Source organism: Thioalkalivibrio sp. ALgr1 (assembly GCF_000378285.1).
Taxonomy (GTDB): domain Bacteria; phylum Pseudomonadota; class Gammaproteobacteria; order Ectothiorhodospirales; family Ectothiorhodospiraceae; genus Thioalkalivibrio.
The window spans coordinates 1-113,734 of the sequence record NZ_KB905132.1 but is presented as its reverse complement, the minus strand read 5'-3'; the positions used below and the strand labels follow the sequence as shown (position 1 = coordinate 113,734).

Annotated in this window: 103 protein-coding genes, 3 tRNA genes, 1 other RNA gene and 1 pseudogene (1 of these 108 cut by a window edge); 64 read left to right on the top strand and 44 right to left on the bottom strand. The window is 67.9% G+C overall.

The window, feature by feature from the left end:
* The 4 genes in view from bioF to F466_RS0100520 are tightly spaced (at most 24 nt apart) and all read right to left on the bottom strand, a layout consistent with a single transcriptional unit that may run on beyond the window.
* A protein-coding gene (gene bioF, locus F466_RS0100535) for an 8-amino-7-oxononanoate synthase (protein WP_018993205.1) crosses the window boundary here: on the bottom strand, positions 1-639 show its 5' portion. 543 nt of this gene lie to the left of the window's left edge; the window shows 639 of its 1,182 coding nt (coding positions 1-639); its start codon is at positions 637-639; its stop codon lies off the left edge, out of view.
* A gap of 24 nt (positions 640-663) precedes the next feature.
* Complete coding sequence (locus tag F466_RS0100530; RefSeq protein WP_018174894.1) at positions 664-1,416, bottom strand: class I SAM-dependent methyltransferase; 753 nt, start codon at positions 1,414-1,416, stop codon at positions 664-666.
* Positions 1,417-1,429: 13 nt separating this feature from the next.
* Entirely contained in the window at positions 1,430-2,425 is a 996-nt protein-coding gene (bioB, locus tag F466_RS0100525) for a biotin synthase BioB (protein ID WP_018993204.1), read from the bottom strand.
* Positions 2,422-2,880 (bottom strand): hypothetical protein, encoded by a 459-nt coding sequence (locus tag F466_RS0100520; RefSeq protein WP_012983647.1) that lies wholly within the window; start codon positions 2,878-2,880, stop codon positions 2,422-2,424. Before F466_RS0100520 ends, bioB begins: the two co-directional genes overlap by 4 nt.
* A 12-nt stretch (positions 2,881-2,892) precedes the next feature.
* On the opposite strand from F466_RS0100520, the gene F466_RS13810 reads away from it, so the two are divergent.
* A complete protein-coding gene (locus tag F466_RS13810; protein ID WP_012983646.1) occupies positions 2,893-3,669 on the top strand; it encodes a ComF family protein in 777 nt (258 codons plus the stop codon).
* A 5-nt stretch (positions 3,670-3,674) separates the two neighbouring features.
* Here the strand turns inward: F466_RS13810 and ubiA are convergent, their stop codons facing one another.
* The 10 genes from ubiA to F466_RS0100465 all read right to left on the bottom strand — a co-directional run bounded on the left by ubiA (position 3,675) and on the right by F466_RS0100465 (position 14,365).
* On the bottom strand, positions 3,675-4,544 hold the full coding sequence (gene ubiA / locus F466_RS0100510) for a 4-hydroxybenzoate octaprenyltransferase (protein ID WP_018993203.1): 870 nt from the start codon (positions 4,542-4,544) through the stop codon (positions 3,675-3,677).
* Positions 4,545-4,635: 91 nt separating this feature from the next.
* Positions 4,636-5,301 (bottom strand): OmpA family protein, encoded by a 666-nt coding sequence (locus tag F466_RS0100505; RefSeq protein ID WP_012983644.1) that lies wholly within the window; start codon positions 5,299-5,301, stop codon positions 4,636-4,638.
* A gap of 104 nt (positions 5,302-5,405) precedes the next feature.
* A complete protein-coding gene (gene aroE / locus F466_RS0100500; protein ID WP_018993202.1) occupies positions 5,406-6,254 on the bottom strand; it encodes a shikimate dehydrogenase in 849 nt (282 codons plus the stop codon).
* Entirely contained in the window at positions 6,251-7,267 is a 1,017-nt protein-coding gene (hemB, locus tag F466_RS0100495) for a porphobilinogen synthase (protein ID WP_012983642.1), read from the bottom strand. Before hemB ends, aroE begins: the two co-directional genes overlap by 4 nt.
* A 22-nt stretch (positions 7,268-7,289) precedes the next feature.
* Positions 7,290-8,219, bottom strand: coding sequence for an oxygen-dependent coproporphyrinogen oxidase (gene hemF / locus F466_RS0100490; protein ID WP_012983641.1), 930 nt, complete (start codon positions 8,217-8,219; stop codon positions 7,290-7,292).
* Between the two features lie 16 nt (positions 8,220-8,235).
* Positions 8,236-8,829, bottom strand: coding sequence for an L-threonylcarbamoyladenylate synthase (locus tag F466_RS0100485; RefSeq protein WP_012983640.1), 594 nt, complete (start codon positions 8,827-8,829; stop codon positions 8,236-8,238).
* The gene (locus tag F466_RS0100480) at positions 8,816-11,410 is read right to left on the bottom strand and encodes a DNA topoisomerase I (protein WP_018993201.1); all 2,595 of its coding nucleotides are present in this window, start codon (positions 11,408-11,410) and stop codon (positions 8,816-8,818) included. The genes F466_RS0100485 and F466_RS0100480 overlap by 14 nt, the downstream gene beginning before the upstream one ends.
* 141 nt (positions 11,411-11,551) lie before the next feature.
* Entirely contained in the window at positions 11,552-12,037 is a 486-nt protein-coding gene (locus tag F466_RS0100475) for a DUF494 family protein (RefSeq protein WP_012983638.1), read from the bottom strand.
* Positions 12,034-13,167, bottom strand: coding sequence for a DNA-processing protein DprA (gene dprA, locus F466_RS0100470; protein WP_012983637.1), 1,134 nt, complete (start codon positions 13,165-13,167; stop codon positions 12,034-12,036). The genes F466_RS0100475 and dprA overlap by 4 nt, the downstream gene beginning before the upstream one ends.
* Before the next feature lie 28 nt (positions 13,168-13,195).
* Positions 13,196-14,365 carry a LysM peptidoglycan-binding domain-containing protein gene (locus F466_RS0100465; protein WP_012983636.1) on the bottom strand — a complete coding sequence of 390 codons (1,170 nt, stop codon included), beginning with the start codon at positions 14,363-14,365 and terminating at the stop codon, positions 13,196-13,198.
* 144 nt (positions 14,366-14,509) lie between these two features.
* Here F466_RS0100465 and def point away from each other — a divergent pair, with 144 nt between their 5' ends.
* The 13 genes from def to msrA all read left to right on the top strand — a co-directional run bounded on the left by def (position 14,510) and on the right by msrA (position 28,800).
* Positions 14,510-15,043 (top strand): peptide deformylase, encoded by a 534-nt coding sequence (gene def / locus F466_RS0100460; protein WP_018138929.1) that lies wholly within the window; start codon positions 14,510-14,512, stop codon positions 15,041-15,043.
* Complete coding sequence (gene fmt / locus F466_RS0100455; RefSeq protein WP_018993200.1) at positions 15,043-16,005, top strand: methionyl-tRNA formyltransferase; 963 nt, start codon at positions 15,043-15,045, stop codon at positions 16,003-16,005. The genes def and fmt overlap by 1 nt, the downstream gene beginning before the upstream one ends.
* 3 nt (positions 16,006-16,008) lie before the next feature.
* A complete protein-coding gene (rsmB, locus tag F466_RS0100450; protein ID WP_018993199.1) occupies positions 16,009-17,364 on the top strand; it encodes a 16S rRNA (cytosine(967)-C(5))-methyltransferase RsmB in 1,356 nt (451 codons plus the stop codon).
* Positions 17,365-17,367: 3 nt separating this feature from the next.
* A complete protein-coding gene (locus F466_RS0100445; protein ID WP_018993198.1) occupies positions 17,368-17,937 on the top strand; it encodes a DUF4390 domain-containing protein in 570 nt (189 codons plus the stop codon).
* Positions 17,938-18,217: 280 nt separating this feature from the next.
* Positions 18,218-20,428 carry an ATP-binding protein gene (locus tag F466_RS0100440; RefSeq protein WP_038056920.1) on the top strand — a complete coding sequence of 737 codons (2,211 nt, stop codon included), beginning with the start codon at positions 18,218-18,220 and terminating at the stop codon, positions 20,426-20,428.
* Entirely contained in the window at positions 20,425-21,804 is a 1,380-nt protein-coding gene (locus F466_RS0100435; RefSeq protein WP_018138934.1) for a sigma-54 dependent transcriptional regulator, read from the top strand. Before F466_RS0100440 ends, F466_RS0100435 begins: the two co-directional genes overlap by 4 nt.
* Before the next feature lie 57 nt (positions 21,805-21,861).
* On the top strand, positions 21,862-23,241 hold the full coding sequence (gene trkA, locus F466_RS0100430) for a Trk system potassium transporter TrkA (RefSeq protein ID WP_018138935.1): 1,380 nt from the start codon (positions 21,862-21,864) through the stop codon (positions 23,239-23,241).
* A 13-nt stretch (positions 23,242-23,254) separates the two neighbouring features.
* Positions 23,255-24,709 carry a TrkH family potassium uptake protein gene (locus F466_RS0100425; protein ID WP_018138936.1) on the top strand — a complete coding sequence of 485 codons (1,455 nt, stop codon included), beginning with the start codon at positions 23,255-23,257 and terminating at the stop codon, positions 24,707-24,709.
* 28 nt (positions 24,710-24,737) lie between these two features.
* Entirely contained in the window at positions 24,738-25,076 is a 339-nt protein-coding gene (locus F466_RS0100420; RefSeq protein WP_018138937.1) for a tetratricopeptide repeat protein, read from the top strand.
* Positions 25,073-26,050, top strand: coding sequence for a lipid A biosynthesis acyltransferase (locus tag F466_RS0100415; protein WP_018138938.1), 978 nt, complete (start codon positions 25,073-25,075; stop codon positions 26,048-26,050). Before F466_RS0100420 ends, F466_RS0100415 begins: the two co-directional genes overlap by 4 nt.
* 13 nt (positions 26,051-26,063) lie before the next feature.
* Positions 26,064-26,888, top strand: a complete 825-nt coding sequence (locus F466_RS0100410; RefSeq protein WP_018993197.1) for an Fpg/Nei family DNA glycosylase — start codon at positions 26,064-26,066, stop codon at positions 26,886-26,888.
* 84 nt (positions 26,889-26,972) lie between these two features.
* Complete coding sequence (locus F466_RS0100405) at positions 26,973-28,133, top strand: PQQ-dependent sugar dehydrogenase (RefSeq protein ID WP_018993196.1); 1,161 nt, start codon at positions 26,973-26,975, stop codon at positions 28,131-28,133.
* A 31-nt stretch (positions 28,134-28,164) separates the two neighbouring features.
* Entirely contained in the window at positions 28,165-28,800 is a 636-nt protein-coding gene (gene msrA / locus F466_RS0100400) for a peptide-methionine (S)-S-oxide reductase MsrA (protein ID WP_018138941.1), read from the top strand.
* 15 nt (positions 28,801-28,815) lie between these two features.
* Here the strand turns inward: msrA and dut are convergent, their stop codons facing one another.
* From dut to F466_RS0100385, 3 genes are read right to left on the bottom strand one after another with little or no spacing between them, the layout of a single operon-like run.
* On the bottom strand, positions 28,816-29,277 hold the full coding sequence (dut, locus tag F466_RS0100395; RefSeq protein WP_018993195.1) for a dUTP diphosphatase: 462 nt from the start codon (positions 29,275-29,277) through the stop codon (positions 28,816-28,818).
* The gene (coaBC, locus tag F466_RS0100390) at positions 29,258-30,508 is read right to left on the bottom strand and encodes a bifunctional phosphopantothenoylcysteine decarboxylase/phosphopantothenate--cysteine ligase CoaBC (protein ID WP_018993194.1); all 1,251 of its coding nucleotides are present in this window, start codon (positions 30,506-30,508) and stop codon (positions 29,258-29,260) included. Before coaBC ends, dut begins: the two co-directional genes overlap by 20 nt.
* Positions 30,509-30,518: 10 nt before the next feature.
* Positions 30,519-31,121 carry a DUF502 domain-containing protein gene (locus F466_RS0100385; protein WP_018138944.1) on the bottom strand — a complete coding sequence of 201 codons (603 nt, stop codon included), beginning with the start codon at positions 31,119-31,121 and terminating at the stop codon, positions 30,519-30,521.
* Positions 31,122-31,558: 437 nt separating this feature from the next.
* Between F466_RS0100385 and F466_RS0100380 the strand changes: the two genes are divergently transcribed.
* Complete coding sequence (locus F466_RS0100380) at positions 31,559-32,506, top strand: MBL fold metallo-hydrolase (RefSeq protein WP_018138945.1); 948 nt, start codon at positions 31,559-31,561, stop codon at positions 32,504-32,506.
* 15 nt (positions 32,507-32,521) lie between these two features.
* Here F466_RS0100380 and F466_RS0100375 read toward each other — a convergent pair whose 3' ends face one another.
* Entirely contained in the window at positions 32,522-33,562 is a 1,041-nt protein-coding gene (locus F466_RS0100375) for a lipid A deacylase LpxR family protein (protein ID WP_018174878.1), read from the bottom strand.
* Here F466_RS0100375 and F466_RS0100370 point away from each other — a divergent pair.
* Positions 33,561-35,282: a potassium/proton antiporter gene (locus F466_RS0100370; protein ID WP_018993193.1), complete on the top strand. Its 1,722-nt coding sequence runs from the start codon at positions 33,561-33,563 to the stop codon at positions 35,280-35,282. The genes F466_RS0100375 and F466_RS0100370 overlap by 2 nt on opposite strands.
* A 256-nt stretch (positions 35,283-35,538) precedes the next feature.
* Here F466_RS0100370 and F466_RS0100365 read toward each other — a convergent pair whose 3' ends face one another.
* Positions 35,539-37,590 carry a UvrD-helicase domain-containing protein gene (locus F466_RS0100365; RefSeq protein ID WP_018993192.1) on the bottom strand — a complete coding sequence of 684 codons (2,052 nt, stop codon included), beginning with the start codon at positions 37,588-37,590 and terminating at the stop codon, positions 35,539-35,541.
* 140 nt (positions 37,591-37,730) lie between these two features.
* Here F466_RS0100365 and F466_RS0100360 point away from each other — a divergent pair, with 140 nt between their 5' ends.
* The 4 genes from F466_RS0100360 to F466_RS0100345 are packed head-to-tail and all read left to right on the top strand — an operon-like array spanning position 37,731 to position 39,394.
* Positions 37,731-37,889 (top strand): entericidin A/B family lipoprotein, encoded by a 159-nt coding sequence (locus tag F466_RS0100360; protein WP_018138949.1) that lies wholly within the window; start codon positions 37,731-37,733, stop codon positions 37,887-37,889.
* A 31-nt stretch (positions 37,890-37,920) separates the two neighbouring features.
* Entirely contained in the window at positions 37,921-38,247 is a 327-nt protein-coding gene (locus F466_RS0100355; RefSeq protein WP_081601210.1) for a co-chaperone YbbN, read from the top strand.
* Positions 38,244-38,810, top strand: coding sequence for a 1,6-anhydro-N-acetylmuramyl-L-alanine amidase AmpD (ampD, locus tag F466_RS0100350; protein ID WP_018993191.1), 567 nt, complete (start codon positions 38,244-38,246; stop codon positions 38,808-38,810). Before F466_RS0100355 ends, ampD begins: the two co-directional genes overlap by 4 nt.
* Positions 38,807-39,394 (top strand): histidine phosphatase family protein, encoded by a 588-nt coding sequence (locus tag F466_RS0100345; RefSeq protein ID WP_018138952.1) that lies wholly within the window; start codon positions 38,807-38,809, stop codon positions 39,392-39,394. The genes ampD and F466_RS0100345 overlap by 4 nt, the downstream gene beginning before the upstream one ends.
* 64 nt (positions 39,395-39,458) lie before the next feature.
* On the opposite strand, the gene F466_RS0100340 is transcribed toward F466_RS0100345, so the two are convergent.
* Positions 39,459-39,776, bottom strand: coding sequence for a DUF2322 family protein (locus tag F466_RS0100340; protein ID WP_018174875.1), 318 nt, complete (start codon positions 39,774-39,776; stop codon positions 39,459-39,461).
* A 130-nt stretch (positions 39,777-39,906) separates the two neighbouring features.
* On the opposite strand from F466_RS0100340, the gene F466_RS0100335 reads away from it, so the two are divergent.
* Positions 39,907-40,686, top strand: coding sequence for an inositol monophosphatase family protein (locus F466_RS0100335; RefSeq protein ID WP_018993190.1), 780 nt, complete (start codon positions 39,907-39,909; stop codon positions 40,684-40,686).
* Between the two features lie 64 nt (positions 40,687-40,750).
* On the opposite strand, the gene F466_RS0100330 is transcribed toward F466_RS0100335, so the two are convergent.
* From F466_RS0100330 to F466_RS0100280, 11 genes are all read right to left on the bottom strand, one after another.
* A complete protein-coding gene (locus F466_RS0100330; protein ID WP_018174873.1) occupies positions 40,751-41,089 on the bottom strand; it encodes a helix-turn-helix domain-containing protein in 339 nt (112 codons plus the stop codon).
* A 2-nt stretch (positions 41,090-41,091) separates the two neighbouring features.
* Positions 41,092-42,084: a tRNA dihydrouridine synthase DusB gene (gene dusB / locus F466_RS0100325; RefSeq protein WP_018138956.1), complete on the bottom strand. Its 993-nt coding sequence runs from the start codon at positions 42,082-42,084 to the stop codon at positions 41,092-41,094.
* A gap of 60 nt (positions 42,085-42,144) precedes the next feature.
* Entirely contained in the window at positions 42,145-42,882 is a 738-nt protein-coding gene (locus tag F466_RS0100320) for a hypothetical protein (protein WP_018993188.1), read from the bottom strand.
* A gap of 51 nt (positions 42,883-42,933) precedes the next feature.
* A complete protein-coding gene (gene prmA / locus F466_RS0100315) occupies positions 42,934-43,815 on the bottom strand; it encodes a 50S ribosomal protein L11 methyltransferase (RefSeq protein ID WP_018993187.1) in 882 nt (293 codons plus the stop codon).
* Positions 43,815-45,161: an acetyl-CoA carboxylase biotin carboxylase subunit gene (gene accC / locus F466_RS0100310; RefSeq protein ID WP_018138959.1), complete on the bottom strand. Its 1,347-nt coding sequence runs from the start codon at positions 45,159-45,161 to the stop codon at positions 43,815-43,817. Before accC ends, prmA begins: the two co-directional genes overlap by 1 nt.
* Before the next feature lie 33 nt (positions 45,162-45,194).
* Positions 45,195-45,647, bottom strand: a complete 453-nt coding sequence (gene accB / locus F466_RS0100305) for an acetyl-CoA carboxylase biotin carboxyl carrier protein (RefSeq protein ID WP_018138960.1) — start codon at positions 45,645-45,647, stop codon at positions 45,195-45,197.
* 7 nt (positions 45,648-45,654) lie between these two features.
* The gene (aroQ, locus tag F466_RS0100300; protein ID WP_018993186.1) at positions 45,655-46,098 is read right to left on the bottom strand and encodes a type II 3-dehydroquinate dehydratase; all 444 of its coding nucleotides are present in this window, start codon (positions 46,096-46,098) and stop codon (positions 45,655-45,657) included.
* A 285-nt stretch (positions 46,099-46,383) separates the two neighbouring features.
* Entirely contained in the window at positions 46,384-50,916 is a 4,533-nt protein-coding gene (locus F466_RS0100295) for a DEAD/DEAH box helicase (RefSeq protein ID WP_018993185.1), read from the bottom strand.
* Positions 50,917-50,934: 18 nt separating this feature from the next.
* Positions 50,935-51,237, bottom strand: a complete 303-nt coding sequence (locus F466_RS0100290) for a hypothetical protein (protein ID WP_018993184.1) — start codon at positions 51,235-51,237, stop codon at positions 50,935-50,937.
* A gap of 65 nt (positions 51,238-51,302) precedes the next feature.
* The gene (locus F466_RS0100285) at positions 51,303-52,436 is read right to left on the bottom strand and encodes an alkaline phosphatase family protein (protein WP_018174866.1); all 1,134 of its coding nucleotides are present in this window, start codon (positions 52,434-52,436) and stop codon (positions 51,303-51,305) included.
* 82 nt (positions 52,437-52,518) lie between these two features.
* A complete protein-coding gene (locus F466_RS0100280; RefSeq protein WP_018138964.1) occupies positions 52,519-52,839 on the bottom strand; it encodes a BolA family transcriptional regulator in 321 nt (106 codons plus the stop codon).
* A gap of 116 nt (positions 52,840-52,955) precedes the next feature.
* On the opposite strand from F466_RS0100280, the gene F466_RS0100275 reads away from it, so the two are divergent.
* From F466_RS0100275 to F466_RS0100265, 3 genes are all read left to right on the top strand, one after another.
* Entirely contained in the window at positions 52,956-53,624 is a 669-nt protein-coding gene (locus F466_RS0100275; protein ID WP_018993182.1) for a haloacid dehalogenase type II, read from the top strand.
* Between the two features lie 98 nt (positions 53,625-53,722).
* On the top strand, positions 53,723-54,892 hold the full coding sequence (locus F466_RS0100270) for a GNAT family N-acetyltransferase/peptidase C39 family protein (protein ID WP_018993181.1): 1,170 nt from the start codon (positions 53,723-53,725) through the stop codon (positions 54,890-54,892).
* Complete coding sequence (locus F466_RS0100265) at positions 54,885-56,369, top strand: RimK family protein (RefSeq protein WP_018993180.1); 1,485 nt, start codon at positions 54,885-54,887, stop codon at positions 56,367-56,369. Before F466_RS0100270 ends, F466_RS0100265 begins: the two co-directional genes overlap by 8 nt.
* 186 nt (positions 56,370-56,555) lie before the next feature.
* Here F466_RS0100265 and F466_RS0100260 read toward each other — a convergent pair whose 3' ends face one another.
* Positions 56,556-57,101 (bottom strand): glycine cleavage system protein R, encoded by a 546-nt coding sequence (locus F466_RS0100260; RefSeq protein WP_018138970.1) that lies wholly within the window; start codon positions 57,099-57,101, stop codon positions 56,556-56,558.
* 152 nt (positions 57,102-57,253) lie between these two features.
* On the opposite strand from F466_RS0100260, the pseudogene F466_RS13090 reads away from it, so the two are divergent.
* Positions 57,254-59,893 (top strand): annotated as a pseudogene (locus F466_RS13090) (PEP/pyruvate-binding domain-containing protein).
* A gap of 26 nt (positions 59,894-59,919) precedes the next feature.
* Here the strand turns inward: F466_RS13090 and F466_RS0100250 are convergent.
* Positions 59,920-60,687, bottom strand: a complete 768-nt coding sequence (locus F466_RS0100250; RefSeq protein ID WP_018993177.1) for an SDR family oxidoreductase — start codon at positions 60,685-60,687, stop codon at positions 59,920-59,922.
* Positions 60,680-61,501, bottom strand: a complete 822-nt coding sequence (locus tag F466_RS0100245) for a TatD family hydrolase (protein WP_018993176.1) — start codon at positions 61,499-61,501, stop codon at positions 60,680-60,682. Before F466_RS0100245 ends, F466_RS0100250 begins: the two co-directional genes overlap by 8 nt.
* A 313-nt stretch (positions 61,502-61,814) precedes the next feature.
* On the opposite strand from F466_RS0100245, the gene pepN reads away from it, so the two are divergent.
* From pepN to F466_RS0100215, 6 genes are all read left to right on the top strand, one after another.
* Positions 61,815-64,451, top strand: a complete 2,637-nt coding sequence (pepN, locus tag F466_RS0100240) for an aminopeptidase N (RefSeq protein WP_018993175.1) — start codon at positions 61,815-61,817, stop codon at positions 64,449-64,451.
* A gap of 234 nt (positions 64,452-64,685) precedes the next feature.
* Entirely contained in the window at positions 64,686-65,126 is a 441-nt protein-coding gene (locus F466_RS0100235) for a hypothetical protein (RefSeq protein ID WP_018993174.1), read from the top strand.
* 146 nt (positions 65,127-65,272) lie between these two features.
* Positions 65,273-66,871 carry a TolC family protein gene (locus F466_RS0100230; protein ID WP_018993173.1) on the top strand — a complete coding sequence of 533 codons (1,599 nt, stop codon included), beginning with the start codon at positions 65,273-65,275 and terminating at the stop codon, positions 66,869-66,871.
* On the top strand, positions 66,871-68,295 hold the full coding sequence (locus F466_RS0100225) for a multicopper oxidase family protein (RefSeq protein ID WP_018993172.1): 1,425 nt from the start codon (positions 66,871-66,873) through the stop codon (positions 68,293-68,295). Before F466_RS0100230 ends, F466_RS0100225 begins: the two co-directional genes overlap by 1 nt.
* A gap of 108 nt (positions 68,296-68,403) precedes the next feature.
* On the top strand, positions 68,404-68,772 hold the full coding sequence (locus F466_RS0100220; protein ID WP_018137985.1) for a copper resistance CopC family protein: 369 nt from the start codon (positions 68,404-68,406) through the stop codon (positions 68,770-68,772).
* A gap of 3 nt (positions 68,773-68,775) precedes the next feature.
* The gene (locus tag F466_RS0100215; protein ID WP_018993171.1) at positions 68,776-69,684 is read left to right on the top strand and encodes a copper resistance D family protein; all 909 of its coding nucleotides are present in this window, start codon (positions 68,776-68,778) and stop codon (positions 69,682-69,684) included.
* Positions 69,685-69,727: 43 nt separating this feature from the next.
* On the opposite strand, the gene F466_RS0100210 is transcribed toward F466_RS0100215, so the two are convergent.
* Positions 69,728-70,846, bottom strand: coding sequence for a S1C family serine protease (locus F466_RS0100210; RefSeq protein ID WP_018993170.1), 1,119 nt, complete (start codon positions 70,844-70,846; stop codon positions 69,728-69,730).
* A 67-nt stretch (positions 70,847-70,913) separates the two neighbouring features.
* On the opposite strand from F466_RS0100210, the gene F466_RS0100205 reads away from it, so the two are divergent.
* From F466_RS0100205 to F466_RS0100180, 6 genes are all read left to right on the top strand, one after another.
* A complete protein-coding gene (locus F466_RS0100205) occupies positions 70,914-71,663 on the top strand; it encodes a Nif3-like dinuclear metal center hexameric protein (RefSeq protein WP_026278797.1) in 750 nt (249 codons plus the stop codon).
* A gap of 331 nt (positions 71,664-71,994) precedes the next feature.
* Positions 71,995-72,597 (top strand): ubiquinol-cytochrome c reductase iron-sulfur subunit, encoded by a 603-nt coding sequence (petA, locus tag F466_RS0100200; RefSeq protein ID WP_026182186.1) that lies wholly within the window; start codon positions 71,995-71,997, stop codon positions 72,595-72,597.
* Complete coding sequence (locus tag F466_RS0100195) at positions 72,597-74,006, top strand: cytochrome b N-terminal domain-containing protein (protein WP_018137990.1); 1,410 nt, start codon at positions 72,597-72,599, stop codon at positions 74,004-74,006. Before petA ends, F466_RS0100195 begins: the two co-directional genes overlap by 1 nt.
* Complete coding sequence (locus F466_RS0100190; RefSeq protein ID WP_018993169.1) at positions 74,006-74,749, top strand: cytochrome c1; 744 nt, start codon at positions 74,006-74,008, stop codon at positions 74,747-74,749. The genes F466_RS0100195 and F466_RS0100190 overlap by 1 nt, the downstream gene beginning before the upstream one ends.
* Before the next feature lie 105 nt (positions 74,750-74,854).
* Complete coding sequence (locus F466_RS0100185; protein ID WP_018137992.1) at positions 74,855-75,481, top strand: glutathione S-transferase N-terminal domain-containing protein; 627 nt, start codon at positions 74,855-74,857, stop codon at positions 75,479-75,481.
* Positions 75,478-75,912, top strand: a complete 435-nt coding sequence (locus tag F466_RS0100180) for a ClpXP protease specificity-enhancing factor (RefSeq protein WP_018137993.1) — start codon at positions 75,478-75,480, stop codon at positions 75,910-75,912. Before F466_RS0100185 ends, F466_RS0100180 begins: the two co-directional genes overlap by 4 nt.
* On the opposite strand, the gene F466_RS0100175 is transcribed toward F466_RS0100180, so the two are convergent.
* Genes F466_RS0100175 through F466_RS0100165 form a run of 3 tightly spaced genes read right to left on the bottom strand, consistent with a single transcriptional unit; the run spans position 75,905 to position 79,521 of the window.
* Positions 75,905-77,299: an FAD-binding oxidoreductase gene (locus tag F466_RS0100175; protein ID WP_018993167.1), complete on the bottom strand. Its 1,395-nt coding sequence runs from the start codon at positions 77,297-77,299 to the stop codon at positions 75,905-75,907. The two genes, F466_RS0100180 and F466_RS0100175, sit on opposite strands and share 8 nt — an antisense overlap.
* The gene (locus F466_RS0100170; protein ID WP_018137995.1) at positions 77,296-77,652 is read right to left on the bottom strand and encodes a YraN family protein; all 357 of its coding nucleotides are present in this window, start codon (positions 77,650-77,652) and stop codon (positions 77,296-77,298) included. The genes F466_RS0100175 and F466_RS0100170 overlap by 4 nt, the downstream gene beginning before the upstream one ends.
* A gap of 3 nt (positions 77,653-77,655) precedes the next feature.
* Entirely contained in the window at positions 77,656-79,521 is a 1,866-nt protein-coding gene (locus F466_RS0100165; protein ID WP_018174850.1) for a penicillin-binding protein activator, read from the bottom strand.
* Positions 79,522-79,601: 80 nt separating this feature from the next.
* Between F466_RS0100165 and rsmI the strand changes: the two genes are divergently transcribed.
* The 19 genes from rsmI to lpxC all read left to right on the top strand — a co-directional run bounded on the left by rsmI (position 79,602) and on the right by lpxC (position 99,742).
* Positions 79,602-80,438 carry a 16S rRNA (cytidine(1402)-2'-O)-methyltransferase gene (gene rsmI / locus F466_RS0100160; protein ID WP_018174849.1) on the top strand — a complete coding sequence of 279 codons (837 nt, stop codon included), beginning with the start codon at positions 79,602-79,604 and terminating at the stop codon, positions 80,436-80,438.
* 48 nt (positions 80,439-80,486) lie between these two features.
* An RNA gene (gene rnpB, locus F466_RS13225) (RNase P RNA component class A) lies at positions 80,487-80,833 on the top strand.
* A gap of 292 nt (positions 80,834-81,125) precedes the next feature.
* On the top strand, positions 81,126-81,566 hold the full coding sequence (gene mraZ, locus F466_RS0100155; protein ID WP_018174848.1) for a division/cell wall cluster transcriptional repressor MraZ: 441 nt from the start codon (positions 81,126-81,128) through the stop codon (positions 81,564-81,566).
* A 2-nt stretch (positions 81,567-81,568) separates the two neighbouring features.
* Positions 81,569-82,498, top strand: coding sequence for a 16S rRNA (cytosine(1402)-N(4))-methyltransferase RsmH (gene rsmH / locus F466_RS0100150; protein WP_038038537.1), 930 nt, complete (start codon positions 81,569-81,571; stop codon positions 82,496-82,498).
* Positions 82,498-82,782: a cell division protein FtsL gene (gene ftsL / locus F466_RS0100145; protein ID WP_018138000.1), complete on the top strand. Its 285-nt coding sequence runs from the start codon at positions 82,498-82,500 to the stop codon at positions 82,780-82,782. The genes rsmH and ftsL overlap by 1 nt, the downstream gene beginning before the upstream one ends.
* A complete protein-coding gene (locus tag F466_RS0100140) occupies positions 82,770-84,485 on the top strand; it encodes a penicillin-binding protein 2 (RefSeq protein WP_018138001.1) in 1,716 nt (571 codons plus the stop codon). The genes ftsL and F466_RS0100140 overlap by 13 nt, the downstream gene beginning before the upstream one ends.
* Positions 84,482-85,999: a UDP-N-acetylmuramoyl-L-alanyl-D-glutamate--2,6-diaminopimelate ligase gene (locus F466_RS0100135; protein ID WP_018993166.1), complete on the top strand. Its 1,518-nt coding sequence runs from the start codon at positions 84,482-84,484 to the stop codon at positions 85,997-85,999. The genes F466_RS0100140 and F466_RS0100135 overlap by 4 nt, the downstream gene beginning before the upstream one ends.
* Positions 85,996-87,369: a UDP-N-acetylmuramoyl-tripeptide--D-alanyl-D-alanine ligase gene (gene murF / locus F466_RS0100130; RefSeq protein WP_018993165.1), complete on the top strand. Its 1,374-nt coding sequence runs from the start codon at positions 85,996-85,998 to the stop codon at positions 87,367-87,369. Before F466_RS0100135 ends, murF begins: the two co-directional genes overlap by 4 nt.
* Entirely contained in the window at positions 87,350-88,432 is a 1,083-nt protein-coding gene (gene mraY, locus F466_RS0100125) for a phospho-N-acetylmuramoyl-pentapeptide-transferase (protein WP_018993164.1), read from the top strand. Before murF ends, mraY begins: the two co-directional genes overlap by 20 nt.
* A 4-nt stretch (positions 88,433-88,436) precedes the next feature.
* The gene (gene murD / locus F466_RS0100120) at positions 88,437-89,783 is read left to right on the top strand and encodes a UDP-N-acetylmuramoyl-L-alanine--D-glutamate ligase (RefSeq protein ID WP_018993163.1); all 1,347 of its coding nucleotides are present in this window, start codon (positions 88,437-88,439) and stop codon (positions 89,781-89,783) included.
* Positions 89,780-90,982: a putative lipid II flippase FtsW gene (ftsW, locus tag F466_RS0100115; RefSeq protein WP_018138006.1), complete on the top strand. Its 1,203-nt coding sequence runs from the start codon at positions 89,780-89,782 to the stop codon at positions 90,980-90,982. The genes murD and ftsW overlap by 4 nt, the downstream gene beginning before the upstream one ends.
* Positions 90,979-92,079 carry an undecaprenyldiphospho-muramoylpentapeptide beta-N-acetylglucosaminyltransferase gene (gene murG, locus F466_RS0100110; RefSeq protein ID WP_018138007.1) on the top strand — a complete coding sequence of 367 codons (1,101 nt, stop codon included), beginning with the start codon at positions 90,979-90,981 and terminating at the stop codon, positions 92,077-92,079. Before ftsW ends, murG begins: the two co-directional genes overlap by 4 nt.
* Complete coding sequence (gene murC, locus F466_RS0100105; RefSeq protein WP_018993162.1) at positions 92,076-93,512, top strand: UDP-N-acetylmuramate--L-alanine ligase; 1,437 nt, start codon at positions 92,076-92,078, stop codon at positions 93,510-93,512. The genes murG and murC overlap by 4 nt, the downstream gene beginning before the upstream one ends.
* Positions 93,509-94,468 carry a UDP-N-acetylmuramate dehydrogenase gene (murB, locus tag F466_RS0100100; RefSeq protein WP_018993161.1) on the top strand — a complete coding sequence of 320 codons (960 nt, stop codon included), beginning with the start codon at positions 93,509-93,511 and terminating at the stop codon, positions 94,466-94,468. The genes murC and murB overlap by 4 nt, the downstream gene beginning before the upstream one ends.
* Positions 94,465-95,406: a D-alanine--D-alanine ligase gene (locus F466_RS0100095; RefSeq protein ID WP_018138010.1), complete on the top strand. Its 942-nt coding sequence runs from the start codon at positions 94,465-94,467 to the stop codon at positions 95,404-95,406. Before murB ends, F466_RS0100095 begins: the two co-directional genes overlap by 4 nt.
* 59 nt (positions 95,407-95,465) lie before the next feature.
* Entirely contained in the window at positions 95,466-96,188 is a 723-nt protein-coding gene (locus F466_RS0100090; protein ID WP_018993160.1) for a cell division protein FtsQ/DivIB, read from the top strand.
* A gap of 23 nt (positions 96,189-96,211) precedes the next feature.
* On the top strand, positions 96,212-97,447 hold the full coding sequence (ftsA, locus tag F466_RS0100085) for a cell division protein FtsA (protein WP_018993159.1): 1,236 nt from the start codon (positions 96,212-96,214) through the stop codon (positions 97,445-97,447).
* A gap of 91 nt (positions 97,448-97,538) precedes the next feature.
* The gene (gene ftsZ, locus F466_RS0100080; RefSeq protein ID WP_012983557.1) at positions 97,539-98,696 is read left to right on the top strand and encodes a cell division protein FtsZ; all 1,158 of its coding nucleotides are present in this window, start codon (positions 97,539-97,541) and stop codon (positions 98,694-98,696) included.
* A gap of 122 nt (positions 98,697-98,818) precedes the next feature.
* Positions 98,819-99,742 (top strand): UDP-3-O-acyl-N-acetylglucosamine deacetylase, encoded by a 924-nt coding sequence (gene lpxC, locus F466_RS0100075; protein WP_081601195.1) that lies wholly within the window; start codon positions 98,819-98,821, stop codon positions 99,740-99,742.
* A gap of 26 nt (positions 99,743-99,768) precedes the next feature.
* Here lpxC and F466_RS0100070 read toward each other — a convergent pair whose 3' ends face one another.
* Complete coding sequence (locus F466_RS0100070) at positions 99,769-100,197, bottom strand: DciA family protein (RefSeq protein ID WP_018174837.1); 429 nt, start codon at positions 100,195-100,197, stop codon at positions 99,769-99,771.
* A 48-nt stretch (positions 100,198-100,245) separates the two neighbouring features.
* Here F466_RS0100070 and F466_RS0100065 point away from each other — a divergent pair, with 48 nt between their 5' ends.
* The 4 genes from F466_RS0100065 to F466_RS0100050 all read left to right on the top strand — a co-directional run bounded on the left by F466_RS0100065 (position 100,246) and on the right by F466_RS0100050 (position 106,254).
* Positions 100,246-101,136, top strand: coding sequence for a M23 family metallopeptidase (locus F466_RS0100065; RefSeq protein WP_018138015.1), 891 nt, complete (start codon positions 100,246-100,248; stop codon positions 101,134-101,136).
* 115 nt (positions 101,137-101,251) lie between these two features.
* On the top strand, positions 101,252-104,038 hold the full coding sequence (gene secA / locus F466_RS0100060; protein ID WP_018993158.1) for a preprotein translocase subunit SecA: 2,787 nt from the start codon (positions 101,252-101,254) through the stop codon (positions 104,036-104,038).
* A gap of 22 nt (positions 104,039-104,060) precedes the next feature.
* On the top strand, positions 104,061-105,272 hold the full coding sequence (gene argJ, locus F466_RS0100055; protein WP_018993157.1) for a bifunctional glutamate N-acetyltransferase/amino-acid acetyltransferase ArgJ: 1,212 nt from the start codon (positions 104,061-104,063) through the stop codon (positions 105,270-105,272).
* On the top strand, positions 105,253-106,254 hold the full coding sequence (locus tag F466_RS0100050) for a Nudix family hydrolase (protein WP_018993156.1): 1,002 nt from the start codon (positions 105,253-105,255) through the stop codon (positions 106,252-106,254). The genes argJ and F466_RS0100050 overlap by 20 nt, the downstream gene beginning before the upstream one ends.
* Before the next feature lie 22 nt (positions 106,255-106,276).
* Here the strand turns inward: F466_RS0100050 and zapD are convergent, their stop codons facing one another.
* From zapD to pilB, 5 genes are all read right to left on the bottom strand, one after another.
* Positions 106,277-107,047: a cell division protein ZapD gene (zapD, locus tag F466_RS0100045; RefSeq protein WP_018649096.1), complete on the bottom strand. Its 771-nt coding sequence runs from the start codon at positions 107,045-107,047 to the stop codon at positions 106,277-106,279.
* Between the two features lie 150 nt (positions 107,048-107,197).
* Positions 107,198-107,809 (bottom strand): dephospho-CoA kinase, encoded by a 612-nt coding sequence (gene coaE, locus F466_RS0100040; protein ID WP_018138020.1) that lies wholly within the window; start codon positions 107,807-107,809, stop codon positions 107,198-107,200.
* A 4-nt stretch (positions 107,810-107,813) separates the two neighbouring features.
* Positions 107,814-108,677, bottom strand: coding sequence for an A24 family peptidase (locus F466_RS0100035; protein ID WP_018138021.1), 864 nt, complete (start codon positions 108,675-108,677; stop codon positions 107,814-107,816).
* A gap of 285 nt (positions 108,678-108,962) precedes the next feature.
* Positions 108,963-110,174, bottom strand: a complete 1,212-nt coding sequence (locus F466_RS0100030) for a type II secretion system F family protein (RefSeq protein WP_018137561.1) — start codon at positions 110,172-110,174, stop codon at positions 108,963-108,965.
* Positions 110,175-110,225: 51 nt separating this feature from the next.
* Complete coding sequence (gene pilB / locus F466_RS0100025) at positions 110,226-111,944, bottom strand: type IV-A pilus assembly ATPase PilB (protein ID WP_018993155.1); 1,719 nt, start codon at positions 111,942-111,944, stop codon at positions 110,226-110,228.
* 208 nt (positions 111,945-112,152) lie between these two features.
* Between pilB and F466_RS0100020 the strand changes: the two genes are divergently transcribed.
* The 4 genes from F466_RS0100020 to tuf all read left to right on the top strand — a co-directional run.
* Positions 112,153-112,237 (top strand) — tRNA-Tyr (locus F466_RS0100020).
* A 56-nt stretch (positions 112,238-112,293) separates the two neighbouring features.
* Positions 112,294-112,367: transfer RNA gene (locus F466_RS0100015), tRNA-Gly, on the top strand.
* Between the two features lie 44 nt (positions 112,368-112,411).
* Positions 112,412-112,487: transfer RNA gene (locus tag F466_RS0100010), tRNA-Thr, on the top strand.
* Between the two features lie 66 nt (positions 112,488-112,553).
* The coding region (tuf, locus tag F466_RS0100005; RefSeq protein ID WP_018993154.1) for an elongation factor Tu at positions 112,554-113,734 on the top strand (1,181 nt) is incomplete at its 3' end.

Below are 113,734 nucleotides of genomic sequence, written 5' to 3'. Positions count from 1 at the left end.
CGACAGGCCGTGGGCGTCATCCACCATCAGCCAGGCATCGAACTCGCGCGCCAGCGCGGCTAGCTCCGGCAGGGGTGCGATATCCCCGTCCATGGAGAACACCCCGTCGGTGACGACCAGCCGATGCCCGCGATCGGGAGCCCGCTCCAGGCGATCGCGCAGGTGCCCGGGATCGGCATGACGATAGCGCTGGCTGCGCGCGCCGGCCAGGCGCACGGCATCGATCAGCGAGGCATGGTTCCAGCGGTCCTCGAACACCGTGTCGTGGCGGCCGGCCAGCGTCTGTACCAGCGCCAGGTTGGCCATGTAGCCGGTCGAGAACAGCAGCGCGCGCTCGCGCCCGGTGAAGCGCGCCAGCGCCTGCTCCAGTTCCACATGGGCGCGGGTGTGGCCGTTGATCAGATGGGCGGCCCCGGCCCCAAACCCGTAGCGGTCGAGGGCCTCGCGGGCGGCGGCAGCGACGGCCGGATCGGCCGCCAGACCCAGGTAGTCGTTGGAGCAAAAGGCGACGATCGATTTACCGTCGATGACCTGCTCCGGCTGCTGCGGCCCGTCCAGCGTGCGCAGACGGCGCCAGCGACCGTCCGTGCGCACGCGGTCGAGGCGGGCCTGCAGAAAGGCCTGCAGCGACTCACTCATGGTGAATGGCTCATGGTGAATCGCTCACGGCCGCAGCCCGGCGCGCAGGAAGATCGGCCAGTGGACGCGGGCGGTGATGTCCGTATTCGGCCACAGCGCGCGCAGGGCCGGCTCCAGCACGGCCAGCGGATCCTGGCCGGCCGTCTGCGCGCGGCGGATGGCTGACCAGGTGCCGAGGTAGCCGAGCAGGGTGTCGCGGCCCCATTCGCGGTCGATCCGAAACTCGGGCGTCTCGATCTCCGGCCAGGGGAACGGCAGGTCGCGGTAGTGGCTGCGGATATGGCTGCGTTCTTCCGGCCACCAGGGCGCCAGGGTGGTGTCGTGAAAGTCGGTCAGCAGGCGGTCCAGCGCCGGGTCCTCGGCGCGCAGGATGCCGTAGCCCCAGATCGCCAGCAGGCCGCCCGGGCGCAGGACGCGTGCAACCTCGTCATGGAACTCGGCGTGGCGAAACCAGTGCGCGGCCTGGGCGACGCAGGCGAGATCCACCGAGGTATCGGCCAGTGCGCAGGCCTCGGCGGCGCAGGCTACTCGGTTGATCCCGGCTGTCGCCGGCAGAGCGGCCAGCAGGGCTGGGGCGGCATCGGTCGCTACGACCTGGGAGAAGTGAGGCTGCAGGCCCTGCGCGGCCTGGCCATTGCCGCTGGCGCAGTCCCAGGCCTGTTCGTGGTGCGGGGTGCGCGCGGCCAGCCAGTCAAAGAGATCGGCGGGGTAGTCCGGGCGGTGGCGGGCATACGCCGCCGCCACCGCCGAGAAATGATCGGGAAAGTCGCCCGCCACTGGCCGGTCGGCATCAGGCCGATGCGGAGGCGGGCCGGTCCGATTCCCCGGGGGCTTCCGGCCCGGTCTCCGGGTGCAGGCCCAGGCGTTCGAACAGCGCGAGGTCGTGGTTCTCGCCGGGGTTCGGTGTGGTCAGCAGGGTGTCGCCGTAGAACAGCGAGTTGGCGCCGGCCAGGAAGCACAGGGCCTGCATCTCGTCGGACATCTCGGTGCGCCCGGCGGACAGGCGCACGTAGGAGGCCGGCATCAGGATGCGGGTGGCGGCGATGGTGCGCACAAACTCCAGCGGATCGAGATGTTCGATCCCGTGCAGTGGGGTGCCCTCGACCTGGATCAGCTGATTGATCGGGACTGACTCCGGGTGCTTCGGCAGGTTGGCCATCTGCTGCAGCAGACGCGCCCGGTCACGGCGCGATTCGCCCATGCCGAGGATGCCGCCGCAGCATACGTTCATGCCCGCTTCGCGTACGTGTTCCAGGGTTTCCAGGCGGTCTTCGTAGGTGCGCGTCGAGATGATGTGCCCGTAGAACTCCGGCGAGGTGTCGAGATTGTGGTTGTAGTAGTCCAGACCTGCCTCGGAGAGGCGTCGGGCCTGCTCGGCCTTCAGCATGCCCAGAGTCATGCAGGTCTCCAGGCCTTCTTCCTTGACCGCACGGACCATCTCGATCACGCGCTCCAGGTTCTTGTCGGTGGGGTTGCGCCAGGCGGCACCCATGCAGAAGCGGGTCGCGCCCTGGGCGCGGGCGTTGCGCGCCGCCTCCAGCACCTCATCCAGTGGCAGCAGGCGCTCGCGTTCCAGCTCCACTTCGTGGTGCGCGCTCTGCGGGCAGTAGGCGCAGTCCTCGGGGCAGGCCCCGGTCTTGATCGACAGCAACGTGCTGACCTGTACTGCGTTCGGATCGAAGTGTTCGCGGTGCACGGTCTGCGCGCGGAAGATCAGGTCATTCAGCGGCAGGTCGAGCAGGGCCTCGACCTCGTCGGTGTTCCAGTCGTGTCGGGGCGTGCTCATGAGTGTGGCTCCTTGTCGGCTTCCGCCGGGATGGCGACATCGGCCCAGGGTTCGCGGTAGACGCGGAACAGGGCGTAGACCGTCCACGGCAGCAGGATGGCGGCAGCCACGGCCCAATAGGCGCGGTAGTAGGCCAGATCCGGCGGGAAGAAGGTGGCGACCCCGATCAGCAGGCCCATCAGCGCGTAGTAGCGATAGGCCGCCCACTGCGTGAAATGGCCCACGCGCGGATCGGGGTGGTGCTTGTTCAGGGCGTACACCAGCATGGAGGCGCCAAACCACAGCACTAGCGGCACGATGCCCATGATCGCGGCAATGATGAAGCCGACTCCGACCCCCTCGCTGCTAACCACAAACAGCGGGATGCCGGCAATCGACACGCTGATCAGATTGCCGACGTCGAACATCGCGGCGGCGCGCCGCGAACTGCGTGCGGAGACGGTCTTGGTCGCCATGGACTACCCTGAATGCAAAAGCGGAAGCATACCATCATGGCTCATCCCCCTTCAGCCACGCCGGGGCAAACTGGAGAGCGATCGGGCGCGCTGCGTGCGCTGAGCGCCTGGGCGGCCCGGGCGCTGTATCCCGACCACTGTGGCTTGTGTCTGGCCCCGTTGCCGGAGGGCGGGGCCATCTGTCCTGCCTGCCGCAAGGACCTGGTGCGGGTGGAGGCCCCGTGCCCGGGTTGCGCGGCACCCCTGCCGGCGACAGTGGCCTGCCCCGCCTGTCAGCGCCGCCCTCCGGCAGTAGACGCCCTGCGGGCGCCATGGGCCTATGCCTGGCCGCTGGATCGGGTGCTGCTGGCCTACAAGCGCAGCGGCCACGCCCGCGCTGAACGGATCCTCGTGGACCTGGCCGCACAGGCAGCCCGCGAACGCCGGGATGTGCCGACACCGTTGCCTACCCGCGTGGTGCCCGTTCCATTGCACCCCTCGCGCCTGCGCGAGCGCGGGTTCAATCAGTGCGAGCCGCTGGCGCGGTGCGTCGCCGAGGTCCTGGGGCTCCCGCTGGATACCGCATGCGTTCGCCGCGTACGGGCCACGCCTTCGCAGCAGACGCTGAGCGGTCCACAGCGGCGCCGGAACCTGCGCGATGCATTTGCCGTGAACGCGGAGTTGGCGGGCGAGCGGGTGCTGCTGGTGGACGATGTGGTCACGACCGGGGCGACCCTGGATGCGCTGGCCCGTGCGCTGCGGGCGGCGGGAGCCGCGTCGGTCGAGGGCTTGGCACTTGCTCGCGCGTAAGCGCGTTAGCCTCCCAGATGGTGATCCGCGATCATCGCGAGCATCACCACGGCGCCGAGATAGTGGTTGTTCTTGAATGCCCGCAGGCAGTCGGCCGGCTCGCGTTCGGCGATCAGGAACTGCTGGTAGAACATCAGCATCGCCACGATCACCAGCCCCGCCGTGTAGTAGCCGCCGAGCCCGGCATGCTGGCCGATCAGGTACAGCCCCAGCCAGACGAGTATCTGCAGCCCAGCCGTGATCAGCCGGTCCATCTCGCCGAATGCGATCGCAGTGGACTTCACCCCGATCTTCAGGTCGTCCTCGCGGTCCACCATGCCGTAGAAGGTGTCATATACCACGGTCCAGGCGAGCACGGTCACGTACAGCAGCCAGGCGAGCGGGGGCGGGTGGTCCCCGGTGACCGCGGTAAAGGCCATGGGCACGGCCCAGGCGAAGGCCGCGCCCAGGTGCACCTGCGGAAAGTGGTGAAAGCGCTTGGCGAAGGGATAGGTAGCGGCCAGCACCACCGCGACCAGGGAATAGAGAATGGTCAGCAGGTTGGTGAACAGCACCAGCACGAAGGCGGTCAGCGCCAGCACGGCGAAGGTTGCCAGGGCCTCGTTCGGGGTGATGGTGCCCAGTGCCAGCGGGCGGTCGCGCGTGCGGGCGACATGGGCGTCGAAGTCGCGGTCCGCGTAGTCGTTGATCGCACAGCCGGCCGAGCGCATCAGCACGACGCCGGCAACGAAGATGAAGATCAGCGAACCCGGCGGCCAGCCCTCGGCTGCGATCCAGAGCGCCCACAGAGTCGGCCACAGCAGCAGATAGATGCCGACAGGCCGGTCCAGGCGGACCAGTCGGGCCAGTTCCCACAGGCGTGCACGTGCGTCCATGGCGGCCAAGCTTACCAGCCCGGCGCGCCGGATGGATGAGGAAGGGGGCGGGTCGGGCAATCCCCGGCCCGATCGTGCTGGGGGCCGGCGCTCAGTCCGCGGTCAGCGGGAACAGGGTCAGTTCTACACGCCGGTTCAGCGCGCGGCCCTCGGCGGTTTCGTTGGTCGCGATGGGCTGATGCGGCCCGAAGCCGACGGTGTCGACGCGCACCGACTGGACGCCGCGCCGTATCAGGGCGCGCCCGACGCTCTGAGCGCGCCGTTCCGACAGGTCCATGTTGTACTCGACGCGTCCGGTGATGTCGGTATGGCCGGCGACCTCGATACCGGTCTGGTCGTATTCGGCCAGGACCAGCGCCACCGAGTTCAGCACCTCCTCGAACTCCGGTTTGATGTCGGTGCGGTCGATATCGAAGGTGATGTGCCCGGGCATGTTCAGGATGATGTTGTCGCCGTCGCGGGTCACGCTGACACCGGTTCCCCGCAGCTGCTCGCGCAGCTCGGCCTCCTGGCGGTCCATGTAGTTGCCGATCGCACCGCCGGCCAGGGCCCCGATCCCGGCCCCGATCATCGCGCGCTGGGTGCGGTTGCGGCGGCTGGTGATGCTGCCGACCACGGCCCCGGCAGCCGCGCCGACACCGGCGCCGATGGCCGTGCGCGATACCCGCTCCTCGCCGGTATAGGGATCCGTGGTGGTACAGCCGATGGCGAAGGTCAGAAAACCGACCAGTACCAGAACACCAATGCGCGAGATCATGCTTGCCCCCCAGCCGGGAAGGAACTCCCGGGTTTCAGTCTGCGCCCACGGGCGCGCTCGGGAACAGGATTGCGCCGTTGCTTGAACGGAAGGTGAACCGGGCGTCAGGCCGTGTCGTTTTCGTGACACAGTTGGCGCAATACCGGGGTGGTGTCGGGGTGGATGCCGCGCCAGGTCGCGAAGGCCTCGGCGGCCTGCTCGACCAGCATGCCCAGGCCGTCCGACGTCTGCCGGCAGCCAGCATCCCGGGCCCAGTCGAGGAACCGGGCCGCACCGGGGCCGTAGACCAGGTCGTAGGCCAGGCTGTCCGGGTGCACCAGCGTCGCGGGCAGGTTCAGGCCCGCGTCGGACAGGCCGGCGGCGGTGGCGTTGATGACCAGATCGAACGGGCCGGCGGGCAGGGCGTCGAGGCCGCAGGCGGAGAGCTCGGTATCGATCGCCAGGTCGGCGAAGTCCTCGGCCAGTGCCTCGGCCCGCGCCGCAGTGCGGTTGGCGATCACCAGCTGTGCGGGGTGGCGCTCCAGCAGGGGCTGCAGCAGCCCGCGGGTCGCGCCGCCGGCCCCGAGGATCAGGATGCGCCGGCCGGGCACCTCGCCACCCAGGCGGTCGAGGTCGCGGCAGAAGCCGATGCCGTCGGTGTTGTCGCCGTGGAGCTGGCGCTCGTCGTCGCGCCAGAGGGTGTTCACGGCGCCGGCGCGCCGGGCGCGGTCGGTCAGGACCCGGGCCAGGGCGAACGCCTCTTCCTTGAACGGGACGGTCACGTTCAGGCCGCGGAACCCGGAGGAGAACCATGCCCAGACCTCCTCGGCGAACTGCCCCGGGGTGCCGAGCAGGGCCTCGTAGGTCAGGTGCTGCCCGGTCTGTTCGGCGAATAGGGCATGGATGCGCGGCGACAGCGAATGGCGGATCGGGTTGCCGACCACGCCATAACGATCGGGGCGCGGCTCGCTCATCGGGCCGCGTCCTCCGTCAGCCATTCGGCCACGGTGCGGGCGTAGTAGGTGAGGATGCCGTCGGCCCCGGCGCGCTTCATGCCGGTCAGGGCCTCCAGCACGCAGGCGCGCTCGTCCAGCCAGCCGCGTTCGGCGGCGGCCTTGAGCATCGCGTACTCGCCGGAGACGTGATAGACGAAGGTCGGGCGCTGGAACTCGTCGCGAATCCGGCGGACCACGTCCAGGTACGGCATCCCCGGCTTGACCATCACCATGTCGGCGCCCTCGGCCAGGTCGAGCGCGACCTCGTGCAGGGCCTCATCGCCGTTGGCCGGGTCCATCTGGTAGGTCTCCTTGCCGCCCTTGCCCAGATTGCTGGCCGAGCCCACCGCATCGCGGAACGGCCCGTAGAAGGCCGAGGCGTACTTGGCGGAGTAGGCGAGGATGCGCGTGTGCACGTGCCCGCCATCTTCCAGCGCGGTGCGGATCGCGCCGATGCGCCCGTCCATCATGTCGGAGGGGGCGACCACGTCGGCCCCGGCCGCGGCATGCGACAGCGCCTGCTTCACCAGCGCCTCGACGGTGATGTCGTTCACCACGTAGCCGTCATCGTCGATGATGCCGTCCTGGCCGTGGGTGGTGAACGGGTCCAGGGCGACGTCGGTGATCACGCCGAGCTCGGGGTGGGCCTGCTTCAGCGCGCGTACCGCGCGCTGGGCCAGGCCCTCGGGGTTCCAGGCCTCGGCGGCATCCAGGCTCTTCTTCTCGCCCGGGACCACCGGGAACAGGGCCAGCGCCGGGATGCCGAGGCGCACGGCGGCGGCCGCCTCCTCCAGCAGCAGGTCGATGCTGACGCGCTCCACGCCGGGCATCGACGGCACCGCCTCGCGCACCCCTTCGCCCTCGGTGACGAACACCGGCAGGATCAGGTCGTCCGCGCGCAGGTGATGCTCGCGCATCAGGCGGCGGGAGAAGGCGTCGCGGCGCATGCGGCGCGGACGGCCGGCGGGATAGGGGGCGATCGGTGCGGTCATGCGGGTCGTCCTTGTTGGTGGGTCAGCCGGCGGACTCGGCCAGCCAGTCGCGCGGCTTCAGATAGCGCTCGTAGAGTTCGGCCTCGGGCGTGCCGGCCTCCGGCTGGTAGTTGTATTCCCAGCGCACCAGCGGCGGCAGCGACATCAGGATCGACTCGGTGCGCCCGCCCGACTGCAGGCCGAACAGGGTACCGCGGTCGTAGACCAGATTGAACTCGACATAGCGCCCGCGCCGGTAGAGCTGGAACTGGCGCTCGCGCTCGCCGTATTCGGTCGCGTGGCGACGCTCGACGATCGGGCCATAGGCATCCAGATAGGCATTGCCGACGCTCTGCATGTAGCCGAAGGCGTGCTCGAAGCCGCCCTCGCTGAAGTCGTCGAAGAACAGCCCGCCGACGCCGCGCGGCTCGTCGCGGTGCTTGAGATGAAAGTACTCGTCGCACCACTGCTTGTGCGCCGGGTAGAGGTGCTCGCCGAACGGACGACAGGCGGCCTCGGCCGTGCGGTGCCAGTGGATGCAGTCCTCGTCGAAACCGTAGTACGGGGTCAGGTCGAAGCCGCCGCCGAACCACCAGATCGGCTCCTCGCCGGGCTTCTCCGCGATGAAGAAGCGCACATTCGCGTGCGAGGTCGGCACATACGGGTTGTGCGGGTGGATCACCAGCGACACGCCGGTGGCCTGGAACGAGCGTCCGGCCATCTCCGGGCGGTGCGCGGTGGCCGAGGCCGGGAGGTTGTCGCCCATCACATGGGAGAAGTTGACCCCGGCCTGCTCGAAGACCCGCCCCTCGTGCATTACACGGGTGCGGCCGCCGCCGCCGGCCGGGCGTTCCCAGGCGTCCTCCTGGAAGCGGGCCTGGCCGTCCAGGCCCTCGAGACCCTGGCAGATGCGGTCCTGCAGGCCCTGCAGGTAGTCGATGACACGGTCGATGGAGACGTGGTCCTGGCTCATGCTGCGTCCCGGTTGGTTATTCGTGGGTATCCGGCGCGCCCCGGAGCCAGGCCCCGGTGCGGGCATCGCGGATCGTGCTGGGTGCGGTGCGCCCGCCACATTCTGCCTGCAGGATCGCGTCGATGCCCGCCCCGAGCTGCGTGTTCACGCAGTCCCAGGTGCGGCAGGGCTCTATGCCCGCGCGGTTGGCGCTGGTGGAGACCAGGGGGCTGCCCGCGGCCGCGCACAGCGCGCGCGTCTCCGGGTGGGCGGTGACGCGTACCGCGAGGCTGTCGTGTTCGCCGCGCAGCAGCGGCGGGCAGGCATCGGTGACGGGTAGCAGCCAGGTGGTCGGCCCAGGCCAGCTGGCGTCGATCTCGGCCCGGCGTTCGGCCGGTAGCGGCGCCAGCCAGGGCGCGAGGCGATCCAGCCGGTCGGTGACCACAATCAGTCCCTTGGTGGCCGGGCGGCCCTTGATCTCGAGGATGCGATCGATCGTCCGGGGGTCATCCGGGCGGCAGCCAAGGCCGAAGACCGCCTCGGTGGGGTAGGCGACCACGCCGCCGTCGCGCACGCACTGCGCGACGGGCTCGATCTCGGGGGTTAGCAGCGGTTGGCTATTCGGATCCACGGTCGCCGGAGGGCTGGGCACTCAGGCGGCTGTCGCCGCTGCCGGATTTCGCGCTACCAGACTTGGCGGTCGAAGCCTTCTTCGCCGGGGCCTTCTTCGCCGGGGCCTTCTTCGCCGGGGCCTTCTTCGACGTGCTCGTCTTCTTTGCGGTGGCCTTTTTCGTGCCCGTCTTGCTGGCGGCCTTCTTGGTGGTGGCTGCCTTTTTCGTGGTCGTCTTCTTTGCGGTCGACGACTTGGAGGCGGTTTTCCCGGAGGACTTGCCGGTCGACTTGGCCGCCCCCTTGCGGCCGCGGCCCTTGCGTTCCGGGGCGGCGGCGATCAGTTCCTGGCACTGCTCCAGCGTCAGGGACTTGGGATCGGTCTCCTTGGGGATCTTGGCGTTCTTGTTGCCGTCGGTCACGTAAGGGCCGTAGCGCCCGTTGAGGACCTGGATGCCCTCTTCGTCGAAGCTCTTGATGAAGCGTTCGGCGTCCTTCTTCTTCTTCTCGGCGACGATCTCCAGCGCGCGCGGCAGCTCGATGGTCCAGACGTCGTCGTCCGGGCCGAGGGAGGCGTACTTGGAGCCGTACTTCACGTACGGTCCGAAGCGGCCGATGTTGACCATCACCGGCTCGCCCTCGGGCGTCTCGCCGAGGTCGCGCGGCAGCTTGAACAGCTCCAGCGCCTCGTCGAGGGTGATTTTGTCCATCTTCTGCCCGGGCAGCAGGCCGGCGAAGCGCGGCTTCTCCTCGTCGTCCTTGGTGCCGATCTGCACGATCGGGCCGAAACGGCCCAGGCGCACGCTGACCGGGCGTCCGCTCTGCGGATCGGGGCCCAGTTCGCGCGACTGCACGGCCTCGGCGCGAGTGACGTTTTCTTCCTTCTCCTTCACCCGGTCGCGGAAGTCGCCCCAGAAATCCTCCAGCACCGGGACCCAGTCCTTCTCGCCGCGCGAGATCGCGTCCAGCTCGTCTTCCAGCTTCGCGGTGAAGTCGTAGTCCACGTAGCGGTCGAAGTGCTGGGTCAGGAAGCTGTTCACGATCCGGCCGGTGTCGGTCGGGATGAAGCGCTTGCCGTCCATCTCCACGTACTCGCGCGACTGCAGCGTGGAGATGATGCTGGCGTAGGTGGACGGACGGCCGATGCCGTATTCCTCCAGCGTCTTCACCAGGCTGGCCTCGGTGTAGCGCGGCGGCGGCTCGGTGAAGTGCTGGTCGGCGGTGACCTCTTCCAGCTGGACCGTGTCGCCCTCGGCCATTTCCGGCAGGCGCTTGTCCTCGTCGTCATCCTGCGCGTCGTCGCGGCCCTCCTGGTAGACGGCGATGAAGCCGGGGTCGACCAGGGTGGAGCCGGTGGCGCGGAACTGGTGTCGGCTGTCACCCGGGACCAGGTCGGCGGCCACGGTGTCGAAGGTCGCGTGGATCATCTGGCAGGCGACGGTGCGCTTCCAGATCAGGTCGTACAGCCGGGCCTGGTCACTGCTCAGGCGGGCGCGGACCTCGTTCGGCAGGCGGCGCACGGAGGTCGGGCGGATAGCCTCGTGGGCCTCCTGCGCGTTCTTCGACTTGGTCTTGTACTGGCGCGGGCTGTCGGGGACGTTGTTGGCGCCATAGCGCTCCTCGATCAGGCCGCGGATCTCGCCAATCGCCTCGCCGGCCAGGGCCACCGAGTCGGTACGCATGTAGGTGATCAGGCCGATCGCGCCGGAGCCCAGATCGATCCCCTCGTACAGCTGCTGCGCGGTGCGCATGGTGCGCGATGCGGTGAAGCCCAGCTTGCGCGAGGCCTCCTGCTGCAGGGTCGAGGTGGTGAACGGCGCGGCCGGGTTGCGGCGGCGCTGCTTCTTCTCGACCTTGGCGACACGCAGCTCGCCGTTCGCGGCCTCGGTCAGGCGCTTCTGGGCGTCATGTGCGAGTTCGGCGCTGTTCAGGTCGAACTGGTCCAGCTTGTTGCCGTCCAGGTAGGTCAGGCGCGCGGTGAACGGCTGCTCCTGGCGCTCGACCTTCGCATCCAGGGTCCAGTATTCGCGCGGGACGAAGGCCTCGATCTCGTTCTCGCGCTCGCAGATCATGCGCAGTGCCGGGCTTTGCACGCGCCCGGCGGACAGGCCGCGCTTGATCTTGCGCCACAGCAGCGGGGAGAGGTTGAAGCCGACCAGGTAGTCCAGCGCGCGGCGCGCCTGCTGGGCATCGATCAGCGGCTTGGCCAGGTCGCGCGGTTCCTCGATCGCCTGCTGGATCGCCTTCTTGGTGATCTCGTGGAACACGACCCGATGCACGCCACGATCGTCTAGCAGGCCGCGGTCACGCAGCACCTCGTAGAGATGCCAGGAGATTGCCTCGCCTTCACGGTCGGGGTCAGTCGCGAGGATCAGGTCATCGGATTTCTTCAGCGCCTTGGCGATCGCCTCGATCTGCTTTTCGCTGCGCTCGATCACGTCGTACTTCATGCGGAACCCGTTTTCCGGGTCCACCGCCCCTTCCTTGGGGACCAGGTCGCGGACATGGCCATAGGAGGCCATGACCTGGTAGTCCGGGCCGAGATATTTTTCGATGGTCTTGCCCTTGGCGGGCGACTCTACAATGACGAGGTGCTTGCTCATGTCGCTCGGGACCGTCTCCGTGGCAGCGGGTTCCGTATCGGGGCGATCGCGGTCGCATGGCAGCGACCGGGTTCACGGGCGCTAAAGACTAGAGGAGGAAAACGCCCGTGGCTACCGCATTGTCTGCGGAGGACGGTGGACTCAGTGCAGATAATCCACGGCCGACGGGCCGGCATCGTCGCGCATCACCTCTTCCAGGCGGGAATAGGCGATCGCATCGTCGGGCTGGTTGAACAGCACCATCAGCACCACCCAGCGCAGCTGGTCGAGGTCGATCTCCTCGGCGTCCAGTTCCATCACGCGGTCCAGTACCAGCTCGCGGGTGCCGGCGGTCAGCAGCCCGTTTTGCTCCAGGTGCAGCAGGAAGCCGTGCGCCTCGGTGTCCAGGCGCTTGCGCTCTTCCGGGGCATAGATGCGCTGGGCCGCGCTGTCGCCGCCGCGACCGGTGAGGGGGGCCTCGCTCATCAGGCGATCCAGCCAACCCAGGGCGCGGTCGATCTCGGGGCGGGCGAAACCGGCCTCCACCAGGTGGCGTTCCAGTTCCGCGCGATCCGGCTCCTCGTCGGATTCCTCGTCCATGGTGTGCTCGAACAGGTACATGAGCACATCCAGCACGCTTTCGTTCATGATTCAGGGGATCCTGCGTCGAGGCGCTGGTAGCGCCCGTGGTCGAGGGCGGCCACACGGCCGTTGAGTTCCAGCAAAACCAGCATGGATGAAAGGCGCTCGATGGTCAATTTGGTGCGATCCCGCAGGGTTTCCAGCGGGATCGGGTCAAAACCCATCGCGTTCAGCACGCGTTCCTGCTCCGGATCCAGTGGCTCCCGGGCCGGTTCCGGTGGTGTGCTGGCTGTCTCCCCGGGGGCGACGCCGAGCCAGTCCGCCAGGTCTTCCAGCACCTCGTCGGCCGATTCCACGAGTTGCGCCCCATCACGGATCAGGCGATGGCAACCTCGGCTGACCGGGCTCAGTACCGAGCCCGGCACCGCGTAGACCTGCCGGCCCTGTTCCGCCGCCAGGCGGGCGGTGATCAGCGATCCGCTCTTCAGCGCGGCCTCGACCACGACCGTGCCCAGGGCCATGCCGCTGATCACCCGGTTGCGCTGCGGGAAGTTGCGCGCCAGTGGGCGCGTGCCGGTTGGCCACAGCGATACGACCAGTCCGTGATCCGCGATGCGGTGGGCGAGGCGACGATGCTGCGCCGGGTAGATGCGGTCGGGGCCGGTCGCGACGACTGCGATCGTGCGGCCACCGGGGGCAGCCAGGGCGCCCTCGTGGGCCACCCCGTCGATGCCGCGCGCCAGGCCGCTGGTCACCACCACGCCGGCACCGGCGAGCTCGCGCGCGAACTCCCCGGCCAGGCGTTCGCCCTGCGGCGTGCACTCGCGTGCGCCGATGATGGCGATCTGCGGCCGATGCAGCAGGCTCGGGTCGCCGTTCAGGTACAGGACCGGGGGCGGATCGGGGATTTCGGCCAGTAGCGGCGGGTAGTCGGGGTCATCCCGGCATAGCAGGTGGTGCCGCTCGTCCTGGTCGAGCCAGGCCTGGTCGGCATCGGCGGCTGCCGTGCGGGCCGCCGGGTCGATATTCAGCTCGACGCCGTGATGGCGCCATTCGCTAGGAGAAGCGGCCAGGGCGGCGCCGGGACCGCCAAAGGCCTCGACCAGATGCAGCAGGCGCTGGTGGCCGAGCCCCGGGGTGTTGATCAGTTCCAGCCAGGCGCGCTGATGCGTCGCCCGGTCCCAGTCGTCGGTCATCGGTGGTGCGGATGCCCGTGCGAGCGGATCAGTGCGACGGATGGCGGACCTTGTCACCCTCGCGCAGGGTGCGGTCGGACTCCGTGACCAGGATGTAGGAGACCTTCTCGAAGGTCTGGAACACCATCACCGTTCCGACCGATTCCTCGGGCAAGGTCACGACCTCGTTCGCCCGGTCGCTGATCGGGTCGCGAACCTGGCGGCCGGCGGTGTAGGCGGTCATCACCTGGCCGTTCTCGATGCCGTCACGCTCGCCACGGTTGATGATCGCAGCCTGGAGCTGGCCGATCTGGCTGATCGCGTCGAACAGGGAGATGATCGTGCCCTCCAGGTCTTCTGGCGGACGTCCGATCTCGAACAGCATGTCCTGTTCATCGGCATAGGGGACCAGGCGGTCGCCACGGATGGCTTCGCGCTCACCCTTGCGGATGTTTGCGCGTGCCACGTTGCCGGGCTCGACGATCTCGGCCTCGCCAATCGGCAGGGTCGCAATGCCCAGGTTCTCGCCGGTGTCCGGGTCCACCAGCTCGCCGTCACGACGCACGATGTGATAGAGGTCGTATTGCTGGGTGTCTTCGGCATTGCGCACGTAGACGCGGTCGCCCGGGCCGAAGATCACGCGCTCATCCTGCGAGGCCAGGATGTAGGGGGCGTTGTCCAGCGTCTCGTCGTCCAGCACCTGCGGACGGAACATGAACGACTGCAGCGTGGAGATCGGGGTCGCATCCTCATCGCGATCGACTACGCGAATCTCGGGCGACAGACGCTTGGTCGGGCGAACGCGCGGGCCGCCATCCACGGTGATGCGCGGTTCGCCGTCCACGTAGTAGATGCTGAGTACGTCGCCCGGATAGATCAGATGCGGGTTCTCGATCTCGGGGTTCACCAGCCAGATCTCCGGCCAGTACCACGGATCGCGCAGGAACATCGCGGCGATGTCCCACAGGGTGTCGCCCTCGCGGACCACGTAGCGTTCGGGAGCGGATTCGCGGATCTCGGGTTCCGGCTCCGGGGTCTCGGCGGCCCGGTCGGTTTCGCGGGAGGTGTCCTCGCTGCGGGCCGTTTGTGTGGCCTCGGTGTCCTCGGCGGTGGCAGCCCCCTCTTCGGTCTGGGTGGCTGCGCAGGCGCCGAGCAACAGCGTTACACTGAATAAAATGCCCGGCAGAACGAAGGTCGTGGTCGCCCTGGTCTTGTACATTGCTGTCCCCTGTCAGATCCGCGCGCTCCCCGAGCCTTCTTTTGCTTTAGCCCGGCCCCATGCGGATGACGCAATTCCGCGGATATTGCGGTCCAACGTTAGCAGAATTGCGGCATCTGTACAGTACAAAGTTTGAGGTTTTTCATGGCCAAGCGCGAAATACTGCATTTCCCGGATCCCCGCCTGCGTCTGCAGGCGGAGCCGGTCGAGACGGTGGACGACGAGGTCCGCACTCTGGTCGACGACATGCTGGAAACCATGTACGACGCGCCGGGCATTGGTCTGGCGGCCACCCAGATCAACGTGCAAAAACGGGTGTTGGTGGCGGATGTCTCCGATGACCAGAGCGAGCCGCACGTGCTGATCAACCCCGAGATCCTCGAGACCTCCGGCGAGGAGGAGATGGACGAGGGCTGCCTGTCGGTGCCCGGATTCTACGAGCGGGTGCAGCGCGCCGACCGTATTCGTGTGCGTGCCCTCGGCCGAGACGGCCAGCCCTATGAGCTCGATATCGATGGCCTTCTGGCCGTGTGTATCCAGCACGAGATCGACCACCTCGACGGCAAGCTGTTCGTGGACTACCTCTCCAGCCTGAAGCGCAATCGCATCCGCAAGAAGCTGGAGAAGCAGGGCGCGCGGGCCGGCGCGGGAGACAAGGCCGCGGCGCCCGCCGTCTGATGAAGCAAGGCAACAAGGACGTGCCATTGCCGCGTGTGGTCTACGCGGGTACACCCGACTTCGCGGTCCCTGCGCTGGAGGCCCTGATCGAGCGCGGCCCGAGGCCCGTGGCCGTCTACACCCAGCCGGATCGCCCGGCGGGGCGGGGGCGCCAACTGCGCCCGAGCCCGGTCAAGGTCGCCGCCGAGGCGGCCGGCATCCCGGTGCTGCAGCCGGAATCCCTGAAATCGCCCGAGGCCCAGGCCGAACTGGCCGCCTGGCGCCCGGATATCCTGATCGTAGCGGCCTACGGGTTGATCCTGCCGCGAACGGTGCTGGAGATCCCGGGCCGGGGCGGGCTGAACATCCACGCCTCGCTGTTGCCCCGCTGGCGCGGTGCGGCACCGATCCACCGCGCGATCCTGGCCGGCGATACCGAGACCGGGGTCTGCCTGATGCAGATGGCGCCCGGCCTGGACACGGGCCCGGTGCACGCCTGTCGCTCGACCCCGATCACGGCGACGACGACCACCGGTGAGATGCACGATACGCTGGCCACGCTGGGCGCCGAGCTGCTGCTGGAGCGGCTGCCCGAGATCCTCGCGGGGCGTTCGCAGCCGGAACCACAGGACGATGCCGGCGCGACCTACGCGCACAAGCTGGAAAAGGGTGAGGCCTGGCTGGATTTTGCCCGCCCGGCGGTGGAGCTGGATCGCCAGGTGCGGGCCTTCAACCCCTGGCCGGTTGCCCAGGCGCGCTGGGGCGAGCAGGTGATCCGCGTGCATGCCGCGCGCCCTTTGCCCGGGCCGGCGGACCCGGAGCCGGGCACCATCCGAGCCGCGGGCCGTGACGGGGTGCAAGTGGGCACCGAACAAGGTCAGCTGCTTCTGGAGACCGTGCAGCTGCCGGGCAAGCGCCCGGTTGCGGCCGCGGACTGGGCCAATACTACGGCGCTGGTCGGGCAGCGCCTCGCGGGCGGCTGAGCGATGGCGGGCAAGCGCAACGGACGCATCGTACCCTCGCGGGTGGACTCGCGCTCCCCGCGCCAGCGGGCGCTGGAGGCGGCCGAGGGGGTCGTATTGCAGGGGCATTCCCTGACGCGCGCGGTCGAGCACGCAACCGAAGGGCTGAACGCCCGCGACGCGGCCTGGGTGCAGGCGCTGGCCTACACCACGCTGCGCTGGTATCCGCAACTGTCGGCGCTGGTAAACGGGTTCCTGGAGCGCCCGCTGCGCAAGAAAGACGCCGTGATCGGTGTGCTGCTGGCGCAGGGGCTGGCCGAGCTGATGCATTTCTCTACCCGTGACCACGCGGCCGTGCGCGAGACCGCGGAGCTGGCGCGGGCCATCCATCGCCCCGGTGCGGTGGGGCTGATCAATGCGGTACTGCGGCGCGCGCAGCGCGAACAGGATGCGCTGGAGGCGGCAGTCCGGGAAGACCCGGCGCTGCGTTATGCCGTTCCGGAATGGCTGCTGGAGGCGATCCGCGCCTCCTGGCCCGACGACTGGGAGGTGTTGCTGGAGGCGGCCACCCGTCCCGCACCTATGACCCTGCGCGTGAACCTGTCCCGCACCTCGCTCGAGGACGCCCTTGAGGCGCTGGTCGAGGCGGGGCACCCGGCACAGGCGCATCCTCAGCTGGAGGCAGCCCTGACACTGGAGGAACCCGCGGACGTCGCTCGACTGCCCGGTTTTGCCGAGGGCCGGCTCTCGGTGCAGGACGCCTCTGCGCAATGGGCGGCGGTCCTGCTCGATCCGCAGCCGGGCGAACGCGTGCTGGATGCCTGCGCGGCCCCGGGCGGCAAGACCGGTCATCTGCTGGAACGGGCGGGTGGTGATCTCCAGTTGACTGCGCTGGACAACGATGCCGAGCGATTTGTGCAGGTGCGCGAAAATCTCGACCGACTGGGCTTCGCCGCGCAACTGACCGCGGCCGACGTCGCCGACCCCGATGCCTGGTGGGATGGCCAGCCCTTCGATGCGATCCTGCTGGATGTGCCCTGCTCGGCGACCGGGGTGATCCGGCGTCACCCGGACATCAAGACCCTGCGTCGCGCCGACGACATCCCGCGCCTGGCGGCGGAGCAGGCGCGTATTCTGGAGGCGGCCTGGGGACTGCTGCGCCCTGGCGGGCGCCTGCTGTATGCGACCTGTTCGCTCCTGTCGGAGGAGAACGACGCGGTGGTCGCGGGCTTTCTCCAGCGCACGCCGGATGCGCGCGCGCTGGAGCCCGAGGGCGGCCCGCCGATCGCCGGCGCGCACGTACGCTCGGTCGGCTGGGCGCTGCCGCTGGGCCTGGAAGGCGGCGATGGCTTCTACTACGCGTTGTTGACAAAGGACTAGGGCATGCGCGCGGGGCGGTCGCCGATCGGATTCCTGCTGGCATGGTCGCTCGTGCTGGCGCTGGCCCCGGGTACGGCGCAGGCCCTGGAGATCCGCGACGCCCGGCACATGTGGATGGACGATGACACCCTGCTGGTGCGCCTTGTGCTAGATATGCGACTGCCGCAGGTGCTGGAGGATGCGCTGGCGAACGGGGTCACGCTGGAATTCGAGGCCGAGGCCCGGATCGAACGGGATCGCTGGCTGGGACGGGAGTCCGTGCAGCACGAGACACGCCGGGTCAAGCTGCAATATTTTGCGCTGAACCGCTACTACCTGGTAACCGACGTGAACGACGACCGGATGGAGCTCAAACCGACCCTGGGCGATGCCCTGGAGTATGTGGCCCGCCGACTCGGGCGCCTGCCGATGCACGGCGTCCCGGGGGCGGTGCGCGAGCGGCCGGAGGACTACAACATGGCCGCGCGGTTGTTGCTCGTGTATTCGGCGCTGCCCTTGCCGCTGCAGCTGGATGCCGGTCTGCGCGGTGACCTCACCACCCGGCGGGAGTGGCATCGATGGTCCCTGGACTAGGGAAACGCTGGCCAATGTACACGCTCGCTGCTTCGTCGCTTTTGCGTGCGAACAAGGCGCGGCAACTGCCGTGCAGTCATTCTGCACAAGGGAGCCGCAACGCCGTGCGCATGCCCGTTTTTGATAACAACGGGCGGCCGAGCCCCGGCATTCAATCGCTTGCGGGGTTGGTACCCCAGGTTCCCCGATCCTGCGTTGCGCCACTTGCCGGTAGAACCATTACCGGCTGCACGGCGAGCCTTGTCTCGGAAAACCTGGGGTGCCAACGCGAGTGTGTACATTGATCAGCGTTTCCCTAAGACGCTTCCCATGGGGCCTGCTGGGCATGGGCCTGCTGTTCCTGCTGCTGCTGACCTCGCTGGTGGTCATGGGCGGGGCGGCGCAGGACCAGGCCCGCTTCGAGCAGCTGTTCCTGTGGCTGCTGGTATTCCACGCCGCAATCCTGCTGGTGCTGGGGGGGCTGATCGTCCACCAGTTCGTGCGCATGGTCGCCCAGTATCGCCAGGGGGTGCCCGGCAGTCGCCTGACGCTGCGGCTGGTCGGGGGGTTCATGCTGGTCGCGGTGCTGCCGGTATCGGTCGTCTATTACTTCTCCTTCGAGTTCCTGAACGAGGGCGTGGACTCCTGGTTCGACGTGCGCGTGGACTCCGCGCTGGAGGATGCCCTGGAGCTGTCGCGTTCGTCGCTGGATCTGCGCGTGCGCCAGCTGGCGACCGAGACGCAGGAGATGATGAGCGAGCTGGAAGGGGTCTCGGAGGGTCTGGTTCCGCTGGCGTTGAATGACTACCGCCGTCAGGTTGGGGCCCAGGAGTTGACGCTGGTCGGCTCCAACAACCGCATCATTGCCTCGTCCACCGACAGCCCGATCCGCCGCCTGCCGAGTCCCCCCGGGGCCGATATCCTGATGCGGGTGCGCCCGGAGCAGCCGTATTCGCGACTTGAGCCGCAGACCGACGGCTCGCTGGTGATTCGCGTGGTGGCGACCACCAGTAGTCGAAGACCGGGGGCGGAGAACCGCATCCTGCAGGGGATTTATCCGGTCGATCCGCGCATGTCGGCCCTGTCACAACGCGTGGAGGATGCCTTTGCCGGCTACCGCGAATTCGCCTACCTGCGCGGCCCGATCATCCAGGGCTTTATCTTTACCCTGTCGCTGGCGCTGGCGATCTCGCTGATGGCGGCTCTGTGGGCCGGGCTTCTGGTGGCCAGGCGCATGGTGCGTCCGATCTCCGATCTGGTGCAGGGGACGCGCTCGGTCGCGGCTGGCGACTATTCCACCCGGCTCGCGGTGCAGCGGGCCGACGAGCTGGGCTTTCTGGTGCAGTCGTTCAATGCGATGACGCGCACGCTGAACGAGGCGCGTGACGAGGCCGAACGCAACCGCCGCCTGCTGGATGCCGAGCGCGCCTACCTGGAGAGCGTCCTGCAGCACCTGCGTTCCGGCGTGCTCGCGCTGGATGGCAGTCTGCGCCTTCGCACCGCGAACGAGGCCGCCGGCCAGATCCTGGAGTGCGACCTGCAGGGCGCCCGCACGCGTCCGATCTCCGAGCTGGGCGCCGAGTGTCCGCTGGTCGGGCAGTTCTTCGAGGCGATCAACGATGCCCTGGCGCGCCAGGAAGACGAGTGGTCGCGGCAGGTTGTCGTGTTTACCCGTTCAGGGCGCAAGGTGCTGATGACGCGTGCCGTATGGCTGCCAACCTCGGGCTCCAGCCGCGGCCTGCACGCGATCGTGTTCGATGACATGACCGAGTTCCTGAAGGCGCAGCGCGACGCGGCCTGGGGCGAGGTGGCGCGGCGTTTGGCACACGAGATCAAGAATCCGCTGACCCCGATCCAGCTCTCCGCCGAGCGTCTGTCGCGCCGGCTGGGCAAGGTCCTGGACGGGGCGGATCGCGAGGTCTTGGATCGCGCGACCGGTACGATCATCCAGCAGGTGGAGGCGATGAAGACGCTGGTCAACGCCTTCCGCGATTACGCCCAGGCCCCGCGCCTGGAACTGGGATCGGTGGACCTGAACCAGCTGATCCAGGATGTCTGCGAGCTGTATGTCGATTCCGACGGCCATTCCCGTGTACAGACCGACCTGGAGTCGGGCCTCCCCGGGATTCGGGGCGACGCCGGACGCCTGCGACAGCTGCTGCACAACCTGATCAAGAACGCGCTGGAGGCCGGCAAGGACCAGGAGGCGTTCGTGGTGCATATCGCGACCGCCTATCTCGACGATCCGACCGGACCCCATATCGAGCTGCGGGTGACCGACACCGGCCCGGGTATCAAGCCCGAGTTGCTGGAACGCATCTTCGAGCCCTACACCACCGACAAGCCGCGTGGAACCGGTCTCGGTTTGGCGGTCGCGCAGAAGATCGTCGAGGAACATGGCGGCATGATTGAGTGCCATAATGAACCGGCGGGCGAAGGTGGGGCGGTTTTCCGCATTCGCATCCCGGTCGAACATACCCCGCAGGCCCTGGCCCACGAGGAACCGGAATGAGCGAACCCTACGTACTGGTCGTCGACGACGAACCGGATATCCGGATGCTGTTGCAGGATGTCCTCGAGGACGAGGGCTATCAGGTGGCGCTGGCCGGCTCGGTGGCCGAGGCCAAGGCTCAGCGCCGTAGTCGCCGGCCGGATCTGATTCTCCTCGACGTCTGGATGCCGGATGGCGACGGGATCTCCCTGCTCAAGGAGTGGGGCGACGACGAGGGTCTGCCCTGTCCGGTGGTGATGATCTCCGGCCACGGCAATGTCGAGACCGCCGTCGATGCCACGCGCCTGGGGGCCTACGACTTCATCGAAAAGCCACTGTCGATCGACAAGCTGCTGATCACGCTGAACAACGCCCTGGAGGCCGCCCGCCTGCAGCGCGAGAACGTGGGCCTGAAACGCCATGCCGGCACGGTCGCCGACCCGGTGGGCGGCAGTGCGGTGATGGTGAACCTGCGCGACCAGGTGCAGCGCATGGCGCAACACGACACCTGGGTGCTGATTACCGGCGAGCCCGGGGTGGGCAAACAGACCTTCGCCCGGCTGCTGCATGCGCGCAGCGCCCGTCGGGACAGTCCGTTCATCGTGGTCTCGGTCGGTTCGCTGTCGGGCGACGAGGCCGTGGCCGAGCTGTTCGGAAGCGAGCAAGGCGATCGTGTGCGCTATGGGCTGCTCGAGCAGGCCGCCGGTGGCGTGCTGTTTCTCGACGAGGTCGCGGAGATGGATATGCAGACGCAGGGGCGCCTGCTGCATGCCCTGGATACCCAGCGCATTACCCGTATCGGCGGCGATCAGCCGATCAGCGTCAACGTGCGGGTGATTGCCGCCAGCCAGCATGACCTTGGCGCGGCGGTGGAGCAGGGCCGGTTTCGCGAGGACCTGTACTACCGGTTGAACGTCCTCCCGCTGGCCATCCCGCCGCTGCGCGAGCACGCGGAGGACATCCCGGAGTTGCTGGACTACCATATGCGCCATCTGCACCAGCAGGAAGGCCTGCCGATGCGGCTGTTCCAGCGTCCGGCGCTGGAGCGGCTGCAGCAGTATCAGTGGCCCGGCAACGTGCGCGAGCTGCGCAACCTGGTGCAACGGCTGATGATCCTCGGCTCCGGTGACGAGATCACCCGCGACGAGGTCGAGCGCACCCTGACCGGCCAGCCGCAGCGCGGTGAGGAGTTCGAGGAGGGGGCACTGGCGATCCCCGACCTGCCGCTGCGCGAGGCGCGCGAGCAGTTCGAGCGCGAGTATCTGATCCAGCAACTGGAGCGCTCGGAAGGCAACATGACACGGCTGGCCGAGCGGGTGGGGCTGGAGCGCACCCACCTCTATCGCAAGTTCAAGGCACTGGGCATCGATCCAAAACGGGTGAAGGCCGACGGCTGAGACGCCAGCCTTCGTTTCCCTGGCACGACGCCCTGACATCTCCGGGACGGGAGACGCATGAAGCACATCATCATCCTCGGCGCCGGGCAGGTGGGCCAGTCATTGGCCGAGGCCCTGAGCGCCGACGGCATCGACATCACCATCGTCGACTCCCGCGGCGAGCGCCTGGCCGAGCTGGAGGACCAGTTCGACATCAAGACGGTGAACGGCTTCGCCTCGCACCCGAGCGTGCTGGAGGCCGCCGGGGCACAGGATGCCTCGATGGTCATCGCGGTGACCGACTCCGACGAGGTGAACATGATCGCCTGTCAGGTTGCCTCGACCCTGTTCAACGTCGAAACCAAGATCGCCCGTGTGCGCTCACGGGATTACCACGAGACCCCGGAGCTGTTCGCCCAGGATGCGATGCCGGTGGACATGCTGATCTCGCCGGAGGCGATCGTCACCCGTCACATCCACCGCCTGATCGAGCATCCGGGCTCGCTGCAGGTGCTGGAGTTTGCCGAGGGGCTGGTCTCGCTGGTCGGCGTGCGCGCCTACTACGGTGGGCCGCTGGTCGGGCACGAGCTGAAGAACCTGCAAAGCGACATGCCCGGCATCCACACGCGGGTCGCGGCGATCTTTCGCCAGAACCGCTCCATCCAGCCGGATGGCAGCACCGTGATCGAGGCCGACGACGAGGTCTTCTTCGTCGCCGCGAAGAAGAACATCCGTGCAGTCACCTCGGAGCTGCGCAAGCTGGAAAAGCCCTACAAACGCATCATGATCGCCGGCGGCGGCAATATCGGCGAGCGCCTGGCGGAGACGCTCAGCAAGCGCTACCGGGTCAAGGTGATCGAGCGCGACCCGGATCGCGCCGACCACCTGGCGCGCTCGCTGCCCAGCAATGTGCTGGTCCTGCATGGCGACAGTGCGGACGACCGCTTCCTCGAATCGATCGGCATCGAGAACAACGACGTCTTCTGTGCGGTGACCAACGACGACCAGGCCAACATCTTTGCCGGCATGCTGGCCAAGCGCTGGGGCGTGCGCAAGGTGATGTCGCTGATCAACCGTCCGAGCTATGTGGACCTGCTGCAAAGCGGCACGATTGACGTCGCGATCTCGCCGCAGCAGGCGACCATCAGCGCGCTGCTGGCGCGCGTGCGCGAGGGCGGAACGGCCACCGTGCATACCCTGCGTCGCGGCGCCGCCGAGGCAATCGAGACGGTGGTGAACGGCGATGCCCGCACCTCCCAGGTGGTGGGGCGGCGGATCGAGGAGATCGACTTCCCCGAGGGTACGAGTGTGGGCGCGGTGGTGCGCGGCGAGGACGTGATCATCCCGCACCACGACACGGTGATCGAGGCCGGTGACCACGTGATCCTGTTCCTGACCGACCGGCGCAAGGTCAAGCAGGTGCAGCGCCTGTTCCAGCCCTCCGCGCTGTTCTTCTAGGTCGTACTGGCCGATGCTGCATTTCGCATCCACCGCCCGCCTGCTTGGGGTCCTGCTGACGCTGTTCAGCCTGACCATGCTGCCGCCGGCGGCGATCGGGTTTCTCTACGGCGAGTCCACCGCCTGGGTGTTCCTGCAGGCGTTCGCGCTGCTGCTGCTGATCGGCGGGATCCTGTGGGGCTCGATGTACCGGGCGCGCAGCGACCTGCAGGTGCGCGACGGCTTCATCCTGGTCGTGCTGTTCTGGCTTGGGCTGGGGATTGCCGGGGCGGCGCCTCTGGTACTGGACCCGAACCTGCCGGTTTCGTTTACCGATGCGGTATTCGAGTCCATGTCCGGGCTTACCACCACCGGGGCGACGGTGCTCACCGGGCTGGACGACCTGCCGCGCGCGATCCTGTGGTATCGCCAGCAGCTACAGTGGCTGGGTGGCATGGGGATCATCGTGCTGGCAGTGGCGATCCTGCCGCTGCTGGGCGTGGGCGGCATGCAGCTGTTCAAGGCCGAAACCCCCGGCCCGATCCGTGACAACAAGCTGACCCCGCGCATTGCCGAGACCGCGCGCAACCTCTGGTACATCTACCTGGGCCTGACCGTGGCCTGCGCGCTGGCCTACTGGGCCGCCGGGATGGAGGCCTTCGACGCGGTCGGGCATGCGTTCTCGACCATCGCGATCGGGGGGTTCTCCACCTACGACGCCAGTATCGGGCACTTCGATTCGGTGGCGATCGAGACGGTGGCGATCGCGTTCATGATTCTTGGCGGGATGAACTTTGCGCTGCACTTCCTGGTGCTGCACCGCGCGACCTGGAAGCCGTACCGGCGTGACGAGGAACTGCGTACCTACCTGATCCTGCTGGTCTCCGCCGCCGTGATCGTGGTCGGCTACATGCTGTGGAGCGGCTTTGCCGCCGATACGAACGATGCCCTGCGACGGGGGATCTTCCACGTGGTGTCGGTGGCGACCACCACGGGCTTCACCACCGATGCGTTCTACCTGTGGCCGGGTTTTCTCCCGGTGCTGCTGATCTTCCTGTCGTTCATCGGGGCCTGCACCGGCTCCACCGGCGGCGGGATGAAGGTGGTGCGCGTACTGCTGCTGGTGAAGCAGGGGCTGCGCGAGATCAAGCGCCTGATCCATCCCCATGCCCGGATCGCGGTGAAGGTGAACGGCAAGGAAGCGCCCGACCGCGTGGTCCAGGCGGTCTGGGGCTTCCTCGCCGCCTACGTGATGGTCTTCGTGGTGATGATGCTGCTGATCATGGCCTCCGGGCTGGACCAGGTCACCTCGTTCTCCGCGGTGGCCGCGACCCTGAACAACCTTGGCCCCGGGTTGGGCGAGGTCGGGGCCAACTACGCCTCGATTAACGACTTCAGCAAGTGGGTGCTGGTGCTGGCGATGCTGATGGGCCGGCTGGAAATCTTTACCGTGCTGGTGCTTCTGTCGCCCGCCTTCTGGCGGCGTTAGCCTGACGATATCCAGAAGGAGGAGCTCCATGAGTGACATGATCGAACGCTTCCAGAACATGCTGGATGGCGGACAGGACTCCGCGATGCTGCGCTTTTCGCTGGGCAACGCCCTGGCGACCGACGGCCAGAAGGAGGCCGCGATTCCGCACCTGGAACGCGCGCTGGAACTGGATGGCGGGTATTCCGCCGCCTGGAAGCTGCTGGCCAAGACCCTCGTTGACCTGGAGCGGCCGCAGGCCGCGCTGTCCACCTGCGAACGCGGCATTGCCATCGCCACCGAGAAGGGCGACCTGCAGGCGGCGAAGGAGATGGAGGTCTATGCGAAGCGCGCGCGCAAGCAGCTCGATGCGGGCGGGGGCGCATGAGCGAACAGGCCGGGGAGACCCGCTCGGGCCAGGAGGCAGGCGCCTATCAGGCACCGCTGACCGGCCGTCATTTCGCCCCGCGCTACTGGGGCAGCTGGCTGCTGCTGGGCGTCGCCTGGGTGCTGCAGGAGATACCGCGCCCGGCCGTGCATGCACTGGCCCGGGGGCTCGGGCGACTGATCCGCAAGGGCGCCGGGCGCAGCCGCGCGGTGGTGGAGTGCAACCTCGAGCTGTGTTTCCCCGAAATGACCCCGGCCGAGCGCGAGAAGCGCATGGAGGCCTACTACCGCTACCAGGCGCAGACGGTGCTGGACTACGGCCTGCTCTGGTTCGGCAAGCCCGGCCAGCACGCCGCGCGCATCCGCATCGAGGGGCTGGAACACTACGAGCGCCTGCAGGCGGCCGGTACGCCGGTGATCGTCCTCGCCCCGCATTCGCTGGCGCTGGACTACGGCGGCGTGCGCATGAGCCAGATGTACGACGGTGTGTCGTTCGCCAAGCCGATGAAGAACCCGGTGCTGGAGTGGATTAACCACCGCAGCCGCACACGCTACTCGGGCGACATCTTCGCCCGTGAGCAGGGCCTGCGTCCGGCCATTCGCCAGCTTCGCCGCGGCCGTTTCTTCTACTACCTGCCGGACGAGGATCTGGGGGCCGAGGGAGCGGTGTTCGTCGACTTTTTTGGGGTACCCAAGGCGACGCTCACTGCGCTGGGACGCCTGGCGCGCATGTCGAAGGCGGCCGTGCTGCCCAGCTTCGCCTGGTACGACTCGGTGGCGGACCAGTACGTGATGCGCCTGTGGCCCCCGCTCGAGGGCTTCCCTAGCGGCGATGACCATACGGATGCCCGGCAGATGAACCAGGCCATCGAACGCGGGGTCACACAGGCCCCGGCCCAGTACCTGTGGTCCATGCGCCTGTTTCGCACCCGTCCCGAGGGCGAGCCCCCGCTCTATCCCAGCCGCAAGCGCTGATCGTCCATCCGCGATGCCCGAGGGCGATACCATCCACAAGCTGGCCCGGGCATTGGGTCCGCTGCTGACCGGCGCCGCGCTGGAGGCCGTGTCGACCCGGTCCCGGCGTGGTGCGGCACTGGTGGAGCATGGGGCCATGGCTGCGCGTGGCGTGAGCGCGCGCGGCAAGCATCTGCTGATCGAGCTGGACGACGCCGCGGGCCGCGCCTGGCAGCTGCGCACGCACCTGGGCATGTACGGGACCTGGCACCAGTATGCGCCGGGGGCCGTCTGGCACAAGCCGGAGTATCAGGCCTGGGCCGTGCTGCGGCTCGCGGACCGGGTGCTGGTCTGTTTCCATCCGCGCGAACTCGCCTGGCAACCCCGGCCGGAGGGGCGCGGCGACCCGGAGCGACTGGATGCGCGCGTGGGGCCGGATCTGCTGGACCCGGAGGTGGACCTGACCGCAGTCGTCCGGCGTATCCGTGCCCGCAGCGACCCCGCGCGACCCATTCTGGATGTGCTGCTGGATCAGTCGCTGGCGTCCGGCATCGGGAACATCTACAAGTCGGAGGTGCTGTTCCTGCACGGACGACATCCACTCGACCCGGTCGGCGCGATCACGGATGACGAGCTCCTGGCGCTCTATTGCGAAGCGGCGCGCCTGCTGCGACGCAACCTCAAGCCGGGCCCGCGTATCACGCGCGCGCGGGCCGAGACGGACGAGTACCTGAACGTGTACGGACGCAGCGGGCAGGCCTGCCGCACCTGCGGGACACCGGTGGAGCGGGCGCTGGCGGGCGAGCACCTGCGCTCCACCTACTGGTGTCCGTCCTGTCAGCCGGGGAAACACGGATGAATGCACACGCTCGCGTTGGTGCCCCGGGGAACCCGGCGGCGGGTACGGGCCACCAACGGGTACGGACCTAACGAGGGCAGGGACATGGACAAGCGATACCCGGGGCGGTTGCTGGCGGCCCCGTTGCTGGGCGGGCTTCTGGTGGCCTGCGGGGGTTCGGCCGGGATCGCGGCCGAGGAATTCTCCACCGCCGACGGCGAGCTGCGGGGCGAAGTCCTGCACTCGGGGCTCAATCACCCTTGGGCGATTGCCTTTCTGCCGGATGGCGGGGCGCTGATCAGCGAGCGGCCCGGGCAGCTGCGCTATTTCCCCGACGCGGAGAACCTCGAGGGGCGCGGCGAGATGGTGTCCGGCCTGCCGGACGACCTGGTTGCGAATAACCAGGGCGGGCTGCTGGATCTGGCCCTGCACCCGGATTACGAGGACAACGGCTGGCTGTACTTCACTTATTCCGCGCAGGTGGAGGGCGGTCAGACGACGCGCCTGGCCCGCGGGCAGTTCACGGACGGGGCGCTGGAGGAGGTCGAAGTGCTGTTCTCCGCCGAGCCGGCGGCCCGCGGCGGGCGTCACTTCGGCTCGCGCATCGTGTTCGACGACGAGGGCTATGTGTACGTCAGCATCGGCGATCGTGGTGACCAGGATCGCGCCCAGAAGAAGGACGACCATGCCGGCAGCATCGTGCGCCTGCACGATGACGGCTCGGTACCCGACGACAACCCGTTCCTCGACGAGGATGGCGCCCATCCCGAGCTTTGGGTGATCGGCGTGCGCAACCCGCAGGGGATGGTGATCGATCCCGAGACCGGCACCTTCTGGCAGAACGAGCACGGGCCGCGCGGTGGCGACGAGGTGAATATTATCGAGCCCGGCCTGAACTACGGCTGGCCGGTGATCTCGCATGGCGGCGCCTACTCCGGCGGCCCGATCGGTACCGGCGAGTCCGAGAAGGAGGGGATGGAGTCCGCCATCCACTACTGGACGCCGGCCATTGCCCCGTCCGGCATGGCGATCCTGCGTGATTCCGCCTTTGCCGCCTGGGATGGCGATCTGCTGGTGGGTGGCCTGCGGGGCCAGACCCTGCGCCGGCTGACCTTCGAGGGCCGCGAGCTGGTCAACGAGGAAGACCTGCTCCCCGATCTTGGCCGCCGCATCCGCGATGTGCGCGTGCACGATGGCGCGATTTACGTGCTGACCGACCACAACCCGGGCGAGCTGATCCGGCTGACCCCGGCCGATCCCGGCTGACGAATCCACGTTTCCGGAAGGAGCCCTTGTGATGTTTGCGTTTTCCGAGCCGCGCATGCCCGCGCCCGAGGAGGCCCTGCCCGGGCGCGACGAGCCGCTGCCGGTCCCGCCGCGGCACATGGTGCTGGGCACGCCGCTGGCGCCGCCCTATCCGGACGGCATGCAGGTGCTGCATGTGGGCATGGGCTGCTTCTGGGGTGCGGAGCGGCTGTTCTGGCAGATCGACGGCGTGTATTCGACCAGTGTGGGTTATGGCGGCGGCTATACCCGCAACCCGACCTACCGCGAGGTCTGTTCCGGGCAGACCGGGCACACCGAGTTGGTGCGTGTCGTGTTCGACCCGGCCCGAGTGTCGATCGATACGCTGTTGCGGGTGTTCTGGGAGGGACACGACCCGACCCAGGGCATGCGCCAGGGCAATGATGTCGGCACGCAGTACCGCTCCGCGATCTATGTGGAATCGGCCGAACAGCAGGCGGCGGCCGAGGTCAGCCGCGAGCGCTACCAGGCGGCGCTGGATGCCGCAGGGCGTGGCGCCATCACCACGGAGATCCAGCCACTGGACGCCTGGTACTTTGCCGAGGACTACCACCAGCAGTACCTGGCCAAGGTGCCTAACGGCTACTGCGGTCTGGGTGGGGTGGGCGTGTCCTATCCCTCGGGCTGAGGGTTCCTCCGTCTGCTATCCGCGGCCGGAAGAGCCGAAGCCGCCGACGCCACGGGCGCTCTCCTCGAAGTCCTCGACCACGCGAAAGCGCGGCTGGACGACCGGGACGATGACCAGCTGCGCCAGGCGTTCGCCGACCTCCAGGGTGTAGGCGTTCGCGCCCCGGTTCCAGCAGGAGACCATCAGTGGCCCCTGGTAGTCGGCGTCGATCAGGCCGACCAGGTTCCCCAGCACCAGGCCGTGCTTGTGACCTAGCCCGGAGCGGGGCAGGATCATCCCGGCGTAGCCCGGGTCCTCGATATGGATCGAGAGCCCGGTCGGGATCAGTTCGGCGGCGCCCGGCTCCAGCGTCAGCGGCGCCTCGGTCATCGCGCGCAGGTCGACGCCGGCCGAGCCGTTGGTGGCCGGGGCGGGCAGCGGGAAGTCCGCGCCCATGCGCGGGTCCAGGATCTTCAGGTCAATCTCGGGGGCGGGCATTCGGGGTTCCTTGATCCGTTTCGCATTCGGTCAGGCGCTCGACGATCAGCTCGATCAGCGCCCGGGCCAGCTGGGTCTTCGGCTGGCTGGGGAGCCGGCGCTCGCCACCCTCCCAGAGGCACAGCAGTTCGTTGTCGGGTGTGCCAAAGGCGCGGCCCTCGCCGACCCGGTTGGCGGCGATCAGGTCGAGCCCCTTGGCGCGGCGCTTGGCCTCGGCATGTTCGCGCAGGTGCTCGGTCTCGGCCGCGAAGCCGACCAGGAACGGGCGTCGGGGGAGCGAGGCCGCTTGTGTTGCCGCCTCAGCCAGGATGTCCCGGGTGCGCTCCAGCGCCAGGTGCATCACCGGGTCGGACTTCTTGATCTTCTGTGCCTGTGGTTCGGCCGGGCGGTAGTCGGCTACGGCCGCGGCCGCGATCAGGATGTCGGTCTCGGGCAGTCGCTCCATCACCGCGGCGTGCATGGCGGCCGCCGTTTCCGTGGCGATGCCTGCGACGCCCGCGGGCACGGCCTCGGCCGTCGGCCCATGCACCAGGGTCACGTGTGCGCCCGCATCGCGTGCCGCCGCGGCCAGGGCAAAGCCCATGCGCCCGGAGCTGCGGTTGCCGATAAAGCGCACGGGGTCGATCGGCTCGAAGGTGGGGCCGGCGGTAATCAGTACGTGACGCCCGGCCAGAGGGGCGTGTGCCGGCTGCAGCAGCTCCCGCGCGATCGCGGCGGGCTCGCGCATGCGACCCTCGCCCTGCTCGCCACAGGCCTGGTCGCCGCTGTCCGGCCCGATCAGGGTCACGCCGCGCTCGCTCAGGGTCGCGATATTGGCCTGCGTGGCCGGGTGGGCCCACATGCGATGGTTCATCGCCGGTGCCAGGGCGACCGGCGCGGTGGTGGCCAGCAGCAGCGTACTCAGCAGATCGTCCGCCAGGCCCTGGGCGTAGCGGGCGATCAGGCTGGCGCTGGCCGGGGCGACCACGATGCGGTCCGCCCAGCGTGCCAGGGCAATGTGATCCATGCCGGATTCCGCCTCGGCATCCAGCAGCTCGGTGCGCACCGGCGCGCCGGACAGGGCATGGAAGGTCAGCGGGGTCACGAAGGCGCGGGCGCCGGCCGTCATCACCACGCGCACCTCGCAGCCGGCGCGCTTCAGCTCGCGCACCAGCTCGCAGGCCTTGTAGGCGGAGATGCCGCCGCTGACGCCGATCAGAATCCGTGGCTGGTGGTCGTGGTGGTCCGTCATGCAGCGAATTCTACCCGGTTCCCTTGTCCTGGCGCGCGGAGACACCGGCGGTCAGGGCATAGCGCATCGCGTCCTCCAGCGAGAGATCCAGTGGCTCGATGCGGTCGCGCGGCAGCATCAGGGTGTAGCCGCCGATCTGGTAGCTCATCGGCATGTAGACCGCGATCGTCTCCGGGCCACCCAGGTTTTCCGGAAGCCCCTCGAAATCCTCGCGGGTGACAAAGCCGACCAGCTTGAAGTCGCTGCCCGGAAAGGTCACCAGCACGGCCTGCCCGAAGCGCTGATGGATGTCGCCGGAAAGGAGATTCGTTACGTCGCGCACGGTCCCGTGGATGGTCTTGACTACCGGGATGCGCTGCATCAGCGATTCCACCCAATCGAACAGGCCGCGCACCACATAGGCCTGCAGCAGAACGCCCAGCGCGAACACGAGCCCCAGCCCGGCCAGGATGCCCAGGCCCGGGAAATACAGGGCATCGGGCAGGATCGCGCGCAGCAGCCCGCCCAGCACCGTCTCCGCCGTGGTGCCCAGCCACCAGAGCAGGGCCAGGGTGATGACCAGGGGCAGGATGGCCGCCAGGCCGGTCAGGAAGGTCCGGGAAATCTTGCGCACCTGCAGTCTCCATCCTAGGGAAACACTGATCAATGTACACGCTCGCGCTCGAGTCGCTTTTGCGTGCGAACAAGGCGCGGTGAGCGCAGTGTAGCCGAGCTACATAAGCGAGCCGCAACGCCGTACGCACGCAAAAGCGGCCGAGCCCCTGCTGTTCAATGGTTTGTGGGGTTGGCACCCCAGGTTCCCCGATCCTGCGTTGCGCCGCTTGCGGGTAGAACCACCACTACCCGCTGCACGACGCTCCTTGTCTCGGAAAACCTGGGGTACCAACGCGAGCGTGTACATTGATCAGTGTTTCCCTGGGGGGAGGCCCCGATGCTATCAGTTTCGGCCGCGTAGGCGGCGCAGCGCACTTTGCGGCGGCTGGCGGGTCTATTCTTCACGATCGGGAATAGTCGGGGGTGATTGCCATGCAGGGATGGAAACCATTGGGTGTGGTGCTGGCGAGCCTGGCGATGGCATTGGTCTTGACCACGTCGTCGCCTGCTGGCGAGCCGGCGGCGCCCGAGGACTACGAAATGCAGCCCGAGGCCGTGGCCCCCGGGGTCTACGCCGTGATGACATCGGCGCGCGATTTCCCCAGCCGCGAGAATCTCGGCTGGAACGCGAACATGGCGTTCGTGGTGACCGACGAAGGTGTACTCGTGTTCGATACTGGCTCGTCCGAGACCATGGGCGTGGCCCTGCGCGAGGCCATCCGCGAGGTGACCGATCAGCCCGTGCGCTGGATCGTGAACAGCCACAGTCATGGCGACCACTGGCTGGGCAATCATGCGTTCGCCGAAGACGAGCCGGAGATCATGGCCGGCCCCGAGGCCATCGAGCGTATGGAGGCGGAGGCCGAAACCTGGGTCGAGAACTTTCGCGAGATGACCGATGGCGCGACCGGCGATACCACACCATTGCTGCCGAACAAGCCCGTGGACGAGCGCGTCACGCGAGTCCTGGGCGGTACCGAGGTCGTCATCTTTCCCTCCGGCGGTGCCCACTCCCCGGGTGACCTGATCGTCTGGTTGCCGCAGACGAAGATCCTGCTGGCCGGGGATGTGGTGTACAGCGATCGCGCGCCCTCGGTCTGGGATGGCGATGTCGCGCAGTGGATCGAGCTGCTGGACGAGCTGATCGCGCTGGAGCCCGATGTGGTCGTGCCCGGCCACGGCCGGCTCGAGGGGGCGGAGACCCTGCCGCGCCTGCAGAACTATCTGGTCACCCTCTGGGATGCGATTGAGGAGGGCGTGGAGCAGGGGCTGGCCGACTTCGAGACCGTGCCGCTCGTGCGCGAGCGCATGGCGGACATCCTCGAGGACTACCCGGGCTTCGAGGACAAGATCGACCGCTCGGTCGCCACGACCTACCCCGACGTCGAGGCCGCGGTGTTTTGAGGCGCGTGGCCGGAGTCAGAACTGCCAGGTGGCGTGCAGCGAGCCGAACTCCGCCGCGCCCTTGGCCTGGCCGCTGAACTCCCGCGAACGCCACACATGGGTGTAGCCCAGGCGCACCCCGCCCACATGGAACACGAACCCGGCGGTCAGTTCCCCCACTGCTGGGTGCTTGTCCACCGAGGGCCCGTCGCGAAACAGCGGGCCGTCCAGGAACAGGTCATAGGCCATCAGCCGGGTATCTACCCCCGCGAACAGATAGCCGCCCATGGAGCCGACCGTCTCGAAGGTATGCGAACCCGATAGGGCCGGATTGATCCGAGGCGGGCCGTAGTCGCGTGGCAGGTTGCGGCCGGCGCGCACGATTGCACCGGCGTTGGCGAAGGTGAACGGGCTGCCCACGGTCGCGCCCCAGTGTGGCGTCAGGTCCCAGCCCCAGCCGCCCTCGGCGCGATGCGAGCGCCCGCGTAGCTGGCGCTCGTAGCCCACCATCAGGGTTGCCTCGTTACCGATCTGGTCGTCCCACCCCTGCGGTTGCGGTGCGCTGGACCAGCTGTGGACTTCCTTCTGTGTGCGGTCGGCCAGCGAGGCGGGCCCGACGGTGCCCACGGTGACCTGCAGGCGGTCCAGCCGGTCGCCGTGATCCTCGGCCAGGCTGAAGTTCAGATAAAGCCAGCCGGCGTAGGGGCGGTCGTCCGGGTCCGCGGGCGAGCGCTCGATGTCCTCCGGGGTGTACATGTTCTGGCCCAGGTGGATGGCCGATTTCAGGCGCCCGCGCTCCTCGCGATCGACGAAGTAGGGCAGGGCGTCCGCGACCCGCTGCAGCCAGGGGGGTACGCGCTCCTCGCTGCGCGTCCAGCCGATGCGGAAGCCATTGGTGTAGTAGCGGTCCTCACCGGCGAACAGGTCGTTCTCGAACTCGAAGTGCAGCGCGTCGACGCCGCGCTCGGCGGCGGCCGGCGCTGCTGCGAGACCCAGCGGGACGGCCAGCGCGCCGGCCAGGGCAAGGGCCGCTCTCCCCGGGCGGGTTTTCGGGGGCTTCCGGTATGATCGACGCATGGACCTCTCCAACCAGATCATCTTCCTGGCGGCCATTGTGCTGTTGGGCAGCATCCTTTCGAGCGTGATCACCTCGCGGCTGGGTGTGCCCCTGCTGCTGGTGTTCCTGGTGATCGGCATGCTGCTCGGGCCAGAGGGCCCGGGCGGCCTCGAGGTGGAGAATATCACCCTGGCCTATCTGGTCGGCTCGGCCGCGCTCGCGATTATCCTGTTCGACGGCGGGATGCGCACTCCTGCTCGCAATTTCCGCATCGGGCTGAAACCAGCCCTGGGGCTGGCCACGTTCGGGGTGCTCGTTACCTCGGGCCTGACCGGGGTCTTTGCCGTCTGGTGGCTGGGGCTGTCCTGGCTGGAGGGGCTGCTGCTGGGGGCGATTGTGGGGTCCACCGACGCGGCGGCGGTGTTCTCGCTGTTGCGCTCGCGCGGGCTCGAGCTGAAAAGCCGAGTCGGTGCCACGCTCGAGATCGAGTCCGGCTCCAACGACCCGATGGCGATCTTCCTGACCATCGTGCTGATCGAGCTGCTGCTGATGCCCGATCAGCAGTTCGGTGTGGTCGTCGCCATCGAGTTTGTCCAGCAGATGGGGCTGGGGGCCTTGTTTGGTGTAGCGGGCGGTTTCGCCCTGCTGGCGCTGATCAACCGGGTGCCGATGGCGGGCGGGCTGTACCCGCTGTTCGCGATGGCCGGGGCACTGGCCATCTTCGGCCTGACCGGGCTGGTGGGCGGCTCGGGCTTTCTGGCCGTGTACCTGGCAGGGCTGCTGATCGGCAACCGCCCGCTGGAGGCCTCGCAGAACATCAAGCGCTTCCACGACGGGATCGCCTCGCTGGCACAGATCGGCATGTTCCTGATGCTCGGCATGCTGGTGACGCCCTCGGGGCTGCCCCCGGTGGCACTGGATGCGGGGCTCGTCGCCGCGGTCCTGATCCTGGTTGCCCGGCCCCTGGCCGTATGGCTGTGCCTGTACCCGTTCCGCTTCCCGTGGCGCGAACAGGTCTTCATCGCCTGGGTCGGTCTGCGCGGCGCGGTACCGATCATCCTGGCGCTGTTCCCGCTGCTCGCCGGGCTGGAGCTGGCGGGCTACTTCTTCCACGTCGTGTTCTTCGTGGTGCTGATCTCGCTGCTGGTGCAGGGCTGGACCGTCGCGCCCTCGGCGCGCTGGCTGGGACTGGAGCTGCCCCCGACCACCGCGCGGGTGCAGCGCACCGAGCTGGACATCCCCGGACAGCAGGAGATGGAGCTGGTCGGCTATCGCCTGGCCGAGACCACGCCGGTGGTGCGCGAGGCGTGGTCGAACTTCCGCCTGCCGGGCAGTGCGCGGGTCGTGGCCCACCTGCGCGAGGGCAAGCTGCTGGACACGCTCGAGCTGCTCGATCTGCATGCCGGCGACCACCTCTACATCATGGTCGCCCCGGCCGATCTGCATGACCTCGACCGCCTGTTCGTCCCGCAGGACCAGGTGCCGGAACGCCTGACCGAGCAAAGTGTGTTCGGGGAGTTTGCCCTCAATGGCGACGCCCAACTCGGGGCGGTCGGCATGGCCTACGGCGCCCCGGTACCGCCCGAACACCAGGGCGACACCCTGGAGGACTACCTGCGTCGTGAACTCCAGGCCGAGCCGGTCGTCGGCGACGCCGTCGACCTTGGCCCGATGCGCCTGGTGATCCGCGAGATGGACGGCGCCCGCATCACCAAGGTCGGCCTGAAGCTGCGCCACTGATGCCGTCGATGCCGGAGGCCGGACAGGGGGCTTGCTTGATCAGATCCGTATGGATCGCATTTGCGGCTTCAATTGAGGTGGGGGCTTTGATATAAGAATCAAAAGCAGGGTGTGACAAATTTCATACTTTTGGGCCGCCTGAGGCGCTGGGCGCGCACGGCGAGATGCCAAGAAGACGAAGGGGGGAGCGGGCCGGGGCGTCCGGAATGGGCCGGGCGCCCCAGTAGTGAGCGAAGGCTCCCCGGCCGCGCAGCGGCTATTTGCCGAGCATGGCCTTGAGGCCGGCCAGGTGGGCCTGGGCAGTGAGCTTCTGGGTCTCGGGATCCGGCGGCCTGGCGTCCGGCCATTCGAGGTGTTCTTCGGGCAATTCGTCGAGAAAGCGCGAGGGCTCGCATTCGAGGGTCTCGCCGTAGCGGGTCCGGTTCTGGGCGTAGGTGATCAGCAGGGTCTGCTGGGCACGGGTCAGCCCGACATAGGCGAGCCGCCGCTCCTCCTCGATGGAATCGTCCTCCACGCTGACCCGGTGCGGCAGCAGCTCCTCCTCGAAGCCGACCAGGCAGACATGCGGGAACTCCAGCCCCTTGGCCGTGTGCAGGGTCAGTAGTTGCACGGACTCGTCGCCGTCCTGGGACTCCCGGTTGCGGTCGAGAATGTCCATCAGGCTGATGCGGTTGACGATATCGGCCAGGTCCATGGTCTGCGCGTCGTCTGCCTCGTCGTCGCCGTACTCCGCGGTGGTGTTGCCGCCACCCATGCGCCCGACCCAGTCGATGAACTCGCGCACGTTCTCCATGCGTCGGGTCGCGGCCCGCGGGTTGGAGCTGTTCTCCAGCAGCCAGGACTCGTAGTCGATGTCCTCGACCAGGGTGCGCAGCAAGGCGTCCGGCGCTTCGTCCTCGCCGCGGCGCTGGAAGCCGTCGACCCAGTCGGTGAAGCGTTCCAGGCGTGCCTGCGCCCGGGCGTCCATGTACTCGGACAGGCCGGCCCCGCGCGCGGCCTGCAGCAGCGAGGTGCCACGCTGGTTGGCGTAGTGGCCGAGTTTCTCCAGCGTCGCCGGGCCGATCTCGCGGCGCGGCACATTGACCACGCGCAGGAAGGCGGTGTTGTCGTCCGGGTTGGCGAGCAGGCGCAGATAGGCGACCAGGTCCTTGATCTCGGCCTTCTCGAAGAACGACTGCCCGCCACTCAGGCGGTAGGGGATGCCCTGCTCGCGCAGGAGCTTCTCGAACAACCGTGACTGGTGGTTGCTGCGGTAGAGGATCGCGAAGTCGCCCCAGCCCGCGTTCAGGCGAAAGCGCCGGCGCATCAGTTCGGAGACCACGCGCGCGGCCTCGGTGTCGGCGTCGGAGCAGCCGATCACCTCGATCTTCTCGCCCTCGCCGAGCGCACTCCACAGGCGTTTCTCGAACACATGCGGGTTGTTGGCGATCAGCGCATTCGCGGTATGCAGGATGCGGTTGGTGGAGCGGTAGTTCTGCTCCAGCTTGATCACCTCCAGGCGCGGGAAGTCCTGCTGCAGACGCGCGAGGTTTTCCGGGCGGGCGCCGCGCCAGGCGTAGATCGACTGGTCGTCGTCGCCGACCACCGTCAGGCCGTCACTGACGCCCACCAGCAGGCGCACCAGCTGGTACTGCGCGGAGTTGGTGTCCTGGTATTCGTCCACCAGCAGGTGGCGGATGCGGTCCTGCCAGCGGTTGCGCAGCTCGGTGTCCGCGCGCAGGCAGTCCACCGGGCGCTTGATCAGGTCGTCGAAGTCCACCGCATTGTAGGCGCGAAGGGCATCCTCGTAGCGCGGGTAGAGATTGGCCGCGGCGATCGCCTCCGGGGCGTCGCTCATCTGGCTGGCTTCATGCAGCGCCTCTTCCGGCGTCATCAAGTCGTTCTTCCAGCGGCTGATGTGGCCGATCAGGGCGTCGACCTCGGAGCCGGTATCGTCGCGGTAGGTGATCTCGCGCAGCAGCGAGCGGCAGTCGCCTGGATCGAGGATGGAGAAGCCTGCGCGCAGCCCGGCCGCGTCCAGTTCGCGGCGCAGGAAGTTCAGCCCGAAGGTGTGGAAGGTGGAGACGCCGAGCCCGCGCGCCTGTTCCTTCGACAGGCGTCCCTGGACGCGCTCGCGCATCTCGCGCGCGGCCTTGTTGGTAAAGGTGATCGCGACAATCCGGCGCGCCTCCAGCCCGCGCTGCTCGATCAGGTACGCGATCTTCTCGGTGATCACCCGGGTCTTGCCCGAGCCCGCTCCGGCCAGGACCAGCAGGGGGCGGTCCGTGGTGGTCACGGCTGCCTGTTGTTGCGGATTCAGGTCGGACACAGGGTTGCGACTTCCTTCACGAAAAGAGGGCGGCGCGTAAACTACCCCAGTGCGTGCGCCTCATAAAGTGTGACCGTCCCTGGAGTGCCCTTTGGCGGTCGGTATCACGGACCGAATCACGAAAGAGACAAGGAGCTCGCATGCATTTCACGCAATGCATTCCCGCCGCCCTGCTGATCCTGCTGGTGGCTCTGGGCTCGCTTGGCATCGCTGGTTGCGCCACTATGGAGGGGTTTGGCGAAGACGTGCAGGATGCCGGTGAATCCATTGAGCGACAGGCCGAAGACAACTCCAACTGACCCGACCCTGCGTCAGACGGGCCTGCCCCGGCTGACCCAGTTCGACTTTCATCAGCACCTCCTGGAGGTCCCGGGTCCGGCGGTGATCCTGTTTACCCGCCGGGGCTGCGGGGCCTGCAAGGTGATGGGCCGGGTGCTGGAGCAGTGGCAGGCCGAGCCCGAAGCGCCCGCCCTGTTCGTCGTCGATGCAGAGATGGATACCGCGCTGGTGCGCGAGTTCGAGGTCTTCCACCTCCCGGCCCTGTTCGTTTTCAATGCCGGTGCCTACCACGGCCGCCTCGAGGCCCCGCCACGCCTGCCGTTGCTGCTCGAGGCCCTCGCGGCCTGCCTGCAGCGCCCGCCCGAGGAGGCCCCGTGACCGAGACTATGATCGTCGATCGCGACTGGTGGCCGTCGGCCCAAGTGCTTGAGAGCCCGAACCAGGACGCACGCCCTGCGGGGATGGAGCCCGAGTTGATCGTCGTGCATGCCATCAGCCTGCCGCCGGGCACGTTCGGCGGGCCGCACGTGGCCGAACTGTTCCAGAACCGGCTCGACCCCGGTGCCCACCCCTACTTTGCGCAGATCGCCGATCTGCGCGTGTCCGCCCATGTGCTGATCGATCGGGCGGGGGTGGCGACCCAGTTCGTGCCGTTCTCCCGGCGGGCCTGGCATGCCGGCGCCTCGCAGTGGCGTGGCCGCGAGCGCTGCAACGATTTTTCCATTGGCGTCGAACTCGAGGGCACCGACGACGATCCGTTCACGCCGGTGCAGTACGCCGAGCTGGCCCGTTTGATCGGCTGGCTGCGCGAACGCTTTCCGGCCATTACCCCGGATGCGCTGGTGGGCCACTGCGACATCGCCCCCGGGCGCAAGACCGACCCGGGCCCGCATTTCGACTGGGCCTGGCTGGAGGCCTGCCTGAGCGAGGACACGGCATGATTGTGGATCTGTTGCGACACGGCGAACCGGAGGGCGGGCAGCGCTATCGTGGGCATGGCTGCGACGACCCGCTCAGCGCGCAGGGGTGGACGCAGATGGAACACGCGGTGCGTGATGATGACGGCTGGCAGGCGGTCGTTAGTTCGCCGATGCACCGGTGCCGGGCGTTTGCCGAACGCCTGGCGGACGAGCGTGACCTGTCCCTGCATCTGGAGCCGGACCTGCGCGAGGTCGGCTTTGGCGACTGGGAGGGACGCACACGGGTCGAGCTGCAGCGCGAACGGCCGGAGGAATACCGGGCGTTCTATGCCGATCCGGTGCATTCGCGGCCGGCCGGGGCGGAGCCGCTGGGCGCCTTTCGCCGGCGGGTGGAGGCGGCCTTCGAGACCACGGTCGGCGGCCAGCCGGTGGAACGAGTGCTGGTGATCGTGCACGCCGGGGTCATCCGTGCGTTGGTCGGCTGGGTGATGGGGGTGCCGGACGAGCGGCTGTTCCAGCTGGAATGCGAGTATGCGAGCCGGACCCGACTGCATCGGCATCCGACGCGCGGCTGGCGCGTGATCCACACCAACCGCCTGCCGTGATGTGCGGAGGACGCGTTCCGGTTTGCACGTATGCGCCGGAACGGGAGAACGTCTCCGCAAGGAACTAGCTGGCGCGGCTCTTGCGCTTGGGTACAGCCTTCACCGACAGGTAGTAGCCCTTGTCGAGGATCTCGAACAGGCGGTCGATGTTCGGGTGTTTGCCCGGGTTGGCGCGGGCATCGTCGGCATGGCTGCCGTACATCAGCAAACCGGAGTTGGCGGCCTTCGGGCCGATGCCGCCGTAGTCCAGCGCCAGCTGGTAGTAGATCTGCAGCGACAGGGTCTGGCCGTCCACGTTCTCGATGGTCGCGCTCGGGTTGTAGTCCTCGCCGAACAGTTCCAGGCGTTCGAGATTGCTGACGTCGGGCAGCTTCTTGGGCATGTCGGACTCCTCGAAAAGATGGCGGCATTATCGGGGCATGCCGGGGCCGGGACAACCGCCGACCGCTTCCTGGCCAGAGCCGCTGGGGGCGGCATGCTAAGATAGCTCCTTTTTTTGAAGGGGTAGCAGCATGCAGCAAAGCGCGTTTATGGAGGCCGCCCAGGCCGCCGCCGATGCCGCGGACAAGGTCATTCGTCACTACTACGCCGCCGGCGTCGATGTGGAGACCAAGCCCGACGACACGCCCGTGACGCGCGCCGACGTGGAAAGCGAACAGGCGATCCGCCAGGTGATCCGCGAGCGGTTCCCGGATCACGGCTTCTACGGCGAGGAAACCGGCCAGTCGGACATGGACTCCGACTATGTCTGGCTGATCGACCCGATCGACGGCACCAAGAGCTTCGTGCGCCGCTACCCGTTCTTCTCCACCCAGATCGCGCTGATGCACAAGGGCGATCTGATCCTGGGGCTGTCCAATGGCATGCAGTTCGGAGAGCGCGCCTGGGCGGAAAAGGGCCAGGGCGCCTACCTCAACGGCGAAAAGATTGCCGTCGCCCCGACCACCGAGCTGGGCCGCGCCTCGCTGTCCACCGGGAACCTGAAGACCCTCGCGCAGAACCCCGAAGGCTGGACGGCGCTGGGGGGGATCATGGCCGAGGTCAATCGCACGCGCGGCTATGGCGACTTCTACCACTACCACCTGCTGGCGCGCGGCAGCATCGATCTGATCATCGAGTCGGATGTGAATATCCTCGATATCGCGGCGCTGGCCGTGATTGTGCGCGAGGCGGGCGGGGCCTTCACCAATCTGTCTGGCGGCGAGCTGGACCTGCAGACCACCAACGTGCTGGCGGCCGCGACGCCGGAACTGCACCGCACGGCGCTGCAGCGCCTCGGCTGGAAGGGCTAGATCGGTCGATGATTGCGCACACGCCCGTCAGGTGGCGGGCGTGTGCCGGGTCCGGCGGGGTGAGTTAGCGCTGGGCGCCGTTCCCGTTTCCGTTCCCGTGGCCGTTCTCGCTGATCAGGCCATGGGCACGCAGCTTCTTGCGCAGCGTGGCGCGGTTGAGCCCCAGAAGCGCCGCCGCCCGGCTCTGGTTGCCGTTGCAGCGCTCCAGCACGCAGGCCAGTAGCGGGCGCTCGACCTCGTTCATTACGAGCGCATAGAGGTCGTGACTACTCTGCCCGTCCAGCGTCTCGAAATACTGGTCCAGCGCATTGCGCACCGACTCGGCGAGTACGCAGCCCGACGCGAGGTTGCCGGATGATACCGGTTCCCCGCTTTGTTCTTGTTCTAAAGAGGGTACGTCCATCCTCATGCGGCCTCGCTTGTGATTCCTGACAGAATGGCGCGCAGGCGCCCAAGCTGTTCACTAGCGGTAGTGGCGGCGAGAAGGGAAGCCCGTGCCGCCCGGGTTGGGTCCTCCCCGAGACCCATGTGCTGAAGATACCAGCCCAGGTGCTTGCGCGCGATACGCACGCCCTGCATTTCGCCGTATTGCGCATGCAATGCCTGCAAATGCTCCTCGATCAGCGCAAGACGCGCATCCCATGTCGGGTCGACTGGCACCGGTTCGCCGGCGAGGGCGGCGCGGATCTGGCCGGGTAGCCAGGGGCGCCCCTGTGCCCCGCGCCCGATCATCAGTCCGGTCGCGCCGGTGGTTGCGAGCGCCCGGCGCGCACTGTCGATGTCGACTACATCGCCGTTGGCCAGCACCGGGATGGAAACGGCGCGTACCACACGCGCGATGGCCTCGTAGTCGGCCGTGCCCCGATAGGCGTCGGCGCGGGTGCGCCCGTGCACGGTCAGCATCGCGATGCCGCAATCCTGCGCGATGCCCGCGATGGTCTCGGCGTTGATCCGCTCGCGATCCAGCCCCAGGCGCATCTTCAGCGTGACCGGGACCTCGACGCTTTCCACCAGTGCGGTCAGCAGCTCGCGTACCCGCTCCGGTTCCCCCAGCAGGGCCGAGCCTGCGGCCTTGCTGCAGACCTTCTTGGCGGGGCAGCCGAGGTTCAGGTCGATCACGTCCGCCCCGCGGCGCACGTTCTCGCGCGCGGCCTCGGCCAGCGGTTCGGGTTCGTTGCCCAGCAGTTGCACGATGCGCGGGCGGGGTTCCTGGCGGTGGTCCAGCCGGTGCCGGCTCTTGTCGCTGCCCCACAGGCGCGTGTCCGAGGTGACCATCTCCGAGACAGCCGCGCTCGCGCCCAGGCGCCGCGCGATCAGGCGCAACGGCCGGTCACTGACCCCGGCCATCGGGGCCAGGAACACGGGTGGGCCGGGGAAATGGTGGGGGCCGAGCTGCATGCGGGATTTCGAACCAGCAGGGTAAAACCCGAGAGTCTAGCAGCGTTGAGCGGGGCGGGGTCAGTGCAGCGTGATGTGGGCCCCGGTGATGTGCGGCCCGGTATCAGGTAATTCGATCTCGATCGCATAGCGGTGACCCGCCGCCATCGGTGCCTGAAGGTTGGCATGGCCGTCCGCCGGATGGAGTCGCCAATGGCCGCGGGGTGTCCCCAGTCGGTCCGACAGCCAAACGTCTATGACCGGCCATCCCTGTTGCAGTGGGCTTTCCAGCTCAAAGCGCATGGACAGGTCTCCCGCGTTGGCGAGGTGCAGGTCGGGGGAGGAGACGCGGATGCGTTCCGGTTCGCGCCCAGGTTCCCATGGCGGGCAGAGATCCTCGACCCGCGGGGTGGTACAGAGACTCGCCCGGGCGTCGTCCAGTCCGCTCCAGGCCCCCGGGGGCACCGGCGGCGCCAGCAGGAGTTGCAGGGCGAGGAGGGCGAGCAGCAGGAGGGCCAGAAAGGCAGCGAAGGCCCGCCCCGGGCGGCGTGTGGCCAGTGCCGTGGCCTGCCCGGGGCGGGTATCGATATCGAGGTCCAGTGCCTGGCGCCGGGGGCTGCGCTCGATATCCAGGGAGGCGGTGTGGCGCACCGCCGAGATGCCGGGGCCGGTTGCCCGTTCGCCGGCGCCGCCGATCTCGAGTGCCACGAACAGTGCAAAGTCCGCACCGCAGGCATCACAGTGTGCCCGGTCCAGTCGCAGTTCCTCGCCGCGGGTCAGGGTGTGGGTAACGCCACAATGGGGACAGCGGGCGAGCATCGCGAGGGGCTCCGGTCAGCCGTACCAGAAGACCGGTCGCGGGCGCATACGCTAGCGCCGGCGCCCGCTGAGCAGGGCCCAGCCCTCGCGGGTGTCCTCGATCCCGATGTCAAAGGCGTCCGCGTAGGCCGCCATGACCTCGTCGGCCTGGCGCTCCAGCAGGCCGGCCAGCAGCAGGCGCGCCCCCGGGCGAGCCGCACGGGCCAGTTCCGGGGCGAGGTCGATCAGGGGTTTGGCCAGGATGTTGGCGATCACCAGGTCAAAGCCCGCATCGGGTACCGGGTGGTCGGTCAGGCCGACCTCGATCCGGTCCTCGGAGATGTCGTTTGCCGCCGCATTGCTGTAGGTGGCCTGGACGGCCTGGCGGTCGATGTCGGTGCCCACTGCATGCCGTGCCCCCAGCTTCAGGGCGGCAATCGCGAGGATGCCGGAGCCGCAGCCGTAGTCGAGCACCTGCTGGTCGCGTGGCGGGTTCGCCGCCAGTGATTTCAGGCACATCGCGGTGGTCGGGTGATTGCCGGTGCCAAAGGCCAGGCCCGGGTCGAGATGCACGAACACGCCATCCTCGACGTCGGGCGGGGTCTCCCAGGAGGGCACGATCCACAGCGGGCCCCCGCAGTGGATGGCGCCCAGGCCATCGAGCCCCGCGCGCACCCAGTCCTGATCCTCGATCGCGACCACGGAGATGGATTCCGGCGCCGGCTGGAGTCGCTCCAGCGAGGCCGCGGCCAGCTCGGCCTGGGTGGCGTCGGCGAACACGGCCTTCAGGCACACGCTGGACCAAAGCGGATGGGTACCCAGCGGGGGCTCGAACAGCGGCTCGTCGGCGCCGTCGTGGAGCTCCACGCTGACGGCGCCAAGCTCGAACAGGGCATCCTCCAGGGGCTCGGCCTGCTCCGGGGCAATCTGGCACTGCAGCTCGGCGAGGCTCATCAGGTCAGCGACTTCAGCTTCTTCTCCAGGTAGTGGATATCGGTCCCACCGTTCTGGAAGTTCGCATCATTCATCAGCTCGCTGTGCAGGGCGATGTTGGTCTCGATCCCGTCGATCACGATCTCGCCGAGCGCGCCGCGCATGCGGGCGATTGCGATCTTGCGGTCAAACCCGTGGGCGATCAGCTTGCCGATCATCGAGTCGTAGTAGGGCGGCACCGCGTAGCCGTTGTAGATGTGGGTGTCCATGCGGATGCCGAGCCCGCCCGGGGCGTGATACTGCTGGATGGTGCCCGGGCTGGGGATGAACGTGGCCGGGTTCTCGGCGTTGATGCGGCACTCGATCGCGTGCCCGCGGATCTCCACCTGATCCTGGGTCAGGGACAGCGGTTCGCCCGCCGCGATGAGAATCTGTTCGCGCACCAGGTCGATACCGGTGACCTGCTCGGTCACCGTGTGCTCGACCTGCAGCCGGGTGTTCATCTCGATGAAGTAGAACTCGCCGTTCTCGTACAGGAACTCGAAGGTCCCGGCGCCGCGGTAGCCGATCTCCTGGCAGGCCCGCACCAGCCGCTCGCTCATGGCCTGACGCTGTTCGTCGGTGATGCCCGGTGCCGGGGCCTCCTCGATCACCTTCTGGTGGCGGCGCTGCATCGAGCAGTCGCGCTCGCCCAGGCAGATGGCGTTGCCGTGGCTGTCGGAGAGGATCTGGAACTCCACGTGGCGCGGGTGCTCGAGGTACTTCTCCATGTACAGGGTGTCGTTGCCGAACCCCTGCTGGGCCTCGCTGCGGGTCAGCGAGATCGAATGCAGCAGCGCGCCCTCGGTGTGCACCACGCGCATGCCGCGGCCACCGCCGCCCGCGGCGGCCTTGATGATCACCGGGTAGCCAATCTCGCGGGCCAGCGCCATGTTGGTGTCGGCGTCGTCGGTCAGCGCGCCGCCGGAGCCGGGCACACAGGGGACGCCGGCATCCTGCATCGCCTGCTTGGCCGAGACCTTGTCGCCCATCAGGCGAATCGTCTCGGCGCGCGGGCCGATAAAGGCAAAGCCCGAGGACTCCACGCGCTCGGCAAAGTCCGCGTTCTCCGACAGGAAACCGTAGCCGGGGTGGATCGCGCCGGCATCGGTGACCTCGGCCGCGGCGATCAGCGCGGGGATGTTCAGGTAGCTCTCGCCGGAGGCGGCCGGCCCGATGCAGACCGACTCGTCGGCCAGGCGCACGTGCTTCAGGTCGCGGTCGGCGCTGGAGTGCACCGCGACCGTCGCAATGCCCATCTCGCGGCAGGTGCGCAGGACCCGCAGGGCGATCTCGCCGCGGTTGGCGATCAGAATCTTTTCAAACATGCTCGGACCTGTAGGCAGCGAAGTCGGGGGGCGTCAGCCGATGATGAACAGGGGCTGGCCGTATTCCACCGGGTTGCCGTTCTCGACCAGGATGTCGCGGATGGTGCCGGCCTGGTCCGCCTCGATGGGGTTGAGCATCTTCATCGCCTCGATGATGCACAGCGTCTCGCCGACCTCTACCGTCTGGCCGACCTCGACAAAGGGCTTCGCGCCGGGACTCGGGGCACGGTAGAAGGTGCCGACCATCGGCGCGGTGACCGGGTGGCCGTCCACTTCCGGCGCCGCCGGTGCCGCGGCCTCGCCCGCCGGGGCGGCCGGGGCGGCGGCCGGTGCCGGGGCGGGCATCGCTGCCGGGGCGGCGGCCACGGCGGAGCCGCTCGGCGAACGGGTGATGCGCACCGATTCCTCGCCTTCGTGGATCTCGATCTCGTGGATGCCGCTCTCGTCGAGCAGATCGATCAGTTTCTTGACCTTGCGAATATCCATGGGGTGTCTATGACTCCTTGAGGGCCGCGATTGCCGCGTCCAGTGCCATCCGGTAGCCGATGACGCCGAACCCGCTCAGGGTGCCGGCGGCGACATCGGCCAGGCGCGAAGTATGACGAAACGCCTCGCGCGCGTGGATGTTGCTGATGTGAATCTCGTAAAACGGGATGTCGACGCCCAGCAGGGCGTCGCGCAGGCTTACGCTGGTGTGCGTCAGGCCGCCCGGGTTGATCAGGATGCGGCGTACGCCCTCGTTGCGTGCCGCATGGATGCGGTCGATCAGCTCGCCCTCGTGGTTGCTCTGAAAGCAGGCCAGGGTCTCCCCGGCGGCCTGGGCGTGCGCAGTCAGGTCGGCCTCGATGTCCGCCAGCGTATGGTGCCCGTACCGCTCCGGCTCCCGCTGTCCCAGCAGGTTCAGGTTGGGGCCGTTGAGTAGCAGGATAGAAGGCATGATGGGCGGAATCGGCAGCGATCCTGTCGTGAATGGACGCGATTGCACCAAAAATGGAAGGTGCATCGAATGAACGGGATTCTGCCGTACCGGTGGTGCGAGTGTCCAGCGAGACAGGCGTTTTTTGCCCGGGCTCGTGTGATGGGCGACTGCGATATGCCGATGGGTTGGGGCAGCCGTTCGAGCTTCGAGAGATTCCGGGCGAACGGTGCGTTTCGCAGGGCTCAACGCACCCTAGGTCGCGCCGATGTCACGGTAGGATGCCGATGAGCGCAGCGAATCGCATCAACGGCGGCCGGCGGGTGGCTCCAGGCGCAGGCCGCGGACCTCGCCCAGGGCGCCGCCGGCACGCAGGGCGGCGGCGAACGGGGACTGGCGCGCCGGTTCGCCGTTGATGCTCTCGATGGTGACGCCGCGGCGCTTCGGCAGCCAGCGGCTCCCGGCGAGCTGGCGGATCGCCTCGGTGACGAGGGCGGCGTGCTCCTCCGCGGTGTCGATGCCGGGGATGGTCTCCCAGACGAACAGCTGGCGGCCGGAGGCGGCCAGGTACAGCAGCGGCTGGCCGCCGGCCAGCGCGACCAGCGCCCCGGCCACGCGGCGCAGGCGGCCCTCGGCCGCTTCCGGCGGCTGTGGCCAGGGCAGGAGCTGGCCCCAGGGGTTGGCCGGGTCGACGCTGGCCAGCCACTGCGGTTCGGGGGTGTCGTCGGCCGCGCGTTCCAGGGCGCGCAGGCGGTCCACCGCGCCGGCGCGGGCGAACTGCGCGCCGGTCAGGCCCTCGACGAAGTGGCCGCGGCGCAGCTTGCCGGCGTCCTCCATCGCGCGGTAGACGGGATACACGCGCCCGAAGCCGCCGGGCAGGCCCTCGGCGCGGGCCATCTCGCGGCTGACCACACCGTAGCGGGCCAGCAGGTTCTCGGCCTGTTCGCGGGCGCGCTCGGTCAGCGACACGCCGGGGTCGATCAGCTCGGCGACTCGTGACCAGCGCCCGCCCGCCAGACCCTGTCCCGGGCGTCGCCGGCCGCGCGCGGAGGTCCTGCGCTGGCCCAGGCTGCGCAGCGGCGCGAAGGTGTCGTTGGTGATCTGCCCGGCCCAGACCAGGTCCCAGATCGCGGCCTCGATCGCGTCCTGGCGGGCATCCGGCTGCGCCGTCCGGGCCGCGCGTTCCAGCTCCAGGTAGAAGCAGGCGCCGCGCTGGTCCAGGGTGTCCAGGATCGCCTGCGCCAGCGGGTCGTCGCTGGCGGGGGTATCCGCGGCACCGGCCTCCGGTTCCAGCAGCACCATCGCCTGTTCGCGGCGCAGGAAGCGGACCCGCCCGTTGCGCTGGCCCAGCGCACCACTGCCCACCCAGACGAACTCCCCGGAGGCGGTGATGCGGTCGAGCGCATCCAGCGAGAAGTCGCGCACCCGCATCGGCAGTACGTGGGCGGTCCAGGCGGACCAGGGCAGGGCGATGCCCTCCAGTTGCGTCAGCGTGTCGCGCAGGGCGCCGGCCCCGCGTCCGGGTTCGGTCAGACCCTGCCAGGCCGGCAGGAAGCGGCCCAGTGCGCGGGCGTCCACCGCCGCCGCCTCGTCGCGCAGCCGCGCCAGGGTGCGGCGCTTCAGCCGCCGCAGGATGTCCAGTTCGCACCAGTCCTCGCCGGTGCCCTGCGGGCGGATCTCGCCGCGCAGCAGTACGCCGGCGCGCTCCAGGCTCTCGAGCGCCGGCAGCAGTGCGCCCGGCGCGAGGCCGTAGCGAGCGCCCAGGTCCTCGTTGCGGAAAGGTCCGTGGGTACGGGCGTAGCGGCGCAGCAGCTGTTCCAGCGGGCGCTGCGGCGGTTCCAGGAAGGCGGCGGGCAGGCCGGGCGGGGGCACCACGCCGAGGGCATCGCGGTAGAGCGCGGCGTCCTCGGCCGCGATCCAGCGCGACTCGCCGGCGATGCGCACCTCCACCGCGCGCAGGGACCGGGCGAGCTGTTCCAGCCACGGCCCCGGTGCCTCGGCACAGGCGGCCGCCACTTCGTCCGGGCTCAGGTCCCCGCGCCGGCGCAGCAGGTCGTGCAGGGCGTCGGCGTCCGGCACCCGGGTCGCCTCGGTGGCGTGCGCCAGCTCGGCCTCCAGCTCGGCCAGGGCCTCGGGGTCGATCAGTTCGCGCAGCTCGGCCTGGCCCAGCAGTTCGGCCAGCATGCCGCGGTCGAGCGTGAGCGCCTGGGCCTTGCGCTCGGCCATCGGCGCGTCCTGCTCGTAGATGTAGGCCGCGACATAGGCGAACACCAGGCTGCGGGCGAACGGGGAGGCCTGCGGCGTCTCCACCTCGTGCACGCGGATGCGGCGTTCCTGCACGCCGCGCAGGATCTGGCGCAGGGCGTCCAGGTCGAACACGTCGGCCAGCACCTGGCGGTAGGTCTCCAGCACCACCGGGAAGCTCGCGTACTCGCGCACCGAGGCCAGCAGCTGCTGCGACTTCAGGCGCTGCGCCCACAGCGGGGTGCGCTGGCCGGGGCGGTTGCGTACCAGCAGCAGGGCGCGTGCCGCGTTCTCGCGAAAGGCGCTGGCGAACAGCGTGGAGTTGCCCAGCTCGCGGGTGACCGCCTCCTCCAGCTCCTCCGGGTCGGGGAACAGGCTGTCCAGCTCGGGCAGGTCCTCGCTGTCGGCCAGGCGCAGCACGATGCCGTCGTCGGTGTACATCACCTGCACCTCGAAGCCGGAGCGGCTGGTCAGCGCGCTCTGCAGGGCCAGCGCCCAGGGGGCGTGCACGCGCGCGCCAAACGGGGTCAGGATGCAGACGCGCCAGTCGCCGACCTCGTCGCGGAAGCGTTCGACCACGATGCGCTGGTCGGAGGGCAGCTGTCTGGTGGCCTCGCGCTGCTCGTCGATGTAGTCGCTGAGGGTCTCGACCGCCGCCTCCGACAGTGGCGCGTGTTCCCTGAGCCAGGTCGTGCGTTCGGCGCGGTTCATGCGGGCCAGCCGCTCGGTCGCGGCGCCGATGGCCTGGCCGAGCTGGATCGGGCGGCCGGGGCCGTCGCCATGCCAGAACGGCAGCTTGCCGACCTCGCCGGGGGCGGGGGAGACGAGCACGCGGTCGCGGGTAATCGCCTCCACGTGCCAGGTGCTGGCACCCAGGGTCACGTTCTCGCCGGTCTTCAGCTCGAACACCATCTCCTCGTCCAGTTCGCCGATGCGCGGCCCGCCCTCGCCGACATGCACGCCGTACAGCCCGCGGTCGGGGATGGTCCCGGCGTTCAGGCGCGCGGCGAGAGCCGCTCCTCGGCGCGGGGTCAGCTCGTCGCGGGCGCGGTCCCAGGCGAGCCAGGGGCGCAGGTCGGCAAAGTCGGTGCTCGGGTAATGGCCGGAGAGCATGTCCAGCGTGGCCTCGAGCAGCGCCCGCGACAGCTCGCGCCAGGGCGCGGCGCGGCGGACCAGCGCGTGCAGCTCGTCCACCGTGCGCGGGCGTTCGCAGACCATCGCGACGAGTTGCTGGGCCAGCACGTCCAGCGGGTTGTGCGGGGCGTGGATCGGTTCCAGCGCGCCGGCCTGCATGCGCTCGCCGATCACCGCGCATTCGAGCAGGTCGCCGCGAAAGCGCGGCAGCAGCAGCGAGCGCGAGACCTGGCCCACGCCGTGCCCGGCACGCCCGGCGCGCTGCAGCCCACGGGCGACCGCGCCGGGGGATTCGACCATGATCACCAGGTCCACCGCGCCCATGTCGATGCCCAGTTCCAGCGAGCTGGTCGCGACGATGCCGCGCAGGCGCCCGGTCTTCAGCCGGCCCTCGATCTCGGCGCGGCGCTCGTGGGACACGCTGCCGTGGTGAGCGGCGACCAGATCCTCCACCGGTTCGGCATCCTCCGGCTGCTGCTCGCGCCAGGCCTCGTTGATGCGCTGGACCAGACGCTCGCACAGCCCGCGGCTGTTCACGAACACGATGGTGGAGCGGTGCTCCAGGATCGCGGCCAGCAGGCGCGGCTCCAGGCGTGCGGCGCGGTCGCCGCCAGCGGCGGGGAGCTGCCCGGTGCCCTGGCTGTACACCGCGCCGAGGATGGAGCCGGACGGGATCGGGCCGGACGAGGGGGTCGTCGTATCCGGGCCCTCGACGGTCGGCGCTGCGTGCGCGGCGGGCGGCTCCTCGGGGGCGAGGATCTCCAGGTCCAGGCGCGGGGGCTCGGCGGCGTCGATCACCTCCACCTCGCGGTCGCCGCCGAGGAAGCCGCGCGCCACCTCCACCGGGTGCACGGTGGCGGACAGCCCGATGCGCTGCGGGTCCTTGTCGCAGCGCTCGGCCAGGCGTTCCAGCGACAGGGCGAGATGGGCGCCGCGCTTGTTGCCGGCCAGCGCGTGCACCTCGTCGATGATCACCGTGTGGACGGATTCGAGGTTTTCGGCGGCCTTCGAGCCCAGCAGCAGGTACAGCGACTCCGGCGTGGTCACCAGGATATCGCCGGGTTCGCGCGCCTGAGCGCGGCGCTCGGCCTGCGGGGTGTCGCCGGTGCGGATATGGACCACTGGCTCGCGCGGGGCATCATCGCCCAAGCGCGCGGCGGTCTGCGCGATCCCGGTCAGCGGGGCGCGCAGGTTGCGTTCGATGTCGGTGGCCAGCGCCTTCAGCGGCGAGATGTAGAGCACCGAGTAGCCGCGACGGGCATCCGGGGCGGGCTCGCCGGTCAGGCGATCAATGGCGCTGAGGAAGGCGGCGAGGGTCTTGCCGCTGCCGGTGGGGGCGATCAGCAGGCAGTGATGGCCGGCCCGGATCGCGGGCCAGCCGCGCGACTGGATCGCAGTCGCCTGCCCGAAGGCCTCGCCGAACCAGGTATCGGTCGCGGGGCGAAAGGGCGTGACCGGCATCGGCTCGGGCGTAGCGGGTCAGGCGTGGCCGACGGTGGTGTCGGTGGTGGCGTGGAAGTAGTCGCTGTCGCGCGCCAGCTCGTCAATCAGCTCGTGCAGCATGGTCAGACGGCTCTCGGCGTCCGCGAACGGGGCGCAGTCCTCGCACAACGGATCGCCGCAGGGCTGGCGGCTGTACAGCCAGAAGTGCACGGCACCGGCCAGCAGGCCGTCGGCGACGTCGCCGGTCTCGGTGGCCTGGCCGTCATCGGCGAGCCGGTTCGCCAGCTCGATCAGGTGCTGGGCGGCGTTGTTGTAGGTCTGGTCGGCGGTGTCGTTCATGGGATCTCGGGACAGTCTTGTTTCAGCCAGCGCCAGCCCGTTTGGCCGACACAGAACCCGATAGTTTACCGCGACTGGCCGATATTCCGAAGAAACAGGGGAATATGCCGCTCTTCCGGCGACAGGCCGCCGTGGGCGCCGACGAAGAACGGCCCCTCGTCGTCGTCCGGTGGGTCCACCAGGTAGGCGTCCTCCGCGGGCAGCAGCAGGTAGTCGCCGGCGCGTGCCCGCAGCTCGGGGTGCTCACGGTCATGCCCCGGCGGCAGGCCCAGCGTGCCGGGCCCCAGCCAGTCAGCGGCGGGGACTGCGGCTACGTCCGCGCCGAAGGCGGCGTCCAGGGCCGTCAGGAAGTCCGTGTCGCGTCCTTCGCGCACATGGGCGATGGCGGCACGTGGCTCGCCGGTCAGGCGGTGGCGCAGGCAGGCCTGCACCGCCGGGTGCTCGCGCAGGTCCAGGCGGCGTTCCATGGTACGCATGCCGTGGTCGGCGGTGGTCAGGAACACGCTTTCCGGGCGCTGGATCTGCGCGCAGGTCGCGGTGTAGGCCAGGTCCAGCTGCTTCAGGTGGCGCTCCACCTCCGGGCTTTCCGGGCCGTATTGGTGGCCCAGGTGGTCGAGCTCCGACCAATAGACGTAGGTGAAATGCGGCCCCGGGGTCGCGTTCACGTGCGCGGCCACCCGCGCCGGCAGTTCGGACAGGTCCTCGAAGCCGATGAACGCGGCGGAGCTGTTCATCATGCGGTTGTACGGGGTGCCGCCGATCCAGTCCGGGCCGATCATGGTGGTGTGGCAGCCGAGCCGGTCGACCAGGCGGTCTGGCTGTACGCGGCCGGTCAGCTCGCGGTAGCCGAGCGTGGCCGGGCGGTCCTCGGCGTCGCGCTCCTGGCCCATCAGTACCGTCAGCGTGCGTTCGGCGGACGGCAGGCGGGTGTGCCAGCCGAGCAGGCCGTGCTGCGCGGGCGTGCGCCCGGTCAGGATGCTGGTGATCGCGGTGGCCGTGGTGCTGGGGAACACGGTCTCGAGGTCGGTTACGTAGTCCGCGCCCAGCAGCGGTGTATGGCGGCGATAGCGGGTGGCAAAGCCGTCGATCAGCCACAGCACGATGTGGCGGTCCGGCCCCAGGTGCTCGGATACGCCCGGCAGCGGCGGGTGGCTGGCCGCCGGTTTCAGGCTGGCCTCAATCTGGCCGAGCAGGTCCATCAGCCCCGGCGCTTCCAGCCGAGCGCGCAGGATGTGGTCGACGGCCGATTCGGGCGCGGGGATCTCTGTTAGCGGCAAGGGATCAGGCCTTGCCGCCGTCGCCACCCATGCAGGGCGGGGAGTCGGCGACCTTGCCGGCGCGCTCGAACCACTGGTCCGGGTCCAGCGTGTGCAGCGCCAGGGCGTGGATGCCACCGGCCAGTTCGTCGGCCAGGGCCTGGTTCACCAGCCGGTGCCGCGCGATCAGCTTCTGGTCACGAAAGGCCTCGGACACCACTGTGACCTTGAAATGCGACTCCGAACCCGGCGGCACGTTGTGCATGTGGCTCTCGTTCACCACCTCCAGATGCTCGGGCGCAAAGCGCTCCTCCAGCTTCCGGGTAATGGTCTCCTGCATGGTCATGGATACTTCCTGACAATTGGATTCAACACGTGCAGTGTTTCGCCGAGCAGCGGCGATGTCCAGAACCGCCATCCGGCGGGCGGGATGCAGCAGGGTCAACGCGAATGGGAGGGGCTATGCGGCAGACGCTGGCGTTTGATGTGTACGGGACGCTGATCGATACGCAGGGGATTGCGGCGACGCTCGAGGGGTGGATGGGCGACCGGGCGCCGGTGCTGGCGCGGGCCTGGCGCGAGAAGCAGCTGGAGTACACCTTCCGGCGCGGGCTGATGGGGGCGTACGCGGATTTCGACACCTGCACCGAGCAGGCGTTGCGGTACTGCTGCGAGGCACTGGGTGTCGCGCTCGAAGCGGAGCAGGAGGCGGAGCTGTTGCGGCGCTATCGAGAGCTCCCGGCGTTTGCCGACGCGGGGCCTTCCCTGGACGAGCTGCACGCGGAGGGACTCCGCCTGTTCGCGTTCTCCAACGGGACGGCCGAGACGGTGAGCGGGCTTCTGCGGAACGCCGGGTTGGAGGATCGCTTCGAGGATCTCGTCAGCGTGGACGAGATTGGCTGCTTCAAACCGGACCCGCGCGTGTACCGGCATTTCCTGCAGCGGGCGAATGCGCTGCCCCGGCAGGCATGGCTGGTTTCAGGCAACCCCTTCGACGTGATCGGTGCGCAGGCTGCGGGCATGCGCACGGTCTGGCTTGACCGGGCGCGGCAGGGCCTGTTCGACCCCTGGGGCAAGGAGCCCACGGCCACCATCGGCGGCCTGGACGAACTGTCCGGGGCACTACGTTAGCCGGGGTCTTGCCGTCGGCAAATATTCCTGCTGGAGCGGCCTATTGGCGCCCGGTGGTTGCGCTACGATGGAGATCGGGCCGCCGCCGGGAGAGGAGCGTGAGCCAGCAGGTCAAGCAACGGGTCGCGCCCGCCGCAGAATCGCCCTTGATCCGTCCGGCCACGCTGGAGGATCTGGAGGCGCTGGTGGCGCTGGAGGATGCGGCGTTCGAGATCGATCGCATCTCGCGGCGGCAATTTCGCTACCTGCTGACGCGCGGGCATGCGGCCACGCTGGTGGCGGAGGGACCCGGCGGGGAGGGCCTGCTCGGCTACGTGATGCTGCTGTTCAGCCGCGGGACGTCGCTGGCGCGGCTGTACTCGATTGCGGTCAGCGCGCGGGCGCGCGGCCAGGGGCTGGGCCGGCGCCTGGTGGAGGCGGCGGAAGACGCGGCGCGCCAGCACGGGCGGACCGATCTGCGTCTGGAGGTGCGGCGCGACAATGCGGCCAGCCTGGCCCTGTTCCGCGGGCTCGGGTATCGCGACTTCGGCACCATCGACGACTACTACGAGGACCACATGGATGCGCTGCGGCTGCAGAAGTCGCTGGCGACCGGCCCCGATCCGGCGCTGGTACGCGCCCCGTACTACGCGCAGACGCTGGAGTTCACCTGTGGCCCGGCTGCGCTGATGATGGCGATGCGCGCGGTGGACCCGGCGCTGAAGCTGGACCGGCGCCTGGAGCTGCGCCTTTGGCGCGACGCCACCACGATTTTTATGACCTCGGGCCACGGCGGCTGCGGGCCGTACGGGCTCGCGCTGGCGGCCGCCCATCGTGGGTTCGAGGTGGAACTGCTGGTGCGCGATCGCGGGGTGGCGTTCGGGGATTCCGTGCGCAGCGCGGAGAAGAAGGAGGTGATGCAGCTGGTGCAGGAGGACATGGTCGAGGAGCTGGAACAGCTCGGGGTGCCGGTGGTGCACGGCCCGGTGAACGTGTCCCAGCTGGAGGCGCGCTTTGGCGAGGGCGGGGTGCCGGTGGTTCTGATCAGCAGCGTGCGGCTGTATGCCGAGCGCTTCCCGCACTGGGTCACGGTGACGGGTTTCGACGAGCGCTTTGTCTACGTGCATGACCCGTTCGTGGACGTGGAGCAAGGGGAGCGCGCGGTGGACTCGGTGAACATGCCGATCGCGCGTGCGGACTTCGAGCGCATGGCGCGCTACGGCCGCGCGGGCCTGCAGGCGGCGGTGATCGTCGGCCCGCGCCGTACGGCGGAGGGCGCGCATGCCTGAGCACCGCATCCTGGTCGAGCGCCGGGCGGACTGGAAGTCGCACTTCCCCGACCTTCCGGTCATGGCTATTGACGACTACCTGCGTGGCCCCGCTGCCGACGACCCGGCCAACCTGCGTGTGATCAACCTGTGCCGCAGCCAGCGTTACCTGTCCGCCGGGTACTACGGCTCGCTGCTGGCGGAGGCGCGCGGGCACCGGGTGATCCCCAGCGTGCGCACCCTGCAGGACCTGTCGCGCAAGTCCATCTACAGCCTGGATACCGAGGAGCTGGACGAGCGCGTGGCGCGCGTTCTGGGCCGCAGCCGCCAGGGCGCGCAGCCCGAGCGCCTGGAGCTGACCGTGCTGTTCGGCCAGTGCGACGAGCCGGCACTGCAGGAGATCGCCGCGCAGCTGTTCGCCCTGTTCCCCGCGCCGATGTTCCGGGTGGAGTTCCGGCTGCAGGGACGCTGGCAGATCCACGCCCTTCGCCCGTTCGCGCTGAACGCGCTGGAACCCGAGCAGGAGCCAGCCTTCTTCGCCGCGCTGGAGCGCTACCTCTCCAAACCCTGGCGCCGCCGCCGCGGGGCACGCAGCGCGCGCTACGAGCTGGCCATCCTGCACAACCCGGACGAGGCGATGGCCCCGTCCACGCCGGCCACGCTCAAGCGCTTCGCCCGCGCCGGGCAGGAGCAGGGGATGGATGTCGAGCTGATCCAGGCACGCGATCTGCCACGTCTGGCGGAGTTCGACGCCCTGTTTATCCGCGAGACCACGGCCATCGACCACTACACCTATCGCTTCGCGCGCAAGGCCGAGGCCGAGGGCATGGTGGTGATCGACGACGCCGACTCCATCCTGCGCTGCACCAACAAGGTCTATCTGGCCGAACGCCTTGCCGCCCATCGTGTGCCGACGCCAAAGACCGTGATCCTCAACCGCGAGACCGTCCTGCGTGCGGAGGAACAGATCGGCTATCCCGTGGTGCTCAAGATCCCGGACGGCAGCTTCTCGCGCGGGGTGTTCAAGGCGAACGACCGCGCCGAGCTGGAATCCATTGCCCGGCGCCTGCTGAAGGAGAGCGATCTGATCCTCGCCCAGGAGTTTGTCTACACCGAGTTCGACTGGCGCATTGGCGTGCTCAACCGCCAGCCGCTGTACGCCTCGCAGTACCTGATGTCGCGCAAGCACTGGCAGATCGTCAACCACGACGCCAAGGGTGGCCCGCGCGAGGGCGGCTTTCGCACGCCGGCACTGGCGGACGTTCCCGCCGCCGTGGTCAAGACGGCCGTCAAGGCCGCCAACCTGATCGGCAATGGCCTCTACGGCGTCGATCTCAAGCAGACCCCGCGCGGCGTGATGGTCATCGAGGTCAACGACAACCCCAACCTGGATGCCGGCATCGAGGACAAGGTCCTCGGCGAAACGCTCTACACCACCCTGATGCAGGACTTCGTCCGCCGCCTCGACGCCGCCCGCCGCCACCGCGCCGCGCCCTGACGTGGCGCGTTGAACGGCGTTACGCTATACGCCATTGGCGTACAGACCGGATGAAGAAGCGTCGTAGGATGTGATGAGCGAAGCGAATCGCATCGGGGGATGCACCGAGCGGGGAAGTGGTGCGTTTCGCTGCGCTCAACGGCAGCCTGTGGGTGCAGGATGTTGCCTACCCGCGTCGGGAGGTGTTCAGGCTACGGCCTCGGGCGGTTCCTGCAGCGGGTCGTGGAGTTCGAGGTCGACCATCAGCTCGTTGGCCAGGGCCTCCAGGTCATCCTGCAGTGTGTGCAGGTCCAGGTCCTCGGGAACGCCCAGGCGGGCCATCGCGCGGAACATCGGCTCGCCGGTCATCGAGCCCGGCTCGCAGGCGGTCTCCAGCGTCTCGACACTCACGCCGTGGTGCGAGAGCACGGCGGTAATGTCCTGCACGATTCCCGGTCGGTCGTGCCCGATCAGGTCCAGCACCACCGGATGCCGCGCCGCCGGCGGCAGTTCGCTGCCCCGCTGGATATGCACCTGCAGCCCGTCGCCTTCGAGCCCGCGCAGCGCGGCCTCCAGCGCGTCGGCGTTCTCGGTATCCACCTCCAGCAGTACCACCCCGGCAAACTGCCCGGCCAGATGTGCCATCCGACTCTCCAGCCAGTTGCCGCCCGCCGCACGTGCCCGGGCCGCTACCGCGCTGACCAGTCCCGGGTGGTCCGGTCCGATGAGCGTCAGAATCAAAGATGTCTTCATGGTCGATCTCCTGTTGCCGCTGGGGCAGGACAGTCCATGGTAAGCCAAGTGACGCCTGTTGGGTGTACTCGCGGTGCCGGGTGGGTGTGCCGAGCGTTGAGCACCTGCGGGGCAGGGGGTACTGTGGGGCGCCCAGACCGCACGGGCGCTTGATGGCCACCGATCGGCAACCTCAGCACGAGGCAGTCTCCACCGGGCTGGACGGCCTGGATCGGGTGCTCGACGGACTGCGGATCGGCGACAACGTGGTCTGGCGGGTCGATGACATCGCGGACTACCGCCGCTTTGTCCGGCCGTTCGTGGCCGCCGCCCGCGCCCAGGACCGTTCCATCATCTATCTGCGCTTTGGCGCGCATGCGCCGCTGGTGGAGCCGGGCCCGGGCATCGAGGTGGTCGCCATCGACGCGTTACGCGGCTTCGAGCCGTTTACCCGCCACGTGTTCCGCCTGATCACCGAGCATGGTCGCGGCGCCTTTTATCTGTGCGACTGCCTCTCCGACCTGCTGGAGGCCTGGGCCACCGACCACATGGTGGGCAACTTCTTCCGCGCCATCTGCCCCTATCTGTACGAGATGGATACGGTGGCCTGGTTCGCGCTGCATCCGCACAGCCATTCGCACACCACGCTGTCGCGCATCCGCGAGACCACGCAGGTGCTGATCGACGTGCGCCGCGCCGGCGAGGCGGTGCATGTGCAGCCGGTGAAGGTGTGGCAGCGCAGCTCGCCGACGATGTTCCTGCCGCACCGTCAGCACGGTACGCAGTTCGTGCCGGTGGTGGACAGCAGCGAGGCCACGCGGCTGCAGGCGTTGCTGGAGGAGCAGCGCCCCGGGCAGCCGCACGGCCGGCAGCTACTGGACTACTGGGACCGCCTGTTCCTCGCCGCCTCCGATGCGCTGGCGGAGGGGACGCCGGCGGCCGACCGTGCCCGGGTGCAGGACGAGATCCTGCGGGTGCTGATCGGCCGCGACGAGCGCATGCTGGAACTGGCGCGGCGCCACCTCGGGCTGGAGGAGCTGCTGGCGATCCGCGAACGCATGGTCGGTAGCGGCTACATCGGTGGCAAGGCCGTGGGCATGCTGCTGGCGCGGCGCATCCTGCTCGCGCAGGACCCGCAGCGCTGGCGGCGCTCACTGGAGCCGCACGATTCGCACTTCGTCGGTGCCGACGTGTACTACGCCTACCTGGTGCACAACGGCTGGTGGCCGCGGCTGATGCGCCAGCGCACCACCGAAGGCTATTTCGACGAGGCTTGTAGCCTGCGCCGCGACATGCTGCACGGCGAGATCCCGCCGGAGGTGCGCCGCGAATTGGAGCGGGTGCTCGACCACTACGGGCAGTACCCGATCCTGGTGCGTTCCAGCAGCCTCCTGGAAGACGGCTTCGGCAACGCCTTTGCCGGCAAGTACGAGAGCGTGTTCTGCGTAAACCAGGGCAGTCCCGGCGAGCGTCTGGCGCAGCTGGAGGACGCCATCCGCCGGGTCTATGCCTCGACCATGAGCGACGACGCGTTGAGCTACCGCCAGCAGCGTGGCCTGATGGATCAGGAAGAACCCATGGCGCTGCTGCTGCAGCGGGTCAACGGCCGCTACCACGGGCACTACTACCTTCCGGACGCCGCCGGGGTCGGGGTCTCGTGGAACACCTTCGTCTGGGACGGCGCGCTGGATCCGTCCGCCGGGATGCTGCGCCTGGTGCTGGGTCTGGGCACCCGCGCGGTGGACCGGGTCGCGCGCGACCATGCCTGCGTGGTGGCACTGGACCAGCCCGAACGGCGGCCGTTTCGCAGCCCGGAGGAGGCGTACCGCTATTCGCAGCACGCCGCCGACGTCCTCGACATCCAGGCCAACCGCGAGGCCGTCGTCCCCATCCAGGAACTGGCCGAGGCCGCGCCGGACCTGCCCCTGAACCTGCTCGGCGAGGTCGACCGTGAGGCCCGCCGCCGCGCCCGCGAACAGGGGCGCGAGGAGCGCTTGTGGCGGGTGACCTTCACCCCGCTGCTGCAGCGCACCGGCTTCGCCCCGCTGATGCGCGACCTGCTCAAGACCCTGGAGGCCGCCTACGCCCACCCGGTGGACGTCGAGTTCACTGTGCACCTCGACGCCGAAGGCAACGCCGGCGTGAACCTGGTGCAGTGCCGGCCGCTCGCCACCCTGGGCAGCGACCGGCCGGTGGAACTGCCCGGGAAGGTCGACCCGCAGCGGCTGCTGTTCGCCAGCCAGGGCCGCTTTATGGGCGGCAATCTGGACCTTGCCATCGACCGCGTCATCCGCGTGGACGGCGCACGCTACGCCGAGCTGCCCCGCCCGCAGAAATACGCCGTCGCCCGCCTGGTGGGCGCCCTCAACCACCAGTATGCCACCCCTGGTGACTGCACCACGCTCCTGATCGGCCCCGGCCGCTGGGGCACCAGCACCCCCGAACTGGGCGTGCCCGTGCGCTTCGCCGATATTGACCGCGTGCGCATACTGGTGGAGGTGGCCGACCCCGATGCCGGCATCGTCCCCGACCTCTCGTTCGGCAGCCACTTCTTCCAGGACCTGGTGGAGGCGCGGATCGCCTACGCTGCGCTGTTCCCCGCCGAGGCGGACTGCGAGTAACACCCCGCCTGGCTCGACCGGCACCCCGCGCACACGCCCGAGGTCGACATCGGGGACCCTGTGGACCCCGCGGTACTCGCAACCGTGCAGGTCCATGACACCCGCGACGCCGCCCTGCGGGTGGTCGCCGACGTGGTGCAGCAGCGCCTCGTCTGCTTCCGGGCCGGCTCGACTTTGACGGGTACGGGGTGACGGATCTGTTCCGTCGCCGGAACGAGTCAGTCGGCGTAGATCATGCGGCGGGTCATGCCGCCGTCGGCGGTCCAGATCTGGCCGGTGACGAAGCCGGCGTCGGGGCCGAGCAGAAAGGCGGTGAGGGCGGCGATGTCGCCGGGCTGGCCGACGCGCCCGGCCGGATGCTGGGTGTGGTCCTGTGCGGACAGCGGCTCGGCCTGTTGCTGCTCGGGACTGCGGGTGTCGATCCAGCCGGGGCGGATGGCGTTGACGCGGACCCCCGGGCCGGCGCTGATCGCCAGGGCGTGGGTGAAGGCGTCCAGTCCGCCCTTGCTCGCGGCGTAGGCCTCGGTGTCCGGTTCTGACTGCAGGGCGCGGGTGGAGCTGATGTTGACGATGGCGCCCCGGCGGCGGTGCAGCAGCGGCAGAGCATGCTTGGCGAGCAGGAAGGCGCCGGTGAGGTTGGTGTCCAGCCAGCGCTTCCAGTCGGCGAGTTCCAGCTCTTCCAGTGGTCCGGAGTGCGGGTCGCTGATGCCGGCGTTGTTCACCAGGGCATCCAGGCCGCCGTGCCATTCTTCCGTGCGTCGCACTGCCTCGCGGACCTGTTCCTCGTCGCGGACATCCAGCGTGATGGCCCGGGCGGTGGGGCCCAGCCGCGTGGCGGCCCGTTCGCATTCGGGGCCGTCGATATCGGCCAGCACGACCTGCCAGCCATCCCGCACCAGGCGCTTGGTAATGCCGAGGCCGATCCCGAGCGCCGCGCCGGTGACCAGCGCGACGCGTTGCGACCCGCTGTCCGGGGGTTCAGGCACCGGCGGTTTCGGGCAGGTTGTAGAAGGCGGTGGCGGTGGCGGTCGTGTGGGCGGCGAGGTCTTCCGGGGTCTCGTCGCGCAGGTGGGCCACGTATTCGCCGATGTGGGGGAGGAAGGCGGGTTCGTTGCGCCGGCCGTTGCCGATCTTCTTGCCGCTGCCCTTCGGCAGGGTGCGTGGCAGGAGGTAGGGCGCGTCGGTCTCGATCATCAGGCGGCCGCGCGGGATGCGCGGCACCAGCGGGTGCAGGTGGGTGCCGCGGCGTTCGTCGCAGACCCAGCCGGTGATGCCGATGTGGCAGTCGAGGTCGAGGTATTCCGCCAGGGCATCGGCCTCGCCGGTAAAGCAGTGCACCACAGCGGCCGGCAGCTTGTCGCGCCAGCGCCGCAGGATCTGGGCGAAGTCGTGGTGGGCGTCGCGCTCGTGCAGGAATACCGGCAGGCCGAGGTCGGCGGCCAGCTCCAGCTGGGCCTCGAAGGCGATGCGCTGCTGCGGGCGCGGCGAGTGGTCGCGGTTGTAGTCCAGCCCCATCTCGCCCATGGCGACGACGTTGGCGTCCGCGCGTGCGAGGTCACTGAACCGCGCGGCGATCGCGTCGGTCCACTGCTTTGCCAGGTGCGGATGCACGCCCAGCGTGGCGCGGCAGCAGTCCGGGTACTGGTCGGCGATCTCCAGGCATTTCTCGCTCTGGTGGGCGTCGGCGCCGGTGATCAGCATCCAGGACACGCCGGCCTCTCGGGCGCGTTCGAGGACCTCGTCGCGTTCCTTGTTGAAGGATTCGTGGGTGAGGTTGAAGCAGATATCGATCCATTCCATGCGCGGTATGCTAACGGATTGTTGTTGTGGTGCCAGTTTCCGGCGCTGGTCGGGGTACAAGTCGGGGTTCGGTCGAGAGATTGCCGCGTCGCCTTCGGCTCCTCGCAATGACGGGAAGAGACGGTGTCATCGCGAGGAGCGCAGCGACGTGGCGATCTCTGTGAGGAACCCCGGTGGTTGGGCCGAGAAACGTGGGGGGTGATGGATGGAGGTTGCCGCGGCGCCTCGCAATGACGTTGCCTTTGTCGGGGTTTAGCGTTCGTGCTTGCCGGGCGTGATACGTGTGGAAAGCGATTGATGACTGGAGTTTGGAATGCGTGATGCGAGTCCCCAGGCGGTTTATCTGAGCGATTACCAGCCGCCGGCGTTTGTGGTGGAGAGCCTGGAGCTGGACTTCGACCTGGCGGCGGCGACCACCGAGGTGACCACGCGCATGGCGGTGCGGCGCAACCCGCAGGCGGTGGAGCCGAACGGGGCGCTGCGGCTCTACGGCGATGGCGTCGAGCTGGTGTCACTGACCGTGGATGGCGCGGAGCCGGGCGAGGGCCTGCTCGAGCACGATGCCGAGGGCCTGCTGCTGCACGGCCTGCCGGAGCGTGCGCGGCTGGAGATCGTCAGCCGCTGTCACCCGGAGCAGAACACCGCGCTGGAAGGCCTGTACGCCTCCAGCGGCATGCTGTGCACGCAGTGCGAGCCGGAGGGCTTTCGCCGCATCACCTTCTTCCCCGACCGCCCGGATGTGCTGACCACCTACCGCGTGCGCCTGGAGGCGGACCGGGCGCAGTACCCGGTGCTGCTGGCCAACGGCAACCGCGTGGAGGCCGGCGAGCTGGACGGCGGGCGCCACTACGCGGTGTGGGAGGATCCGTTCCCCAAGCCGTCGTACCTGTTCGCACTGGTCGCCGGGGATCTGGCCTGCCAGCGCGACACCTTCACCACCATGTCCGGGCGCGAGGTGGCGCTGGAGCTTTATGTGGAGGAGCACAACGCCGATCGCTGCGATCACGCGCTGGCCTCGCTGAAGCGGGCGATGCGCTATGACGAGGAGGCCTTCGGCCGCGAATACGATCTGGACGTGTACATGATCGTCGCGGTGGACGACTTCAACATGGGGGCGATGGAGAACAAGGGGCTGAACCTGTTCAACGCCAAGTACGTGCTCGCCAGCCCCGACACCGCCACCGACAGCGACTTTGTCGCCATCGAGTCGGTGATCGCCCACGAGTACTTCCACAACTGGTCCGGTAACCGCGTGACCTGCCGCGACTGGTTCCAGCTGTCGCTGAAGGAGGGGCTCACGGTCTTCCGCGACCAGGAGTTCACCACCGACTGCACCCTGTTCGGGGTCAAGCGCATCGACGATGTCTCGCTGCTGCGCGCCCATCAGTTCCCCGAGGACGCCGGGCCGCTGGCGCACCCCGTGCGCCCGGACCACTACGCCGAGATCAACAACTTCTACACCCTGACGGTGTACGAGAAGGGCGCGGAGCTGATCCGCATGCTGCGTACCCTGATCGGGCGCGAGACCTTCCGCCGGGGGCTGGATCTCTACTTCCAGCGCTTCGACGGCCAGGCAGTGACGACAGACAACTTTGTCGCGGTGATGGCCGAGGCCAGCGGGCGCGATCTCTCCCGCTTCAAGCGCTGGTACACCCAGGCCGGCACGCCGCACGTGACCGCAAGCACCGCGTTCGACGGCCCCGGCGGACCGGCCCGTATCACACTCGCGCAGGAGACCCCGCCGACCCCGGGGCAGGCGCACAAGGAGCCGGTGGTGATCCCGGTGCGCATGGCCTTTCTCGATGCCGACGGCCAGCGCATCCGCGCGCGCCGGGAAGGCGACGAGGCCGAGCGCGACGAATGGGTGCTCGAGCTGGATGCCGCCGAGCACACCTTCTGCTTCGAGAATCTGTCCGCCGAGCCGGGCGCGATCTCCTGGCTGCGCGGCTTCTCCGCCCCGGTGATCCTGAACGCCAACCAGGGCGTGGACGAACTGGCCCACCTGCTGGCGCACGACGATGACGCCTTCTCCCGCTGGGAGGCCGCGCAGACCCTGTTCCGCCGCGCGATCCGCACGCGCATCCAGCACGACGCCGCCGACTCCGCGCTGGAGGCCGCCACCGAGCACGCCCTGCATGCCCTGATCGAGGACCCGGCGATCGAGCCGGTGCTGCTGGCGACTATCCTGCAACTGCCGCCCACGCGCGAGTTGGCCGAGTTGTTCGAGCGCGTCGATCCGGTGCGCCTGCGCATGGAGCGCGACGACCTGGAGAAGCGCCTTTACGCCCCGCTGGCCGGCGCGATGCAGCAGATCCAGCCGAAGCTGGATGCCGTGGACAACGGCGCCTTCACCGCCGAGGCGATGGGCCGGCGCCAGTTGCGCAACCGCCTGCTGGCGCTGCGTGTGGCCGCCGGCGACCAGGCCGCGGTGCCGGAGGCCCTGGCGCAGTACCAGAAGGCGCGCAGCATGACCATGCGCATGGGTGCGCTGAATGCGGTGAACGAGCTGGATCACGAGGCACGCGAGGTGCTGCTGACGGACTTCGAGCAGCGCTACCGCGACGATCCGCTGGTGCTGGACAAGTACTTCGGCCTGCAGGCCGGCAGCCAGGTCCCCGGCGGCTTCGAGCGCCTGGAGGCGCTGCTGGGGCACCCCGGGTTCCGCTGGACCAACCCGAACCGGGTGCGTGCGGTGCTGGGGCCGTTCATGGCGCGCAACGAACGCCATTTCCACCAGGAAGATGGCGCGGGCTACCGCCGCATGGGCGCCTTCATCGAGAAGCTGGATCCGATGAACCCGCAGACCGCCGCGCGCCTGGCCCAGCCGCTGACGCGCTGGCAGAAGGTGGACAGCGTTCGCGGCGAGCAGATGCGTGCGGAACTCGAGCGCCTCGCCGCACTCGAATTGTCGCGCGACCTGCGCGACGTGATCGAGCGCGCGCTGGCGTAGGAGGCCAGCCCTCTGGCCGATGGGGCGACGGGAATGTGTGTGGGAGCGGGCTTGCCCGCGAAGCCCCTGCCAAAGCCGGATGCGGGCAGGGGCATTCGCGTGCAGGCACGCTCCCACAGGGGTGCGCTGATGTGTGCGGGCTGTGGTAGCGTATCGGCGGGTTATCGGGGTGATGCCCCTTGAGGTGAGGGTTTGGCCGAAGTGAAACGGGTCTTCCATCGACTGCTGTGCTGGATGCTGGTGCTGGCGATTGCCGGCCTGCCGGCACTTGCGGCCGTCGCGAGCGAGGGAGGCAGTCACGCCGGGCATGCGATGCACGGGGCCCAGTCGCAGGGCGACAAGGCGGCGGATCACGCGGACCATGATCATTCGCATGATCACGCGCACGGCGACCACCATGATCACCATGCGCAGGACGATCACGCCGATACTCGGCATGGCGGCGACCACGCCCATGAAGCATCCGATTCCTCTGACGCCAGCGGGGTGATCCAGCACGCGGATTGCGTGGACGCGGCCTGCCTGGCGAGTTGCTCGGCCTGCAGCCACTGCCAGGGCATGCCGTCCATCACCGGTATGCATCTGCTGACCCCGGTCACGCAGGCCATGAGCCTGTATTCCTTCCAGAGCGGTCCGCCTGCGGCCGCGTTATACCGACCCCCCATCCTCTCCTGATCTGACTGTACCGGCCCGAGCGCCGGGGCTGTCCGTATATCCGGGTTCCACTCGGCACTGGCGGACGGCAAGGCCGTGTCGCGCGTTCGCGCGGGATGCGGAGTCGAAGTCCGATCGAGGAGATTTTCACGATGCGAGCAACCCGATTGCTGCTCCCCGTCGTTTCGGTGCTGTTCCTCGCCGGTTGCGCGGTCACCGCGCCCGAGCTGGACCGCTCCGAGCTGGCGGAGGACATCTCGGTGCAGGGGATCGACCTGCCCGAGTCGGAGATGCCCCGCCCCTCCGGCGAGCTGACGCTCGAGGAGGCCATTCATCAGGCCCTGTGGCGCAACCCGCGCATGCAGCAGGCCTACGCCAAGCTGGATCTGACGGCCGCCGACGTGGTCGAGGCCGCCCAGTTTTCCAATCCCACCCTGTCGCTGTCGGTGATGCGCCCCGAGGGCGGTGGCGGCAACGAGACGGGGGTTGGCCTGGCCTGGGGTATTTCCGGCCTGCTGATGCGCAGTGCCCGTCAGGACATTGCCGAATCCCACTGGGAGTCCACCCGTCTGCAGCTGGCCGAAGGCATGGTGGCCCTGGCCTCGGACACCGAGCGTGCCTGGTATGACGCGGTGGCCGCGCGCCAGCGGGCTCAGGTACAGGCGCTGGAGACCCGTGCCGCGGATCTCGGCTCGCTGCTGGGCGAGCGCTTCTATGACGCCGGCAATATCCCCGACCTGAAGCGGGCACAGCTGCGCATCCGTGCGGCCGAGGCCCGGCTGAAGCTCGAGGATGCGCGGCAGCGCGAGCGCGAGACCCGTCTGCGCCTGGCCCACCTGATGGGGCTGCCCGGCCAGGTGGATGGCTGGGAGGTGCCCGGCAAGCTGCCACTGCCGCTGGCCGGTGTGGAGGATCGCGATGCCCTGGTCGAGCAGGCGCTGGAGCAGCGTCTGGACCTGCGGGCCCTGGACCATGCCCTGGAGGGGCTCACCGAGGGGGTGGCCCTGGTGCGGCGCTATCGCTGGCTGGGTGACATCGAGCCCGGTATCGAGTTCGAGCGCGAGACGGACGGCACCCGCCTGTGGGGCGGTGGCATCTCCTTCACCCTGCCGATCTTCAACCAGAACCAGGCCGGCATCGCCCGGGCCGAGGCGCGGTTGGAGGACGGCGAGGCCCGGAAGGCCAAACTGGAGCAGGCGGTGACCGCCGACGTCCACCAGCACTTCGTGCGGCTGGCTCATAACCGGGACAAGTTCAGCACCAAGCGCTACGAACTGCTCCCGGCCCGCGAGATCGAGCTGGAGCGTATGCAGGAACGGGTGAACTTCATGTTCGACGATGTGTTCGACCTGCTGGTGACCAAGCAGGAAGAGCTGGCCGACTGGCAGCGGGCCGTGGCCGCGCTGGGTGACTACTGGCGGGCCCGGGTGGATCTGGCCTTTACGGTGGCCGGCGAGCTGCCGGGCGGGGCGCCGGGTGACGAGGGCTATCTCGAAACCGACGCGCTCGAGCATGACCCGTCCGAGATGGATCACGGCCATCATGACCACGGTGACCACGGTGACCACGGTGACCACGGTGATCACGGTGATCACGGGGATCACGGGGATCACGGGGATCACGGGGATCACGGGGATCACGGGGATCACGGGGATCACGGAGATCACGGAGATCACGGAGATCACGGAGATCACGGAGATCACGGAGGTCATGACCATGGCGATCACGGTGACCACGGCGACGACGGTCACGGAGGGCATCACTGATGAAACGGCGTAACTTCCTGCTGGCCGCCGGCGCGGCAATGCTGCCGGCAACCACCCTGACCCGGGTGATGGCCGAAACGGGTCACGAGCACCACAACGAGGGCGATGCCACGCCCGGCGAACGCACCGAACAGGGCTACATGCCGGTGCATACGCCGAACGGCTGGACCCTGCCGTACGAAATGAACAACGGCGTGAAGGAGTTCCATCTGGTCGCCGAGGAGATCGAGCACGAGTTCGCACCCGGTTCGGTGGCCAAGTGCTGGGGCTACAACGGCACCACCCCGGGGCCGACCATCGAGGCGGTGGAGGGCGACAAGGTCCGCATCTACGTGACCAACCGCCTGCCGGAATACACCTCGGTGCACTGGCACGGCATCCATCTGCCCTCGGGCATGGATGGGGTGAAGGGCGTGACCCAGCCGCCGATCCATCCGGGGGAGACCTTCGTCTACGAGTTCGAGCTGAACCAGCACGGCACGCACATGTACCACCCGCATGCCGACGAAATGGTGCAGATGGCGATGGGGATGATGGGGATGTTCATCATCCACCCGAAGGACGGCGAGATCGAACCGGTGGACCGTGACTACGCGATCCTGCTGCACAACTGGGGCCTGCATCCCGGTACCCGCACGCCCGATCCGTCGATCATGGTGGACTTCGATCTGTGGTCGATGAACTCCAAGGTCTTCCCGGCTATCGACTCGCTGGTGGCGAAGACTGGCGAGCGCGTGCGCATCCGCATGGGCAACCTGTCGATGTGGAACCACCCGATGCATGTGCACGGGGTGTCGTTCGAGGTGACCGGCTCCGATGGCGGGCGCTGGCCGCGCGAGCAGTGGCGCAAGGAGACCACCGAGATCGTGGCGGTCGGCCAGACCCGCGATATCGAGTTCACGGCACCGCCGGGGGACTGGGCCTTCCACTGCCACATGACGCATCACACCATGAATCCGATGGGGCATGGCATCGCCAACACCCTGGGCGTGGACCAGTCCGGTCTCGAGGAGGAGATCCGCACGTTGCTGCCGGGCTACATGGCCATGGGCGAGCACGGCATGGCGGATCACCAGGACCACACCGATGGCGGCCATATGCGCGGGCCGGAGAACACCCTGGCGATGGGCATGGGCCAGGGACCGTTCGGCAACATCGGCATGGGTGGCATGTTCACCCTGATCAAGGTGCGCGACGACCTGGAGCCCGGGGATTTCCGTGATCCGGGCTGGTACTGGCACCCGGACGGGGAGGTCGCCCGCCGTGTGAGCAGCGACCCCGACTTCGGTAGTCCGGTGCGCCGCGGCAAGGTCGCGGGTGCGGATTCCGACGGGCTCCCGACCCCCAGTCGCGATGCCCATGGCGGGCATGGAGGCCACGGGGGGCATGGAGGACACAACGGTCACGGAAGCCATAACCACTGAGTTTCCACCGGTGCGGGCACCGGGACCGCCGCAAGGCGGCCCCTGGTGGCCTGCGGCCGGCGGACTCTAAGACGACACGACTGCACTTAACAAAGAGGAAACTCAATCATGATGACGATTCGTACCCGTAATACCCTGCGTTCCGCCCTTGCGGCCCTGCTGCTGGCTGTCGCCGCGCCCCTGCTGGCTCACGAGGGCGAGATGGGGCATGTGCCCGAGGACGGCTCCACGGTGCAGGGGACCCCGGAGGAGATCGGGATTCACTTCGATGGCGCGATGCGCATTACCCAGTTCGACGTGATCGGCCCGCGTGGCCGGGTCTCCCTGGAAGATCAGCCCGGCAATGACCCGACCGAGGAATACCATGTGCGCCCGGCCGGCGACCTGGAACCGGGTCGTTACGAGGTGCGCTGGCGCGGCCTGGCTCGTGACGGCCACATGATGTCCGGGACCTTCCGCTTTACGGTGGAGGACTGAGCCGTGGCCTGGCTGTCTGCGCTTGCCGGTGTGGATGCCTGGACGGTCGCCATGATCCTGGTGGCGGCCGGCTTCTATGCCGGTGCCTTGCTGGCGGCCGGGGCGGTTCTGTTTCGCCTGGCGTTTCCGGATCTGCCCGATCCGGAACGTCGGGCGGCCAGCCGCACGGGGGCGATCGCGGCCTGGGCCGCGATCGTGCTGGCCGTGATCGAGTGGCCGCTGCAGGCCGGGTATCTCGGGGGTGGCAATGGTGCCGCCGCAGTCGACCCCATGCTGCTCGGTATGGTATTCGAGGGCGCGCAGGGGACTCAGCTAATCCTCGCCGTGAGTGGCTTGCTGCTGGTGCAGGCGATCTTGCTGGATGCCCGGCGCCTGCCGGGGCTCGGGCATGGCTTGAGTCTCGGAGGCGTGTTGCTGGTCATGCTCGCCTTCGTCCAGGTCGGGCACACGGTCGACGAACCCCGCTGGTTGCTCGGCGGGCTGCTGGTGCTGCACCTGCTGGCGGCTGCATTCTGGATTGGTTCGTTATGGCCCCTGTATCGCCTGGCAGGACACCCAGCTGGCGGAGCGGATGCCGTACGCATCCTGGATCGCTTCGGTCGGGTGGCGGCGTTCGGGGTTGGCCTGCTGGTGCTCGCGGGCGTCGTTCTGGCTGCGCTTCTGCTCGGCGGGGTCACGCCACTGCTCACTACCGGCTACGGGCAGTTCCTGATCGGCAAGGTGCTGATTGTGGCCCTGCTCCTGCTGCTGGCGGCCTCCAACAAGTGGCGCCTGGTGCCCGCCTTCGAGCGGGGCGAGCCCCGGGCCCCGCAGCGCCTCCGGCGCAGTATCGCGATGGAGATCGGACTGGTGGGGCTGGTGTTGCTGGTCACGGCCATACTGACCACGGTCAGTTCCCCTGCCAACGGGTAGAGAAAGGGGCACCTCCCGGATATCCGGGAGGTGCCATTGGGTATCAGATCGGGCGCTGGGCGACAGTGGCCTCGAGCTCGACTTCCTCGCCGTCGCGCAGGAGTTTGATCGTCAGTTCGGCGCCCGGATCGGTCCGTGCAATGACATTCAGGGCCTCGCGCGGGCTGTTGACCGCGTCGTCATTGAGGTGGGTGATTACGTCGCCGATCTCGATGCCGGCCTCCTGGGCGGGGCCGTCACGCAGGATGCCGGCGACCAGGACCCCGCGTGGGGCATCCAGCCCGAAGGAGTCGGCCAGTTCGCGGTTCATCGCCTGGACTTCGATCCCCAGCCAGCCGCGGGAGACATAGCCTTGTTCGATGATCTCGGTCATTACGTCGCGGGCGAGGTCCACCGGGATCGCGAAGCCAATGCCATGGGACCCCCCGGAGCGCGAGAAGATCGCGGTATTGATGCCGATTACCTCGCCCTTGGCATTGATCAGTGCGCCACCGGAGTTGCCGGGGTTGATCGCCGCGTCGGTCTGAATGAAGTCCTCGAAGGTGTTGATCCCGAGCTGGTTGCGCCCGGTGGCGGAGACGATCCCCTGGGTCACGGTCTGCCCGACACCGAAGGGGTTGCCGATCGCGAGCACGACGTCACCGACCCGCAGCTCGCGGGAGTGGCCAACCGTGACCACGGCCACGTCGTCGGTGCGGATGCGCAGGACGGCGAGGTCGGTATCGGGGTCGATGCCGATAATCTCGGCCGGATGGGCGTCGCCATTGGGCAGGACCACAGCGATCGCGTCGGCCTCCTCGATCACGTGGTGGTTGGTCAGGATATGGCCCCGATCGGTCATGATTACGCCGGAACCCAGGCTGGCCTGCTCGGTGTCGCCCGGGGGCACGGGCTGGCCAAAGAACTCGTGCAGGTCGAGGATGCCGGGGGTGTCGAGCACGCGCGAGGTCATGATGTTGACCACGGCCGGCGCGGCCCGCTCGACCCCGTCGGCGTAGCTGAGCGCGGCACTGCTGGTCGTGGAGAGCGGGGCGGCGACTTGCAGCTCCGCCTGCTCGCCCCGGTCGCGGTCAAGCACATGCGGAAAGAACACGGCGACGACCACGGCGATCGCCACGCCGGTCAGGGCCGCTTGCAGCAGGAAACGCGAGAAATTCACCATATAGTGAATATACCGAAATGGGATGGGCTGCACAGCCGCCGATCCCGGTCCAGCCGGAGAACCGATCGTGATCGAACGTGACGTATTAATGCAGGCCCTGAACGAGGAGCTTCAGCCGGAGCGCTTTCGCGACTATTGTCCGAACGGGTTGCAGGTAGAGGGGCGGGCCGAGGTGCGCCGCATCGTCAGCGGGGTGACGGCATCGCTGGCGCTGGTCGAGGCCGCGATCGAGGACGGGGCCGACACGATCCTGGTGCATCACGGCTATTTCTGGAAGGGCGAGCCAGAGGTGGTCACTGGCATGAAGCGTGAACGCCTGCGCCGGCTGCTGGAGCACGAGATCAATCTGGTGGCCTACCACCTGCCGCTGGATGCGCATCCGGAGCTGGGCAACAACACCCAACTGGCCAATCGCCTCGGATTCGCGATCGAGGGGGTGCTGCGCGAGGACGGCGTGGGCCAGTACGGTCGTTCTGCCGCCGAGGTGTCGGGGGCGGACCTGCGCGACCACATCTCCGCCGTGCTGGGGCGCGAGTGTCTGTGGGTGCCGGGCGGCGAGCGGCCGATTCGGCGCGTTGCCTGGTGCACTGGCGGGGCGCAGTCATTACTGATGGAGGCGGCGGCGCAGGGTGTGGATGCCTATATCAGTGGCGAGATTTCCGAGCAGACCACTCACGAGGCGCGCGAGAGCGGGGTGCACTACTTCGCCGCGGGGCATCATGCGACCGAGCGCTACGGGGCGCCTGCCCTGGGGGAATGGTGCGCCGAACGTTTCGGTCTGGAGCACCGGTTCATCGACATCGACAACCCTGCCTGACCGGCGCCCCGGCGAGCGCACATTCGCGGGGCAATCTGCTCTTGCCGGGGGCGCTGAAATCCCGCCTTTATCATGAATAACTTATGATCGATTGGGCGCGTCTGGCGACGCCGTCCGCCCGGTCTTAAGGCGTTCACCTACTTGACCTTATTAGCGTGTTCGGGAATTCTATCGGATTTTACTGGCCGCCCCGCGGTGGCCTGCCCGTTCGCCCGTGAGCGCGCCCAGGGCGGCGCGCTCACGGGGCAGTCTGCGGGCATCTCCGCACCCTCGTCCGCGTATCGAGTGGCTGCCGAGACACGATTTCAACACGTTGTTTGGAGAGACAAACATGGCAAACCAAGGCGTAAATCGAGGCCGTCGCCGGTTCCTCGTCGCCGCGACGACAGTCGTCGGCGGTGCCGGTGTCGCAGCGGTCGCGACCCCGTTCCTGGCGTCCTTGCAGCCCAGCGCTCGCGCTCAGGCAGCAGGGGCTCCGGTCGAGTTCGACGTGACCGAGGTCGAGGCCGGCCAGCGCGTCAGCATCGAGTGGCGTGGACAGCCGATCTGGATCGTGCGGCGTACCGACGAAATGCTGGATGGTTTGTCCCAGGTGACCGATCGCCTGCGCGATCCGGATTCCGAGAACGAGGCCCAGCAGCCGGAATACGCGCAGAACGAGCATCGCTCGATCAAGCCGGAAATCCTGGTGCTGATCGGGATCTGCACTCACCTCGGGTGCTCGCCGTCGTTCCGTCCGGAGATCGGCGATCCCGGCATGGGCTCCGACTGGCAGGGCGGCTGGCTGTGCGGTTGCCACGGTTCCCGCTTCGACATGGCCGGCCGCGTCTATCGCAACATGCCGGCGGTCGACAACCTCGAGGTGCCGCCGCACCACTACATCACGGACAACCTGCTGCTCGTGGGTGAAGATGAAGACGGAGGAGCTGTCTGATGGCCGGTAATCCCGCGGAAAAGTGGCAGGGTGGGCTGCTGGGTTGGGTTGACGCCCGCTTCCCCCTGTCCCAGATGTGGAACGAACATCTGGCTCAGTATTACACGCCGAAGAACTTCAACTTCTGGTATTTTTTCGGCTCCCTCGCCCTGCTGGTGCTGGTCATTCAGATCGTCTCCGGCATCTTCCTGACCATGTTCTACAAGCCTGATGCCGAGCTGGCCTTTGCGTCGGTCGAGTACATCATGCGCGACGTGGAATGGGGCTGGCTGATCCGCTACATGCACTCCACAGGCGCCTCGATGTTCTTCGTGGTGGTCTATCTGCACATGTTCCGGGCGCTCATGTACGGCTCCTACAAGAAGCCGCGCGAGCTGATCTGGATCTTCGGTGTGCTGATCTATCTGGTGCTGATGGCCGAAGCCTTCGCCGGCTACCTGCTGCCGTGGGGTCAGATGTCCTACTGGGGCGCGCAGGTGATCGTGAACCTGTTCCAGACCATCCCGTACATCGGGCCGGATCTGGTGACCTGGATTCGTGGTGACTTCCTGCTGTCCGATGCCACGCTGACGCGCTTCTTCGCGCTGCATGTGATTGCCCTGCCGCTGGTGCTGATCCTGCTGGTGGCCGCGCACATCATCGCGCTGCACGAAGTGGGTTCGAACAACCCCGATGGCGTCGAGATCAAGAAGAACAAGGACGAGAACGGCATCCCGAAGGATGGCATCCCGTTCCACCCGTACTACACCGTCAAGGACATCGTCGGCGTCGGCGTCTTCCTGATGGTGTTCGCCGTCATCATGTTCTTCTTCCCGATGGGCGGCGGTCTGTTCCTGAAGCCGGACAACATGATCCCGGCCGACCCGCTGGTTACACCCGAGCTGATTCCGCCGGTCTGGTACTTCACCTCGATGTACTCGGTGCTGCGTTCCGTGCCGGATCCGTTCCTCGGCGTGGTGGCTATGGGTGCCGCGGTGATGATGCTGTTCTTTATCCCCTGGCTGGACCGCAACCCGGTTCTGTCGATGCGCTATCGCTCGTTCGCAGCCAAGTTCAACCTGGCGGCGTTCGTGGTGGCTTTCGTGATCCTGGGCTGGCTGGGTCTGCAGCAGGCGACCACGATGATCAGCGAAATGAGCTTCCGCTGGTCGCTTGTGTACTTCGCGTTCTTCTTCCTGCTGTGGTTCCTCAGTCGGGAGCGCTCCGCGGCGGCCAGTCTGATTCTGTTCGCGGTGGTCGTGGGTATCTACACCCTCTACGACATCACGCGCTTCGATCCGAGTGACGCTAGCCTGATTATGTGGTCCTGGCTGATCCCGACCGTGCATCTGTTTGTCTGCATGGTGGTCCCGGTGTTTGCCCGGGGTCTGGGTCGTGATCGTGCCGTTCCGGAAAGGGTGACTTCGTAATGAAAACGTTTATCGCAACGACTGTTATGGCCCTGGCGGCCCTGTTCACCGTGCCGGCGGCCTCGGCTGCAAGCGCCAGCGGTGATCTGCAAAAAGCCAATGTGGACGTGACCAACCAGGCGTCGCTGCAACGCGGCGCCCGGCTGTACATGAACTACTGCATGGCCTGTCATTCCACCCAGTACATGCGTTACAACCGTGTGGGTCGCGACATCGGTCTGACCGAAGAGCAGGTCACCGAGAACTTCATCTTCATCACCGATGAGGATGGCGACCTGGTGAACCCGGGCTCGCTGATGAAGAACGCGATGTCCGACTCCTATGCCGACGAGGCCTTTGGTGTGACGCCGCCGGATCTGACCCTGGCGACCCGCATTCATGGCGAAGACTGGGTGTACACCTTCCTCAAGAGCTTCTACATCGACGAGGACCGCCCGCTGGGTGCCAACAACACGGTGTTCAGCAACGTCGGCATGCCGCATGTGCTGTGGGAGCTGCAGGGCTGGCAGGAGCTGGTCGAGGACGATGACGGAAACGAGCGGCTGGAGCTTGTACGCAATGGCTCGATGAGCCAGAGCGAGTACGATCGCGCAGTGCGTGACCTGGTCACCTACCTTTCGTACATGGGCGAACCGATGCAGCTCGACCGTCAGCGTATTGGCCTGTACGTCCTGATCTTCCTGGCCGTGTTTACCGTGCTGGCCTACTTCTTGAAAAAGGAGTACTGGAAAGACGTACACTAGGCGGCCTGAACCGTCGCTGGCGGGCGCTCACGGATGAGCGCCCGCCGGTGTTATTGACCGTCTGCCCGGCGCGGCGTGCCGCACGACCGGGGTAGGGAGAAAGTTATGGCGCTGGTCGCCAATCGTCGTTCCGTAATGACTCTGTTTTCTGCTCACGACTGCGTGCGCTGCCATCGCGTGCGTATCATCCTCGCCGAGAAGGACATCGCGGTGGATGTCGTCAACCTCGGGCCGGACGAGCTTCCCGAGGATCTCTCCGATCTCAACCCCTACAACGAGGTGCCGACCCTGGTGGATCGGGACCTGGCGCTGTACGGGACTCATGTGATCACCGAGTACCTGGACGAGCGTTTCCCGCATCCGCCGCTGATGCCGGTGGACCCGGTCTCCCGTGCGGCCGCGCGGCTGGCGCTTTATCGCGTCGAGCGCGACTGGTACGAGGGGTTGGATGCGGTGAAGAAGGCGTCCGGGGGCGGGCTGACCAAGGCGCGCAAGATCCTGCGCGAGAGCCTGATGAACTCGGCCGAGATCTTCGAGCTGAAGCCGTACTTCCTGAGTGACGAGTTCAGCATCGTGGATTGCGCGATCGCTCCGGTCATGTGGCGTCTGCCGTCACTGGGGATCGATCTCGATTCTCTGCCGACTGCGATTCAGGAATACGCGGATCGCGTCTGCAAGCGGGAATCCTTCCAGATCAGTCTCACCGAGGCCGAGCGCGAGCTGAGGCTGTGACCTCTTCGCGTCCCTATCTGCTCCGGGCTTTGTGGGAGTGGATCACGGATAACGGCTTTACGCCGCACATCCTGGTCGACGCCACGGTGGAGGGTGCGCTAGTGCCCGATGCCTTTGTCGAGCAGGGCAAGATCACGCTCAACATTGGCCCGTCTGCGGTGCAGGCGCTGAATATCGGGGACGAGGCGGTCGCCTTTTCCGCGCGTTTTGCCGGCAGCCCGATGGACGTCTACGTGCCCACGCAGGCGGTGCTCGCCGTCTATGCGCGCGAGAACGGGCAGGGGATGATGTTCGGCAGCGAGCCGGGACCAGGGCCGGAAGATGGCCCGGGCGGCGACGGACCAGACGACTCGGGTCCCGCGGGTTCGGATCAGGACGGGGACAAGCCGGCCGCCAAGCGCAAGGGTCCCGCCCTGAAGGTCGTCAAGTAAGCCCAGTGATGTCCGGCCCCGGCGCCTTGCCGGGGTTCAGGATGTTGTCGGGATCAAAGCTCTGTTTGATCCCGGCCATCAGGTTCAGCGCCACGGGATCGATCTCCCGGCCCACAAAGGCGCGTTTCACTAGCCCGATCCCGTGTTCGCCGGACAAGGTGCCACCGAGGCCCAGCACCAGGGTGAAGACCTCGTCCAGGCAGCGTTCGGCGGCGGCGAGCTCCTGCGGGTCGTCCGGGTTCACCAACAGATTCACGTGGATGTTGCCGTTACCGGCGTGACCAAAGTTCACGATCTTGATCGCGTGCGCCTGGGCGAGCCGGTCGAGGCCCGCGATCAGGTCGGGGATGCGCGAGACGGGTACGACCACATCCTCGTTGATCTTCTTCGGCGCGACGGTGCGCAGCGCCGGCGAGAGGGCCTTGCGCACGGCCCACAAGGCCTGGGCCTCTTCCGGGGTGTCCGCGCTGATGGTCTGCAGGCAACCCTCGCCATCGGCGGCGCCGCGGACGCCGCGCGTCGTCGCGTCGATCCCGGCCGCGGTGCCGTCCGTCTCGATCATCAGGATAGCCCCGGCGTCGCGGGGCAGTGGGCAGTCGGGGGCATAGTCACGAATCATTGCGATCGCCGAATGGTCCATGAACTCCAGGGCCGACGGGACCTCCGCGCGGCCCATCAGCCGCGATACGGCGGCGGCCGCGTCGCCCACGGTCCGATAAATGGCCTGAATCAGGCGTGTCGCCTCGGGTTTCGGTGTGAGGCGCAGCGTGGCTTCGGTGATCACGGCGAGGGTGCCTTCGGACCCGATGAGCAGCCGGGTGAGGTCATACCCGACGACGCCCTTGGTCGTGTGCACGCCCGTACGGAAGGCCTCGCCGGTGCCCGCGACCGCCGCAAGCCCCAGGGTGTTGTCTCGTGGCGTGCCGTACTTCACGGCATGGGGGCCCGCCGAGTTGTAGGCCAGATTGCCGCCGAGCGTGCAGTAGGCGCTGCTCGTGGGGTCCGGGGGCCAGAAAAACCCGTGGGCGCCTGCCGCTTCCTGCAACTCACCGTTGGTCACTCCGGGTTCCGCGATCAGCCAGCGGTTCGCCGGGTCGACCTCCAGGATCCGGTTCATGCGCTCGAACGACAGGACCAGTCCGCCATGATCAGGGACCGCCGCTCCTGTGGTGCCGGTGCCGCGTCCGCGGCAGGTCACAGGCGCCCCGAGGCGTCGGCAAAGTCGGACGAGTTCAGCGACCGTCTCGGCGTCGCGGGCGAAGGCGACGGCATCCGGCGGCGCGTGCAGCTTGGAGTTGTCCGCGCCATAGGCCCAGCAATCGGCCGGGTCCAGCAGGCGGTCTTCGGCGGGAAGGAGTTGCTCGATTTCGCGTGCCAGCGGTGTCATGACGGGTCCCCCTGAATCGCGTCGGGCAGCCATTCAATCGTGTCGTCGCCGTCCAGCAGCACGACATCGAAGCGCACGGGGCCTTGCCAGCGGCTCTCCTGCAGGTAGCCCTCGGCCGCCCGCAGCAGGCGTTTGCGCTTGCCGGAATCGATACTCTCGGCGCTGCCGCCAAAGCCGCGGTGGCTACGCTTGCGCACCTCGACCAGTACCAGCGTGTCGCCCTCGCGTGCGACCAGGTCCAGCTCGCCCCAGGGGCGGCGCACGTTGCGCGCCACCAGGGTGAGGCCTTGCCCGGTCAGGTAGTGCGCCGCACGGTCCTCGGCGGCCTGGCCGGTCACGCCCGGGCGGAACATCGGTCAGCTGCCTTCGCTGGTGGACCCCAGCTGGCGTGGTGCGCCGCTCTCGAAGCGCGCCCAGACCGGCTCGCGCACCCAGTCCCCGCTGATCGGGTTCAGTGACCAGGTGCCGGACCCGCCGACGATTTGATGGTGGCTGGCCTCGCGTACCGCGCGATCATGCAGGCTCAGCCGCATCGCATCCATGCCCAGCGCGACGAAGCGCGGGAGCTCGTCAGTCGCCCCTTCGGCCATTTCGCCGTTCAGCGGCTCGATGGTCGTAAACAGGTAGGGCGCGTCCGGGAAGACGATGCCGTTGAGATCGCGGTCGCGATTGGCATCCGGCTGTCCGGCGTAGATATGAGGCGTTGCCATGATCGGGAGTTGACGCGCGCCGTGGAAGTGCAGGTAGGGCACGAGCTGGCGCATCTGGCGCGAGGTTCCGGTCACGAACAGGTGATCGGCATCACCCCGAACCTGGGGGTCGCCTTCCAAGTTTAGCCCGGTACGGCGGGCGACGTCGCGAATGCGCGCCTCGCTCTGCTCAATCCCGAGCGCATTGCCCACGCGGGCATTGATGTCCTCGGCGTCCGGCCGCAGGCGCACGATATCGCGCGGCCGCAGGCCGTGGTCGGCGAGCGCATCCTGGTAGGCCTCGGCAATGCGGTCGCCGAACTCGCCCTCGGGCAGGATGACCAGCGGGTTGCGCCAGCCCGTACGTACCGCGCGATCCACCACGGCGTAGGCGTCCTCTTCCGGGTTCAGCGCCAGCGTGCCGAAGGCCCCGTTGCCGTCGAGCTGTGTGCGGTTGAGCAGCAGCGTCGGACGAGTCTCTTCGCTCGCAGCCACTGCGCGTACCGCATCGCGGTTGAGCGGCCCGATGATGCGGTTTACGCCGTCTTCGACGCCGCGCCTGTAGAGGTCTGCTGCCGTGTCAGGGTCGCCGCGTGTGTCGCGCACCACCAGGCGGCCGTGGCCCCCGGTCTCCGCGTAGTAGGCGCGCGTGATGCCGTCGAGGATTGCATTGCCGAGCTGGGCGAGATCACCGGACAGCGGCAGGAGGACCAGGATCGTTTCCGGCGCCTCGGGCTGGAGCGGGTGACTTGCGACCAGTTCCGGGAGCAGGCTGTTGGCCGGGTGCGACGGATAGCGCTCGCGCCACTGGCCAGCCACGCGGCGGGCGTCTTCTTCCGAATTGACACTGCGCAGTCCGCTGAACAGCCGCACCCAGGGCTCGGCATCCGGGTGTTCGCCCGCCGCCAGGCGGTCACGCTGTGCGGGTCGAAGCGCCGAGAGCAGGCCCCAGATGCGTTCCTGGTTAACGGTCTGGTCATCGGGCTCCAGCAGGAGCAGCCCATCCAGGCGCAAACGGGCGTCCAGCGCCTGATACCATTCACGCTCATGCTCCAGCAGGCGTGCATGCAGGGCCAGACCCTCGCGGTAAACCTCGGGCGTACGGGTCTCGTCGTCCGGGTCATCGGCGCCGAGTCGCTCGCGCGCAGTCTCCCATTCGCCACGGGTGGCCGCCAGGCGGCCGCCACGCACACGGTCCGCCAGCGGTTCCCGGTGCTGGGCATCCAGGTCGCGCCACAGCGCGTCCGCGCGGTCGACCAGGTCGCCGTCGGGGTCGTCCAGGCTCAGGACCGCGTCGATCGCCGCGCGCACGTTGTCCGGCTGCGGGTCCGCCCAGGCCTCGCTGATCAGGATCGGCGCCTGCTGCTCGGCCGGCAGGTCAACGACCTCGGGTCGTTCCTCCTCCGGGTCCGGGGCGGGGGTTGGGTCCGGGCGCGGGGTCGCGCAGCCGGCGAGGATTGCGCCGGCGAGCAGGCTCAGGGCCAGACGGCCCCGGTAGCGCCCCCCGGCGGCTAGAGAGAGGTATAGGTTCACGATAGCGAGATGCTCAGCGTATTGGGGAGTCAGTATTGAAAGCGCATCAGGTTGTGTCAACGAATTGCGGCACGTTATGGGTGGTTGCCACCCCGATCGGCAATCTGGCCGATCTCAGCCCCCGTGCCCGTGACGTGCTGGCGCGCGTTTCGCGTATCGCTGCGGAGGATACGCGACACAGCGGCGGGCTGCTGGCGCATTTGGGGGTGCAGACCCCGCTGGTCAGTCTCCATGAGCATAACGAGCGCGACCGGATCCCCTCTTTATTGTCTGCGCTGGAGGCGGGCGACGATCTCGCGTTGATCTCGGATGCCGGTACGCCGCTGGTATCCGATCCCGGCTACCGGCTGGTACGAGCGGCCACGGAGGCGGGGCTGCCGGTGCGCGCGGTGCCCGGCGCCAGCGCCCCGCTCGCGGCGCTGGCCGTCGCCGGCCTGCCGTCCGATCGTTTCTGCTTCGAGGGTTTCCTGCCGCATGCTGGTGGGGCCCGCCGTCGCCGCCTGGAGACCTTGCTGGCCCAGCCGGTGACCACAATCCTGTTTGAGTCCTCGCATCGCGTACGCGCCGCTGCCGACGACCTGGCCGCACTGGAGCCGGAGCGGCTGGTGTTCCTGGGGCGCGAACTGACCAAGCAGTTCGAGGAACACTATAGAGGAGCCGCTGGCGGGCTCCCGACCTGGCTCGATGCCGATGCCAATCGGCTGCGGGGTGAGTTCGTTCTGATCCTCGCGCCGGCGCCGCAGGCGGCCGACCCGGAGTCCGAGGATGCCCCGCTGGCTGACGAATATGAGCGCCTGCTGGGGGCCTTGCTGGGGGAGCTCCCCTTGAAACGCGCGGTGCGGGTCCTTGCCGATGCCACCGGACTGCCGCGCAACCGTGTCTATGCCCGGGCCCTGCGGCTGAAGGACGAGGGTTGATGGGGTTTTTCCTTGCGTTGTTGCAGGTGCGGGCGTAAAAGGAGCGCGGGAGCTGGCCTGGCAGTCGCTGTATCCACTGGATGCGGAGGAAAGTCCGGGCTCCACAGGGCAGGACGCCAGGTAACGCCTGGGCGGCGCGAGCCGACGGAAAGTGCCGCAGAAAATATACCGCCGATGGCCTTCGGGCACAGGTAAGGTTGAAATGGTGCGGTAAGAGCGCACCGCACGGCTGGTAACAGTCCGTGGCAGGGTAAACCCCGTCCGGAGCAAGGCCAAATAGGGGTGCATGGTGTGGCCCGCATCGCACCCGGGTAGGCTGCTCGAGGCGTCCGGTGACGGACGTCCCAGATGAATGACTGTCCACGACAGAACCCGGCTTACGGCCGGCTCCCACTTTTTCCCACCTTTGCGGCCCCATCCGTGGGTCCGTGTCTCTCCGTGTCGGCGGTTCTTGCCGAAAAATAGTGAAGTAGTTTCTTAAGTGTGGCCCTCAAGACGCGGCTTTTGGGGTCTTATTTTCTGGCTGCACCGTCGCTGGGCAGGTGTTCGCTAAGTCTCTGTGATTCAACGCTTATTTTTGGTTTTTTCGGGTCAATTTTCTTGACTCCTGGAGATAGCCGTACCTATAGTGTCGAAAAGTGGGAAAAGGTGGGGAAAGGTGGGTGACCACCGCAACCGGTACCGGCCATGTTTCGAGGCGTAAGCCAACTCAATCTGGATGCCAAGGGCCGCTTGGCCATGCCTGCGCGCTATCGCGATACGCTGGCGGCATCCTGTGGCGGCCAGCTGGTGATTACCGTAGACCCCGACCGATGCCTGCTCCTGTACCCGTTCCCCGAGTGGGAGCGCATCGAGCAAAGTCTGATGTCCCGCCCCAACATGAATCCGAAGGTCCGTAACCTGCAGCGCCTCCTGGTCGGCCATGCGACCGAGTGCGAGCTGGACGGTAGCGGCCGTCTCCTGCTGCCGACGCCGCTGCGCCAGTACGCCAGCCTCGACAAGCGGGCGGTGCTGCTGGGGCAGGGCAACAAGTTCGAGATCTGGGATGCCGATTCCTGGGAGGCCCGTTGCGAGCAGGCGCTGGGGGGTGACGTGGATGACGACGCGCTCGAGTCCATTGCGTTGTGACCATGACGGAAAACGCCACTCATATCCCGGTGCTGCGCGACGCGGTGCTGGAGGGGCTGGCCGTGCGCGCTGACGGGTTCTATGTAGATGGGACCTTCGGGCGCGGCGGGCACAGTCGCGCGATTCTCGATCGCCTCGGCGCCGGCGGAAGCCTGCTGGCGATGGACCGGGACCCCGAGGCGGCTGCGGCCGCCTCTTCGTTTGCGGACGATCCACGCTTCTCCTTCGAGCCAGGCCCTTTCTCGGCGATGACCGATACCCTGCGCCGGCGCTTCCCCGGTCGTGCGCCGGATGGTGTGTTTCTGGATCTGGGGGTCTCCTCCCCGCAGCTGGATACCCCGGAGCGTGGTTTCAGTTTCCAGCACGACGGGCCGCTGGACATGCGCATGGACCCTGCGCAGGGCGAGAGCGCGGCGGACTGGCTGGCCCGCGCGGAGCAGGACGAGATTGCGGATGTGATCTACCACTATGGCGAGGAACGTCATTCCCGTCGCGTCGCCCGTGCGATCGTTGCGGCGCGCGCCGAGGCCCCGATCACGCGCACCGCGCAGCTGGCCGAGATCGTGCGCCGCGCGGTTCCTGGGCGCGAGCCAGGCAAGCATCCGGCGACGCGTACCTTCCAGGCCCTGCGCATCCATGTGAACCGGGAGCTAAAGGAGCTGGAGCAGTGGCTCGAGACGATCCCGGAGGTCCTGCACCCGGGCGCGCGGATGGTGGTGATCAGCTTTCATTCGCTTGAGGACCGCATGGTCAAGCAGGCGCTGCGTGGCCCGCGCCCGGACGCGCGCCTGCCGCGCGGGCTGCCGGTGATGCCCGAAACGCCCGAGCGCACGTGGCGCCCGATCGGCAAGCCCGTGCGTGCCGACGCCGAAGAGCAGCGCCGCAACCCGCGTGCACGCTCGGCGGTACTGCGCGTGGGGGAGCGCACCTGATGGTCTTTCGCGGCTTCATCCTGATCATCCTGGCGACCGGGGTCTTTGCCTCCGCCGTTGGGGTGGTGGCGGCCAAGCACGAGGCACGTCAGGCCTTTATCACGCATCAGTCGGAGCTTTCGGAGCGCGACGCGCTGAACCTGGAGTGGACGCAGCTGCAGATCGAGCAGTCGACCTGGGCGACGCAGGGCCGCATCGAACAGCAGGCGCTTGAGGAACTGGGCATGATCAAGCCCGAGCCGGATCGCATCGTGGTGATCGGGGGGCGCACATGGGAGCGCTGAAGCGCCAGGTCAGCCATGGCCGCCTGAAGGTGCTGCTGGTCGTCTCCGCGCTGGTGCTGGTGGCCCTGGTGCTGCGTGCAATCGATCTGCAGGTGCTCAGCCGCGACTTCCTGACGCAGCAGGGCGAGCAGCGTCAGGTGCGTACGCTGACCGAATCGGCCCATCGCGGCATGGTCACGGATCGCAATGGCGAGCCGCTGGCGATCTCCGCTCCGGTGCAGACCGCCTGGGCCAATCCCAAGGACTTGCTCGAGCAACGCGATCGCTGGCCCGAGCTGGCCGAGGCGCTGCAGGTCGACGCCGACTGGCTGGCCGAGCGCATCGAGGCGCGTGCCAGCCGGGAGTTCATGTACCTGCGTCGGCATATGCTGCCGGCCCAGGCGGAGCAGGTGACCGCCCTGCGTGTTCAGGGGCTTGGCCTGACGCGTGAGTTCCGGCGCTACTACCCGCATGGCGAGACGACCTCGCACATCCTTGGCTACACCGATATTGACGATCGCGGGCAGGAGGGCGTCGAACTTGCGTTCAACGACTGGCTGTCGGGCGCGCCGGGTGCCAAGCGTGTGCTGCGCGACCGCCACGGACGCACGATCCGCGATGTGGCCAGTATCCGCCCCGCACGCGACGGCCGCACGCTGCGCCTGACCATCGATCAGCGCCTGCAGTATCTGGCCTACCGCGAACTGAAGGCCGCGGTGGCGGAGCACGATGCCCAGGGCGGGTCGGCCGTGCTGCTGGATGCCCGTACGGGTGATGTCCTGGCCATGGTCAATCAGCCCAGCTTCAACCCGAACAATCGCGGTTCGATCCGCTCGGAACTCGCGCGCAACCGGTCGTTGACCGACAGCATGGAGCCGGGGTCCGTCATCAAGCCCTTCACCGTTGCGGCGGCCCTGGATGCGGGCATCATCGACCCCAATGTGACCCTGGACACCCGTCCCGGGACCATGCGTGTCGGGCGCCTGACCGTGCGCGACTTTCGTGACTATGGCGTGATCGACCTGACCACCCTGATCGCGCGTTCCAGTAATGTCGGCGCGACCAAACTGGCCCTGGACATGCCGCCGGACCGGTTCTGGCAGGTCCTGCACCAGGCCGGCTTCGGCCAGTCGACCGGGACCCACTTCCCGGGCGAGGTGAGCGGCCGCCTGCGCGACTTCCCGACCTGGCGCGAGGTCGAGCAAGCCACGATGGGGTATGGCTACGGCCTCTCCATTACCCCGCTGCAGATGGCTGCGGCCTATACCGCTTTCGCCAACGATGGCCAGCGCATCCCGGTGCGGCTGGTGCAGACTGCCGACGACCTGCGCGAGCCGGCGGGCGTGATGTCCCCGGAAACCGCCCAGCGCGTGCTCGCGATGATGGAGCACACGATCGGTTCCGAGGGTACCGCGCGTCAGGCAGCGATCGACGGCTACCGCATCGCGGGCAAGACCGGTACCAGCCGCAAGAGTGGCCCCGGGGGCTACACCGAGGACCGCTATATCTCCAGCTTCGTGGGCCTGGCGCCGGCCTCGGATCCGCGTTTCGTGATGGCCGTGGTGATCGACGAACCCAATGCCGGCACCTACTTCGGCGGCGCCGTGGCGGCGCCGGTATTCCGCAACGTGATCGGCTCGGCGCTGCGGATGTTCAACGTGCGCCCAGACGCGATGCCGGAGATCCCCATGCAGTTCGCCGCCGAACGCGAGGGCTCGACATGATGGCGGCGAATACGGTCCAGACCGTCACGACACTGGGCAGCCTGTGGCCCGCCGGGGCGCCGGCGCTGGCGCGCGAGGTCGCTGGGCAGCGTGTCACCGATCTCGTCCAGGACAGCCGCCGGGTGACCCCGGGGGCTGTCTTCGTGGCGCTGCGCGGGACGCAAGGCCACGGCCTTGCCTATGCGCAGACCGCGGCCGAGCAGGGAGCGGTGGCCATCCTGTGGGATGAAGCCGAGGCGGCCCCGGCCCTCGATGTTCCGGTGCTGCACCTCCGCGGTCTGCGCACCGCGCTGCCCGCGATCTGCGATGCCCTTTGGGGCGCCTGGCCGGCCGAATATCCCGTCGTCGCGGTGACGGGCACCGATGGCAAGACCTCGGTCAGCCAGCTGCTGGCTGGTGCCCTGGAGCAGATCGGTGTCCCCACGGGGGTCGTCGGGACGCTCGGTGTGGGACGCCTCGGAGCACTGGAAGACTGTGGTCATACCACTCCGGGTGTGATTGACCTGCGCCGGCACCTGGCGCAGCTGGCCGCCGACGGCTGCCGGGCGCTCTCGATCGAGGCCTCGTCCCACGGGCTCGAGCAGGACCGCATGGCCGGGCTGCCCGTGCGTGTCGCCGTGCTGACCCGGCTGGGCTCGGATCATCTGGATTTTCATGGCAGCCAGCAGGCATATGCCGACGCCAAGGCGCGGCTGTTCACCTGGCCGGGGCTGGAGACCGCGGTGCTCAATGCCGACGACGCCCTCGGGCAGCGCCTGATCCACGAAACCACGGCTGGGCGCACCCTCACCTACAGCGCCGTCGGGGCGCCCGCCGATCTGGTCGCGCGGGAGGTCGAGGCAGGCTCCGACGGCATTCGCTTCACGCTGGAGGCTGCGGGCGAGGCCTGGCCGGTGCAGGCGGGTCTGTTCGGGCTGTTCCAGGTCGGCAACCTGCTGGCGACGCTCGCCGCCCTGCGGGCGCTGGGTCATTCCTGGCAGGCCGCCGTCGATGCGGTGTCGCGTCTGCGCGGTGTCCCGGGGCGCATGGAGCGCTTCGAACTGCCCGGCGGGGCGTTGCTGGTCGTGGACTATGCCCACACCGAACAGGCCCTGGCGGCGGCGCTGGATGCCCTGCGCCCGCACACGGCCGGCCGACTGATCGTGGTCTTTGGCTGTGGCGGGGATCGCGATGTCACCAAGCGCCCGGCCATGGGGCGGGCCGCCAGTGCGCGCGCCGATCAGGTGATCGTGACCGACGACAACCCGCGTTCCGAAGACCCGGCCGCGATCCGCGCCGCCGTGTTGGCTGGCTGCGGTCGGCCCGAGGCCTGCCGCGAGCTGGGCGATCGGGAGGCGGCGGTGCGCGCGGCCGTGGCCGAGGCGGGCCCGGGTGACGTCATCGTGCTGGCGGGCAAGGGGCACGAAACCACCCAGCAGGTGGGTGCGCAGTTTTATCCGTTCAGTGATCGCGAGCTGGCGCGCCAGCTCGCCGCTCGGACGAACGCGGGAGACAGTGGGGGGGGTAGCCAATGATCCGGATGACCGGACAGGAACTGGCGGACGCCGTACGCGGCCGTCTGGAGAACGGCGACGGCGAGCGAGCCTTCGAGGGAGTATTCACCGACACCCGGCAACCGCTCGAAGGGGGACTGTTCGTGGCCCTGCGCGGCCCGCGCTTTGATGCCCACGAGCATGTCGCCACCGACCTGCCGGCCGCTGTGCTGCTGGTGGAGCGCGTGCTGGATGTCCCGCACCCGCAGGTGGTCGTGGCCGATACCGGCGAGGCCCTGGGCCGGCTGGCCCAGCACTGGCGCCGCCGCAGCCGGGCGCGGGTGATCGCGCTGACCGGTTCCAACGGCAAGACCACGACCAAGGAGATGCTGCGCTGCATCCTCGAGGGCGTGGGGTCGGTGCATGCCACCCAGGGCAACCTGAACAACGAGATCGGCGTGCCGCTGACGCTGCTGGCCATGCCCGAGGACACCGATTACGCGGTGATCGAGATGGGCGCCAACCACGCCGGCGAGATTGGACGCATGGCGCGCTGGACCGAACCGATGGTGGCCATGATCACCAATGCGGGGCGGGCCCACCTTGAGGGCTTTGGCAGCCTCGAGGGCGTGGCCCACGCGAAGGCCGAGATCTTCTCGGGGCTGCCCTCCCAGGGCGGTACGGCCGTGATCAATCTGGACGACCCGTTCGCCGACTACTGGCTGTCGCTGAACGAACACCACCATTGCCAGCGCTTCTCCCTGGAGGGTGGTGGCGAGATCGAGGGCATGTGGCAGGCCCCAGACCGCTTGCGCCTGACGATCCTGGGCGCCGGCCGCGATCTCCGCCTGGCCAGTCCGGGGCGCCATGTCGCTGCCAATGCGGTCGCTGCGGCCGCCGCGGCGAACGCGGTGGGTGTGGCGATCGACGCAATCGCCAACGGCCTGGCGCGCTGGACGCCGGTGCAGGGGCGTCTGCAGGAACTCTGGCATGCCAGCGGCGCCCGCCTCTGGGATGACACCTACAACGCCAATCCCGACTCGCTGCGCGCGGGGCTCGAAGTGCTGGCCGCGATGCCCGGCCGGCGCATTCTCGTCCTGGGTGCGATGGGCGAGCTGGGTGCCGAGACCCCGGCGCTGCACCGGGAGACCGGGACGCTGGCCCGCGCGACGGGTGTGGACTACTGCCTGGCCCTGGGGGAGGCTGCGCGCGACAGCGCCGAGGCCTTTGGCGAGGGTGGCGAGTGGTTTGCCGACCATGACGCCCTGCGGACGCGCCTGGAAGCGCTGCTGGAGGACGAGACCACGGTCCTGATCAAGGGCTCGCGCAGCCAGCACATGGAACGCATCATCGAAGGGCTGGAGATGGCCCCGTCGGCGCGGGGGGCTGCGAATGCTGTACGCGCTGACTGAATACCTCACACAGTTCCACAGCGGGTTCACGGTCTTTCAGTACCTGACCCTGCGCGCCATCCTGGGCGTAGTTACCGCGCTGGCGATCGCGTTGCTGATTGGCCCGGCGATGATCCGCCGGCTCACGGTCGGCAATGTCGGCCAGCAGGTCCGCGACGACGGTCCGGAGTCGCATCTGAGCAAGGCCGGTACGCCGACCATGGGCGGGGCGCTGATCCTGGTGGCGGTGGCAGTCGCCACCCTGCTCTGGAGCGACCTGACCAACCGCTTCGTCTGGATCGTGCTGCTGACCACACTGGCCTTTGGTGCAGTCGGTGGCTGGGACGACTACCTGAAGCTGCGCTACGGCAACAGCAAGGGCCTGACGGCCAGGGCCAAGATCCTGTGGCAGACGCTGTTCGCGCTGGTGGCCGCCGGGGTGATCATGGCGACTGCGCAGAGCCCGGTGGAGACGAGCTTCTATCTCCCCTTCTTCAAGGACTTCGAGCTCCATCTTGGCTGGCTGTTCATTCCGCTGGTCTGGCTGGTCGTGGTCGGCTCTTCCAACGCGGTCAACCTGACCGACGGCCTCGATGGCCTGGCGATCATGCCGGCGGTGCTGGTGGCCGGGGCCCTCGGGGTGTTCGCCTATGCGGCCGGCCACGCGGTGTTCGCGGACTATTTGCAGATCCCCGCGGTGCCGGGAGTGGGCGAGGTCGGGATCTTCGCGGCCGCACTGGTCGGGGCCGGCCTCGGCTTTTTGTGGTTCAACGCCTACCCCGCCCAGGTCTTCATGGGGGATGTCGGGGCCCTGGCGCTGGGGGCGGCGCTGGGCATGATGGCGATCCTGACCCGCCAGGAGATCGTACTCCTGATCATGGGCGGCATCTTCGTGCTGGAGACGCTCTCGGTGATGCTCCAGGTCACCTCGTTCAAGCTCACCGGGCGGCGCATCTTCCGCATGGCGCCGCTGCATCACCACTTCGAACTCAAGGGCTGGCCGGAGCCGCGCGTGATCGTGCGCTTCTGGATCCTGACCGTTGTGTTCGTCCTGATTGGTCTTGCGACCCTGAAGATCCGCTGACGCCATGTCGAAGCCACAGCCGCACAATCTGATCGTGGGAACCGGAGCGACGGGGCAGTCCGTCGCCCGATTCCTGCGTGCGCGCGGCGAGGCCTTTGCGATCACCGACACGCGCCGCGACCCACCGGCCCTGGCGGCCGGGGCCGCCGCCGCGTGGCTGTCCGAGGCCTGGGCCGGACCGCTGGACGGTCTTGATACCTCCGGCTATGCCCGCCTGATCGTCTCGCCGGGGGTCCCGCTGGAACACCCGGCCGTCGAACAGGCCCGGGTCGCTGGCGCGGCGATCACCGGCGACATTGACCTGTTTGCGGCAGTGGCGCAGGCCCCGGTCATTGCGATCACCGGCTCCAACGGCAAGAGCACGGTCACCGCCCTGGTGGGCGAGATCCTGACAGCCGCAGGTCGCAAGGTCGCGATCGGCGGCAACTTCGGCACCCCGGCGCTGGACCTCCTGGACCCGGCGGTGGAGGTCTATGTCCTGGAGCTGTCCAGCTTCCAGCTCGAACGCAGCGAGCACCTGGTGCCGGATGGCGCCGCGATCCTGAATATCTCGCCCGACCATATGGATCGCTACCCGGATCTGGCCGCGTACATCCAGGCCAAGGCCCGCATCCTCGACCGTGCCGCTCGCGGTGTGCTCAATCGCGATGACCCCTGGCTGCGCGAGCTGCCCCTGCCGGCCGGTCTGCGCGTGGTCTCGTTCGGGCTGGATGCCCCGCTGGCCGCGACCGACTTCGGCGTGACGACGGGCGCGGCCGAGCCGGACCTGGTGCGTGGCGAGGAACGCCTGCTGTCCACCGCGCGCCTGCGTCTGCGCGGACAGCACAACTGGGCCAATGCCCTGGCCGCGCTGGCGCTGGCCTGGCCGTGGCTGGAATCAACGCAGGCGCGTAGCGAGGCGCTGGCTGCGCTGGCCGACTTCGCGGGCCTGCCGCACCGTTCGCAGTGGATCGCGCGGGTGGCCGAGGTCGACTACGTCAACGACTCCAAGGGCACCAACGTGGGCGCGACCCTGGCCGCGCTACGGGGTACGCCGGGGCCTCTGGTGCTGATCGCCGGTGGGCAGGGCAAGGGGCAGGATTTCTCGCCGCTGGCGGATTACGTGCCCGGCAAGGTCCGGGGCGTCGTGCTGCTCGGCGAGGATGCTCCGCTGATTGCCCGGGCCCTGGCCTCGGTGGTGCCGGTCCAGCGGGTGGACAACATGACCGCCGCCGTGGCACAGGCCGCGGCCTGGGCGCAGCCCGGAGACACCGTGCTGCTCTCGCCGGGCTGCGCGAGCCTCGACATGTACGAGAACTATCAGGCCCGCGGCAACGACTTCGCGCGGGCCGTGCGGGAGCGAGCGGCATGAGTACCGGATCGCTGCCCCTCGGACTGCCCTCGCGCGACTCGCTCGATGGACTGCGCAACAGCGTGGACCTGCCGCTGCTGGCCGCGGCCGCGTTGCTGCTGGGGCTCGGTCTGATCATGGTCGCCTCGGCCTCGATGGACCTGGGCGAGCGCTACTATGGCAACACCTGGCACTTCTTCCAGCGCCAGGTCCTGTTCGCCGCCATCGGTCTGGCGTTGGCGACCGTGATGTGGGCGATCCCGCTGGAGCGCTGGGAGCGCGCCGGTCCCTGGTTGCTGATCCTGGTCATGGTGCTGTTGATTGCGGTCCTGCTCCCGGGCGTGGGCCGAACCGTGAACGGCGCGACCCGCTGGATCCCGATCGGCATGTTCAACCTCCAGGTGGCCGAGCCGGTGAAACTGCTGGTGGTCATGTACCTGGCCGGCTACATCGTGCGTCATTACTCGACCCTGCGGTTGCACCTGCGCGGCTTTGTCCGCCCGCTGGTCGTGCTGGGCTTCGGGACAGTACTCCTGCTTCTGCAGCCTGACTTTGGTGGCGCGGCGATCATGCTGGCGATCGGTATGGGCATGCTGTTCCTGGCCGGCGCCAAGCTGTGGCAGTTCGCCGCGCTCGGCGCGACCATCGCGGTGGGTATGGCCTTCGTCGCAGTGGCTGCGCCCTACCGGGTCGCGCGCCTGACCGCATTCCTCGACCCCTGGCAGGACCCGTTCGCGACCGGGTTCCAGCTGACCCAGTCGCTGATCGCGATCGGGTCTGGCGGCTGGTTCGGTGCCGGTCTGGGCAACAGCGTGCAGAAGCTGTTCTACCTGCCGGAGGCCCATAACGACTTCCTGTTCGCGGTCTTCGCCGAGGAGTTTGGCTTTATCGGTGTGATCGCACTGATCGCGCTGTTTGCGGTCGTGGTCTGGCGCTGCGTGAAGATTGGGCTCTGGGCGGAGCGTGCCGGGCATGCATTTGGTTCGCACCTGGCCTTTGGTGTCGCGATCTGGCTGGCGCTGCAGAGTGCGCTCAATCTCGCGGTGAACATGGGGCTGCTGCCGACCAAGGGTATGACGCTGCCATTTCTCAGCTACGGCGGCAGTTCATTGATCGTCACGCTGATGGCGATCGGTTTGGTGATGCGGGTCTATCGCGAGGCGCAGATCCCGGCCCCGCGCCAGTCGACAGCGCCGCGGCGCAAGAGGGGGCGGGCATGAACAATCCCCTGCGCATCCTGATCATGGCCGGCGGTACCGGTGGACACGTCTTCCCGGGGCTGGCGGTCGCCGACGCCCTGCGCGCCCGTGGCGTCGAGGTCCTCTGGCTGGGCAGCGCGCGCGGGATCGAGACGCGTCTGGTGCCTGCGGCGGGCATCGAGCTGCACACCCTCCCGATCAGCGGCGTGCGCGGCAAGGGGTTGGCGGGACTGCTGCTGGCGCCCTGGCGCCTTGGGATCTCGCTGTGGGCGGCGCTGGCCCTGATTACCCGCTTGCGTCCGGCCGCGGTGATCGGCTTTGGCGGATTTGCGGCCGGCCCCGGCGGCCTGATGGCCGCTGCGTTGGGGCGCCCCCTGGCGATCCATGAGCAGAACGCCGTCGCCGGCCTGACCAACCGCTGGCTGGCGCGCATCGCGGACCGGGTCTATGCGGGCTTCGATCACGCCTTCCCGGAGCGTCACACCGTGACCGTGGTGGGCAATCCGGTCCGTGCGGAGATCGCCGCGTTGCCGGAGCCGGAGCAGCGCTTCGACGAGCGTTCGGGCCCGCTGCGGGTGCTGGTGTTGGGTGGCAGCCTTGGGGCGCGCTCGCTGAACCGCATGGTGCCGGCGGGGCTCGAGCAGGCCCGCGACGCGCAGCCGATGGTGATTCGCCACCAGGCCGGGGAGCGTACGTTGGATGAGGCCCGCGCGGCCTATGCCGAGACCGCGCTGGAATACGAGGTGACCCCGTTTATCGAAGACATGGCCGAGGCCTATGGCTGGGCGGATCTGGTGATTTGCCGGGCCGGGGCGCTGACTGTGGCCGAGGTCGCGGCGGCCGGTGTCCCGGCCCTGTTCGTGCCCTATCCGCATGCGGTTGATGATCACCAGACCGCCAATGCCCGTGCTCTGGTCGAGGCGGGTGCGGCCTGGCGCCTGGCCGATACCGATCTGACGCCAGAGCGGGTCGCCGAGATCGTACGTCCGCTGGGCCGCGAGGCCCTGCGCGAGCGCGCCCGGCTGGCCCGCGAACAGGCCTGCCCCGACACTGCCGAGCGTCTGGCCGAGGCCTGCCTGGAGATGGCCCATGCCCGGCGCGGGAGGAAGAACTCATGAATGCCCCGCGTCTGCCCCGCCACGCGATGCGCCGCATCCGCCGCATTCACTGTGTCGGGATCGGTGGCTCCGGCATGAGCGGGATCGCCGAGGTTCTGCATCAGCTGGGCTACGAGGTCTCCGGATCGGATCTCGGGCAGTCGGCGATGGTCGCGCGACTGACGGGCATGGGCATCCCGGTGTCACCCGCGCATACCGAAGAAAACGTCGCCGAGGCCGATGTGCTGGTCGTCTCCAGCGCAATCGATCCCTCCAACCCCGAGGTGCAGGCGGCCCGCCGCCGAGGGATCCCGATTGTGCGCCGCGCGGAGATGCTGGCGGAGCTGATGCGCTTTCGCTACGGCATTGCCGTGGCCGGTACCCACGGCAAGACCACCACGACCAGCCTGGTGGCCAGCGTGCTCGCCGAGGCCGGTATGGACCCCACCTTCGTGATCGGCGGGCGCCTGAACAGCACGGCCAGTCACTCGAATCTGGGGGCGGGCGACTATCTGGTGGCCGAGGCCGACGAGAGCGACGCCTCGTTCCTGCACCTGCAGCCGATGATCAGCATCGTGACCAATATCGATGCCGACCACCTCGGCACCTATGGCAACGACTTCGGCAACCTGCGCGCGACCTTCCTCGAGTTCCTGCATCACCTGCCGTTCTACGGCATCGCCGTGCTGTGCGCGGACGACCCGCAGGTGCGCGATCTCTATCCCGAACTGGAGCGCCCGCGCCTGACCTACGGCATCGAGGCGGAAGCCGATGTGCGCGCCCTGAACGTGCGCCAGGAAGGCGTGCGCATGTTCTTCGACCTGAAGCTGCCCGGGCAGGCCGCGTTCCCGGTCACGCTGAACCTCCCCGGGCGGCACAACGTGCTCAATGCCCTGGCAGCGGCGGCCGTCGCGCACGAACTGGAGGTTGCCCCTGCGGCGATCCAGGCGGCGCTCGAGCGCTTCCAGGGGATCGGGCGGCGCTTCCAGGTGCAGGAGCTCGAGACCGCGCAGGGCCCGCTGACCCTGGTCGACGACTACGGCCATCACCCGCGCGAGATCGAGGCGACCCAGGCCGCGGCGCGCGACGCCTGGCCCGACCGGCGGCGCATCACCGTGTTCCAGCCGCACCGGTACACCCGCACCCGCGACCTGTTCGAGGACTTCGCCGAGGCCCTGTCCGAGACCGATGTGCTGATCCTGCTGGAGGTCTATCCCGCCGGCGAGGAACCGATCCCCAGCGCCGATGGCCGCAGCCTCGCGCGGGCGATCCGTCTGCGCGGGCAGGTCGAGCCGGTGTTCGTCGAGCATGCGGCCGACGTCGCCGAGGTCCTGTCCGGGATGCTGAAGCCGAACGATGTCGTGATCACCCAGGGGGCCGGCGATATCGGTCGGCTGGCCAGCCTGCTGCCGGACCAGCTGGGAGCGATGAAACGCCCCGGGAGTACGACATGATGGCGGCGCGCGCGGTGGAACCGGTGAACGGCCCGTTCGCCCACGCCCCTCGGGGCGAGGTACGGCCCGATGCCCCGCTGGCGGGGCTGACCTCCTGGCGTGTGGGCGGTCCGGCCGACTGGCTGTTCCGGCCGGTGGACCGGGCCGATCTCGTGTCGGCGCTGGCGGATCACGCCCGTCATGCCCCCGCGATGCCGGTTACCTTCCTGGGCCTGGGCAGCAACGTGCTGATCCGCGACGGCGGCATCGAAGGCCTGGTGGTCCACCTGTCCGGGGTGCTCAACGAACGCGAGCGCCTGGAGGGCAACCGCGTGCGGCTCGGGGCAGGGCTCGCCTGCGCCCAGGCCGCCCGTTTCTGTGCGCGCCAGGGACTTGTGGGCGGTGAATTTCTGGCCGGCATACCGGGCACCCTGGGCGGTGCCTTGCGCATGAACGCGGGGGCCTGGGGCGGCGAGATCTGGCCGCTGGTCGAGTCGGTGTCCACCGTGGATGCCGACGGACAGGAGCACCAGCGTGAGCCGGGCGAGTACCGCATCGGCTATCGCAGCGTCGAGGGTCCGGAAGAGTGGTTTACCGGCTGCGTGCTGCAGCTGGAACCGGGCGATCCGGCCACCGGCACGGCGCGCATCAAGGAGCTGCTGCGTGAGCGCTCGCGCACGCAGCCGCTGGGTCTGCCGTCGTGCGGATCGGTGTTCCGCAATCCGCCTGGTGATCACGCTGCGCGCCTGATCGAGGCGGCGGGACTGAAGGGGCTGCGCCACGGTGGCGCGGAGATCTCCCCCAAGCACGCGAATTTCATTACCCACGATGGCGCGGCGCAGGCCGCCGACATCGAGTGGCTGCTGCACCACGCCCAAAGCGAGGTGGAGCGGCGCTTTGGTGTGTGCCTGGAGCCCGAGGTGCGGCTGCTGGGTCGACCGCGCCCCATGGACGAGACAATCGAGGGAAGGCAATGAGCAGGCGCAAACCGGAAGAATACGGGCGCGTGGCGGTCCTGATGGGCGGCTGGTCCGGCGAGCGGGACATCTCGCTCAAGAGTGGCAACGCTGTACTGGCGGCGCTGCGCCGCCAGGGCGTCGATGCCCATGCCGTTGACCTTACCCGCGAGACGGCGCGGTGCATGGCGCTGGAGGGCTACGACCGGGTGTTCATCGCACTGCATGGCGAGTGCGGCGAGGACGGGACGTTGCAGGGCTGTATGGACATGGCCGGCATGCCGTATACCGGGACTGGGGTCCTCGGTTCGGCGCTGGGTATGGACAAGCTGGCCTGCAAGCGCCTCTGGGCGGGCACGAACCTCCCGAGTGCGCCGTATCGCCTGCTGACACCGGGCTTCGATCCGGAGGCGGTGGCGGATGCCCTCGGCCTGCCGCTGATCGTCAAACCCGCGCGCGGTGGCTCCAGCCTGGGCATCACCCGGGTCGATCGTGCTGAAGACCTGCCGGCCGCCTTTGATGCGGCGCGCGTGCAGCCGGGCCAGGTGTTCGCCGAACAGTGGATCACCGGACGCGAGTACACGGTTGCGGTGCTCGGCAACGAGCCCCTGCCGGTGATCGAGATTCGCGCGGCGAGCGGTTTCTACGACTACCACGCGAAGTACGAGGCGGACGATACCGGCTACCTGTGCCCGCCCCCGGACCTGTCGCGCAGTGCGCAGCTGGAGCTGCAGTCGCTGGCCATCGCCGCCTTTGCTGCCCTCGAGGGCTGCGGTTGGGGCCGGGTGGACATCCTGCAGGACGAACACGGCGAGAACTTCCTGATCGAGGTCAACACCATCCCCGGCATGACCGACCACTCGCTGGTGCCGAAGGCCGCCGCGCAGGCGGGCATCGACTTCGACGAGCTGTGCCTGCGCATCCTCGATTCCAGCTTTGAATGCGGAGGGCTGCGTTGAACGCGCGACGTACAACGCGACCCGCGCGGCGGCCCTCTGGGCCGTCGCGGCTACAGGCTATGACCGGGCCGGGGCTACGCCTGCTCGCCGGCATGGGATTGGCCGGGGCGCTGGTGCTGGGCTTCAGCCTATGGCTGCACTTCGACCCGGATCAGCATCTGCCGATCGGCTCCATCCAGATTACCGGCGAGCCGCGTCACGCCGACACGGACGTGATTCTCGAGCGGGTACGGGCGCATGCACCGGGTTTCGTGGGTACGGACCTCGAGGTGCTGCGCGGGGAGCTGCAGGCGATGCCCTGGGTGGACAGCGTACAACTGCGTCGGCGCTGGCCGGACACCCTGGAGATCCACGTGACCGAGCCGGTCCCGGTGGCCCAGTGGGGCGACGACCACCTGGTCGACCGCCATGGGCGCCTGTTCGGGCCGGTGGATCTCGCCGAATGGGATTTCCTGCCGGCACTGGCCGGCGAGGACGGCCGTCAGGTGGTGTTGATGCACCGCTACCTGGAGGTCTCCGCGCGCCTGGCCGACGCCGGTTTCGAGGTGGTGGGCGTGCACGAGGGCAAGCGGCATGACTGGACCATACACCTGTCCGACGGGGCCGAGGTCCTGATGGGCCGCGACGTGAATCTGAACCGGCTGGGCCAGCTGGTACGCGCGGCGCCGGCCCTGAGGGCGCGCGAGGACGCCCCGATTGCGCGAGTGGATCTGCGCTATCCGCACGGTCTGGCTGTGGCCTGGGCCGAAGAAGCGGACAACAACGGCGGCAACGCCCGATGACACGAACGACAGGACGCAGAAAGATGATGGCAAAGAAGTCGGAACCCGGACTGATCGTCGGCCTGGATGTCGGCACCTCGAAGATCGAGGCGATCGTCGGCGAGCTGACCGACGAGGGCGAGATCGAGATCATTGGCATCGGCTCCTCCCCGTCGCGCGGGCTGAAGAAGGGCGTGGTCGTGAACATCGAGTCCACCGTCCAGTCGATCCAGCGCGCGGTCGAGGAGGCCGAGCTGATGGCCGGCTGCGAGATCCATTCGGTCTACACCGGGATCGCCGGCTCTCACATCAAGAGCTACAACTCCACCGGCGTGGTCGCGATCAAGGACGGAGAGGTGGTCGCCGGCGACGTCGACCGGGTGATCGATGCTGCCCGCGCGATCGCGATCCCGGCCGATCAGCGCATCCTCCATGTGCTGCCGCAGGAATACATCATCGACGAGCAGGAGGGCATCCGCGAGCCGATCGGGATGTCCGGGGTACGCCTGGAGGCCAAGGTGCACCTGGTCACCGGCGCGGTCTCGGCGGCGCAGAACATCGTCAAGTGCGTGGAGCGCTGCGGGCTGCGGGTGGACGACATCATCCTCGAACAGCTCGCCTCCAGCTACTCGGTGCTCAGCGAGGACGAAAAGGATTTGGGGGTGTGCCTCGTCGACGTGGGCGGTGGCACCACCGACATCGCCGTCTTTGCCCACGGCGCGATTATGCACACGGCGGTCATCCCGATCGCTGGCGATCAGGTTACCAACGACATCGCGGTCGCCCTGCGCACGCCGACCCAGTACGCCGACGAACTCAAGATCAAGTACGCCTGCGCGTTGCGCACGCTGGCCGACCCGGGCGAGACCATCGAGGTCCCCGGTGTCGGCGATCGCGCTGCACGGCGGCTGTCGCGCCAGACGCTCGCCTCCGTGGTCGAGCCGCGCTACGAGGAGCTGCTGCAGCTGGTGCAGGCGGAACTGCGCCGCAGCGGTACCGAGGAAATGATTGCCGCCGGGGTGGTCCTCACCGGCGGTTCGTCCCGAATGGAAGGTGTGGTGGATCTCGCCGAAGAGGTTTTCCACATGCCCGTACGCCTGGGGGTGCCGCAGCGCGTCACCGGGCTCCTGGATGTGGTGAAAAACCCGATCCACGCGACGGGGGTGGGGCTTTTGCTCTACGCCCGCGAGTCGCGTGCGGAGCAGGAGGCCCGGCCCGTGAGTAGCGGCTTCCAGGGTGTATGGGCGCGCATGAAGCGCTGGTTTTCCGGGCAGCTCTGATGATCAGAGTGACCGGGTTTATGGGGGTCGGACCGCTCTCCGGCCATAGGCAAACAACTGACATGTACACACGAACCGAGAGGACGCAGCCATGACGTTCGAACTGATGGATACCTTTAGCCAGAACGCCACGATCAAGGTCGTTGGTGTTGGGGGTGGTGGCGGCAATGCCGTACAGCACATGGTTCACTCGCAACTCGACGGCGTGGACTTCATCTGCGCCAATACCGATGCCCAGGCCCTGAAGAGCCTGGACTCCAAGACGCTGCTGCAGCTGGGCGGCGACATCACCAAGGGCCTGGGTGCCGGGGCCGATCCGTCGGTCGGGCGCGAGGCGGCCCTGGAGGACCGCGAGCGCATCCAGGACCTGCTCCAGGGTGCGGACATGGTGTTCATTACCGCCGGTATGGGTGGCGGTACTGGCACTGGTGCGGCCCCGGTAGTCGCACAGATCGCCAAGGAGATGGGCATCCTGACGGTCGCGGTGGTCACCAAGCCGTTCCCGTTCGAGGGCAAGAAGCGCATGCAGGTGGCCGTGTCCGGGATCAAGGCGCTGACCGAGCAGGTCGATTCGCTGATCACCATCCCGAACGAGAAGCTGCTGACCGTGCTGGGCAAGAACACCACGCTGCTGGATGCCTTCAAGGCCGCCAACGACGTGCTGTTCGGTGCGGTGCAGGGGATCGCCGAGCTGATCACCCGTCCCGGCCTGATCAACGTCGACTTTGCCGACGTGCGCAACGTGATGCGCGAGATGGGTATGGCGATGATGGGTACCGGCACCGGTACCGGCGAAGACCGTGCGCGTCAGGCCGCCGAGGCCGCGATCGCCAGCCCGCTGCTGGAGGATGTCGATATCTCCGGTGCCCGCGGGATCCTGGTGAACGTCACCGGGGGCATGGATGTCGGAATCGGCGAGTTCGAGGAGGTCGGCGAGGCCGTGAAAGCCCTGGCGTCCGAGGATGCGACCGTGGTGGTCGGTACCGTGATCGACCCCGAGATGAGTGACGAACTGCGCGTGACCCTGGTGGCCACCGGCCTCGGTGCCCAGACGGCCCAGCAGGAACGCCCGCAGGTGCGTGTGGTCGATGCCCAGCCCAAGCGTGCGGTCGGCTCCGACGTCGAGGTGGACCTCGACCAGCCGACGGTGAAGCGTCGCGGCGGGGACAACCTCGCGGTCGACTACAACCAGCAGCAAGGCATTGATGTGCTGGATATCCCGGCCTTTCTGCGCAAACAAGCCGACTGAGCAGGGGGCCGCATGCAGGGAGGGCGGAAACTTGCAATAATGCGGTAATCGTTGTGTGCATGAGGAGCCCGGGAGGGCCCCGGGCTCCACTTTGCACCTGAAAAAGCAAGAGGTTATACGCGTTGATTCGACAAAGAACGCTCAAGAACAGCATCCGGGCCACAGGCGTGGGGCTGCATACCGGGGAAAAGGTCGTGCTTACGCTGCGACCGGCGCCGGTGAATACCGGGATCGTCTTCCACCGGAGCGATCTGGATCCCGTCGTCGAGATCCCGGCTCGGGCGGAGAACGTGGGCGACACGCGTTTGTCGACAACGCTGGTAAAGGGAGACGTGCGCGTCTCGACCGTGGAACACCTGCTCTCCGCGATCGCGGGGCTGGGCATCGACAACCTGCACGTGGATGTCAGTGCCGCCGAGGTCCCGATCATGGACGGCAGTGCCGGACCGTTTGTGTTCCTGTTGCAGTCCGCCGGGCTCAAGGAACAGGACGCCCCCAAGGAATTCATCCGGGTGAAGCGCAGCGTGGAAGTCCGCGAGGGCGACAAATGGGTGCGCTTCGACCCCTATGACGGGTTCAAGGTCGGTTTCTGCATCGACTTCGAACACCCGATGTTTACCGACGGAAGCCAGCGCGCCGAGCTGGACTTCTCGTCCACCTCCTTCGTGAAGGAGGTCTCGCGTGCCCGGACCTTCGGGTTCATGCGCGATATCGAGGCCCTGCGCGCCAACCAGCTGGCGCTGGGTGGCAGCCTGGACAACGCGGTGGTGCTCGATGACTACAAGATCCTGAACGAGAACGGCCTGCGCTACGACAACGAGCTGGTCAAACACAAGATCCTCGACGTGGTCGGTGATCTGTACCTGCTGGGGCACAGCCTGATCGGCGCGTTTACCGGGCACAAGTCCGGGCATGCGCTGAACAACCAGCTGATTCGCCAGCTCGCGGCGGACGAGACGGCCTGGGAAAAGGTCACCTTCGAGGACCCCTCGGAGCGCTTGCCGATCTCCTTCGGGCAGCTGGCGCCCACGATCGCTGGCAGTTAGGGCGGTCCTGTCCTGCGCTGCGGGGGCTAGCGCCCCTGCGGCGGTAGCGCCGCCAGGCGTTCCAGCGCCCCGGCCAACTCCGGGTCGCCGATCGAGCGCGCGGTCTGCATCAGTAGCGAGCGGGCCGACTCCGGGATCTCGCGTTGAACCGCGACCGGTTTGGATTGCGGTGCACGTGGCGTGCTGTCGAGTCGAATGCGCACCTCGGTGGTGCCTTCGATGCCGGCCGCCGCGAGCGTCTTGAGCAGCTCGCGCTGCTGGAAGCGGATCTCGGTCGCCAGTGGGCGATCGGCGCAGACCGCGATCAGGGTCTCTCCCTGCCGGGTCAGCGCCAGGCGTCCGCGCTGTAGCTCCTCCCCCACCAGTGGGGCGAGGGCGCGTTCCAGCTCCCGATCGCGGTCGCTGAGGACGCTCAGATTCGCCGCGACAAAGCGGTTCGCGGGGCGCGGCATCATCGACGTGCCTCCACGAAGCCCGACAGTACAAGAGTAATTGAGAAACGCATGCAACTGATCGTACTACGACCGGATGGCCTTTGTACCCGCCTCCCGTTTCGCATCACCCTTGTCCTTTCCGTAACCCTGCTCGCCCTGGTCGTGGCCGCAGTCGCCGCCGCCTACTGGGTGGGACAGCAGCAGCGCGAGGTCATCAAGGTACCGGTGGTACCGGGAAGCGACCAGGCGGTGATCGAGGCCGCCGAGCGCGAGGTTGCGCACGAGGGCCTGAAACACCTGGCCGAACGGGTGGTGGTCCTCGAACGCCAGCTCGCCCGCGTCGACCTGCGCATGCGCTCGGTGGGTGAGAGCCTTGACCTGGATTTGTCCGAGCTGATGCCCGCGATGGGGGGGCAGGGTGGCCCCGAACTGGAGGGCCCGGATTCACCCATTGCGATGGATGAGCGCCTCTACGCCCTGGAGCGCCTGCTCCATCGACACCAGGCTTCGGTGGCCCTGATCGACGACACACTGCGCGAGGATGCCTCGCGCGAGGCCCTGCGCCCGCAGTTGATGCCGGTCGACGACGAGGCCTGGATCAGCTCGGCCTTTGGGTACCGCAATGACCCGTTTACCGGCGCCCGGCGCTTCCATTCCGGCATGGACTTCGCCGGCAGCCATGGTTCGGATATCCGGGCCGCGGGTGGTGGAATCGTGGTGTTCTCGGGCAAGCGCGATGCCTACGGCAAGATGGTCGAGATCGATCACGGGGGTGGTCTGCGCACCCGCTACGCGCACAACTCGGAGTTGCTGGTGGAGCCGGGGCAGCGCGTGGATGCCGGCGACACCATTGCGCGCATGGGCCGCACGGGCCGTGCCACGGATACGCACCTGCACTACGAAGTCCTCAAGGCGGGCCAGGCCGTTAACCCCTACGACTTCCTGCCCAGCGACGACTGAATCCGAAACCCTCTCCGGCACCCGCCCCCCGCGCAGGTGGTGGGCGGATGGTTTATCCTAGATAGGTTTCGGACAACGGCTGGCTCTTAATACAAGCCCCCTCAAGCGGATCCCTATGGTCAAGCAGCTCGTACAGAAGTTCTTCGGCAGTCGCAACGACCGCATCATCAAGCGCTATCGCAAGCAGGTCGAGCAGGTGAACGCCCTCGCGGAAGCCACCGAGGCCCTGCCGCGCCAGGAGCTGGAACACAAGACCACGGAGCTGCGCAAGCGCGCCCAGGACGGCGAGTCCATCGACAAGCTGCTGCCGGAGGCCTTTGCGGTCTGCCGAGCCATGAGTGTGCATGCCCTTGGCATGCGCCATTTTGACGTGCAGCTGATCGGTGGCATGGTGCTGAACGACGGGCGCATCGCCGAGATGCGTACCGGTGAAGGCAAGACCCTGGTCGCCACGCTCCCTACCTACCTCAACGCCCTGTCCGGCGATGGTGTGCACGTGGTCACGGTCAACGACTACCTGGCCCGCCGCGATGCCGCGTGGATGGGCCGGCTGTATCACGCCCTGGGGTTGAGCGTTGGCGTGGTCAACTCCTCCGGCGGGCTGGGCGTGGACAGCGCCTCGTATCTGTACGACCCCGAGTACAAGGCCGAAGAAGGCGGGATGGACCACCTGCGTCCGGTGACCCGCCGCGAGGCCTATGCCGCGGATATCACCTACGGCACCAACAACGAGTTCGGCTTCGACTACCTGCGCGACAACATGGCGTTCTCCGCCGACCAGCGGGTGCAGCGCGGTCTCAGTTTCGCGGTGGTCGACGAGGTTGACTCGATCCTGATCGACGAGGCGCGGACCCCGCTGATCATCTCCGGTCCCAGTGGTGACAGCTCCGAACTGTACGAGCGGATGAACAAGCTCCCGCCCCAGCTCACTCGTCAGGAAGACGAGGAGAGCGAGGGCGACTACTACGTCGATGAGAAGGCCAAGCAGGTCTTTCTGAGCGAGGATGGGCACGAGAAGGCCGAGCAGTTGCTGCGCGAGGAGGGGTTGCTGGAAGAGCACCAGTCCCTGTATGACGCCGGCGCGATCCAGGTCCTGCATCACCTGAATGCCGCGCTGCGCGCCCACGCCCTGTTCCACCGCGACGTGGACTACCTGGTGCGTGACAACAAGGTCCAGATCATCGACGAATTCACCGGCCGCATCATGGGTGGTCGGCGCTGGTCCGAGGGTCTGCACCAGGCGATCGAGGCGAAGGAAGGCGTGCCAATCCAGCGCGAGAACCAGACCCTGGCCTCGATTACCTTCCAGAACTACTTCCGCCTGTACGAGAAACTGGCCGGCATGACCGGTACTGCGGACACCGAGGCCTACGAGTTCCAGACGATCTACGGCCTCGAGGTTGTCGTGGTGCCCGGCAACAAGCCGCTGGTGCGGGACGACATGCAGGATCTTGTCTACCTGACCCAGGAAGAGAAGTACGAGGCGATCATCAAGGAGATCCAGTGGTGCGTCGAACGGAAACAGCCGGTACTGGTGGGTACCGCTTCCGTGGAAAGCTCCGAGCGCCTGGCCCAGGCGCTGAAAAAGACCGGGATCAAGTTCGAGGTGCTCAACGCCAAGCAGCATGAGCGCGAGGCCGCGATCATTGCCCACGCCGGACGCCCGGGCGCGATCACGCTGGCCACCAACATGGCCGGCCGCGGGACTGACATCGTGCTGGGTGGGTCGCTGGACGCCGAGCTGGCCGAAGTGGACCTGGACGACACCGCGAAATGCGAGCAGATCAAGGCGGACTGGCAGAAGCGCCACGATGCCGTGCTCGAGTCCGGTGGTCTGCACATCATCGGCTCCGAGCGCCACGAGTCCCGCCGCATCGACAACCAGCTGCGCGGCCGTTCCGGGCGTCAGGGCGACCCGGGCTCCAGCCGTTTCTTCCTCTCGCTGGAAGACAACCTGATGCGGGTGTTCGCCTCCGAGCGCGTGCGCGGGCTGATGCAACGCCTGGGCATGAAGGAGGGCGAGGCGATCGAGAATGCCTGGGTTTCGCGCGCGATCGAGAATGCCCAGCGCAAGGTCGAGGCGCACAACTTCGACATCCGCAAGCAGCTGCTGGAGTACGACGACGTCGCCAACGACCAGCGGCGGGTGATCTACGAACAGCGCGCCGAGTTGCTGACCACCGAGGACATCAGCGACACGATCGAGGCCTTGCTCAATGACGTGGTCAATGCCCAGATCAGCGAGTACATCCCGCCCGGCTCCATCGAGGACGAGTGGGACGTCGAGGGTCTGGAGCAGGCACTCAACGGCGAATTCGGGATCGATCTGCCCGTGAAGCAGTGGCTGGAGGATGAGGACGACCTGCACGAAGAGCCGCTGCGCGAACGGATCATCGAGCACGCCCGCACGCTTCTTGCCGGCAAGCGCGAGCAGCTGGGCGAGACCACGATGAACCGGCTGCAGCGCGACATGATGCTGCAGGTGCTGGATACCCAGTGGAAGGAACATCTGGCCGCGATGGACTATCTGCGCCAGGGCATCGGGCTGCGAGGCTACGCCCAGCGCAACCCGAAGCAGGAATACAAGAAGGAAGCCTTCGCGATGTTCCAGTCCCTGCTGGAACGCATCAAGCACGACGTGATCAAGTATCTGCTGCGCATCCAGCTGCGCTCGCCCGAAGAGGTCGAGGCGCTGCAGCCGAAGAAAAAGGCCCCGGCCGAGTCCGACATGAACTTCCAGCACGAGAACCCGGACAGTGCGCTGGACGCCGGGGCGGAGGAGCGCGAGCCGGTGGCCAGTGGTGACACCCCCTATCGTCGCGAGGGCCCCAAGCTCGGCCGCAACGAGCCCTGCTGGTGCGGTTCGGGCAAGAAGTACAAGCAGTGCCACGGCAAGCTCTGAACGTATACGGGAGCACGTGAATATGGCCGTTGGGCTGCAACCACCGGACACATTGCTGCCGGTGCCCGGTATCCGTCTGGCGACTACCGCGGCGGGCATCCGCTATGCCGGGCGCGACGACCTGGTGCTGATCGATGCCGGCGCGGATGCCACCATTGCCGCGCTCTATACCACCAACGCCTTCTGCGCCGCCCCGGTCGTCGTGGCCCGTGAACACCAGTCCGCGCGCCCTGGCCGCTGGCTGTTGATTAACGCGGGCAACGCCAATGCGGGAACGGGGGAGCCGGGGCTGGCCGCTGCGCGGGCCTGCTGCGAGGCGGTCGCCGCAGTGGTCGGTGGTGATGTCCGCGCGGTGCTGCCCTTCTCCACCGGCGTGATCGGCGAGCCGCTACCGGTCGAGCGGATCACCAAGGCCCTGCCCACACTGCATGCGGCGCTGGTACCGAATGGCTGGATGCAGGCGGGCCGCGCGATCATGACCACCGATACCGTGCTCAAGGGCGGCAGTCGCCGTATCGAGCTCTCGGGCGGTACCGTGACGCTGACCGGGATCGCCAAGGGCTCCGGGATGATCCACCCGAACATGGCCACGATGCTCGGGTTCATCGGGACCGATCTCGCCATCACCGAAGCCGAACTGTTGCCTTTGCTGCGCGAAGCGAATGGGGCCAGCTTCAACGCCATTACGGTGGATGGCGACACCTCCACGAACGATGCGGTCGTCTGCATGGCCTCGGGCGCCAGTAGTGCGACGCTGGCAACGGCCGAGGACCGCGAGACCTTCATGCGCGCACTCGGAGATCTGTGCCTGGAGCTCGCGCAGGCGATCGTGCGCGACGGCGAGGGGGCGACCAAGTTCGTGACCGTGGCGGTGGAGTCGGCCCGTGACGAGGCCGAAGCCGCCCGGGTGGCCGAGACCGTGGCCCTGTCGCCGCTGGTCAAGACCGCCCTGTTCGCTTCCGACCCCAATTGGGGGCGCATCCTGGCCGCGGTCGGCCGCGCCAGCGTCGCGGACCTGGTGATCGAGCAGGTCGCCATCACCGTCAATGGCGTCGAGATTGTCCGCGGCGGCGGGCGTTCCCCGGACTACACCGAAGCGGCCGGGCAGCAGGCCTTTGCGCAGGACGAGATCGAAATCCGGATCGCGTTGGGCCGGGGACAGGCCGTGGCCCGCAAGTACACCTGCGACTTCTCCCACGAGTACGTCCGTATCAATGCCGAATACCGGTCCTGAGCCGGTCGTTACCACTCCGCCGCTGGAGGTTGCGGTGGGGCTGGTCCTCGATGCCGAGGGCCGCGTGCTGGTCAGCCGTCGTCTGGCCGGCCGGCACCTGGCTGGCTATTGGGAGTTTCCGGGCGGCAAGATCGATGCCGGCGAGAGCGCCTTTGCCGGGCTGGTGCGCGAGTTGCACGAAGAGCTGGGGATTGTCGTGCGCGCCGGGGTTCAGTGTCTGACTGTGCGCCATGACTTTGCCGAGTGTTCCGTGGCCCTGCGCGTGTTCCGGGTAACGGACTGGTCCGGCGAGGTGCATGGCCGCGAGGGGCAGGAATGGGCCTGGCGCGACCCGGCCACCCTGGACCCCGCGGATTTCCCCGCTGCCAATCACCCGATGTTCCAGGCCCTGGTCCTGCCGCAGCGCTACTTGATTACGCCATCCCCTGCGGTGCGGGCCGAGATCCCGGCCGTGGTTGAGCAGGTCCAGGCAGCGCTGGTGGATATGGACGGCGCGATGCTGCAGGTCCGGGCGCCGTCATTGGGGCGGGCGGACTACCGCGCCTTGGTCGAACCACTCCACAGATTTGCCCGCGCTCGCGGGATACCGCTGCTGGCCAACGCGCCCTGGGAGTGGGTCGCGGACCTGTCCGGTATCGGATGGCATCTCCCCGAGCGGCGCTGGCGTGCGCTGGACGAACGCCCTTCGGTTTCGGGTCTGGTTGCGGCTTCGGTGCATGACGCCGAAGGGCTGGCTGAGGCCGCCCGGCTGGGGCTGGATTTGGCTGTCCTGAGTCCGGTGCATTCCACGGTCTCCCATCCCGGCGTGCCGGGGATGGGGTGGGCGCAATTCGCCGCGCAGGTGCGCGAGGCCGGTGTCCCGGTTTATGCCCTGGGCGGGATGCGTGCGTCCGATCTGGATCAGGCGCGGACCTGTGGAGCCCAGGGGATCGCGGCCATCCGGGGGTTGCTGGGCATGGAGGCCGGTGAAGCGGCGGTTTGAGAAGTGAATCCGTTAAACTCGCTTACAGGGCACAGCAGCACAGCCGGAATTCGATGTCCTGCGCGGCGGGGATGGGGCGGCTGCGGAAATCCTCGGGCGAGAAAAAACGTACCGTGAAGCGCTGGCGTCCTGCGCTGATCTCCGGGTAGTACCCCAGATCGGGATCGACACTGACCCGGATCAGCTGCCATGCATGGCTCGTGTCCAGGCTGCGTTCGAAATAGCCGTCTTCGGCGATGGCGGACTCCGAGCGCCCGGAGCGGCGCATATAGGACAGGACCTGGATGGTCGCCTCGGCTACCGTGTTCAATGGCTCGAACCATTCCAGCAGTAGTGCGGTGCGCTCCGGGGAGCTTTGGGCCAGCCAGTGATGGTAGATCGGCAGGTCGAAATCGAAGGCCCCGCCGGGTAGCGCCATGCGCTGGCGCACGCTGTTGAAGAATTCGTTGCCACGCACCCGATGATCCAGCGCCCCGGCCTGTTCTTCCAGGGCGGAGTGCAGGCGTTTCTGCGCCTGCATGGTCTCGGTGAACCGCTCCGGGTCGACGCCCGGCTGGTGCGTGAGTCGGTTGAGGTTGGCAGTCTGGCGCTCGATCTCGCCCATCAGTTCGCGCTTGATGTCGACGCGGGTGACCAGGGCATAGATGTCGACCAGCGAGACCAGGGCCTCATGGTGGTCAAAAGGCCGGCCGGACTCCAGGGCATCCCCGAACCGCTGGGCCAGCGCCTCCAGACGCAACAGCAGTCGCACGCGTTCGTGCAGCGGTTGTTCGAAGGTGAGCAATTGGGTCACGGGCGGCCCGTCCGGCTTGGGTTCTCGGTGTTGCGGGGCAACACGACCTTGGCAGTATCCAGTATTCAGGGGGCGACTTTCCACCCGTCCTTGTCAGCAATCGGAGTCGGTGCGCAATCTCTCCCCTTATTGCGGCCCGGATGCATGTGGCTAGCCATGCCCCGTTACGGCTCGCAGCTCATCGTGCAGGCCGGACACCTGCTGGCGCAGATCCTCGTCCGTGGTCGTGCGGTCGTTCGTGATCACCCGGTCGCCGCGCTGGCGGCGCTCGTCCGGGCTCAACTGGCAGTCCATGATGGCCTGCACCTCGGCCGGGGTGCGGCCATCGCGATGGGTGACGCGCTCGAGCTGTTCCTCCGGCTTGCAGTCGACCACGATGACCGGGTCGAACTCGTGCTCCCACCCGGCCTCGAACAGCAGCGGCACCACGATCAGCGCATAGCCGTTGGTGTCTGGCAGATCACGCAGACGGCGTTCCAGTTCTGCGTGCACCGCGGGGTGGACCAGCGCCTCCAGCGCCTTGCGCTCGTCGGGTTGTGCGAAGACCCGTGTGCGCAGGGCCCCGCGATCCAGGCGTCCCCGCGCATCGAGTACCCCTGGTCCGAACTGTTGAACGATCGCGGCATGCAGGTCGTGTCCCGGCTCTTGCAGTTCGCGGGTGATCCGGTCGGCGTCGAGCACCGGTACCCCCAGGCTGGCAAACAACCCGGCGACGCGGCTCTTGCCGCAGCCAATCCCGCCTGTCAGTCCGACCCGCCGCATGACACTAGAGCCCCTGTGGGAAGTAGAACGCCACCAGCGTATCGCCCCAGATCAGTGCCAGCCACCCGGCGGCCGCGAGATACGGCCCGAACGGGATCGGGATGTTGCGGTCGCGCCCGCGCAGCAGGATTAGCAGGATGCCGACGATCGCCCCGACCAGGGAAGCCAGCAGAAGGATTACCGGCAGGGCCTGCCAGCCGAGCCATGCGCCCAGTGCGGCGAGCAGCTTGAAGTCGCCATACCCCATGCCCTCCTTCCCGGTGGCCAGGCGGAAGCCGTGAAAGATCAGCCAAAGCACCAGGTAACCGGCGGTCGCTCCGATCACGGCCGACTGCAGATCGGTGAAGGTGCCCGGGATATTGACCAGCAGCCCCAGCCAGAGCAACGGCAGGGTCAGCTGGTCCGGGAGCAGGGTGGTGCGCGCGTCGATCCCGGCGGCGGCGATCAGAACGCCGGTGAAGATCAGCGCCAGCAGCGCCGTCGTGTCGGCTCCGAAGTGCCAGATGGTAAGGGCAAACAGGACTGCGGTGAGGATCTCGACCAGCGGATACTGCCAGCTGATGCTCGTGCCGCAGCCTGGGCAGCGCCCGCGCAGCCAGAGGAAGCTGAGCACGGGGATGTTCTCGTACGAGCGGATCGGCCGCTCGCACTGGGGACAGCGCGAACGCGGGCGCAGCAGGTCGAACGGGGTGTCGTCCGCCGGGGGCTCCTGTTCCAGGATTGCGCGTGCCTCGGCGTTCCAGCCGCGCTCCAGCATCACCGGCAGCCGGGCGATGACCACGTTCAGAAAGCTGCCGATCAGCAGCCCGAATACCGCTGCGACCGCGATTGCCCAGGACAGGGGCAGGAGTTCTTCCGTGCCGAGCATCCTAGGGAAGCCCTGACCAATGTGCACGCTCGCGCTCGAGTCGCTTTTGCGTGCGAACAAGGCGCGGCGACTGCCGTGCAGTCATTCTGCACAAGGGAGCCGCAACGCCGTGCGCGCGCAAAAGCGGCCGAGCCCCTGCATTGAATGATTGGTGGGGTTGGAACCCCAGGTTCCCCGATCCTGCGTTGCGCCGCTTGCGGGTAGAACCACTACCCGCTGCACGGCGCGCCTTGTCTCGGAAAACCTGGGGTACCAACGCGAGTGTGTACATTGGTCAGGGCTTCCCTAGATGACTTGACCCATCTGGAAGATGGGCAGGTACATCGCGATCACCAGGCCGCCGACCAGTACGCCGAGTACGACCATGATCAGGGGCTCCAGCAGGCTCGAGAGGCTGTCCACGGCGTTGTCCACCTCGGCCTCGTAGAAGTCCGCGACCTTCGCCAGCATCGAGTCCAGCGAGCCGGATTCCTCGCCGATCGCGACCATCTGCACGACCATGTTGGGGAAGACCCCGGTATTGCGCATCGACCACTGCAGCTGTGCCCCGGCCGAGGTCTCGTCGCGCATGCGCAGCGTGGCCTCGCGATACAGCGCGTTGCCCGTGGCGCCGGAGACCGAGGTGAGGGCATCGACCAGCGGTACACCGGCCGAAAACATCGTGGACAGCGTCCGCGCGAAGCGGGCGATCGCGGCCTTGCGCAGGATCGGACCGAAGGCCGGGGCCTTCAGGATTGCGATATCGAGAAAACGCGCAAACCGGGGTGAGCGTTGCCGGGTCTGTACGAAGGCGAAGCCGATCGCGACCATGATCGCGAGGATCAGCCACCACCAGGACTGCACGAAATCCGAGAGGTCGACCACCATGCGGGTGAAGACCGGCAGGTCCGCACCAAAACCCTGGAACAGCGCCTCGAACTGCGGGACCACATAGATCAGCAGGATGGCCGTAACCACGATTGCGACCACAATGACCGCCGCCGGGTAGAACATGGCCTTGCGGATCTTGGCCTTCAGGGCCTCGGTCTTTTCCTTGTAGGTGGCGACCTTGTCCAGCAGGGTCTCGAGCGTCCCCGCCTGCTCGCCGGCCTCGACCAGGTTGACCACCAGATCATCGAAGTACTTGGGTTGCTTGGCCAGCGCGGCGGCAAAGGTCTCGCCGCCCTCGACGTCGGCCTTGAGCTTGAGCACGAGATCGCGCATCGCCGGCTTCTCGTTGCCGCGGCCGACGATCTCGAAGGCCTGTACCAGCGGCACGCCGGATTGCAGCATCGTGGTCATCTGCCGTAGGAAGTAGGCGATGTCCGCGGGGACGATCTTCTTCTTGCCCCCGGAGAGCAGCGACTTCGGCTTCTTGCGAATCTTGACGACATTGATGCCGTTCTTGCGCAGTTCGGAGCGTGCGACGGCTTCGCTGTCGGCCGGGGTCTCGCCCTTGACCCGGTCGCCGTTCTTGTTCAGTCCTTCCCAAGCGTAGATTGTCCCGGAATCGGCCATCTACTGTCCCCCTGTGTTGGTGACCCGAACCGGAGCCCTTCCGGCGTCTCCCTAGTCCTTGGTCACGCGGTTAACTTCCTCGAGGCTGGTCATCCCCGCCAGAACCTTTACCAGGCCGGCGCGGCGCAGATCCTCGACTCCTTCCTTTGCGGCCTGCTGAGCCAGCTGCATGGAGTTGTAGCCCTCCAGAATCCCGCGCTGCATCTCTTCGCTGATCGGCATGACCTGATAGATGCCGACCCGCCCCTTGTAGCCGTTGGTGCACTGATCGCAGCCCACCGCGCGATACGCCGTTACCCCGGCCTGGATGTCGGCGTCGGTGAAGCCCTCCTTGCGCAGGACCTCCTCCGGGAGATCCTCCGGTTCCTTGCAGTTCGTGCACAGTCGGCGCGCCAGGCGCTGCGCGATGATCAGCAGGATCGAGGAGGCGATGTTGTAGGGCGGTACCCCCATGTTCGCCAGTCGGGTCAGGGTCTGCGGGGCATCGTTGGTATGCAGCGTGGAGAGCACCAGGTGCCCTGTCTGCGCCGCCTTGATCGCGATCTCCGCGGTCTCGAGGTCGCGGATCTCGCCCACCATGATCACGTCCGGATCCTGACGCAGGAAGGCGCGCAGCGCGCTGGCGAAGGTCAGCCCGACCTTCGGGTTCACGTTGACCTGGTTGACCCCGGGCATGTTGATTTCCGAGGGGTCTTCCGCGGTGGAGATGTTGCGGTCGGCCGTGTTCAGGATCCCGAGGCCGGTGTACAGCGACACCGTTTTACCCGAGCCGGTCGGGCCGGTGACCAGGATCATCCCGTAGGGTCGCTTGAGCGCCTGGAGGTAGGCCTCCTTCTGGTGTTCCTCGTAGCCGAGCTGATCGATCCCGATCTGGGTGCTGCTCGGGTCGAGGATACGCATTACGATCTTTTCGCCGTACAGCGTGGGCAGTGTGCTGACACGAAAATCGATCGCGCGCGTGCGCGAGAGCTTCAGCTTGATGCGTCCATCCTGCGGGACCCGCCGCTCCGCGATGTCCATGCGTGACATGACCTTGACCCGCGCGGTGATGCGTGGCGCCAGGGTGTTCGGCGGGTGGGCGATCTCGTGCAGCACGCCGTCGATACGAAAGCGCACGCGGAAATCCTTCTCGAACGGTTCGAGGTGGATGTCCGACGCCTTGCGGTTGATGGCGTCCATCAGCACCTTGTTGACGAAGCGCACCACGGGTGCGTCGTCCACCGCGTCCCCGGCATCCGACGTGTCGCCGTCATCGCCGCCACCCGATTCGATGGCCAGGTTCTCCAGGTCGTCGTCGCCCAGATCGTCCATCAGCGACGAGGCAGCGCTCAGGGCGCTTTCGATCAGGCGGTCGAGCTTGTGCCCCTCGACCAGTACGGCCTCCACCGGCATCCCGGTAGCGAACTTGAATTCGTCGGTGGCCCCCAGGTTGGTGGGGTCGGAGACCGCGATATACAGGCGGTTGCCGCGCTGCATGATCGGCAGGGCGTGGTGTTTCTGGATCAGCTTCTCGTTCAGGTGATCCTTGGGCAGCAGGTCGGGATCAAAGCACGACAAATCCAGTACCGGGAGCCCGAACTCCTCGGCCGCGGCCTCGGCCAGGCGAGCCTCGGAGACCTGCCCCTTGCTGGCCAGCAGGGGCATCAAAGGGGTCTGCTGAGCGCGCGATTCCTCGGCGATCTGGGCAGCGATATCTTCCGCAATCAGGCCGGCGTCCACGAGACGCTTGGCCAGACCCGGCAGGCGGGGCGCCGTTGTCGTGTTGGGCATGGGCCTCTACGCGCGAATCTTCAAATCCTGAATAGGCACACTCTACGTGCGTCTGTCGTGGAATGGAAACCGTCAGGCGCACCGTATGACCGGAAATCATAGGTAGATAATGAGTGACACGCGCGCGTGTCCGCGTGATCTGCGAGCGGGATGCAATCCCCGCTTGACGCTGTGCTTCGCGCTGGTTCAGAATACGCGGCTTGATCGAGGAGGGATACCCAAGCGGTCAACGGGGGCAGACTGTAAATCTGCTGGCTCAGCCTTCGGAGGTTCGAATCCTCCTCCCTCCACCATCGGGTTTTCAAGCCAGCGGCCTGTAGCGGGCGGTGGTTCGGCAAGCCAGGGTTCTGCGGGTGTAGTTCAATGGTAGAACCTCAGCCTTCCAAGCTGATGATGTGGGTTCGATTCCCATCACCCGCTCCAGTTGATCCGAACGGTTCGGGTCCGGCCCTGGCCAGGTAAGTCAGGCTCATGTAGCTCAGTCGGTAGAGCACTTCCTTGGTAAGGAAGAGGTCACCGGTTCGAATCCGGTCATGAGCTCCAATTTTGTGTAAGTCAGCGTACAACCTGCGTCGCTTGTGAAAGCGTCACGATCCGGGGAAGCGAGAGATGTCCAAGGAAAAGTTCGAGCGTAAGAAGCCGCATGTGAATGTGGGGACGATTGGTCATGTGGACCATGGCAAGACCACGCTGACGGCGGCGATGACGGCGGTGCTGGGCAAGAAGTACGGCAGTGAAGCCCGTGCGTTTGACCAGATCGACAATGCGCCGGAAGAGAAGGCGCGCGGGATTACGATTGCCACGGCGCACGTGGAATACGAATCCGACATTCGTCACTACGCGCATGTGGATTGCCCTGGGCACGCGGACTACGTGAAGAACATGATCACGGGTGCGGCGCAGATGGACGGCGCGATTCTGGTGGTGTCCGCGGCCGATGGCCCGATGCCGCAGACCCGCGAGCACATCCTGCTGGCGCGTCAGGTTGGTGTGCCGTACATCGTGGTGTTCCTGAACAAGGCCGACATGGTCGACGACCCCGAGCTGCTCGAGCTGGTCGAGATGGAAGTGCGCGACCTGCTGTCTTCCTACGACTTCCCGGGCGACGACACCCCGGTGGTCACCGGTTCCGCGCTGAAGGCGCTGGAAGGTGACGAGAGCGAAGTGGGCGCGCCGGCGATCTACAAGCTGGTCGAAGCGATGGACACCTGGATTCCGGAGCCGGAACGCGCCGTGGACGGCGACTTCCTGATGCCGGTGGAGGACGTGTTCTCGATCTCCGGCCGCGGCACGGTGGTGACCGGTCGTATCGAGCGCGGTGTGGTCAAGGTGGGCGAGGAAATCGAGATTGTCGGTATCCGCGACACCCAGAAGACCACGGTCACCGGTGTCGAGATGTTCCGCAAGCTGCTGGACCAGGGCGAAGCGGGCGACAACGTGGGCATTCTGCTGCGTGGTACCAAGCGCGACGAAGTGCAGCGTGGTCAGGTGCTGTGCAAGCCGGGTTCGATCAACCCGCACACGCATTTCGAGGCCGAGGTGTACATCCTGGGCAAGGACGAGGGTGGTCGTCATACCCCGTTCTTCAATGGTTATCGCCCGCAGTTCTACTTCCGCACGACGGACGTGACGGGTTCGGTGGAGCTGCCGGAAGGCACCGAGATGGTGATGCCGGGTGACAACGTGAAGATGACCGTGTCGCTGATCAGCCCGATCGCGATGGAAGATGGTCTGCGCTTTGCGATTCGCGAAGGCGGCCGCACCGTCGGCGCCGGCGTCGTATCCAAGAT

Excerpts from the sequence above, each read along its gene's own strand:
- bioB (WP_018993204.1), bottom strand. The coding sequence starts at position 2,425 with ATGAGCACGCCCCGACACGACTGGAACACCGACGAGGTCGAGGCCCTG.
- F466_RS0100520 (WP_012983647.1), bottom strand. The coding sequence starts at position 2,880 with ATGGCGACCAAGACCGTCTCCGCACGCAGTTCGCGGCGCGCCGCCGCG.
- F466_RS13810 (WP_012983646.1), top strand. The coding sequence starts at position 2,893 with ATGCAAAAGCGGAAGCATACCATCATGGCTCATCCCCCTTCAGCCACG.
- ubiA (WP_018993203.1), bottom strand. The coding sequence starts at position 4,544 with ATGGACGCACGTGCACGCCTGTGGGAACTGGCCCGACTGGTCCGCCTG.
- F466_RS0100505 (WP_012983644.1), bottom strand. The coding sequence starts at position 5,301 with ATGATCTCGCGCATTGGTGTTCTGGTACTGGTCGGTTTTCTGACCTTC.
- aroE (WP_018993202.1), bottom strand. The coding sequence starts at position 6,254 with ATGAGCGAGCCGCGCCCCGATCGTTATGGCGTGGTCGGCAACCCGATC.
- hemB (WP_012983642.1), bottom strand. The coding sequence starts at position 7,267 with ATGACCGCACCGATCGCCCCCTATCCCGCCGGCCGTCCGCGCCGCATG.
- hemF (WP_012983641.1), bottom strand. The coding sequence starts at position 8,219 with ATGAGCCAGGACCACGTCTCCATCGACCGTGTCATCGACTACCTGCAG.
- F466_RS0100480 (WP_018993201.1), bottom strand. The coding sequence starts at position 11,410 with ATGAGCAAGCACCTCGTCATTGTAGAGTCGCCCGCCAAGGGCAAGACC.
- F466_RS0100475 (WP_012983638.1), bottom strand. The coding sequence starts at position 12,037 with ATGAACGAAAGCGTGCTGGATGTGCTCATGTACCTGTTCGAGCACACC.
- dprA (WP_012983637.1), bottom strand. The coding sequence starts at position 13,167 with ATGACCGACGACTGGGACCGGGCGACGCATCAGCGCGCCTGGCTGGAA.
- F466_RS0100465 (WP_012983636.1), bottom strand. The coding sequence starts at position 14,365 with ATGTACAAGACCAGGGCGACCACGACCTTCGTTCTGCCGGGCATTTTA.
- def (WP_018138929.1), top strand. The coding sequence starts at position 14,510 with ATGGCCAAGCGCGAAATACTGCATTTCCCGGATCCCCGCCTGCGTCTG.
- fmt (WP_018993200.1), top strand. The coding sequence starts at position 15,043 with ATGAAGCAAGGCAACAAGGACGTGCCATTGCCGCGTGTGGTCTACGCG.
- rsmB (WP_018993199.1), top strand. The coding sequence starts at position 16,009 with ATGGCGGGCAAGCGCAACGGACGCATCGTACCCTCGCGGGTGGACTCG.
- F466_RS0100445 (WP_018993198.1), top strand. The coding sequence starts at position 17,368 with ATGCGCGCGGGGCGGTCGCCGATCGGATTCCTGCTGGCATGGTCGCTC.
- F466_RS0100435 (WP_018138934.1), top strand. The coding sequence starts at position 20,425 with ATGAGCGAACCCTACGTACTGGTCGTCGACGACGAACCGGATATCCGG.
- trkA (WP_018138935.1), top strand. The coding sequence starts at position 21,862 with ATGAAGCACATCATCATCCTCGGCGCCGGGCAGGTGGGCCAGTCATTG.
- F466_RS0100425 (WP_018138936.1), top strand. The coding sequence starts at position 23,255 with ATGCTGCATTTCGCATCCACCGCCCGCCTGCTTGGGGTCCTGCTGACG.
- F466_RS0100420 (WP_018138937.1), top strand. The coding sequence starts at position 24,738 with ATGAGTGACATGATCGAACGCTTCCAGAACATGCTGGATGGCGGACAG.
- F466_RS0100415 (WP_018138938.1), top strand. The coding sequence starts at position 25,073 with ATGAGCGAACAGGCCGGGGAGACCCGCTCGGGCCAGGAGGCAGGCGCC.
- F466_RS0100410 (WP_018993197.1), top strand. The coding sequence starts at position 26,064 with ATGCCCGAGGGCGATACCATCCACAAGCTGGCCCGGGCATTGGGTCCG.
- F466_RS0100405 (WP_018993196.1), top strand. The coding sequence starts at position 26,973 with ATGGACAAGCGATACCCGGGGCGGTTGCTGGCGGCCCCGTTGCTGGGC.
- msrA (WP_018138941.1), top strand. The coding sequence starts at position 28,165 with ATGTTTGCGTTTTCCGAGCCGCGCATGCCCGCGCCCGAGGAGGCCCTG.
- dut (WP_018993195.1), bottom strand. The coding sequence starts at position 29,277 with ATGCCCGCCCCCGAGATTGACCTGAAGATCCTGGACCCGCGCATGGGC.
- coaBC (WP_018993194.1), bottom strand. The coding sequence starts at position 30,508 with ATGACGGACCACCACGACCACCAGCCACGGATTCTGATCGGCGTCAGC.
- F466_RS0100370 (WP_018993193.1), top strand. The coding sequence starts at position 33,561 with ATGGACCTCTCCAACCAGATCATCTTCCTGGCGGCCATTGTGCTGTTG.
- F466_RS0100375 (WP_018174878.1), bottom strand. The coding sequence starts at position 33,562 with ATGCGTCGATCATACCGGAAGCCCCCGAAAACCCGCCCGGGGAGAGCG.
- F466_RS0100360 (WP_018138949.1), top strand. The coding sequence starts at position 37,731 with ATGCATTTCACGCAATGCATTCCCGCCGCCCTGCTGATCCTGCTGGTG.
- F466_RS0100345 (WP_018138952.1), top strand. The coding sequence starts at position 38,807 with ATGATTGTGGATCTGTTGCGACACGGCGAACCGGAGGGCGGGCAGCGC.
- F466_RS0100340 (WP_018174875.1), bottom strand. The coding sequence starts at position 39,776 with ATGCCCAAGAAGCTGCCCGACGTCAGCAATCTCGAACGCCTGGAACTG.
- F466_RS0100335 (WP_018993190.1), top strand. The coding sequence starts at position 39,907 with ATGCAGCAAAGCGCGTTTATGGAGGCCGCCCAGGCCGCCGCCGATGCC.
- F466_RS0100330 (WP_018174873.1), bottom strand. The coding sequence starts at position 41,089 with ATGGACGTACCCTCTTTAGAACAAGAACAAAGCGGGGAACCGGTATCA.
- dusB (WP_018138956.1), bottom strand. The coding sequence starts at position 42,084 with ATGCAGCTCGGCCCCCACCATTTCCCCGGCCCACCCGTGTTCCTGGCC.
- F466_RS0100320 (WP_018993188.1), bottom strand. The coding sequence starts at position 42,882 with ATGCTCGCCCGCTGTCCCCATTGTGGCGTTACCCACACCCTGACCCGC.
- prmA (WP_018993187.1), bottom strand. The coding sequence starts at position 43,815 with ATGAGCCTCGCCGAGCTGCAGTGCCAGATTGCCCCGGAGCAGGCCGAG.
- accC (WP_018138959.1), bottom strand. The coding sequence starts at position 45,161 with ATGTTTGAAAAGATTCTGATCGCCAACCGCGGCGAGATCGCCCTGCGG.
- accB (WP_018138960.1), bottom strand. The coding sequence starts at position 45,647 with ATGGATATTCGCAAGGTCAAGAAACTGATCGATCTGCTCGACGAGAGC.
- aroQ (WP_018993186.1), bottom strand. The coding sequence starts at position 46,098 with ATGCCTTCTATCCTGCTACTCAACGGCCCCAACCTGAACCTGCTGGGA.
- F466_RS0100295 (WP_018993185.1), bottom strand. The coding sequence starts at position 50,916 with ATGCCGGTCACGCCCTTTCGCCCCGCGACCGATACCTGGTTCGGCGAG.
- F466_RS0100290 (WP_018993184.1), bottom strand. The coding sequence starts at position 51,237 with ATGAACGACACCGCCGACCAGACCTACAACAACGCCGCCCAGCACCTG.
- F466_RS0100285 (WP_018174866.1), bottom strand. The coding sequence starts at position 52,436 with ATGGACCTGCTCGGCCAGATTGAGGCCAGCCTGAAACCGGCGGCCAGC.
- F466_RS0100280 (WP_018138964.1), bottom strand. The coding sequence starts at position 52,839 with ATGACCATGCAGGAGACCATTACCCGGAAGCTGGAGGAGCGCTTTGCG.
- F466_RS0100275 (WP_018993182.1), top strand. The coding sequence starts at position 52,956 with ATGCGGCAGACGCTGGCGTTTGATGTGTACGGGACGCTGATCGATACG.
- F466_RS0100265 (WP_018993180.1), top strand. The coding sequence starts at position 54,885 with ATGCCTGAGCACCGCATCCTGGTCGAGCGCCGGGCGGACTGGAAGTCG.
- F466_RS0100260 (WP_018138970.1), bottom strand. The coding sequence starts at position 57,101 with ATGAAGACATCTTTGATTCTGACGCTCATCGGACCGGACCACCCGGGA.
- F466_RS0100245 (WP_018993176.1), bottom strand. The coding sequence starts at position 61,501 with ATGGAATGGATCGATATCTGCTTCAACCTCACCCACGAATCCTTCAAC.
- pepN (WP_018993175.1), top strand. The coding sequence starts at position 61,815 with ATGCGTGATGCGAGTCCCCAGGCGGTTTATCTGAGCGATTACCAGCCG.
- F466_RS0100235 (WP_018993174.1), top strand. The coding sequence starts at position 64,686 with ATGCTGGTGCTGGCGATTGCCGGCCTGCCGGCACTTGCGGCCGTCGCG.
- F466_RS0100225 (WP_018993172.1), top strand. The coding sequence starts at position 66,871 with ATGAAACGGCGTAACTTCCTGCTGGCCGCCGGCGCGGCAATGCTGCCG.
- F466_RS0100220 (WP_018137985.1), top strand. The coding sequence starts at position 68,404 with ATGATGACGATTCGTACCCGTAATACCCTGCGTTCCGCCCTTGCGGCC.
- F466_RS0100210 (WP_018993170.1), bottom strand. The coding sequence starts at position 70,846 with ATGGTGAATTTCTCGCGTTTCCTGCTGCAAGCGGCCCTGACCGGCGTG.
- petA (WP_026182186.1), top strand. The coding sequence starts at position 71,995 with ATGGCAAACCAAGGCGTAAATCGAGGCCGTCGCCGGTTCCTCGTCGCC.
- F466_RS0100195 (WP_018137990.1), top strand. The coding sequence starts at position 72,597 with ATGGCCGGTAATCCCGCGGAAAAGTGGCAGGGTGGGCTGCTGGGTTGG.
- F466_RS0100190 (WP_018993169.1), top strand. The coding sequence starts at position 74,006 with ATGAAAACGTTTATCGCAACGACTGTTATGGCCCTGGCGGCCCTGTTC.
- F466_RS0100185 (WP_018137992.1), top strand. The coding sequence starts at position 74,855 with ATGGCGCTGGTCGCCAATCGTCGTTCCGTAATGACTCTGTTTTCTGCT.
- F466_RS0100175 (WP_018993167.1), bottom strand. The coding sequence starts at position 77,299 with ATGACACCGCTGGCACGCGAAATCGAGCAACTCCTTCCCGCCGAAGAC.
- F466_RS0100170 (WP_018137995.1), bottom strand. The coding sequence starts at position 77,652 with ATGTTCCGCCCGGGCGTGACCGGCCAGGCCGCCGAGGACCGTGCGGCG.
- mraZ (WP_018174848.1), top strand. The coding sequence starts at position 81,126 with ATGTTTCGAGGCGTAAGCCAACTCAATCTGGATGCCAAGGGCCGCTTG.
- rsmH (WP_038038537.1), top strand. The coding sequence starts at position 81,569 with ATGACGGAAAACGCCACTCATATCCCGGTGCTGCGCGACGCGGTGCTG.
- ftsL (WP_018138000.1), top strand. The coding sequence starts at position 82,498 with ATGGTCTTTCGCGGCTTCATCCTGATCATCCTGGCGACCGGGGTCTTT.
- F466_RS0100140 (WP_018138001.1), top strand. The coding sequence starts at position 82,770 with ATGGGAGCGCTGAAGCGCCAGGTCAGCCATGGCCGCCTGAAGGTGCTG.
- F466_RS0100135 (WP_018993166.1), top strand. The coding sequence starts at position 84,482 with ATGATGGCGGCGAATACGGTCCAGACCGTCACGACACTGGGCAGCCTG.
- murF (WP_018993165.1), top strand. The coding sequence starts at position 85,996 with ATGATCCGGATGACCGGACAGGAACTGGCGGACGCCGTACGCGGCCGT.
- mraY (WP_018993164.1), top strand. The coding sequence starts at position 87,350 with ATGCTGTACGCGCTGACTGAATACCTCACACAGTTCCACAGCGGGTTC.
- murD (WP_018993163.1), top strand. The coding sequence starts at position 88,437 with ATGTCGAAGCCACAGCCGCACAATCTGATCGTGGGAACCGGAGCGACG.
- ftsW (WP_018138006.1), top strand. The coding sequence starts at position 89,780 with ATGAGTACCGGATCGCTGCCCCTCGGACTGCCCTCGCGCGACTCGCTC.
- murG (WP_018138007.1), top strand. The coding sequence starts at position 90,979 with ATGAACAATCCCCTGCGCATCCTGATCATGGCCGGCGGTACCGGTGGA.
- murC (WP_018993162.1), top strand. The coding sequence starts at position 92,076 with ATGAATGCCCCGCGTCTGCCCCGCCACGCGATGCGCCGCATCCGCCGC.
- murB (WP_018993161.1), top strand. The coding sequence starts at position 93,509 with ATGATGGCGGCGCGCGCGGTGGAACCGGTGAACGGCCCGTTCGCCCAC.
- F466_RS0100095 (WP_018138010.1), top strand. The coding sequence starts at position 94,465 with ATGAGCAGGCGCAAACCGGAAGAATACGGGCGCGTGGCGGTCCTGATG.
- F466_RS0100090 (WP_018993160.1), top strand. The coding sequence starts at position 95,466 with ATGACCGGGCCGGGGCTACGCCTGCTCGCCGGCATGGGATTGGCCGGG.
- ftsA (WP_018993159.1), top strand. The coding sequence starts at position 96,212 with ATGATGGCAAAGAAGTCGGAACCCGGACTGATCGTCGGCCTGGATGTC.
- ftsZ (WP_012983557.1), top strand. The coding sequence starts at position 97,539 with ATGACGTTCGAACTGATGGATACCTTTAGCCAGAACGCCACGATCAAG.
- F466_RS0100070 (WP_018174837.1), bottom strand. The coding sequence starts at position 100,197 with ATGATGCCGCGCCCCGCGAACCGCTTTGTCGCGGCGAATCTGAGCGTC.
- F466_RS0100065 (WP_018138015.1), top strand. The coding sequence starts at position 100,246 with ATGCAACTGATCGTACTACGACCGGATGGCCTTTGTACCCGCCTCCCG.
- secA (WP_018993158.1), top strand. The coding sequence starts at position 101,252 with ATGGTCAAGCAGCTCGTACAGAAGTTCTTCGGCAGTCGCAACGACCGC.
- argJ (WP_018993157.1), top strand. The coding sequence starts at position 104,061 with ATGGCCGTTGGGCTGCAACCACCGGACACATTGCTGCCGGTGCCCGGT.
- F466_RS0100050 (WP_018993156.1), top strand. The coding sequence starts at position 105,253 with ATGCCGAATACCGGTCCTGAGCCGGTCGTTACCACTCCGCCGCTGGAG.
- coaE (WP_018138020.1), bottom strand. The coding sequence starts at position 107,809 with ATGCGGCGGGTCGGACTGACAGGCGGGATTGGCTGCGGCAAGAGCCGC.
- F466_RS0100035 (WP_018138021.1), bottom strand. The coding sequence starts at position 108,677 with ATGCTCGGCACGGAAGAACTCCTGCCCCTGTCCTGGGCAATCGCGGTC.
- F466_RS0100030 (WP_018137561.1), bottom strand. The coding sequence starts at position 110,174 with ATGGCCGATTCCGGGACAATCTACGCTTGGGAAGGACTGAACAAGAAC.
- pilB (WP_018993155.1), bottom strand. The coding sequence starts at position 111,944 with ATGCCCAACACGACAACGGCGCCCCGCCTGCCGGGTCTGGCCAAGCGT.